This window comes from uncultured Sphingomonas sp. (assembly GCF_913777625.1).
Classification (GTDB): Bacteria; Pseudomonadota; Alphaproteobacteria; order Sphingomonadales; family Sphingomonadaceae; genus Sphingomonas.
Genome location: NZ_CAJYTI010000003.1, coordinates 1 through 115,343, shown reverse-complemented (window position 1 = coordinate 115,343; position 115,343 = coordinate 1). Strand labels below are relative to the sequence as shown.

General features: G+C 67.5%; 99 protein-coding genes and 1 pseudogene (1 of these 100 running past the window's edge). 59 read left to right on the top strand and 41 right to left on the bottom strand.

Going from position 1 to position 115,343, the window contains the following annotated elements; genetic code table 11:
• Positions 1–655, bottom strand: the 5' portion of a protein-coding gene (locus tag QZ814_RS01940; RefSeq protein ID WP_294329382.1) for an MgtC/SapB family protein. 62 nt of this gene lie to the left of the window's left edge; the window shows 655 of its 717 coding nt (coding positions 1–655); it begins with the start codon at positions 653–655; the stop codon falls past the left edge of the window.
• A 151-nt stretch (positions 656–806) separates the two neighbouring features.
• On the opposite strand from QZ814_RS01940, the gene QZ814_RS01935 reads away from it, so the two are divergent.
• The 5 genes from QZ814_RS01935 to QZ814_RS01915 are packed head-to-tail and all read left to right on the top strand — an operon-like array spanning position 807 to position 6,215.
• Positions 807–1,286 carry a DOMON-like domain-containing protein gene (locus QZ814_RS01935; RefSeq protein ID WP_294329380.1) on the top strand — a complete coding sequence of 160 codons (480 nt, stop codon included), beginning with the start codon at positions 807–809 and terminating at the stop codon, positions 1,284–1,286.
• Between the two features lies 1 nt (position 1,287).
• Positions 1,288–2,484: a DUF1343 domain-containing protein gene (locus QZ814_RS01930; RefSeq protein ID WP_294329379.1), complete on the top strand. Its 1,197-nt coding sequence runs from the start codon at positions 1,288–1,290 to the stop codon at positions 2,482–2,484.
• Complete coding sequence (locus QZ814_RS01925) at positions 2,484–3,689, top strand: hypothetical protein (protein WP_294329377.1); 1,206 nt, start codon at positions 2,484–2,486, stop codon at positions 3,687–3,689. Before QZ814_RS01930 ends, QZ814_RS01925 begins: the two co-directional genes overlap by 1 nt.
• Before the next feature lie 34 nt (positions 3,690–3,723).
• The gene (locus QZ814_RS01920) at positions 3,724–4,794 is read left to right on the top strand and encodes a DUF2336 domain-containing protein (protein ID WP_294329376.1); all 1,071 of its coding nucleotides are present in this window, start codon (positions 3,724–3,726) and stop codon (positions 4,792–4,794) included.
• Positions 4,791–6,215: an ATP-binding protein gene (locus QZ814_RS01915; RefSeq protein WP_294329375.1), complete on the top strand. Its 1,425-nt coding sequence runs from the start codon at positions 4,791–4,793 to the stop codon at positions 6,213–6,215. The genes QZ814_RS01920 and QZ814_RS01915 overlap by 4 nt, the downstream gene beginning before the upstream one ends.
• Positions 6,216–6,219: 4 nt before the next feature.
• Here the strand turns inward: QZ814_RS01915 and QZ814_RS01910 are convergent, their stop codons facing one another.
• Together QZ814_RS01910 and QZ814_RS01905 are read right to left on the bottom strand one after the other, a co-directional pair.
• A complete protein-coding gene (locus tag QZ814_RS01910; protein ID WP_294329374.1) occupies positions 6,220–6,492 on the bottom strand; it encodes a hypothetical protein in 273 nt (90 codons plus the stop codon).
• Positions 6,493–6,585: 93 nt separating this feature from the next.
• On the bottom strand, positions 6,586–8,076 hold the full coding sequence (locus QZ814_RS01905; protein WP_294329373.1) for a DUF885 family protein: 1,491 nt from the start codon (positions 8,074–8,076) through the stop codon (positions 6,586–6,588).
• A gap of 312 nt (positions 8,077–8,388) precedes the next feature.
• On the opposite strand from QZ814_RS01905, the gene QZ814_RS01900 reads away from it, so the two are divergent.
• Positions 8,389–8,754, top strand: coding sequence for a hypothetical protein (locus QZ814_RS01900; protein ID WP_294329371.1), 366 nt, complete (start codon positions 8,389–8,391; stop codon positions 8,752–8,754).
• Positions 8,755–8,798: 44 nt separating this feature from the next.
• Here the strand turns inward: QZ814_RS01900 and QZ814_RS01895 are convergent, their stop codons facing one another.
• Together QZ814_RS01895 and QZ814_RS01890 are read right to left on the bottom strand one after the other, a co-directional pair.
• Positions 8,799–9,116: a hypothetical protein gene (locus QZ814_RS01895; protein ID WP_294329370.1), complete on the bottom strand. Its 318-nt coding sequence runs from the start codon at positions 9,114–9,116 to the stop codon at positions 8,799–8,801.
• A gap of 23 nt (positions 9,117–9,139) precedes the next feature.
• Positions 9,140–10,750 carry a L,D-transpeptidase family protein gene (locus tag QZ814_RS01890; protein WP_294329419.1) on the bottom strand — a complete coding sequence of 537 codons (1,611 nt, stop codon included), beginning with the start codon at positions 10,748–10,750 and terminating at the stop codon, positions 9,140–9,142.
• A 169-nt stretch (positions 10,751–10,919) separates the two neighbouring features.
• Between QZ814_RS01890 and QZ814_RS01885 the strand changes: the two genes are divergently transcribed.
• From QZ814_RS01885 to QZ814_RS01865, 5 genes are all read left to right on the top strand, one after another.
• Positions 10,920–12,248 (top strand): MFS transporter, encoded by a 1,329-nt coding sequence (locus QZ814_RS01885; protein ID WP_294329369.1) that lies wholly within the window; start codon positions 10,920–10,922, stop codon positions 12,246–12,248.
• A gap of 87 nt (positions 12,249–12,335) precedes the next feature.
• Complete coding sequence (locus QZ814_RS01880; RefSeq protein ID WP_294329368.1) at positions 12,336–13,055, top strand: GDSL-type esterase/lipase family protein; 720 nt, start codon at positions 12,336–12,338, stop codon at positions 13,053–13,055.
• Positions 13,052–15,004: a glycoside hydrolase family 97 protein gene (locus tag QZ814_RS01875; RefSeq protein ID WP_294329367.1), complete on the top strand. Its 1,953-nt coding sequence runs from the start codon at positions 13,052–13,054 to the stop codon at positions 15,002–15,004. Before QZ814_RS01880 ends, QZ814_RS01875 begins: the two co-directional genes overlap by 4 nt.
• A 158-nt stretch (positions 15,005–15,162) precedes the next feature.
• The gene (locus QZ814_RS01870) at positions 15,163–17,016 is read left to right on the top strand and encodes an ABC transporter ATP-binding protein (protein WP_294329366.1); all 1,854 of its coding nucleotides are present in this window, start codon (positions 15,163–15,165) and stop codon (positions 17,014–17,016) included.
• Positions 17,017–17,182: 166 nt separating this feature from the next.
• The gene (locus QZ814_RS01865; protein ID WP_294329365.1) at positions 17,183–17,653 is read left to right on the top strand and encodes a hypothetical protein; all 471 of its coding nucleotides are present in this window, start codon (positions 17,183–17,185) and stop codon (positions 17,651–17,653) included.
• Positions 17,654–17,792: 139 nt separating this feature from the next.
• On the opposite strand, the gene QZ814_RS01860 is transcribed toward QZ814_RS01865, so the two are convergent.
• Together QZ814_RS01860 and gltX are read right to left on the bottom strand one after the other, a co-directional pair.
• Positions 17,793–19,076, bottom strand: a complete 1,284-nt coding sequence (locus QZ814_RS01860) for a citrate synthase (protein WP_294329364.1) — start codon at positions 19,074–19,076, stop codon at positions 17,793–17,795.
• 27 nt (positions 19,077–19,103) lie between these two features.
• Positions 19,104–20,528, bottom strand: a complete 1,425-nt coding sequence (gene gltX, locus QZ814_RS01855; protein WP_294329363.1) for a glutamate--tRNA ligase — start codon at positions 20,526–20,528, stop codon at positions 19,104–19,106.
• A gap of 79 nt (positions 20,529–20,607) precedes the next feature.
• Here gltX and QZ814_RS01850 point away from each other — a divergent pair, with 79 nt between their 5' ends.
• Both QZ814_RS01850 and bla read left to right on the top strand, forming a co-directional pair.
• Complete coding sequence (locus QZ814_RS01850; protein WP_294329362.1) at positions 20,608–22,722, top strand: ComEC/Rec2 family competence protein; 2,115 nt, start codon at positions 20,608–20,610, stop codon at positions 22,720–22,722.
• A complete protein-coding gene (gene bla / locus QZ814_RS01845; RefSeq protein ID WP_294329361.1) occupies positions 22,719–23,579 on the top strand; it encodes a subclass B3 metallo-beta-lactamase in 861 nt (286 codons plus the stop codon). Before QZ814_RS01850 ends, bla begins: the two co-directional genes overlap by 4 nt.
• 70 nt (positions 23,580–23,649) lie before the next feature.
• On the opposite strand, the gene QZ814_RS01840 is transcribed toward bla, so the two are convergent.
• Positions 23,650–24,543, bottom strand: coding sequence for a hypothetical protein (locus tag QZ814_RS01840; RefSeq protein WP_294329360.1), 894 nt, complete (start codon positions 24,541–24,543; stop codon positions 23,650–23,652).
• Positions 24,544–24,931: 388 nt separating this feature from the next.
• Here QZ814_RS01840 and QZ814_RS01835 point away from each other — a divergent pair, with 388 nt between their 5' ends.
• Positions 24,932–25,858 (top strand): hypothetical protein, encoded by a 927-nt coding sequence (locus QZ814_RS01835; protein WP_294329358.1) that lies wholly within the window; start codon positions 24,932–24,934, stop codon positions 25,856–25,858.
• Here the strand turns inward: QZ814_RS01835 and lexA are convergent.
• The 5 genes from lexA to QZ814_RS01810 form a co-directional block, all read right to left on the bottom strand.
• Entirely contained in the window at positions 25,852–26,526 is a 675-nt protein-coding gene (gene lexA / locus QZ814_RS01830) for a transcriptional repressor LexA (protein WP_294329357.1), read from the bottom strand. The genes QZ814_RS01835 and lexA overlap by 7 nt on opposite strands.
• Before the next feature lie 57 nt (positions 26,527–26,583).
• The gene (locus QZ814_RS01825; protein WP_294329355.1) at positions 26,584–27,765 is read right to left on the bottom strand and encodes a molybdopterin molybdotransferase MoeA; all 1,182 of its coding nucleotides are present in this window, start codon (positions 27,763–27,765) and stop codon (positions 26,584–26,586) included.
• 41 nt (positions 27,766–27,806) lie between these two features.
• Positions 27,807–28,748 carry a PilZ domain-containing protein gene (locus QZ814_RS01820; protein WP_294329354.1) on the bottom strand — a complete coding sequence of 314 codons (942 nt, stop codon included), beginning with the start codon at positions 28,746–28,748 and terminating at the stop codon, positions 27,807–27,809.
• Positions 28,749–28,833: 85 nt separating this feature from the next.
• A complete protein-coding gene (astD, locus tag QZ814_RS01815; RefSeq protein ID WP_294329353.1) occupies positions 28,834–30,249 on the bottom strand; it encodes a succinylglutamate-semialdehyde dehydrogenase in 1,416 nt (471 codons plus the stop codon).
• A gap of 61 nt (positions 30,250–30,310) precedes the next feature.
• Positions 30,311–31,660, bottom strand: a complete 1,350-nt coding sequence (locus QZ814_RS01810; protein ID WP_294329352.1) for a protein adenylyltransferase SelO family protein — start codon at positions 31,658–31,660, stop codon at positions 30,311–30,313.
• 18 nt (positions 31,661–31,678) lie between these two features.
• Between QZ814_RS01810 and QZ814_RS01805 the strand changes: the two genes are divergently transcribed.
• The 3 genes from QZ814_RS01805 (at position 31,679) to QZ814_RS01795 (ending at position 35,192) form a co-directional block, all read left to right on the top strand.
• A complete protein-coding gene (locus QZ814_RS01805; protein ID WP_294329351.1) occupies positions 31,679–32,563 on the top strand; it encodes an alpha/beta hydrolase in 885 nt (294 codons plus the stop codon).
• Between the two features lie 12 nt (positions 32,564–32,575).
• Positions 32,576–33,709, top strand: a complete 1,134-nt coding sequence (locus tag QZ814_RS01800) for a glycosyltransferase (protein ID WP_294329350.1) — start codon at positions 32,576–32,578, stop codon at positions 33,707–33,709.
• Positions 33,710–33,788: 79 nt separating this feature from the next.
• A complete protein-coding gene (locus tag QZ814_RS01795; RefSeq protein ID WP_294329349.1) occupies positions 33,789–35,192 on the top strand; it encodes a nitronate monooxygenase in 1,404 nt (467 codons plus the stop codon).
• A gap of 133 nt (positions 35,193–35,325) precedes the next feature.
• Here the strand turns inward: QZ814_RS01795 and QZ814_RS01790 are convergent, their stop codons facing one another.
• On the bottom strand, positions 35,326–36,324 hold the full coding sequence (locus tag QZ814_RS01790; protein ID WP_294329348.1) for a D-glycerate dehydrogenase: 999 nt from the start codon (positions 36,322–36,324) through the stop codon (positions 35,326–35,328).
• A 73-nt stretch (positions 36,325–36,397) separates the two neighbouring features.
• Between QZ814_RS01790 and QZ814_RS01785 the strand changes: the two genes are divergently transcribed.
• Positions 36,398–36,880, top strand: coding sequence for an SH3 domain-containing protein (locus tag QZ814_RS01785; protein WP_294329347.1), 483 nt, complete (start codon positions 36,398–36,400; stop codon positions 36,878–36,880).
• 130 nt (positions 36,881–37,010) lie between these two features.
• Here QZ814_RS01785 and QZ814_RS01780 read toward each other — a convergent pair whose 3' ends face one another.
• Positions 37,011–38,198 (bottom strand): acetyl-CoA C-acyltransferase, encoded by a 1,188-nt coding sequence (locus tag QZ814_RS01780; RefSeq protein WP_294329346.1) that lies wholly within the window; start codon positions 38,196–38,198, stop codon positions 37,011–37,013.
• A gap of 331 nt (positions 38,199–38,529) precedes the next feature.
• On the opposite strand from QZ814_RS01780, the gene QZ814_RS01775 reads away from it, so the two are divergent.
• From QZ814_RS01775 to QZ814_RS01750, 6 genes are all read left to right on the top strand, one after another.
• Positions 38,530–39,339: an A24 family peptidase gene (locus tag QZ814_RS01775; RefSeq protein ID WP_294329345.1), complete on the top strand. Its 810-nt coding sequence runs from the start codon at positions 38,530–38,532 to the stop codon at positions 39,337–39,339.
• Between the two features lie 204 nt (positions 39,340–39,543).
• Positions 39,544–39,990 (top strand): MarR family transcriptional regulator, encoded by a 447-nt coding sequence (locus QZ814_RS01770; RefSeq protein WP_294329344.1) that lies wholly within the window; start codon positions 39,544–39,546, stop codon positions 39,988–39,990.
• 77 nt (positions 39,991–40,067) lie between these two features.
• The gene (locus QZ814_RS01765; RefSeq protein WP_294329343.1) at positions 40,068–42,104 is read left to right on the top strand and encodes a malate synthase G; all 2,037 of its coding nucleotides are present in this window, start codon (positions 40,068–40,070) and stop codon (positions 42,102–42,104) included.
• A 157-nt stretch (positions 42,105–42,261) separates the two neighbouring features.
• A complete protein-coding gene (locus QZ814_RS01760) occupies positions 42,262–44,409 on the top strand; it encodes a BamA/TamA family outer membrane protein (protein WP_294329342.1) in 2,148 nt (715 codons plus the stop codon).
• Positions 44,409–48,626, top strand: a complete 4,218-nt coding sequence (locus QZ814_RS01755; protein ID WP_294329341.1) for a translocation/assembly module TamB domain-containing protein — start codon at positions 44,409–44,411, stop codon at positions 48,624–48,626. The genes QZ814_RS01760 and QZ814_RS01755 overlap by 1 nt, the downstream gene beginning before the upstream one ends.
• Positions 48,627–48,677: 51 nt before the next feature.
• Positions 48,678–50,144 (top strand): NAD(P)/FAD-dependent oxidoreductase, encoded by a 1,467-nt coding sequence (locus QZ814_RS01750; protein ID WP_294329340.1) that lies wholly within the window; start codon positions 48,678–48,680, stop codon positions 50,142–50,144.
• 238 nt (positions 50,145–50,382) lie between these two features.
• Here the strand turns inward: QZ814_RS01750 and QZ814_RS01745 are convergent, their stop codons facing one another.
• Genes QZ814_RS01745 through QZ814_RS01720 form a run of 6 tightly spaced genes read right to left on the bottom strand, consistent with a single transcriptional unit; the run spans position 50,383 to position 55,289 of the window.
• On the bottom strand, positions 50,383–51,606 hold the full coding sequence (locus QZ814_RS01745; RefSeq protein WP_294329339.1) for an NAD(P)/FAD-dependent oxidoreductase: 1,224 nt from the start codon (positions 51,604–51,606) through the stop codon (positions 50,383–50,385).
• 11 nt (positions 51,607–51,617) lie between these two features.
• On the bottom strand, positions 51,618–52,067 hold the full coding sequence (locus tag QZ814_RS01740; RefSeq protein WP_294329338.1) for a MaoC family dehydratase: 450 nt from the start codon (positions 52,065–52,067) through the stop codon (positions 51,618–51,620).
• Positions 52,068–52,532, bottom strand: coding sequence for a GNAT family N-acetyltransferase (locus QZ814_RS01735; protein WP_294329337.1), 465 nt, complete (start codon positions 52,530–52,532; stop codon positions 52,068–52,070).
• A complete protein-coding gene (locus QZ814_RS01730; protein ID WP_294329336.1) occupies positions 52,529–54,457 on the bottom strand; it encodes an acetyl/propionyl/methylcrotonyl-CoA carboxylase subunit alpha in 1,929 nt (642 codons plus the stop codon). The genes QZ814_RS01735 and QZ814_RS01730 overlap by 4 nt, the downstream gene beginning before the upstream one ends.
• Entirely contained in the window at positions 54,454–54,765 is a 312-nt protein-coding gene (locus QZ814_RS01725; RefSeq protein ID WP_294329335.1) for a DUF3088 family protein, read from the bottom strand. Before QZ814_RS01725 ends, QZ814_RS01730 begins: the two co-directional genes overlap by 4 nt.
• Positions 54,762–55,289, bottom strand: a complete 528-nt coding sequence (locus tag QZ814_RS01720) for a nuclear transport factor 2 family protein (protein WP_294329334.1) — start codon at positions 55,287–55,289, stop codon at positions 54,762–54,764. The genes QZ814_RS01725 and QZ814_RS01720 overlap by 4 nt, the downstream gene beginning before the upstream one ends.
• A gap of 154 nt (positions 55,290–55,443) precedes the next feature.
• Here QZ814_RS01720 and QZ814_RS01715 point away from each other — a divergent pair, with 154 nt between their 5' ends.
• A complete protein-coding gene (locus QZ814_RS01715; protein ID WP_294329333.1) occupies positions 55,444–55,761 on the top strand; it encodes a DUF559 domain-containing protein in 318 nt (105 codons plus the stop codon).
• Positions 55,762–55,877: 116 nt separating this feature from the next.
• Here QZ814_RS01715 and QZ814_RS01710 read toward each other — a convergent pair whose 3' ends face one another.
• The 11 genes from QZ814_RS01710 to QZ814_RS01660 form a co-directional block, all read right to left on the bottom strand.
• Complete coding sequence (locus QZ814_RS01710) at positions 55,878–57,479, bottom strand: carboxyl transferase domain-containing protein (protein ID WP_294329331.1); 1,602 nt, start codon at positions 57,477–57,479, stop codon at positions 55,878–55,880.
• A gap of 133 nt (positions 57,480–57,612) precedes the next feature.
• Complete coding sequence (locus QZ814_RS01705; RefSeq protein WP_294329329.1) at positions 57,613–58,770, bottom strand: isovaleryl-CoA dehydrogenase; 1,158 nt, start codon at positions 58,768–58,770, stop codon at positions 57,613–57,615.
• Positions 58,767–59,135: a Rieske 2Fe-2S domain-containing protein gene (locus QZ814_RS01700; protein ID WP_294329328.1), complete on the bottom strand. Its 369-nt coding sequence runs from the start codon at positions 59,133–59,135 to the stop codon at positions 58,767–58,769. The genes QZ814_RS01705 and QZ814_RS01700 overlap by 4 nt, the downstream gene beginning before the upstream one ends.
• Positions 59,136–59,347: 212 nt before the next feature.
• Entirely contained in the window at positions 59,348–60,625 is a 1,278-nt protein-coding gene (gene hmgA / locus QZ814_RS01695) for a homogentisate 1,2-dioxygenase (RefSeq protein WP_294329326.1), read from the bottom strand.
• A 257-nt stretch (positions 60,626–60,882) separates the two neighbouring features.
• The gene (gene hppD, locus QZ814_RS01690) at positions 60,883–61,923 is read right to left on the bottom strand and encodes a 4-hydroxyphenylpyruvate dioxygenase (protein WP_294329324.1); all 1,041 of its coding nucleotides are present in this window, start codon (positions 61,921–61,923) and stop codon (positions 60,883–60,885) included.
• A gap of 51 nt (positions 61,924–61,974) precedes the next feature.
• Positions 61,975–63,324 carry an FAD/NAD(P)-binding protein gene (locus tag QZ814_RS01685; protein ID WP_294329323.1) on the bottom strand — a complete coding sequence of 450 codons (1,350 nt, stop codon included), beginning with the start codon at positions 63,322–63,324 and terminating at the stop codon, positions 61,975–61,977.
• Between the two features lie 25 nt (positions 63,325–63,349).
• Entirely contained in the window at positions 63,350–63,616 is a 267-nt protein-coding gene (locus tag QZ814_RS01680; protein ID WP_294329322.1) for a DUF6356 family protein, read from the bottom strand.
• A 122-nt stretch (positions 63,617–63,738) separates the two neighbouring features.
• Positions 63,739–64,608, bottom strand: a complete 870-nt coding sequence (locus tag QZ814_RS01675; protein WP_294329321.1) for an NAD(P)-dependent oxidoreductase — start codon at positions 64,606–64,608, stop codon at positions 63,739–63,741.
• A 57-nt stretch (positions 64,609–64,665) separates the two neighbouring features.
• Positions 64,666–67,257: a bifunctional lysylphosphatidylglycerol flippase/synthetase MprF gene (gene mprF / locus QZ814_RS01670; RefSeq protein WP_294329320.1), complete on the bottom strand. Its 2,592-nt coding sequence runs from the start codon at positions 67,255–67,257 to the stop codon at positions 64,666–64,668.
• 94 nt (positions 67,258–67,351) lie between these two features.
• On the bottom strand, positions 67,352–68,122 hold the full coding sequence (locus QZ814_RS01665) for an AcvB/VirJ family lysyl-phosphatidylglycerol hydrolase (protein ID WP_294329319.1): 771 nt from the start codon (positions 68,120–68,122) through the stop codon (positions 67,352–67,354).
• A 231-nt stretch (positions 68,123–68,353) separates the two neighbouring features.
• Complete coding sequence (locus QZ814_RS01660; RefSeq protein WP_294329318.1) at positions 68,354–69,436, bottom strand: potassium channel protein; 1,083 nt, start codon at positions 69,434–69,436, stop codon at positions 68,354–68,356.
• A gap of 110 nt (positions 69,437–69,546) precedes the next feature.
• Here QZ814_RS01660 and QZ814_RS01655 point away from each other — a divergent pair, with 110 nt between their 5' ends.
• The 29 genes from QZ814_RS01655 (at position 69,547) to QZ814_RS01515 (ending at position 98,871) form a co-directional block, all read left to right on the top strand.
• Positions 69,547–70,539: a L,D-transpeptidase gene (locus QZ814_RS01655; protein WP_294329317.1), complete on the top strand. Its 993-nt coding sequence runs from the start codon at positions 69,547–69,549 to the stop codon at positions 70,537–70,539.
• Positions 70,540–70,722: 183 nt separating this feature from the next.
• On the top strand, positions 70,723–71,304 hold the full coding sequence (locus tag QZ814_RS01650) for a M23 family metallopeptidase (protein WP_294329316.1): 582 nt from the start codon (positions 70,723–70,725) through the stop codon (positions 71,302–71,304).
• A gap of 40 nt (positions 71,305–71,344) precedes the next feature.
• A complete protein-coding gene (gene efp / locus QZ814_RS01645) occupies positions 71,345–71,908 on the top strand; it encodes an elongation factor P (protein ID WP_064312161.1) in 564 nt (187 codons plus the stop codon).
• A 120-nt stretch (positions 71,909–72,028) separates the two neighbouring features.
• Complete coding sequence (locus QZ814_RS01640) at positions 72,029–72,844, top strand: inositol monophosphatase family protein (protein WP_141985631.1); 816 nt, start codon at positions 72,029–72,031, stop codon at positions 72,842–72,844.
• A gap of 127 nt (positions 72,845–72,971) precedes the next feature.
• On the top strand, positions 72,972–75,440 hold the full coding sequence (locus QZ814_RS01635; protein WP_294329315.1) for a PAS domain S-box protein: 2,469 nt from the start codon (positions 72,972–72,974) through the stop codon (positions 75,438–75,440).
• A gap of 2 nt (positions 75,441–75,442) precedes the next feature.
• Positions 75,443–76,849 carry a chemotaxis protein CheW gene (locus tag QZ814_RS01630; protein ID WP_294329314.1) on the top strand — a complete coding sequence of 469 codons (1,407 nt, stop codon included), beginning with the start codon at positions 75,443–75,445 and terminating at the stop codon, positions 76,847–76,849.
• A gap of 129 nt (positions 76,850–76,978) precedes the next feature.
• Positions 76,979–77,353, top strand: a complete 375-nt coding sequence (locus tag QZ814_RS01625; protein WP_294329313.1) for an NADH-quinone oxidoreductase subunit A — start codon at positions 76,979–76,981, stop codon at positions 77,351–77,353.
• Positions 77,344–77,883 carry an NADH-quinone oxidoreductase subunit B gene (locus QZ814_RS01620; RefSeq protein WP_010545151.1) on the top strand — a complete coding sequence of 180 codons (540 nt, stop codon included), beginning with the start codon at positions 77,344–77,346 and terminating at the stop codon, positions 77,881–77,883. The genes QZ814_RS01625 and QZ814_RS01620 overlap by 10 nt, the downstream gene beginning before the upstream one ends.
• Positions 77,880–78,647, top strand: coding sequence for an NADH-quinone oxidoreductase subunit C (locus QZ814_RS01615; protein WP_294329310.1), 768 nt, complete (start codon positions 77,880–77,882; stop codon positions 78,645–78,647). The genes QZ814_RS01620 and QZ814_RS01615 overlap by 4 nt, the downstream gene beginning before the upstream one ends.
• The gene (locus QZ814_RS01610; RefSeq protein WP_294329309.1) at positions 78,647–79,876 is read left to right on the top strand and encodes an NADH-quinone oxidoreductase subunit D; all 1,230 of its coding nucleotides are present in this window, start codon (positions 78,647–78,649) and stop codon (positions 79,874–79,876) included. Before QZ814_RS01615 ends, QZ814_RS01610 begins: the two co-directional genes overlap by 1 nt.
• Entirely contained in the window at positions 79,873–80,211 is a 339-nt protein-coding gene (locus QZ814_RS01605; RefSeq protein WP_294329308.1) for a nuclear transport factor 2 family protein, read from the top strand. Before QZ814_RS01610 ends, QZ814_RS01605 begins: the two co-directional genes overlap by 4 nt.
• Positions 80,211–80,879, top strand: coding sequence for an NAD(P)H-dependent oxidoreductase subunit E (locus QZ814_RS01600; RefSeq protein WP_294329307.1), 669 nt, complete (start codon positions 80,211–80,213; stop codon positions 80,877–80,879). Before QZ814_RS01605 ends, QZ814_RS01600 begins: the two co-directional genes overlap by 1 nt.
• Entirely contained in the window at positions 80,879–81,046 is a 168-nt protein-coding gene (locus QZ814_RS01595; protein ID WP_294329306.1) for a hypothetical protein, read from the top strand. Before QZ814_RS01600 ends, QZ814_RS01595 begins: the two co-directional genes overlap by 1 nt.
• Position 81,047: 1 nt before the next feature.
• Complete coding sequence (gene nuoF, locus QZ814_RS01590) at positions 81,048–82,352, top strand: NADH-quinone oxidoreductase subunit NuoF (RefSeq protein ID WP_294329305.1); 1,305 nt, start codon at positions 81,048–81,050, stop codon at positions 82,350–82,352.
• The gene (nuoG, locus tag QZ814_RS01585) at positions 82,352–84,370 is read left to right on the top strand and encodes an NADH-quinone oxidoreductase subunit NuoG (RefSeq protein WP_294329304.1); all 2,019 of its coding nucleotides are present in this window, start codon (positions 82,352–82,354) and stop codon (positions 84,368–84,370) included. Before nuoF ends, nuoG begins: the two co-directional genes overlap by 1 nt.
• The gene (nuoH, locus tag QZ814_RS01580; RefSeq protein WP_294329302.1) at positions 84,367–85,416 is read left to right on the top strand and encodes an NADH-quinone oxidoreductase subunit NuoH; all 1,050 of its coding nucleotides are present in this window, start codon (positions 84,367–84,369) and stop codon (positions 85,414–85,416) included. Before nuoG ends, nuoH begins: the two co-directional genes overlap by 4 nt.
• Complete coding sequence (gene nuoI / locus QZ814_RS01575; protein ID WP_066718225.1) at positions 85,413–85,898, top strand: NADH-quinone oxidoreductase subunit NuoI; 486 nt, start codon at positions 85,413–85,415, stop codon at positions 85,896–85,898. The genes nuoH and nuoI overlap by 4 nt, the downstream gene beginning before the upstream one ends.
• Before the next feature lie 33 nt (positions 85,899–85,931).
• Positions 85,932–86,543, top strand: a complete 612-nt coding sequence (locus tag QZ814_RS01570) for an NADH-quinone oxidoreductase subunit J (RefSeq protein WP_294329298.1) — start codon at positions 85,932–85,934, stop codon at positions 86,541–86,543.
• Positions 86,540–86,845: an NADH-quinone oxidoreductase subunit NuoK gene (gene nuoK / locus QZ814_RS01565; RefSeq protein ID WP_010545141.1), complete on the top strand. Its 306-nt coding sequence runs from the start codon at positions 86,540–86,542 to the stop codon at positions 86,843–86,845. The genes QZ814_RS01570 and nuoK overlap by 4 nt, the downstream gene beginning before the upstream one ends.
• A complete protein-coding gene (nuoL, locus tag QZ814_RS01560) occupies positions 86,845–88,932 on the top strand; it encodes an NADH-quinone oxidoreductase subunit L (protein WP_294329296.1) in 2,088 nt (695 codons plus the stop codon). Before nuoK ends, nuoL begins: the two co-directional genes overlap by 1 nt.
• A 7-nt stretch (positions 88,933–88,939) precedes the next feature.
• A complete protein-coding gene (locus tag QZ814_RS01555) occupies positions 88,940–90,505 on the top strand; it encodes an NADH-quinone oxidoreductase subunit M (RefSeq protein WP_010545139.1) in 1,566 nt (521 codons plus the stop codon).
• Entirely contained in the window at positions 90,505–91,962 is a 1,458-nt protein-coding gene (gene nuoN / locus QZ814_RS01550) for an NADH-quinone oxidoreductase subunit NuoN (protein ID WP_010545138.1), read from the top strand. The genes QZ814_RS01555 and nuoN overlap by 1 nt, the downstream gene beginning before the upstream one ends.
• Positions 91,963–91,967: 5 nt before the next feature.
• Positions 91,968–92,663, top strand: coding sequence for a biotin--[acetyl-CoA-carboxylase] ligase (locus QZ814_RS01545; protein ID WP_294329294.1), 696 nt, complete (start codon positions 91,968–91,970; stop codon positions 92,661–92,663).
• A gap of 19 nt (positions 92,664–92,682) precedes the next feature.
• On the top strand, positions 92,683–93,465 hold the full coding sequence (locus QZ814_RS01540) for a type III pantothenate kinase (protein WP_294329293.1): 783 nt from the start codon (positions 92,683–92,685) through the stop codon (positions 93,463–93,465).
• Complete coding sequence (locus QZ814_RS01535; protein ID WP_294329292.1) at positions 93,466–95,103, top strand: ribonuclease J; 1,638 nt, start codon at positions 93,466–93,468, stop codon at positions 95,101–95,103. It abuts the gene before it with no gap.
• 10 nt (positions 95,104–95,113) lie between these two features.
• The gene (locus tag QZ814_RS01530) at positions 95,114–95,374 is read left to right on the top strand and encodes a DUF1467 family protein (RefSeq protein ID WP_294329291.1); all 261 of its coding nucleotides are present in this window, start codon (positions 95,114–95,116) and stop codon (positions 95,372–95,374) included.
• Between the two features lie 40 nt (positions 95,375–95,414).
• Positions 95,415–95,828 carry a hypothetical protein gene (locus QZ814_RS01525; protein ID WP_294329290.1) on the top strand — a complete coding sequence of 138 codons (414 nt, stop codon included), beginning with the start codon at positions 95,415–95,417 and terminating at the stop codon, positions 95,826–95,828.
• Between the two features lie 68 nt (positions 95,829–95,896).
• Complete coding sequence (locus tag QZ814_RS01520) at positions 95,897–97,450, top strand: alkaline phosphatase D family protein (protein WP_294329289.1); 1,554 nt, start codon at positions 95,897–95,899, stop codon at positions 97,448–97,450.
• Positions 97,451–97,815: 365 nt separating this feature from the next.
• On the top strand, positions 97,816–98,871 hold the full coding sequence (locus QZ814_RS01515) for a LacI family DNA-binding transcriptional regulator (RefSeq protein ID WP_294329288.1): 1,056 nt from the start codon (positions 97,816–97,818) through the stop codon (positions 98,869–98,871).
• A gap of 3 nt (positions 98,872–98,874) precedes the next feature.
• Here the strand turns inward: QZ814_RS01515 and QZ814_RS01510 are convergent, their stop codons facing one another.
• Complete coding sequence (locus tag QZ814_RS01510; RefSeq protein ID WP_294329287.1) at positions 98,875–101,133, bottom strand: hypothetical protein; 2,259 nt, start codon at positions 101,131–101,133, stop codon at positions 98,875–98,877.
• A gap of 114 nt (positions 101,134–101,247) precedes the next feature.
• On the opposite strand from QZ814_RS01510, the gene QZ814_RS01505 reads away from it, so the two are divergent.
• Entirely contained in the window at positions 101,248–101,520 is a 273-nt protein-coding gene (locus QZ814_RS01505; RefSeq protein WP_294329286.1) for an Hpt domain-containing protein, read from the top strand.
• Here the strand turns inward: QZ814_RS01505 and QZ814_RS01500 are convergent, their stop codons facing one another.
• The 8 genes from QZ814_RS01500 to QZ814_RS01465 all read right to left on the bottom strand — a co-directional run bounded on the left by QZ814_RS01500 (position 101,521) and on the right by QZ814_RS01465 (position 110,234).
• A complete protein-coding gene (locus QZ814_RS01500; RefSeq protein ID WP_294329285.1) occupies positions 101,521–102,201 on the bottom strand; it encodes a DUF2185 domain-containing protein in 681 nt (226 codons plus the stop codon).
• Between the two features lie 14 nt (positions 102,202–102,215).
• Positions 102,216–103,394 (bottom strand): VWA domain-containing protein, encoded by a 1,179-nt coding sequence (locus QZ814_RS01495; RefSeq protein ID WP_294329284.1) that lies wholly within the window; start codon positions 103,392–103,394, stop codon positions 102,216–102,218.
• 71 nt (positions 103,395–103,465) lie between these two features.
• Positions 103,466–104,308: a MoxR family ATPase gene (locus tag QZ814_RS01490; RefSeq protein ID WP_294329282.1), complete on the bottom strand. Its 843-nt coding sequence runs from the start codon at positions 104,306–104,308 to the stop codon at positions 103,466–103,468.
• A 53-nt stretch (positions 104,309–104,361) separates the two neighbouring features.
• Positions 104,362–105,027, bottom strand: coding sequence for a hypothetical protein (locus QZ814_RS01485; RefSeq protein WP_294329281.1), 666 nt, complete (start codon positions 105,025–105,027; stop codon positions 104,362–104,364).
• A gap of 206 nt (positions 105,028–105,233) precedes the next feature.
• Positions 105,234–107,261, bottom strand: a complete 2,028-nt coding sequence (rpoD, locus tag QZ814_RS01480) for an RNA polymerase sigma factor RpoD (RefSeq protein WP_294329280.1) — start codon at positions 107,259–107,261, stop codon at positions 105,234–105,236.
• Between the two features lie 42 nt (positions 107,262–107,303).
• Entirely contained in the window at positions 107,304–109,196 is a 1,893-nt protein-coding gene (gene dnaG, locus QZ814_RS01475; protein ID WP_294329278.1) for a DNA primase, read from the bottom strand.
• Positions 109,196–109,711: an endonuclease domain-containing protein gene (locus tag QZ814_RS01470; protein ID WP_294329276.1), complete on the bottom strand. Its 516-nt coding sequence runs from the start codon at positions 109,709–109,711 to the stop codon at positions 109,196–109,198. The genes dnaG and QZ814_RS01470 overlap by 1 nt, the downstream gene beginning before the upstream one ends.
• 70 nt (positions 109,712–109,781) lie before the next feature.
• Positions 109,782–110,234, bottom strand: coding sequence for a GatB/YqeY domain-containing protein (locus QZ814_RS01465; protein WP_294329275.1), 453 nt, complete (start codon positions 110,232–110,234; stop codon positions 109,782–109,784).
• Between the two features lie 141 nt (positions 110,235–110,375).
• Between QZ814_RS01465 and carA the strand changes: the two genes are divergently transcribed.
• The 4 genes and pseudogenes from carA to QZ814_RS01445 all read left to right on the top strand — a co-directional run.
• Positions 110,376–111,539 (top strand): glutamine-hydrolyzing carbamoyl-phosphate synthase small subunit, encoded by a 1,164-nt coding sequence (gene carA / locus QZ814_RS01460; RefSeq protein WP_294329274.1) that lies wholly within the window; start codon positions 110,376–110,378, stop codon positions 111,537–111,539.
• Complete coding sequence (locus QZ814_RS01455) at positions 111,536–111,817, top strand: hypothetical protein (protein WP_294329273.1); 282 nt, start codon at positions 111,536–111,538, stop codon at positions 111,815–111,817. Before carA ends, QZ814_RS01455 begins: the two co-directional genes overlap by 4 nt.
• A complete protein-coding gene (gene carB, locus QZ814_RS01450) occupies positions 111,801–115,133 on the top strand; it encodes a carbamoyl-phosphate synthase large subunit (protein WP_294329272.1) in 3,333 nt (1,110 codons plus the stop codon). Before QZ814_RS01455 ends, carB begins: the two co-directional genes overlap by 17 nt.
• A 94-nt stretch (positions 115,134–115,227) precedes the next feature.
• A pseudogene (locus QZ814_RS01445) lies at positions 115,228–115,343 on the top strand (transcription elongation factor GreA); the annotation flags it as partial.

Below are 115,343 nucleotides of genomic sequence, written 5' to 3'. Positions count from 1 at the left end.
CGATGATGCTGTCCAGCTCGGCATCGAGTGCTGCGGTGGAAACGAGACGCGCGCGCAGCTCGATGCGCTCGTCGGGGCGCTCGATCGTCTCGATCTCGGCGACCGGATAGCGCATCAGTTCCAAGTGGTCGGTCAGCAGGTCGCGCAGCCGGTCGACCTCGGCGGGGACGGTGGTGAGCATGACGAAATAATGCGCCTCAACCTGCCCTCCGGCGAGCGGCACGCGATTGATCGCGTTGACGATGGGGCGCAGCAGGGTGTTGCCGGCAATCACGAAGATCGCGAGTGTCGCCGCCTCGGCCGCCATGTCGCTGCCCGCGCAGGCACCCACCGCCGCCGAGCACCACAAGGTCGCCGCGGTGTTGAGCCCGCGGACGTTCATGCCCTCCTTCATGATAACGCCGGCGCCGAGAAAGCCGATGCCCGAGACGACATAGGAGATCACCCGCACCGCCTCGAGATCGCCGGCGATGCGCTGGGCGAGATCGACGAACGCCGCGGATCCCAGCGCGACCAGCGCATTGGTCCGCAGGCCGGCGGTGCGCTGGCGGAACTGTCGCTCCGCGCCGATCGCCGCGCCGAGGACCAGCGCGAGGGTGTAACTCAGCAGCGTGTCGCAATAGGCGGCGAGGTGGAAGGTGTGGAGAAACTTCATCGGTGCAGCTCTATGGAGGAATTGTTGCGCTGCCATGGCCTTTCGATGCGGGCAAGCGCATCGATCGATGCTGACGACGGCTCCGTTTCCACGCTAGAGCGGTGAGATGCGCTATTGCCTGCTGTCGCACCCCGCGATGCCGCCGAAGTCCGTGTCGTCCGTCCAATGCGTCATCCAGCGGGACGGCGATGCGCTTCGCTTGACCTATACGGTCGCCGCAGCGCCGGGCGCCTTGCTGCTCCCGGCAAGCGCGTTGCCCGTGCGCACCGACGGCCTGTGGCAGACGACGTGCCTCGAACTGTTCGTCGCAGATGCCCACGCGGCCTATCGCGAGTTCAACTTCGCGCCATCGGGGCAATGGGCTGCCTATGGCTTCGCGGCCCGGCGCGAAGGCGTCGCGCCGCTGGCGATGCCCGAGCCGCCCGCGATCCAGCTGGTGGCCCGCGAGGGCGAGACGATCCTTTCCGTCGTTCTCCCCGGCATCGGCCCCGGCCCGCTGCGTCTCGGCATCACTGCGGTGATCGAGGAGACGGACGGCACCAAATCCTATTGGGCGCTGCGCCATGGCGGAGATGCGCCCGATTTCCACGATCCCGATTGCTTTGTCGCCCAACTGCCGCCAGCAGACTGACATGCTTTTCGGAATCGATCGCCTCCTCGCCGAACCCGACCTCCGCGCCCCCCTGCAGGGCAAGCGCGTCGCGCTGCTCGCGCATCCCGCCTCGGTGACGGCGGACCTCACGCACAGTTTGGACGCGCTGGTCACCGCCGGCGTCAACATTTCGGCGGTGTTCGGCCCCCAGCACGGCGTCCGCGGCGACCTGCAGGACAATATGATGGAGTCGCCGGACTTTACCGATCCGCAGTACGGCGTCCCCGTGTTCAGCCTCTACGGTGAGGTCCGACGCCCGACCGAAGCGTCGATGGACACGTTCGACGTGATGCTGGTCGACCTGCAGGACGTCGGCTGCCGCATCTATACCTTTGTGACGACGCTGCTCTACGTGCTCGAAGCCGCCGCCAAGCATGGCAAGGCGGTATGGGTGCTCGATCGCCCCAATCCCGCCGGTCGCCCGGTCGAGGGGCTGACGCTGCTGCCGGGTTGGGAAAGCTTCGTGGGTGCCGGGCCGATGCCGATGCGCCACGGCATGACGCTGGGCGAGCTCGGCCACTGGTTCATCGCGCACTATGGCCTCGACGTCGAATATCGCGTCATCGCGATGCAGGGCTGGCAGCCCGAGGCGGGGCCTGGGTACGGCTGGCCTGCTGAGCGCCCCTGGATCAACCCGAGCCCCAATGCCGCCAACGTCAACATGGCGCGCGCCTATGCCGGCACGGTGATGCTCGAAGGCACGATGCTTTCCGAAGGCCGCGGCACCACCCGCCCGCTCGAGCTGTTCGGCGCGCCCGATCTGGATGCGCGGGCGGTGATCGCCGAGATGCAGCGCCTTGCCCCCGAATGGCTGATCGGCTGCACCCTGCGCGACATGTGGTTCCAGCCGACCTTCCACAAGCATGTCGGCCAGCTCTGCGCCGGCGTGTTTCTCCATGCCGAGGGGCCGGCCTATGACCATGCCGCGTTCCGCCCGTGGCGGATGCAGGCGCTCGGCTTCAAGGCGATCCGCGCGCTTACTCCCGACTATGCGCTCTGGCGCGACTTCCCCTACGAATATGTGTTCGACAAGCTGGCGATCGACGTGATCAACGGCGGCCCTGGCCTGCGCGAATGGGTCGACGATGCCGCCGCGACGCCTGCCGATCTCGACGCGATCACCCTGCCGGACGAATCCGCCTGGACTTCCGTTCGCCAGCCGCACCTGCTCTACTGATGGAGGGCACGATGGTGGCACCCGAACGCGCGCTCTGCGGCCTGATCTTTGCGGTCGAGGAAGCGCAGGATCGGCCCGGCACGCTGGTCGCCAGCCTGCCGTTCGGCGGCATGACCCTGCTCGAATACCAGATTCGCCTGCTCGCGGGAATCGGCGCGGAGCAGGTGCTGGTCGCGGTGGGCAAGGTGACCCCGCAGTTCCTCGCAGCGATCGAGCGGGCGGGGCGCGGGCAGCTGAAGGTCGACATCGTCCGATCGGCCGAGGAAGCCGCGGAGAAGGTGCTGCGCGACGCCGATGTGCTGGTGCTGGCGGATGGCCTCGTCACGATCGATCCAGTGATGGAGCGCATGGCGGCCGAGCCGCACGCGGCGCTGCTCGTTACCGACGATGCCGAGTCGCCCGCCGCGATCGAGCGGCTGGACATGCGCCATTGCTGGGCCGGCATCGCCCGGATCGAGACGCGCCATCTTGCCCAAATCGCGAACATGCCCGAGGACTATGATTTCCAGTCTGCGCTGCTGCGCGTAGCGGCGCAATCGGGGGCACTACAGGTGTCGTTGGCGCCGGGATGGGCGCGTGCCGGCCATGCCGTCGAACGCAGCGGGGAGGGGCTTGCCACCCGCAACGACGCGGTGCTGGCGGCATTGAGCGATCGCCGCACGATCTGGGCCGATCGCTGGGTGTTCACCCGCACCGCGCGCTTCGTGCTCCCGCAGCTGATGGCGCGGGAGGTGCCGGACTGGGCGGCGCTGGTGCTGGGCGCTGTGGTGTCGGTCGCTGCGCTGCTTACCATTCTCGCCGGCTGGGAGGGCGTCGGCGCATTGGTGGCGCTGTTCGCGACGCTGAGCTTCGCAACGGCCGCATCGCACGCGGCCCTGCGCGGCGAGGAAATTCGTGCGCGCAAGACTGAGTTGGCGGTTTTGGTGCTGCTCGGTCTGCTGCTGACGGCGGTCGGCTGGCGCGAGTTCCGGGCGATCGGTACCGGTGTGCCGCTGCTCCTCGCCGGCGGCGGGATCGCCTTGCAATTGCTGGTCGAGCGGGTGCCGGTGCTTCGCCGCCGCTGGTGGGCCAATGCCGCGGGGCAATTGCTGGTCTTTTCTCCCTTTGCGTTGTTCGGCCATGCGACGCTCGGGCTGGGTGCCGTGACGCTCTATGCGCTGGCGACATTAACGGCGGCAATCGAAGGGCTTCGCGACAAGTCTTAGGCTGGGCTTAAGCCCTGTCGGTTAGACAGGGCCGATGGCGCAGAATGCATCCGATCCGCGTGGGGTGCGACCCAGCGCGGTACTGGACCTCGCCGCGCGTGCCGCGGCGGCGGAAACGCATGCCGATGCGCTGCGCGATGCGACCGCCCGCGACTTCGCGATCCCCGAGGCGCTGCGGCTGGACGAACGGACCCGCAGCGGCATCGCACTGCGGATCGAGAGCATCATCACCTCGATCGAAGCGGGCCTGCTGTACGCCGTCGCGCCGCTCGGGTTCCCCGGCATAGGGCCGACGCTGCCGCTGCTGCGGCGCGCGGGGCTGGCGGCCGACGCCGCGCTGGTGGGCGAGGTGCTGGCGCAGGTGCGGCTTGATCAGCTCGCTCAGGGGCTGCCGCACCATGCCCCGCGCGATCCGGCGCGGCCGAGCCTGCTCGGGCGGCTCGCCGAGCACCCGGTCGAGGCGCTGGCAGGGGCGGCGCGCTCGCTGATGGTCGCGGAAAGCAGCGCGCGCAGTCCTGAAGCGGGACATTGGCAGTTGCCACGGGACTTGCATCGCCAGCTGCTTTGGTGGGTTGCCGCTGCCATGCGCGAACAAGCGGGAACCCTGGCCGGCGTGGCACTCGACGAGGCACTCTGTGCTGCCGTCGCCGCCGAACATGCGCGGTTCGAGCAGCGCGCGCAGGACCAGCCCGAAGCGGCTTCGTGCCAACTGGTGGCGCTGCTCGCGCCGGCCCCGCGCGAGCGTGCGGCGATGCTGGTGGAAGCCCTGGCCGATCGGCGGTTGCCCCTCTTCCTCGCCCTGATTGCCCAGGCGGGCGGGATCGCCTTTGCGGACGCACGCGCGCTGGTGCTCGATCCCGGCGCCGAGCGGCTGCTGCTGGTGCTGCATGCCCTTGCGATCCCCCGCGATTCGCTCGCGCAGATCGGCTTCCTGCTGTGCGACGCCGATCCCGGCCGTGATCTTCCGGCGCTGGTCGATGCGCTCGATGCCCTGGATGCGCAGGATTTCGGGGCCGGCCGCGATCTTCTCGCGCGGCTGCGGCTCGATGCCGACTATCGCGCAGCGCGCAGTGCGATCGGCGGTGCGCGAGCGGCAATACCTTGACGCGCTCGCTCGATCCGGTGGTTCCGCTCGCGATCGCGCGGCTGGATGCGGAAGGGCGGCTGGTCGATGCCGAGCCGCGGCTGCGTGCGCTCAACGATCGCGCCGGCGGCGGTATCGGCGCGCCGCTTGCCCTGCCGGGGGTGGCGGCGATTGCGGCGCTTGCCCACCGGCTCGGCATTGCGGTGTCGCGAGCGGCGGTCGCGGCGGACGGCGAGGAGGAACTGGACCTCTGGGTGCGGGCCGGGCCGGAGCGCGGCGGGGTTCGGCTGGAGGTCAGCGGCTGGCGGTCGCGCCCGGCCTGGCGACCAGCGGGGGCGACCGATCGTGACGGCGACTTCCTGCGGGCGAGCAGCGACTGGCTGTGGGAAACCGATGCGGCGCTGCGCCTGACCTTTCTGTCGCCGGAGATCGCGTCGCACCACGGTTTCGATCTGCGGGCGCTTCTCGGCCAGCCTCTCACGCGCCTTTTCGCGCTGGCGCGGGACGAAGCGGGGCAACTGCCGATCCACTCCGCCATTGCCGCACGCGCGCGCTTCGACGGGCAACATGCGGAGCTCCGTGGCACGGGTCGGATGGTGCGGCTGGAAGCGAGGCCGCGCAGCGATCCTGCCGGCCGCTTCGCCGGGTTCGTCGGCGCAGCGCAATTGCTCGACCCGGTACCCGATGCAAGCAACGAGGCCTCGCCAAGCCGCGGAAGCGCCACCGGCGGCTTTCCGCGGGACTTCGGCAAGCGGCTCGAACGCGCGCTGCGTGCGCCGCTCGCCCGGATCATCGCCAACGCCGAGTCGATCGGCGCGCAAACCGAAGGGCCGATCCGCGGCGATTATGCGGCCTATGCCACCGACATCGCCGCGGCAGGGCGGCACCTGCTGGGGCTGGTGCAGGATCTCGTCGAGCTTCATGCCATCGACCATGCCGATTTCGTCACCACGCCCGAGGCCATCGATCTGGCCGATGTCGCGCGGCGTGCGGCCGGCCTGTTCGGCTTGCAGGCCGCCGAGGCCGGCGTGCGGATCCAGGCACCCGAGCCCGAGGTGAAGCTGCCGATCCGCGCAGAATTCCGTCGAACGCTGCAGATCCTCGTCAATCTGATAGGCAATGCGATCCGCTATAGCGATCGGGGCGGTACGGTCTGGGTGCGGGGGGAGCGCGATGGCGATACCGCCTGCGTGATCGTCGCAGATCAGGGCAAGGGGATCGCGGCCGACGAGCAGGCCCGCATCTTCGAGAAGTTCGCGCGGGTCGACCCGACGGAACCCGGCGGCAGCGGCCTGGGCCTGTATATCGCGCGCCGGCTGGCGCGCGCGATGGGCGGGGATCTCACCGTCGACAGCGCACCGGGGCAGGGCGCCCGGTTCGTGCTGATGCTGCCCCTGCGCGAGGGAGTGGAGCGCCCGTCTCCTCCGGCGGGCGCTCCCTGAACGATCAGCGGCGGCAGACCTGCACCGGCCGCCCGTGACGCCATTCCTCCCAGCAGACAGGGCGATCGCGGTACCCATAGCCATGGCCACGATCCCAGCCATGATGGCGCTCGCGCTCCCAGCGATGGTGGCGTGCCCAGCGTTCGGCGCGTTCATGGCGTTCCCAGCGCCGCTCGTGATGGTCGCGATAGCCCCAGTCCTGGGCCTGGGCGGCGGTCGCGCCCGTCAAGCCGGTGGCCGCAACACTGGCGATGGCGAAAAGGTGAAGCAGTTTCATGGGCCTGTCCTCTCAAACTTTGATGGACAAACGCTAGTCGAGTCGCGGCTTCGCTAGGCTGAACCGGATCGTAGGCCCGGGTTCATCTTCATCTCATGCCGCGCGGGTCAGGGAGGCCAGCTGATCCGTGCGCGCCCGTCCATGGCGAAGTAGCGCCCGATGAAACGGGATCGGCGCACGCCCGCGCGAAAGGTCTTCGATCGCCAGCCATGCCGCGGCTTCGGCAGCACGGGCGGCGGGCTCGAGGGCGATGCGATCGAGGTCGGTGGCGAAGGGAGCAAAATAGGCGGGCTCGCCCATCGTCTCGCGCCAGTGGGCCAGCGCCGTGTCGAGGCTCCAGCCATGCAGATGGATGCCCAGATCGGCCAATGCGCGCTCGATGCGGAACAGCCGCCAATGACAATAGCCGAGTTCGCCGTGCGGATCGCCGCGATACAGGCCTGCCGAGGCAGCGCGCTGCTCGGCATAGATCGCCCAGCCCTCGACGAAGGACGCGGCATAGTCGATCCGCAGCGGATGCGGGGCGGCCCGTGTTTCGAGCGGCAACTGCACCATATGGCCGGGCAGCAACTCGTGATGGACCACGGCCGGCAAGGTCCAGCGCGGGCGGCGGCGGATGTCCTTGAGATCGACGATGTAGCGGCCGGGACGTTCGCGATCGGGTACCGTGCGATAGCCCTGCTTGCCCGCTGCCGCTTCCGCGGCCGGCATGCGCGCGGCGCGGGCGCTCAGGACCTCGGGCGGAAGCGGCCCGAACCATGCCGGGAGGTCCGGCAGAACGGCGGCCAGCGCCCGGTTCATGTCTGCCACGGCCGCGTCCCGGCCGGCATCATCGTCCGGATAGAGAAAGCGGGAGTCTCGCCAGAGCGCCGAATAGCGCGCGCCGACGCTGCCATGTCGCTGGCCGATTTGCGCGAACAGCCGGTCGGCACGGGCAAGGGTACGCGCCTGCTCGCGCACCAGTCGCTCGTGAAGGCGGGCGGGCAGGATGTCGTCCCCGGTCGTCCGCCGCAGGAGGAGCGCGAAATAGTCTTCGCCACCGGGCAGATGCGAGACGCCGACACGTGGTGCGTCGCTCGCCTGTGCGCGCAGTATCGCCGCCTGGTCGGCCAGCGCCGCAGCGCGGGAGTCCTGCGCCGCCGCCTGGGCGGTTTCGACCGCCGCAATCGTCCGGCCAAGCAGGTCGGCGGGCAGGCGAACGCCGCGGGCGGCATCGGCACGCAGCGCCTCGGTTTCGCGCAGCACCGTCTCGGCGGGGGCGTCGGCCTTCGCCCAGGCGCCGCTGCCCGGCGTGACCAGATAGGGGCTGCGGCCCGCGCGACCGAACGGAAAGCGCCGGCCCAGCTCGACATCGATCGCCAGTCCGGACCGCGCCGTCAACAGGTCGAGCCGCAGCGGCAGCGGGAGTGTCGCCGGGTCGAAGCCGGAAAGCTGTGCAAGCGCGCCTGCCCGATCCTGTACTGCATGCTCCAGCACGGCGCGTAGCCGCTCTTCGGTGGATGTTTCGGCGGCGCGAACAGGACGTGGCAGGGCCATCGCGGCGGCGCACCCGGCAAGCAGCGAGCGGCGGGAAAGCTCGTTCATGCAGGCAGTTATGCGCGATGTTCGCCCCCCGATCGAGGGGGGTGGTTAAAAGAGTACTGTGCAGTACGATTTTGGCTTGACGTTGCGGAACGCTGGCCTAAATAGCGGTGCATACCGAAACGACCCGTGCGCTTTTGCAAGCTCGGGTTCAGGCAACCGGGATATACCGGTACTTGCTGCCAGTAGTCGCAGGGGGACCTGGTGGCGGTGGCAGGCAGGTTGGATTGAATTGGCGGAACGGCCAGTGCCGTGCGCATACTCGCGCGCGACCAGGGGAGGCCTGCATCCGCCGGTGTACAGGGAGTGCAGGTGATGGCGTATCTCGATCTTTCCAAATTCCGCGGTGAAGCGGTAGCTGCGCCGGCCATGGTCGATGCGTCCACCACCTTGTCGGCGCTCGAATGGCAGGTCGTCGGGATCGCGCAAGGCGACCGCCTGTCCTCGCTGGAGGCGCCGGGCCGCTGGTCCAAATTCGTCGCGCTGTTCTTCGGCCGTGAAAGCGCCAGCCCGCGCCTCGCCGATCCGCGCCTTGAGGCGCTGCGCCGCGTCGCGGTTCACGCCTGGCACAAGGGCGAGGCGATCCCCGCGCACGAACTAGCCGGCTTTCACGCAGCGGGTTTCTCCCTCGCGCAGCTTCAGCTGCTGCTGGCGCAGGTCGCACGCAAGGCCATCGCCTGATCGGCGGGCGCGCCGGATGCGCGCTCCGCCGTCGTTGATCGAGCTTACTGCTTTTTTTCTTGATTTTCGCTGTCGCTGTCGCGGTTGACGCGCGACGTCATGCCGGTGGCAGCCGCATCGGCTTCGGTCTGTTCGCGATCGCTGAACGGCGTCGGCTTTGCAGTCGGCTCCGGCGCGGGCAGGGCGTTCGCCGGCTCGACGGCAGCCGGTTCCTGGGTCGAGACGTTCACGTCCGCCGGCGTCTCCGGCACGGTGATCTCGGTAACGTTGGCGTCGGGCGCCGCCGGGCCGTCATCCTTGCCGCCACAGGCTGCCAGGGTCAGACCGGCACCGGCCAGGATCGCGAGAGTACGCAGTTTCATGGGTGTTTCCTTCGAATAAGGGGTCAGGAGGCGCTGGAGGCGCTGACGGCGGCGCGCGCCTCGATCTTCTCGGCGAGCAGCTTGTCCCAGCTATAGGGATCATCGCGGAAATTCATCGCGCCGTCCGCGCCCGCAAATGCCGTCCAGTAGAGCAGATAGACTGCGACCTGGTCCGCTTCGGGCAGGCGCACGCGGACCGTCTTGGTGCCTTCCAGCTGCGCGGCGATCGCATCGGGCTGCCAGTTCGGATCGTTCTTCAGCAGCATCTCGGCCAGCGGACCGGGCTTTTCCAGCCGCACGCAGCCATGGCTGTCCAGCCGGTTATAGCTGTTGAAGCCCGACTGCACCGGCGTGTCGTGCAGATACACGGCATAGGGATTGTCGAAATCGAACTTGTAGCGGCCAAGCGCGCTCTTCGCGCCCGATTCCTGCTGCAGGCGGCGGTCGGGACCGGTGCCGATGATGCGGTAGCCGTGCGCCTTCAGATAGGCCTCGCCCTTGGGCCAGAGCTCCTTCGCGGCGATGCCGGTGGGCACGTTCCACGGCGGATTGAGGACGATCGAGTGGATGCGCGACTGGAGCATCGGCGTTTCATGGCCGGGCTTGCCGGTCACCGCTTTCATCGACGCGATCGGGCTGTCGCCTTCGAACACCGTCATCACGGCGGCGGCGATGTTCACCTGGATGCGCTTTGCAGGCAGTTCCTGCGGGAGCCAGCGCCACCGCTCCATGTTCGCCATGATCTGGCGGACGCGCTCCTCCGTCGGCACGTTGAGTGCGGCCAGCGTGCCGGTGGAGACTACGCCGGTGGGGCGCAGGCCATAGCGGCGCTGGGCACGAACCACGGCGTCCTGCAGGTCCTGATCGAACATGTCGCCGCTCGAAGCGACCTTCTTGTCCTCGACCGCCAGTCGCTTGCGCAGCGCGCGGACGCGGGCGCCGCTCGCGCCCTTGGCCAGGTCCGGGCCGGCCGCGAGCTTCGGCCAGCCGCCGCTCGTCAGGATGGCGCGATAGGCGACCAGGCCCTTTTCCAGCCCGTCATAGCCGGCATAGGGCGGGGGCAGCGATCGCATCCAGACGGCGATCCGGTCGCGCTTCACCGCATCGATGAAGCCGGGCAGGGGATCGAAGGCGGCGGGGCGGAGGCCCCAGTCGTTGATGAAGTCGCTGCTGTCGAGACGCCCGGAATGCACCGCGCGGGCATAGTCGAGCGCGGCGCGGACCAGCCCGTCGCTGTCGTTGGGCAGGGTGACCGTGCTGGTCATCCGGCGCAGGCCCTGGGCCAGGCTCGCATCGGGCAGTAGCTGGCGCAGCTCGGCCATCTGCTTGGTGCTCAGCGTCGGCAGCGGCAGCACCGGCGCCACCACCGGTGGCGGCGTTATCTGCGGCTGTGCCGGCGCGGCCTGCGTCACGGGCCTTGCCGCGGGAGCGGCAACCGGGGTCTGGGCCTGCGGCGCGCGCGGAGCGGGCGTCTGCGTCTGGGCGGGCTTGCTCGCCTGCGTCGCGGCTGGGGTCTGTTTCGGCGCCGGGATCAATCGAAATTGCGCAGCAGCCGGAGACGCAATCGACCCCGCGAGCGCCAGCGCCATCATTCCCCCGCCGCCGAGCACCTTCATCCGGATCGCCTTCTTCATCTCGTCCACGCGCAATACTCCACTCGTCGCGTCATTTACCAACGCTACCGCCTATAGGCGAGCCATGCCCTTGGATGCGAGTGCGAAAACCCGGCCCCTGCTTGACTTTTGCCAACGTTGTCGGGAAGCGTCGCGCCCGATTTATACGCTACAGGCAGGAGGGGATCGCTTGAGCACCGCACGTTCGACGCAGACCACGCTGGCATTCGCCGCGGTAACAACGCTGTTCTTGGCCTGGGGGTTCATCACCTCGCTGGTAGATCCGCTGGTGGCGGCGGTGAAGGGCATCTTCACGCTCACCAATCTGCAGGCCCAGGCGAGTGCCTTCGCCTTCTTCTTCGCCTATTTCGTCGTCTCGCTGCCGGCGGCCGCGCTGGTCTCGCGGCTCAAGGCGGTGCCGTCGATCCTGCTGGCGCTGTGCACCATGGCAGTCGCCTGCCTGATCATGCTGACCGCGGCCAACCTCGCCAATTACTGGCTGGTGCTGCTCGGCCTGTTCGTGCTGGCCAGCGGCATCACCGTGCTGCAGGTTGCCGCCAACCCGCTGGCGGCGGCGCTGGGCGATCCCAAGGGCAGCCATTTCCGGCTGGTGCTCAGCCAGACCTTCAACTCCTTCGGCACGTTCCTCGGTCCGCTGCTCGGCGCGCATCTGTTCCTGAAGGGCGTCGAGGTGAAGTCCGGCGCCGTGGTCGATGCAGGCGTTCGGTCGCAGGCGCTGGCGGGCATCGATACTGCCTATTTGTGGATCTGCGGGCTGATCCTAGCGCTGGCCGTGTTCTTCTTCCTCAGCCGCCGTGTCGTGACCGATGCCGCCCCCAAGCAGGCCGCCGCACCGGGTCTGCTCGATGCCTTTTCGTCGCGCTGGGCGCTGTTCGGTGCGCTCGGCATCTTCCTTTATGTCGGTGCCGAGGTTTCGATCGGTACGCAGATGGCGCTGTTCCTCAACGACAACAGCATCTGGGGCCAGTCCGACGCGCCGTTCGGGGTGCCGCTGCTCGGCACGCTGATGGGCAGCGACGGCGTCCACGGCGTCTCGCTGCAGGAGGCCGGCAAGGCCGTCGCCTTCTACTGGGGCGGCGCGATGGTCGGCCGTGCGCTCGGCTCGCTGCTGCTCACCCGCGTGCGTGCCGACAAGCTGCTCGCGCTGTTCACCGTGATCGCGGCCGCAATGTGCCTCTATGTCGTGGCGGTGGGCGGCGTGACCGCCGGCTTCGTCGCGCTGTCGATCGGCCTGTTCAACTCGATCATGTTCCCGGTGATCTTCACGCTGACGCTCGAGCGTTCGGCGGCGAGCGAGGAGGCGACCTCGGGCCTGCTCTGCACCGCGATCGTCGGCGGCGCGCTGCTGCCGCTGCTCGTCGGCAAGGTGGCCGATCTGCACGGCTATGCCTTCGCCCTGATCGTGCCCGCGCTCTGCTACGTCGTGCTGTGCGGCTTCGCCATCGCGGCGGGGCGTTCGCGTCCGATGCGCGTGAGCGGGGGCGCCTCGCTCCATTGAGGGCAGGGGCCGAGCGGGTTTGACGCTTTCGCGACGTTGCGCCACGCTCGGTCCTGCCAAAACAACAGCTTCTCCAGGAGATTCGGGATGTCCGTCCGTCGCCGCTCGCTGCTCGCCGGCGCCCTTGCGCTTCCCCTCGTCGCCCGCGCACAGACGCAGGAAAGCTATGAGCAGCGCAAGGATCGGCTGTTGCACGAGGACTTCCCCGAACTCAGCCGCTACGCTGCGGACAATGCCCGGATCCTTGCCTCGGGCGAGAAGGTGAACATCGTCTTCATGGGCGATTCGATCACCGAGGGCTGGAAGGGCAAACGGCCCGGTTTCTTCACCCCCGGCCGCGTCGGTCGCGGCATCAGCGGCCAGACTACCCCGCAGATGGTCCTGCGCATGATGGCGGACGTGGTGCATCTGAAGCCCCGCTTCGTCCACATCATGGCGGGCACCAACGACATCGCCGGCAACACCGGCAAGATGACGCGCGAACAAAGCTACGACAATTTCCGCATGATGGCGCAGATCGCCAGGGCGAACGGCATCGGCGTGATCCTCGCCTCGGTGCCGCCGGCGGACCATTTCCCGTGGCGTCCCGGCCTCGACGTGGTCGGGCCGATCCGCGCAATCAACGCCTGGCTGCAGGGCTACGCCAAGTCCGAGCGGCTGACCTGGGTGGACTATACCCCCGTGCTCGGCGACGCGAAGGGCGCGATGAAGCCGGGTTTCGCTTCCGATGGCGTGCATCCGACCGAAGCCGGCTATGATGCCATGGCGACGGTGATCGAGCCGATCCTCAAGGCCCGCCACGCGTGAAGGCGCTGCTCGGCTCGGTCGCGCTGCTGGTCGCGGCTCCGGCCGCCGGGCAGACGCTGGAGGTGGTGTCGCCGGATGGTACCAACCGCATCGTCGTGGCGCTCGATCGCCAGGGCACGCCGAACTACCTCGTCCAGCGGCGCGGCGAGATGATCCTCGCGCCGTCGCCGATCGCGCTGGATCTCGATCGCGACATGCTCGGCTGGGGCATGGCGATCACCGGCAGCGAGGCGACGAGTGCCGACACGCGCTACAAGATCGTGCTCGGCAAGGCGGACGAGGGCCGCGACCACTATAACCAGCGGATCGTCCACCTGCAGGAGCGTGGCGGTGCCAAGCGGCGGATGGACCTGGTGCTGCGCGCCTATGACGATGGCGTGGCGTTCCGCACCGTGGTTCCTGTGCAGGCTGCTACGGCGGCCGCGATCGTCCGCTATGAGCGCACCGGCTTCTATTTTCCGCAGGCGTGGAAATGCTGGGGCTTCAATGTCGGCCATTTCGGCTCGAGCCACGAGGGCGAGTTCGATCCCGTCGACACCAATAGGCTGCGCGACCACAATCTGTTCGACCTGCCCTTCGCCTGCGAAACGGGCAAGGGCGCCTTCGCGCTGACCGAGGCGGACCTGATCGACTTCGCCGGCATGTACCTCACCGGGCGCGGCGATGGCGGGCCTGGCTTGCAGATCAAGCTCTCCCCCTCGCTCGACGATCCGCGCATCGCGGTCCACACCCGCATCGGCAGCCCGATCGTGACACCGTGGCGCGTCGTGATGCTGGCCGACCAACTCGGCAAGCTCCACGAGTCGACGCTGCTGACGAACCTCTCCAGCCCGAGCCGGATCGAGGATACCAGCTGGATCAAGCCGGGCCTGACCAGCTGGGACTGGTGGAACGGGCCCGTGATCGCGAAGCTGCCCGGACAGCGCACCACGACCGCGGTGGCCAAGGCGTTCATCGACTTCGCCGCCGAGAACGGCTTTCCCTACACGATGATCGACGAGGGCTGGTATGCCGGTGCCGGCGGCGGCGGGGTGCGCCGCCCGGGCGTCGACATCACCAAATGGTCCGACGCGATCAACCTGCAGGACGTCGCCGACTATGCGCGCACCAGGAAGGTGCGGCTGTGGCTTTGGGCGCACTGGCAGGCGCTCGACGAGCAGATGGAAGACGCGCTCGCGCTCTACGAGAAGCTCGGCATCGCCGGAATCAAGATCGACTTCATGGACCGCGACGACCAGTGGATGGTCAACTGGTACCAGAAGCTGCTGGGGGCGGCCGCGCGGCACCATCTGATGGTCGACCTGCACGGCGCCTTCCCGCCGCGCGGCCTCACCCGCACCTGGCCGAACTTCGTGACCCAGGAAGGCGTGATGGGCGCCGAGTATAACAAGTGGAGCCGGCGGGCGACCGCTGGCAGCAACGTGATGCTGGCCTATACGCGCGGGTTGCTTGGCCCGATGGACTATACGCCGGGCGGCTTCCGCAACGTCGCGCCTGCCGACTTTCAAATTCGCAACGATTTGCCCTTCGTCCAGACGACGCGGGCGCATGGGCTGGCGATGTACGTCGTCTATCTTTCGCCGCTGGCTGCGGTAGCGGACAGTCCCGACACCTATGCCGCGAGCCCCGCCGGGTTCGACTTCATCAAGGCGGTGCCGGCAAGCTGGGACGAGACACGCTTCCTCGCCGGCGAGACCGGTCAGTACATCGTGCTGGCGCGACGCAAGGGGAAGCGCTGGTATCTCGGCGCGATGAACAACGAGACGGCGCGCATCGTGACCGTGCCACTCGGCTTTCTCGGCTCGCGCGGCGGCGAGGCGCGGATCTGGACCGACGGGGGTGCCCCCGATGCGGTGCAGCTGGAAACCCGCCGCGCGGCTGCGCAGGATCGACTTACCCTCAATCTCGCGGCGACAGGCGGTGCCGTGGCGATCCTCGAAGAGCGCTGAGCCGGGCAGGGTTGCCCAGATTCCGCCGCAATTCGCCGCTGCTTCTCCTCTGCTCGTCGGGCGGTTCGCGAAAGTTAACAGTGGGTTCATGACCTGACGGGTCTTTTCGGCCGATGTTTGTTGCAACGCAGCGCCCGGAAACCCCGAAGGGGAATGCCATGCCGTTTCTGAAGAGCCCGGCAAGGTTCCTGCTCCATTATGTCACGCGGCGGCCGCTCGCCTTCGTGCTGCTTGCCGCGCTCGTGGTCGGAGGCGCTTCGAGCGCCGTCGGCGTGCAATATGCGATGAAGCTGCTAATCGACTCGATGACGAACGCCGCGCCGTCCCATGCTGCGGTCTATTTCGCGCTTGCGGCATTCGTCGGGCTGGTGGCGCTGGAGAACGGTCTGGTCCGCGGCGCCGCAATGTTGTTGTGCAACATCACCGTGGCGAGCGGCGTCCGCATCCGGCTGGACATGTTCCACTATCTGACCGGCCATCATATCGGTTTCTTCCAGAACCAGCGCGGCGGTTCGCTAGGCCACCGGGTGGGTGCGCTCACCGGCTCGTTCGCGGCGCTTACCCACCGCATCCTGATGGAGATCACGCCGCCGCTGATCGCCTTTGGCGGCGCGCTGCTGATCTTCCTCGCCATCGACTGGCGCATGGCCGTTGCCATCACCGGCATCTTCGTCGCGGCCAGTTCGGGGCTGGTGTTCCTCGGCACGCGTGGCGACAAATATCACAAGGCCTTTGCCCGTGCCGCCAGCGAGAGCGGCGGCGAGATGGTCGACCTCGTCAGCAACATCGCCGCGATCAAGTCGTTCGGCGCCCGCGCCCGCGAGTCGGAGCGGCTGCGCGGCTTCTTCGAGACCGAGGCAGCGGCGCAGAAGCGCGGCTGGATGTTCGTCGAGCGGATCCGCGTACTGCACGACGTGGCGCTGGTCGTGCTGGTCGGCGGTGCATTGCTGTGGGCGGTCCAGCGCTGGATTGCGGGCGGCATCACCGCCGGCGACGTGGTCGTCGTGAGCGCGATGACCTTCCGCATGCTCAACGGCTCGCGCGACCTTGCCATGGCGCTGATCGATACGAGTCAGCAGTTCAGCTATCTGCGCGAGACGTTGGAGATCGTCGGCGCGCCCCACGCGCTTGAAGACGCCGAGGATGCACGTCCGCTCAAGGCGACGCAGGGCGAGGTTCGGATCGAAGGCGTGACCTTCGGGCATCATCCTGGCCGTCCGGTGCTGCACGATCTCTCGCTCGCCGTTGCGCCGGGGCAGAAGATCGGCATCGTCGGTCCTTCGGGCGCCGGCAAGTCGACGATCCTCCAGCTGGTTCAGCGCCTGCACGATCCGCAGGCCGGCCGCGTGTTGATCGATGGCCAACCGATCGAGCAGGTGACGCAGGACAGTCTCCACCAGGCCGTCGCCGTGGTGCCGCAGGAGGTGCTGCTGTTCCATCGCTCCATCCTGGAGAATATCCGCTTCGCTCGGCCCGATGCGAGCGACGCGGAGGTTCGCACCGCGGCCGAGGCTGCGCACTGCGCCGGCTTCATCGCGCTGCTGCCGCAGGGGTACGACACGGTGGTCGGCGAACGCGGCACCAATCTCTCGGGCGGCCAGCGCCAGCGGATCGGCATCGCCCGCGCGTTTCTGAGCAAGGCGCCGATCGTGTTGCTCGACGAGGCTACCTCGGCGCTGGACACCGGCTCGGAGATCGAGGTGCAGCAGGCGCTCGATGCGCTGATGGCGCACCGCACGGTGCTGGCCGTGGCGCACCGCCTTTCGACGGTCGTCGGCTTTGACCGGGTGATCGTCGTCGAGCACGGCTGCATCGTGGAGGACGGCGCACCGCTCAAGCTGTTGCGGGCGGGAGGGGCGTTCCAGCGGCTCTGGTCGCTTCAGGCCGAGGGACTCGATGCCCCGACCGAGCGTCGCGAGCTGCCGCGCTTCGTCGCCGGCACCGCCCGGCGCATGTTCGGCCTCAGCCCGCGTCCGGCACTGCGACTGGTCGAAAGACAGGTGGCGGGGTGAGGCCGAAACGCTCCGCTCCCGAGCATTATCGGCAGCAACGCCGCCGGAACGGACGGGGTCGCCGTCGCAACACCTGGGCATTAGTCGCTACACCGTTGGCGGGGAAGAGGATCGCCAACGCGCTGCGGCGTCAACGGTGCCGCGTTCCAAATCGGAGGAGAGGATAGTGACTCAGGCAATCATTCAATATGCGTTCGATCCCAATTACGTGCTGGGCGTGCAGAATGTGCAGGCCGGCTCGCCGATCGTGATCCTGCAGCAGTCGAAGGTGACCAATCCTTCGCTGATCCTGTGGGATGTGAACGTCTTCAACCAGTATATCACTCTGGTTGCCAGCCAGACCAGCCCGACGCCGCTCGTGCTGACGGCGCCTTCTGCCGCCGCGCAGACGCAACTCGTCGTCAACAATCGCCAGATCGCCAACGACCTGCAGAAATGGAATTTCTACGGGCAGCAGGGCTTCATCTCGTCGGTCGGGGCGCCTGGGATGGTCGTCGACAACAAGAATAGGGTACTGCAGACGGGCAACCCCGTTTGGCTCTTCCCGAACAACGGCTCGCCGGCGCAGCAATGGATTCAGTTCCCGGTCACCCTGAAGGCGCTCGAGGAAGACCTCGCGGAGCTCGAAGGCGCGTAATTGCCGGCGTCGTGACGGCCCTCGTGCGGTCGTCGCGTTGGCAGCCGCACATGGGCTGAAAACGGAAAACGGCGCCACCGCACAAGCGGAGGCGCCGTTTCTCGTTACGCTGCCGGGGCCGAAGCCCCGAACGCCAGGCTCAGCGCTGGCTGACGGGCACGTAGTCGCGCTGGGTCGGGCCGGTGTAGAGCTGGCGCGGACGGCCGATCTTCTGCTCGGGGTCCGAGATCATCTCGTTCCACTGCGCCACCCAGCCGACGGTGCGGGCCAGCGCGAACAGCGCGGTGAACATCGTGGTCGGGAAACCGATCGCCGACAGGATCACGCCCGAATAGAAGTCGACGTTCGGGAACAGCTTCTTCTCGACGAAGTAATCGTCCTTGAGTGCCATTTCCTCGAGCTGCAGCGCCACTTCGAACACGGGGTCCGAAACGTTGAGCGCGGCGAACACTTCGCGAACGGTCTTCTGCATGACCGTGGCGCGCGGATCGTAGTTCTTGTACACGCGGTGGCCGAAGCCCATCAGGCGGAACGGATCGTTCTTGTCCTTCGCGCGGGCGATGAACTCGGGGATTCGCTCCGGACGGCCGATTTCCTGCAGCATGTTGAGTGCGGCCTCGTTCGCGCCGCCATGCGCCGGGCCCCACAGGCAGGCGATGCCCGCCGCGATGCAGGCGAACGGATTGGCGCCCGACGAACCGGCGAGGCGCACGGTCGAGGTCGAGGCGTTCTGCTCGTGATCGGCATGGAGGATGAAGATGCGGTCGAGCGCCTTCTCCACCACCGGGTTCACTTCATATTCCTCGGCCGGAACGCCAAAGGTCATGCGCAGGAAGTTGCCGGTGTAGCTCAGCTCGTTCTTCGGATAGAGGAACGGCTGGCCGACGCTGTACTTGTACGCCATCGCCGCGATCGTCGGCATCTTGGCGATCAGGCGGTGCGACGCGATCATGCGCTGCTGCGGATCGGTGATGTCGGTCGAATCGTGGTAGAAGGCCGAGAGCGCGCCGACAACGCCGCACATCACCGCCATCGGGTGCGCATCGCGACGGAAGCCACGATAGAAGGTCGCCAGCTGCTCGTGCAGCATGGTGTGGCGAGTGATGGTGCTTTCGAACTTGGTGAGTTCGTCCTGCGTCGGCAGCTCACCGTTGAGCAGCAGATACGAGACTTCCATGAAGCTCGACTGCTCGGCCAGCTGGCCGATCGGATAGCCGCGGTGGAGCAGGACGCCCTGATCGCCGTCGATGAAGGTCAGGCCCGATTCGCAGCTCGCGGTCGAGGTGAAACCCGGATCGTAGGTGAAGGCGCCGGTCTGCGCATAGAGCTTGCGGATATCGACGACGTCCGGCCCGGTGCTGCCCTTCAGGACCGGATATTCGACGTCTTTCCCCGCAACATGCAGTTTGGCGGTCTCGCTCATATAGTCGTCCTTTCCTTCGACCCGTTTTCAGGCGGGCGTACGCATCTGATCTGCGATGCGGGCGAGGCTTTCCTCGCGCCCCAGCAACGCCAGGACATCGAAGATACCCGGGGAAGTTCGGCGTCCGGTTAACGCCGCACGCAGCGGCTGCGCCAGGTTGCCGAGCTTCACGCCCGCGTCGTCGGCGACGGTGCGTACCGCCGCTTCGAGCGCCTCCGTATCCCACGTTGCCAATCCGTCAAGCGCGGTGTGCAACCGGGCGAGCAGGGTGCGTGCATCGCCCTCTAGCAGAGCGGCCGCGCTCTCGTCCATTTCGAGTGGGCGAGTGCGAAAAAGAAAGCCTGCGCCATCCGCAAGTTCGAGGAGATTCGCGGCGCGCGGCTTCAGTGCGGCCATGCTGCGGCGCAGAAGGTCGGCTTGCGAGTCGCTCGGTTCGAACGGCAGCCGCGCGGCGACGAGACCGGCGAGGCGATCGTCTTCCGACTGACGGATATAGTGACCGTTCAGGTTCTCGAGCTTCTTCAGATCGAACCGGCTTGGTGATTTGCCGACGCCTGCCAGATCGAACCATTCGATCGCCTGCTCCCGGCTGATGATCTCGTCATCGCCATGCCCCCAGCCGAGGCGGAGGAGATAGTTGGATACCGCCTCGGGCAGCAGGCCCAGTTCGTCGCGATACGCGTCGACGCCAAGCGCGCCGTGGCGCTTGGAGAGCTTGGCACCGTCCGCGCCGTGGATCAGCGGGATATGGGCGTATTCCGGCTCGTCCCAGCCCATCGCACGGTAGATCGGCAACTGGCGGAAGGCGTTGTTGAGATGGTCGTCGCCGCGGATCACATGGGTCACGCCCATGTCGTTGTCGTCGACCACCACGGCGAGCATATAGGTGGGCGTGCCGTCCGAGCGCAGCAGCACGAGATCGTCGATCTCGGCATTCTGCACGGTCACCTCACCCTGGACATGATCGCGGATCGTCACCGCACCCTCGGTCGGTGCCTTGAGGCGGACGACGTGCGGGATCGCGGGATCGCCATCGGTGCGGTCGCGCCAGGGCGAGCGGATGCGCAGCGGCTTCTTGGCGGCTTCCGCCTCGGCACGCATCGCGGCGAGCTCGTCCTGGGTCAGGTAGCAGCGATAGGCCGCGCCGCGCGCGATCATTTCGTTGGCCACTTCGGCATGCCGAGCGGCGCGGGCGAACTGGTACACCTCGTCCCCGTCCCAATCGAGCCCGAGCCAGCGCAGGCCGTCGAGGATGGCCTCGATCGCCGGCTGGGTCGAGCGCGCGCGATCGGTATCCTCGATGCGCAGTAGGAACTTGCCGCCATGGTGGCGGGCGAACAGCAGGTTGAACAGCGCGGTGCGCGCCCCGCCGATATGGAGGAAGCCGGTCGGCGAGGGGGCGAAGCGCGTGACGACGGGCTTGGCGGGGGTGGTTTCTTGTGTTGCGCTCAAGCGCGCATGCTCCCAGTCTGTTGTCTCGATGGCCAGTTCAGCCGCCGCGGCCCCTAGCACGGGGTTTCCGGGCCTTCAAATGGGGGCGGGGAGGGGATTCCCCAAGGGGAGGCACGCGATCGAGCGCTGGCTGGAGGCGGAGCGGGGGCAGTTGCCGCTGTGGCTGCCGGTGGCGTTCGGCGCCGGCATCACCGCCTGGTTCGTGCTGGATGATGCACGGCAGTGGATCGGATTCCTCGTGGCAGCGCTGGGCGTGGCGGCGGTAGGCGTGGTGGTGCCCGGCCGATCGGGGCGTGCGCTGCTGGTGCTCGGCCTGTTGCTGGCGGCGGGGTGCGGCGCGATCTGGTGGCGGGCCGAAAGCGGTTCCGCGCCGGTACTTGCGCGCCCCGCGATCATGACGTTCGAGGCGGAGGTGCTGCGCGTCGACAGCCTCTCCGCGCGCGGGCTGGTGCGCCTGGTGCTGGCGCCCGTTGCGCGGACCGACCTGCCGCCGCGGGTGCGGGTGAATGTCGACATGGGCGCGGCGCCCGCCGACATCGGCGTCGGCGCGCGGGTGGCGCTGCGGGCCCGCCTGCTGCCGCCGCCCGGGCCCTCGGTGCCGGGCGCCTATGACTTCCGCCGAGTCGCCTGGTTCGACGGCATCGGCGCGACCGGCAAGGCGCTGGATCCGGTGACATTGCGCCGTCCGCCGCCCAACGCCGGGCAGGATCTGCGTGCGGCGCTTTCCGCGCATATCGAGGCTAAGCTGCCCGGCAGCGCCGGCGGCATCGCCAGTGCGTTGGCGACCGGCGACGAGGGCGCGATCGCCGAGGAGGACAGCGAGGCGATGCGGCGCGCGGGGCTGGCGCATCTGCTCTCGGTCAGCGGCCTCCACGTCACCGCCGTCACAGGCGCTGCGATGCTGGTGGTGCTGCGGCTGCTGGCGCTGAGTTCCTGGCTGGCGCTGCGGGTGCGGCTCCCATTGGTAGCGGCGGGTGCGGGTGCGCTGGCGGCGATCGGCTATACCTGGCTCACCGGCGGGCAGGTGCCGACGATCCGATCCTGTGCCGCCGCGCTGCTGGTGCTGGTGGCGCTCAGCTTGGGGCGCGAGGCGCTGACGCTGCGGCTGGTCGCGGCGGGCGCGATGGTGGTGCTGCTGCTCTGGCCCGAGTCGCTGGCGGGCCCCAGCTTCCAGCTGAGCTTCACCGCCGTCGCGGCAATCGTCGCGCTGCACGAGAGCCCGCGCATGCACCGCTGGTTCGAGGCGCGCGAGGAGGGGCTCGCGCGGCGGATCGCGCGCGAGGCGGGATCGCTGCTGCTCACCGGCATCCTGGTCGAGCTGGCGCTGATGCCGATCGGGCTGTTTCATTTCCACAAGGGCGGCGTGTACGGCGCGGTCGCCAATATCGCCGCGATCCCGCTGACCACCTTCGTGGTGATGCCCCTGGAGGCGCTGGCGCTGGTTGCCGACCTGGTTGGGGCGGGCGCGCCCTTCTGGTGGCTGACCGGCAAGGCGATGGCACTGCTGCTATGGATCGCGCACGCGGCGGCGAGCGCTCCCGGATCGGTCGCCGCGCTACCGGTGATGCCGGCAGGGGCATTCGCGCTGATGGTACTGGGCGGACTTTGGCTGGGGCTGTGGCGGACGCGCATCCGTATGGCGGGGCTGGTACCGCTGGCCGCGGGAGCGGTGTGGGCGCTGGTCACGCCCGGCCCCGACCTGCTGGTAACCGGAGACGGCCGCCATGTCGCGCTGCGGATGGCCGACGGCAGCTTCGCGCTGCTGCGCGATCGTGCCGGCGATTTCACCCGGCAGGTGCTGGGCGAGAATGGCGGGGTGGAGCCCGATGCGCTCGCAGCGCTCGACGACCGGCCGGATGCGCGGTGCAGCGCGGACCTTTGCCTGGCGGAGATCGACTGGCACGGCCGCCGCTGGCGAGTGGCTGCCACCCGCAGCGCCTATCCCGTCGTGTGGCAGGACCTGGTCGCGGTCTGCGCCGCCAGCGACGTGGTGGTGAGCGATCGCCGCTTGCCGCGCGGCTGCCGGCCCCGTTGGCTGCGGCTCGATCGGACGGCGCTGGCCCAGACCGGCGGCGTCGCAATCACCTTTGCGCGCGGCACTGTCCGCACGGTGCGCGGGGCGGGGCGCCATCCATGGCTTGACCCGCCCACCGTCCAGCCGCCATCCACGGCGGCGAAGGGAGATCGACGATGATCCGGATTCTGCTTGCAACCTCGGCACTTGGCCTGGCTTCGCCGGGGATGGCGCAAGGCACCGACTGGGCCAAGGTCCGCACCGAGTGGAACCAGCCCATGGCGCCGTTCCGCATCCTCGGCAATGTCCATTATGTCGGCACCGCGGGCATTTCCGCCTATCTGATCACGAGCCCGCAAGGGCATATCCTGATCGACGGCGGCATGCCCGAAAGCGCGTCGCTGATTGCCGCCAATATCGAGAAGCTGGGCTTCAAGCTGACCGACGTGAAGATCCTGCTGATCAACCACGCGCACTGGGACCATGACGGCGGCCTTGCCGAACTCAAGCGCCGCACCGGCGCGCGGCTGCTGGCGAGCGCGGGCGATACCGCCGCGCTGGAGGCGGGCCGCGCGGACTATCGGCCCGATATTTCCATCTCGGCACCGCCGGTGAAGGTCGACGCGCAGTTGAAGGACGGCGAGGAAATCCGGCTCGGCACCAATACGCTGGTCGCGCACCTCACGCCGGGACACACCAAGGGCTGCACCAGCTTCACGATGCAGGTCCCCTCGGGGGGCGACAGCCTCACCGTTTTGTTCGCCTGCAGCCTGACGGTGGCCGACCAGCCATTGACCCCGGGCCATGGCTATGACGCTGCGGCCGCCGATTTTCGTGCCACCTTCGCCAAGCTGCGCGCGACCCAGGCGGATGTGTTCCTGAGCTTCCATGCAGAGCAGTTCGATCTCCCCGCCAAGCGCGCCAAACAGCTTGGTGGTGACACGCAGGCATTCGTGGACCCGGCGGAACTGGCACGCCGGCTGGATGCGGCGCAGAAGGCGTTCGACGTCGAACTACGGCGACAGCAAGGGCGCTAAGCCACGCCCGGGGGCCGCCCAGGCACTGCGCGGTCGAGCAACCATGCGGAGGACAGGCGCCCGAGCGGGCTCATTTGCCCGTTGCGGTCGTCATCTCCCGATCCTTGGCTTTCAGGATATCGCGAACGATCCTGCCCTGCGTGGTCGACGCAAGGGCATTTGCCTCCCCAGCGTACAGGCCGTGCAGATAGCCACGGTCGAACGCGGTCAATTCCGGCGGCGCGTTTCGTGTCGCGCCGTCGAAGAGGGTGAGGATCGTTTCTCTGCCGCTGGTCCGTCGGGGCCGCGCGCCGGCCAGCGCGCGCATGGCAATATAGTCCGCAATCTGCACCGGAGTCTTGCCGATCAGCGCCTTGCGCTCGACCAGCACGATAGATGCCAGCGCGTCCTGGCGAACCGACGAAACGAGGCGGGAGGCGACGGAGACCCTTAGAACGCCGTTGGAATCGATGCGATTTCCGTCGCTGCTTCGCGTCTCGATGTTGCTCCAGGCGCGCACAGGCCCGCGTTCGTCGACGATCTCGCGTATCTCGGAAGGCGAGCGATAGCCGAATACCCACCATCGGCGCTTTACCAGCGTGTCGATCTCGCCCTCGATACCGTCCACGAACAAAATCACGACGTTTGGCCTGCAACCGTCGCCCGCAAGCTTGATACCGGCCTGGTCGGCATCGGCTGCCAGCCGATCGCCGATATCGACAAGCGTCTGGCGGTCGAGACCCTTGCTTCCGAAGCACACCGACTCGAAAAAGCGCGGCAACGGCTCATTCGCCATCGTCGGAGGCGTGATGGCGCGGGCCAGCGAGCGGATCTCGTCCTTGGGCGGCAGCGGGCGGCCGGTGACGATGATCGGGTCGCCGGGCACCGCGGGATGTTCCTTGACAAGCGATGGTGCGCTGGCGGGCGGTTCGGCCTGCTGCGCCAGCGCAAGTCCTGGCAGCCCCAGGCCGATAAGTACCGCCAACCAGGATCCCCGCATCGCTAGTCCTCCACACGTGCGACGTCACCGCTATTTGCCACAAGCCCGTGCACCAGGGAAGAAGTAGGCCCGGGTGGCGACGCGGGGGACGCGTCGTCCGACAGTGCGGGAACCGGCCCGCGCGCGGCCGCAGCAGCAGCTCTACGGCGTCGAGGATTTTATGGAGGCCGCTGCATTGCCCGCCCGGCACGTACACTCCCGCGACGGCAGGAGCCCGATCGGCATTGCCTGTTGAACGCCGCGAGCGATCGTTCCCCAGGGACAGCCGAGGGACGCACGATTTTTCTTCCCTCGCGCGCCTTGCAAGCCCAAGTTCGCGCCTCGGCAGTGGTGGGGAAGGGGCAGACGATTGCGGATAAGGGCATGGTGGGGCATGTCGGCGCTGCTGGCGGCGCCAGGCGCGGCCCAGGCACAGAAGGAACTGTCGCCACCCGCAGCGGTCGCGCCCGCTGGAGCGACCCCGCTCGATCCGCTCATCGTCACGGGCCGAGCCGCCCCCGTTCGCATGCGCGTCGAAGCCCTGCAACGCGCGGTCACCCCGCGCACCGCATCGGACGAGCCCTTGCCGCGCTTCGGCGACCCCATCTGCTTCGCGGCGGCAGGGCTCGACCGTGGAACCCTAGAACAGCTCGGCGGCAGGCTAGTGGAGGATGCGGCACAAGCCGGGATCACGCTCGCGGGCCCCGGTTGTCGTCCGAACGTCACGCTGGTGTTCGTCGAAGATGTCGATGCCGCTTTTTCGCGCCTTCGTCAGCGCGACCCCTTGCGCTTCGGGTATCGAACGCGGGAAGAGATCGATGCGATCGGCCAGCAGGGTGGCCCGGTCCGCGCCTGGCGCATCATCGAGACCCGCAGCCGCGACGGGGATCGGATCGGCGCGAACGTCGCCTCGGGCAGCTTCAGCGCTACGCTGGCAGTTACCACTGCGTCGCACCTGTTTGCAGCGATCCGGCGTGATATCCTCGCGTCCGTGATATTGATCGAGCGCACCGCCATCATCGGCAAGACTCCGGTGCAGATCGCAGACTATGTCGCCATGCGGGCACTAGGCGACGCCAACCCCCTGCGCGGGCCGGAAGACGGCGCTACCGCCACGTCCGATACGATCCTCTTGCTGTTCGACCCGAACATCGCCGCCCCACCGCAGGAACTGACCGGCTTCGACCGTGGCTATCTGAAAGGTCTGTATAGCGGCAGCGCCAATCAGCTCGCCTCCATGCACCGGGGGGCGGATCGCCCGGACGATCCTCGCGCAACCCGAGGCCGATACCGGCCCCGGGGCAAGAACGCCGATCAGTAGCGACGCAGCAGCCCTGCCAGACGCCCCTGCACCCGCACCTGATCGGGGCGATAGCGCTGGGGCGAATAATCCCGGTTCGCAGGATCGAGCCGCACCATCGCGCCCTCCTTCCGGAAATATTTGAGCGTCGCCTCGGCCTCGTCGATCAGCGCGACGATGATTTCGCCGTCGCGCGCGGTCTCCGTGCGGCGGATCAGCGCATAGTCGCCGTCGAGAATACCGGCTTCGATCATCGAGTCGCCGGCGACTTCGAGCGCGTAATGCTCGCCCGCACCCAGCAGCGCGGCCGGCACCGGGAGCATGGTCGAGCCTTCCAGCGCCTCGATCGGCGTACCGGCGGCGATGCGGCCATGCAGCGGGATCTCCACCACGTCGTTGGCGGGCGTCGGCGGTACCGCGGCCGTTGCGGGCGCGGTGGCCTTGGCGGCCTTGGCAATGGGCTTGCGCTCGCCGCGTTCGGGCATGCGCAGCACCTCCAGCGCGCGCGCGCGGTTGGGCAGCCGACGGATGAACTCACGTTCCTCCAGCGCGCTGATCAGCCGGTGCACGCCCGACTTGGATTTCAGGTCCAGCGCCTCCTTCATCTCCTCGAACGAGGGCGACACGCCGGTCTCGGCGAGGCGGTCGGCAATGAAGCAGATCAGCTCGTGCTGCTTGCGCGTGAGCATCCAATCCTCCGGGTCCAGAACAGACTGGGAACGTTTATGCAATGTTCCGGCAGGCTGTCAAGCGATGTCGAGGATTTCCACCAGATCGGAGGTTTTAGCTGGCGGCGCATGGGGTTCGCGGACGATCAGGCAGGTGCTGCGCGCGAGGGTGCGCAGCATCGAACTGTCCTGGATCGCCGCGGCGTGAGCGCGGCCGTCGATCAGCGCCGCGCGGATATAGTCGGTGCGCGGGCCATTGGCCGGCAGCGGCTCGCCCAGTGGGACGGTGCGGCAGCGAGGGAAAGGATCGGTGGCACCGGCGCGGTGGGCGATCAGCGGCCGGGCAAACAGCAAGGCGGTGACGAACACGGATACCGGATTGCCCGGAAGGCCGAGCACGACCATGTCGCCGCGCCGGCCGGCCATCATCGGCTTGCCCGGACGCAGCGCGATCCGCCAGAAGTCGATCGTCGCCCCGGCCGCTTCCAGCGCGGGGCGTACCAGATCGTGATCCCCCACCGATGCGCCGCCGCTGGTAACGAGCAGGTCGGCCTCGACGGTGGCGAAGGCGCGGGTGAGCGTCTCCAGATCGTCGGGCAGGATGCCGAGGTCGACGATCTCCACGGGAGAGTCGCGCAATTGTGCCGCCAGCATCGTGCGGTTCGACTCGGGCAACTGGGCGGTGCCGACCGGCGCGCCGGGCGGCACCAGCTCGTTGCCCGTCGCAGCGATCGCCACGCGGACCTTGCGGCGGACCGGCAGTTCGGCGTGCCCGGCGATCGCAGCGACGGCGATCCGCGCGGGCGTAAGATGGTCGCCGGCGGCGATCAGCGTATCGCCCTCGGCGAAATCGAGGCCGCGCCGGCGGACGTTGCGTCCGGCGTGCCCGGGCCCCTCGCCGGCGAGCTGCAGCGCCGCGCCGTCGCGTGCGGCTTCCTCCTGGATCAGTACGGTGTCGGCCCCGGCCGGGATCGGTGCGCCGGTGAAGATGCGCACCGCGTCGCCCGCGCCTACCGCCCCAGCAACGACGGCGCCGGCAGCGCTTTCCCCGATCACCCGCCAGGGGCCGGGCAGGTCGGCGAAGCGGATCGCATACCCGTCCATCGCCGAGAGATCCTGGTCCGGCTGGCTACGCCGCGCGACCACCGGCGCGGCGGCCCAGCGACCGACGGCTTGGGCCAGCGGGACAAGCTCGATCGGTGTAGGGCCGGCGAGCGCGAGCAATCGCGCCTGTGCCTCGGCAATGGGAAGGAGCGCCATCTCCCCCGCTTGGGCTGACGGGGGCGCCGATGCAAGCGGGTTCAGCCGGCGCGTCGGCTGGCGGTGAGGGTCCGAAGGTCGGTATCGCGGAGCGGCATGCGGAATTCGCCCAGGGTACGGCCGTTGCGCGCGGTGAGCACGCGCACCGGGCCACCGCCGATTTCGGGCAATGCCACCCACACACCGGTGCCGGGCGGGAAGCTCTGCCGCGCCTCGAACTCCACCTGCTGGGCGGTAAGCGCATGGATGCGGCAGTTCCACCAGCGTGCGCCTTCGCGAACGCGGCCGGGCAAGTCGAGCCGCAGCGCCAGCTTGTCCTGCAGCAGGCCATCGGGCTCGGGGCCGCCAGGCGCGGCAGGCGGAGCTTGCTGGATCTCGCGCAGCCAGGGAAAAAGGATCTGCCAGCCCAGTTCCTCGGCGAAGACGATGCCGGCGGTTTCGCCCGAGACCCAGCGAACGCAGCCCTCCAGCGGACGCAGCCCGTCGAAGGTGAGCTGCACGGCCTCGCCCGGGGCGAGCGACCGCGCTTCGACGCCGACGCCGCCTTGCGAAATGTCGCGGGTGCGAACCTGCTCCACGTCGGCCCCGCGGTGGATGCCGACGGTCTGGCGCAGTTCGATGCGGGGCAGGCGGCGACGTTCGGCGCTGGCGCGTGCGAGGTTGCGCGCGACCAGACCCAGGATGTCGACCGGCGCGTCGAACAACAGCCCGGCTTCGGCGCCATCGGACCAGAGCGTGCGACCGATCAGCGGCGGCGCGCCGGCGACCTGCAACTGCGCCGGCACCTGCTCGGCCAGTTCGCCCTCGACGCGCAGCCGCGCTCCGGCCCGCCCGATCCAGCGGATGCCGCACGCGAGCGTCTGGCCGTTCAGCGCGAGACGCGCCGTATCGAGGCCGTCCGCTGCCTCCGCCCCCGGCAGCCGGGGGGACGGCAGATCGTGCGTCAGGCTGAAAATCGTCGCGGACGTATGCCCCGAATCCATATTGTTGTCCCGTCCGAAGGCGGGAACCATGCCGGGGCGCGACTGAAGCGCCGGTTAAGCGAGAGGGTTTCGAAACACCTAATGCTCAGGCGTCGCGCAACCCCACCCCCATGGCGGCGCGTGCCTGCTCGGATTCCGAGGAAACGACCGGATAGGCGCAATAGTCCGCGGCATAATAGGCGCTCGGCCGATGATTGCCCGACCAGCCCACGCCGCCGAACGGTGCCGCCGAAGAGGCGCCGTTGGTCGGCTTGTTCCAGTTGACGATGCCGGCGCGGATATTCGCCCAGAACTGGTCGTAGAGCTTGGGATCCTGGCTCACCAGACTGGCGGACAGGCCATAGCGGGTGTCGTTCGCCTCGGCGATCGCCTCTTCGAAGCTGGTCTTGCGGAACACCTGGAGCACCGGGCCGAACAGTTCGACATCCACCTTCTCGCGCGCCTCGGTCATGTCGACCACGCCGGGGGTGAGGAAGGGCCTGTTCTCGATCGGCCGCTCCATGTGGCGCAGCGGTCGCCCGCCCATGGTGGAGAGCGCAAGGAAGCTCTCGGTGAGCATGTCGGCGGTGTTGTTGTCGATCACCGGGCCCATGAAGGGCTGGGGATCGGCGTGCGGCTCGCCGATGATCAGCCGGCCGATCAGCTTGTTGAGTTCCTCCATCAGCGGATCGAACAGCTTCTGGTCGACGATCAGCCGGCGCGCGGCGGTGCAGCGCTGGCCGGCGCTGGTGAAGGCGGACTGCACCACCAGCACCGCGGCGGAATAGATATCGGGCGCGTTCCACACCACGATGGGATTGTTGCCGCCCATTTCGAGCGCGAGGATCTTTTCGGGCCGCGCGGCGAACTGGCGGTTAAGCGCGATGCCGGTGTTCGCCGACCCTGTGAACAGCAGGCCGTCAATGTCCGGATGGCTTGCCAGCGCCTTGCCCTGGTCGGGCCCGCCGATCAGAAGGCGGACACAGCCCTCCGGAATGCCGGCGGCGCGGTAGCACTCGACGAGGAAGGCGCCGCTGGCCGGCGTCTTCTCGGAGGGCTTGAACACCACCGCATTGCCGGCCAGCAGCGCGGGCACGATATGGCCGTTGGGCAGGTGCGCCGGAAAGTTGTACGGGCCCAGCACCGCCAGCACGCCGTGCGGCTTGTGCCGGAGCGCGAGGCGCGTGTTCATCGGTGCCTCGATCCGGCGCTGGCCGGTGCGCTCCGAATAGCTGGTGACCGAGATATCGACCTTGGCGATCACCGTTTCGACCTCGGTGCGCGCTTCCCAGAGCGGCTTGCCGGTCTCGCGCGCGATCAGGTCGGTAAAGGCATCGGCCTTTTGGCGCACGACGTTGGCGAAGCGACGCAGCGCCTCGATCCGCACCGCAAGCGGCCTGGCGGCCCACTGCGCCCAACTGGCACGGGCGATCGCTACTTCGGCATCGGCATCCCCGATCGCATGACGCCAGAGTACGGCGCCCGTTGCGGGCTCGGTCGAAAGGAGTTCCTGGTCCGGCATGGGCCTTCTATTTTGTTGCTTCGTTGCCCCGTTATGTCCGCTCTTGCCCGATTTCTGAGCGCTAGGCCAGAGCCTCGCCCATTGCCCGAATGGCCGTAATCTTGGCGGTGAGCGGCGCCCAGTCGTCGCGATCGGCAATGGCGGACCAGAGCGATTCGACGACGTCGATGTGCATCCCGCAGGGGGCGCCGCGCCAGTAGGGGTGATCCCGGGATTTGCGCGGCCGATAGTTTGCGAGGTGACCGCGGACCGCGTCGAATTCGGCGCCATAGTGGTCGGGCAACTGCCCCCCGAAGGCATCGAAACAGAAAAGATCGAGCGGCGCGCCGCTCTGGTGCAGCGCCTTTTCCAGCGCTTCGGTGAGTGCCCGGTCGCTTGCCGCATCGCGCGGCTGGACGCCCAGGCGCCACAGGATCGCCCTGGCCTCCTCTCGCTGATAGGCGGGAGCGAAGCCCTCCAGCGCCTCGATCAGCGGCGCCTCCTCGGCGATCAGGCGCAGCGAGATGGCGAGCTGCATCACGTCCCAGTAGATCGCCTCGGGCTGGCGGCCGAAGGCGTAGAGTCCCTGATGATCGAAATAGGCGGCGATGAAGTGCGGCGCCCAGCTCGGGGCGAAGCGCCAGGGGCCGTAGTCGAAGCTCTCCCCGGTCACGTTGATATTGTCGCTGTTGAGCACGCCATGCACGAACCCCGCCGCCATGAACTGGCCGGCGAGCCGCGCAGTGCGCTGGACGACATGGGCGAGCAGCCGCTGCGGGGCATCCGGGCCATCCGGCTCCCCGAAATAGTGGCGAAGGACGTAGCCGGTGAGTTTTCGCAGCCCTCCCTCGTCCTGGAAATAGGCAAGGCGCTGGAACACGCCGATGCGGATATGGCCATGGTTGAGCCGCACCAGCACCGACGAACGGGTGGGCGAGGGCTCGTCGCCGCGATGGAGCGATTCGCCGGTCTCGATCAGCGAGAAGGTGCGGCTGGTCTCGACGCCGAGCGCTTCCAGCATCTCGGTCGCGAGGATCTCGCGCACGCCGCCCTTCAGCGTCAGCCGCCCGTCGCCGAAGCGGCTATAGGGGGTCTGGCCCGATCCCTTCGTGCCGAGGTCCATCAGCCGCCCGGCAGTGTCGGTCATCTGCGCGAACAGGAAGCCGCGGCCGTCGCCGATCTCGGGATTGTACACGCGGAACTGGTGGCCGTGATAGCGCAGCGCCAGCGGCTGGGGCAGGCTGCCCGGCAGGGGCTCGAACCGGCCGAAATGGGCGAGCCATTCGGCATCGCTCAGTCCTTCGAGCCCCACGCTCGCCGCCGCGCGGTCGTTGCGATAGCGCAGGATAGTCTGCGGGAAGGTCGCCGGGGTCACCGGATCGTAGAAGCCATCCCCGAGTTCGAGGATCGCCTGTTGCGGAGCGAAGGCCATGCGGCGATATGGGGCGCGATGGATGCTCGGCGCAACTACTCCGATGGCGTTTGGTGGTCGAAAGACGGCCTGCGGCTGCATTACCGCGACTATCCGGGCCGCGCCGACCGCCCGCCTTTGATCTGCTTCCCCGGCCTGACCCGCAACGCCCGCGACTTCGCCGATCTGGCCGTGCGGTTTTCGGGCGAATGGCGGGTGCTGTGCGTCGAGTTCCGCGGGCGCGGCGAGAGCGCCTATGCCAAGGACCCGATGAGCTATGTGCCGCTCACCTATCTGCAGGACGTCGAGGCGCTTCTAGCCGAGCTCAAGATCGACAAGTTCGTGGCGGTGGGCACCTCGCTCGGCGGCATCGTGACGATGCTGCTCGCGGCGACCGACGGCGGCAAGCTGGCCGGCGCGGTGCTGAACGATGTCGGCCCGGAGCTGAACCCGGCAGGACTGGCGCGGATCCGCACATATGTCGGCAAGCAGGTCTGGTATCCGACCTGGATGCATGCGGCGCGCGGCGTCGCCGAGGCCAATGCGGACGTCTATCCCGACTATGCGATCGAGGACTGGCTGGCGATGGCCAAGCGGCTCCACCGGGTGAACAGCCAGGGCCGCATCGTGCTCGACTATGACATGAAGATCGCCGAGCCGTTCCGCGTGCCCGGCAATGAGGCAGGCCCTGACATGTGGCCGACGATTGATGCGCTCGCCGGCCGCCCGCTGCTCGTGGTGCGCGGCGAACGCTCGGACATCCTGCGCGCCGAGACCGCCGAGAAGATGGTCGCGCGGGTGCCGGGGGCGGAGCTGGTAACGGTCGAGCGGGTAGGTCATGCCCCAACGCTCGACGAGCCGGCGGCAGTGGCGGGGATCGAGCGGCTGCTGGCGAAGGTAGCGGTGGCCGCAAACCCCCGCTAAACCCCGGCCCCCATGTCGATCCACATCCTCCATCTACATTCCACCTTCGCGCTCGGCGGCAAGGAAGCGCGGGCAGTGCAGCTGATGAACGCGTTCGGCGACCGCGCGCGGCACACCATCGTCTCGGCGATGCCCGACCAGCTCGGCGCCCGCGAGGCGATCGACCGCGGCATCAAGTACGAGATCGCGCTTGATCCGCCGCCGCTCACCGGCAAGCCTTCGGTCAAGCGCTACGAGCAGATCGCGCGGTTCATGCGGCGGTTCGACCTGGTGCTCACCTATAACTGGGGGGCGATCGACGGGGTGATGGCAGCGCGGGTGTTCGGCAAGGGCCTGCCGCCGATCATCCATCACGAGGACGGGTTCAACGCCGACGAGGCGGAGAAGCTGAGCACCGTCCGCAACATGTATCGCCGCATGGCGCTGCCGGCCGCGAACGCGCTGGTGGTGCCCTCGGAAAAGCTCGAACAGGTCGCGACCAAGTTCTGGAAGCAGCCGGCCGAGCGGCTGGTGCGGATCGCCAACGGCGTGCCGACGGCCCGTTACACCGGCCAGATCGATCCTTCGCTCCTGCCGATGCTGGAGAAGCGTCGGAAGGGCGAGGTGTTCATCGGCTGTCTGGCAGGCCTCCGGCCGGTCAAGGACCTGCCGATGCTGGTCCGCGCCGTCGCCGGCATGTCCTCGCGCTTCAAGCTTGTGATCCTGGGCGAGGGGCCCGAACGCCAGGCGATCCTCGATCAGGCCGAGGCGATGGCGGTGGAGGACCAGGTATTCCTGCCCGGCTTCGTCGCCAATCCGCATCGCTATCTGGGGCTGTTCGACCTGTTCGCGCTCTCGTCGAAGAGCGAGCAGGCGCCGGTTTCCGTCCTGGAGGCGATGGCCGCCGGGCTTCCCGTAATAGCTCCCCAGGTAGGGGATATTGCGGCGATGGTATCAGAGCCCAATCGGCGATATCTCTCGGCTGACAGGACCGAGGTGTCGCTGCGGGATCGGCTGGATCTGCTCGCGCAATATCCCGACGAGCGGAAGCGGGTAGGCGAGGCGAACCGCCTGCGCGCTGTCGCGTTGTACGACGAGGCCGAGATGGTCGCGGCCTATGCGCGGCTCTACGCCCAGGCGATGGGTCGGCCGGGCGTGCTGGGCTGAGACCGCGCCGGTACCATTTGTTACTCGCTTGTTGCGGCCGATCCGGCTAGCGTCGCGCGGCAATTTTTGTGGAGGCAATGTGTTCAAGGGTCTTTCGCCCATCAACTACAACGGTCGTGAAGTATGGCCGCTGGTCGAGGGTGGGAAGGGCGTCGCAGCGACCAACCATGCGAGCGCGGGGGCCTGGGCCGCCGCCGGCGGCATCGGCACGGTCAGCGCGGTCAACGCCGACAGCTATGACGCGGATGGCAAGATCATTCCGCAGATCTACCGTGCCCTCACGCGCCGCGAGCGTCATGAAGAGCTGATCCAGTACGCGATCGAAGGCGCCGTCCAGCAGGTAAAGCGCGCCTTCGAGATCGCCGGCGGCAAGGGCGCGATCAACATCAACGTGCTCTGGGAAATGGGCGGCGCGCAGCGCGTGCTGCAGGGCGTGCTGGAGCGCACCAAGGGCATGGTGGCCGGTGTCACCTGCGGCGCCGGCATGCCCTACAAGCTGAGCGAGATCGCCGCGCACCACGAGGTGAGCTACCTGCCGATCGTCAGTTCCGGCCGCGCCTTCCGCGCGCTGTGGAAGCGGGCATATTCGAAGGCGCAGGAATGGCTGGCAGCGGTGGTCTATGAGGACCCCTGGCTCGCCGGCGGCCATAACGGCCTGTCCAATGCCGAGGACCCGCGCGCCCCGCAGGATCCCTATCCGCGCGTCAAGGCGCTGCGCGATGTGATGCGCGAAGGCGGCCTGCCGGACAGCGTGCCGATCGTGATGGCCGGCGGCGTCTGGTACCTGCGCGACTGGAACGACTGGATCGACAATCCCGAGCTGGGCGCGATCGCCTTCCAGTTCGGCACCCGGCCGCTGCTGACGCAGGAAAGCCCGATCCCCGAGGGGTGGAAGGCCAAGCTGATGGAGATCGAGGAAGGCGATGTGCTGCTGCACCGCTTCTCGCCGACCGGCTTCTATTCCAGCGCGGTGCGCAACCCGTTCCTCCGCCACCTGGAAGCGCGCAGCGAGCGCCAGATCCCCTATTCGACCGAGGCGGCGGGGGATCACACCTTCCAGCTCGACGTGGGGGTGAAGGGCAAGAATTTCTGGGTGACGCGCAACGATCTGCTGCGCGCACGCGAATGGTATGGCCTCGGCTTCACCAGCGCGCTCAAGACGCCGGACAACACGCTGGTGTTCGTGACGAGCGAGGACCAGCAGATCATCCGCAAGGACCAGGCCGACTGCATGGGCTGCCTCAGCCAGTGCCAGTTCTCGTCCTGGGCGGATACGGAGACCAACTCGACCGGTCGCCTGGCCGATCCGCGCAGCTTCTGCATTCAAAAGACGCTGCAGGACATCGCCCATGGCGGCGATACCGACCAGAACCTGATGTTCGCGGGGCACGCCGCGTACAACTTCAAGCGCGATCCCTTCTATTCGAACGGGTTCGTGCCGACGGTGAAGCAGCTGGTCGATCGGATCCTGACCGGGGATTGATGGACACTTTTTAGCCCCTCCTCCTTGGAGGAGGGGTTGGGGTGGAGGGATTCCAGAACGCCTGTTGGGCTCTGCGAGACACAGCCCAACCCGCAACCCCTCCCCTGAAGGGGAGGGGCTTAAGTGCAGAATTTCAAAGCCACCCCTCGAACACCTGATCCGGCGGGCGATGCCCATCGGCCCAGCTGCGGATATTGGCGATCACCTTCATTCCCATGGCCTCGCGCGCCTCGAAGGTTGCCGAGCCGAGGTGTGGCAGCAGCACGACATTCTCCAGCGCCATCAGTCGCGGATCGACCTTGGGCTCGTCGACATAGACGTCGAGGCCCGCGCCGGCGATGCGACGGTCCTTTAGCGCCGCTACCAGCGCCTCGGGATTGACGATCTCGCCGCGCGCGGTGTTGATCAGCCAACCGTCGGGTCCGAGCAGGTCGAGCCGCCGTGCGTCGATCAGCCCACTGGTGGTTGCGGTGTGGGGCGTGTGGATCGTCAGGATGTCGATCGCCTCGAGCATGGCATCGAGATCCTCGTGATAGGTAGCCCCCAGCTGGTGCTCGAGCACCTCGTGCACCCGGTGCCGGCCGTGATAATGGATCTGCAGTCCGAAGGCGCGGGCGCGCTGCGCCACCGCCTGGCCGATCCGCCCCATGCCGAGGATGCCGAGCTTGCGCCCGCCGATCCGGTGCCCGCGCATGCTGGTCGGGCTCCAGCCGCGCCAGTCTCCCGAGCGGACCAGCTTGTCGCCCTCCACCAGCCGACGCGGCACCGCGAGGATCAGCGCCATCGCCATGTCGGCGGTGTCGTCGGTCAGCACGCCGGGCGTGTTGGTGACGATGATGCCGCGTGCGCGCGCCGCCTTCAGATCGATATGGCCGACGCCGGCGCCATAGTTGGCGATCAGCCGCAGTCGATCGGGTGCGGCGGCGAGCAGGTCGGCGGTGATCCGATCGGTGACGGTGGGAACGAGCACATCGGCGTCGGCCATGGCAGCCGCCAGCGTGGCGGCCTCCATCGGCGAATCGCCCGGATTGGGAATCGAGTCGAACAGCTCCGCCATCCGCGCTTCGCTGGCCTGGGGCAGCGCGCGGGTGATGAGCACCCGGGGGCGGGACGGTCGCTTGGGATCGGCCATGACACCGGCTTGGCGGGTGGCGGGGGCGCAGTCAACGGTTGAAGCGTGGCGCGTGCTGGCCGATAGACGACCCATGCAGCAGTGGCGTTTCTCGATCGGACTTTCGGCCCTGGCGCTCGTCGCGCTGGCTACCCCCGCATATGCCGAGCGCAAGCCGCCTTATTATGCCAGCTTGAAGGCGAGCAAGGCGCGGATGCGCACCGGGCCGGGACGCAACTATCCCACCAACTGGTTCTATCAGCGCCGCAGCCTGCCGCTGAAGGTGATCGCGAGCTACGGCGCCTGGCTGAAGGTGCGCGATCCCGACGGCGCCGAGGGCTGGATGCAGGCCAATCTGCTCGAGGACAAGCGCACCGCGATCGTTGCCGGCGGCGTGGCCGAACTGCACAGCGGCCCGTCGAGGGATTCGCACATCAGCTGGCGTGCGGCGCCGGGTGTGGTCGGCAAGATCAGCGCCTGCAGCGGCGGCTGGTGCTGGTTCGATGCCGGCGGGCGGGCGGGCTATGTCGAGCAGGCACGGATCTGGGGAACCGATCCCGGCGAGACAGTGCGGTAATCCTCGTCTCTAAGCCCCTTCTCCTTGGAGAAGGGGGGTGGGTGGAGATATTCCAGACCAGAAATTGGTCTCTGTGAGACACTGCCCCACCCCAAACCCCTCCCCTGAAGGGGAGGGGCTATAGTTCGCTTCAATCCATCAGTTCCACCGCCACGGCGGTTGCTTCCCCGCCGCCGATGCACAGCGAGGCCAGCCCGCGCTTCTGCCCCCTGGTCTCCAGTGCCGAGAGCAGCGTCGCCAGTACCCGCGCGCCGCTCGCGCCGATCGGGTGGCCCAGCGCGCATGCGCCGCCGTGGATGTTCACCGCATCATGGCTGAGGCCGAGCTCCTGCATCGCGATCATCGTCACGCAGGCAAAGGCTTCGTTGACCTCGAACAGGTCGACGTCGCCGGTCTCCCAGCCCGCTTTCTCCAGCGCCTTGCGCATCGCGAACACCGGCGCAGTGGTAAAGCGCGCGGGCGCATGGGCGTGGGCCGCGTGGCTGACGATCCGGGCGATCGGCGTAAGGCCCAGCTTCTCGGCAACCGAAGCGCGTGCCAGCACCAGCGCCGCCGCACCGTCCGAGATCGACGAGGCATTGGCGGCGGTGATCGTGCCGTCCTTGGCGAAGGCCGGCTTGAGCGTCGGGATCTTCGCCGGATCGGCCTTGGTCGGCTGCTCGTCGAGCGACACCGTCGTCACCCCCTTTCGGCCCTGGAGCTCGACGGGAACGATCTCGCGATCGAACGCGCCGCTGGTTTGGGCAGCCTTGGCCCGCTCCAGGCTGGCGATGGCGAAGGCGTCCTGCGCCTCGCGGGTGAACTGATATTCCTTCGCGGTCTCCTCGGCGAAGCTGCCCATCAGGCGGCCGGGTTCATAGGCATCTTCCAGCCCGTCGAGGAACATGTGGTCCTTGAGAACGTCGTGACCGATCCGCGCGCCACTGCGGTGGCGCATCGACAGGTAGGGCGCATTGGTCATGCTCTCCATGCCGCCGGCGATCAGCAGGTCGACCGAACCGGCGGCCAGCGCCTCGGCCGCCATGATCGTCGCCTGCATGCCCGATCCGCACATCTTGTTGATCGTCGTCGCCTCGATGTGCTGCGGTAGCCCTGCCTTGAGCGCGGCCTGGCGGGCGGGGGCCTGGCCGAGCCCGGCGGGCAGCACGCAGCCCATATAGATGCGCTCGATGGCCTCGCCCTTCAGCCCGGCGCGCTCGACCGCGGCGCCGACGGCAGTGGCGCCCAGATCGGTGGCGGAAGCATCGGCGAGGCTGCCCTGGAAGCTGCCCATCGGCGTGCGGGCATAGGACAGGATCACGATAGGATCGGCGGACATAAAGGCTCCTCTCGGGTGTTTGCCGGGGATCTAGGGGGCCAGCGCCCGGTTTGCAAAAGCCATCGCACTCCCGCAGGAAGGGCATCGTGCGTGCACCTTCTCGATCTTCGCAAATGGGGCGCCTCGATCAGCGGGACGATTGCGGCCTTCCTTGGTTCGCTCGATCGCGGGCGGCGGCCGACCGTCTGGGGCGTGGTGCTGTTCGCGGGATCCCGCCTCTGCCGGATCACCGCCGACATGCCCTTGTGGAGCCGGAAGCCGGTGCTGTTCCGCATCGATCCGTTCGGCGTCTATCGTTATCCGATCCGCAAGCGGCCGCCGCGTGACGGCGATGGAGATCTGGGGGTGGCCGGTGCTGCTGAGCGCGCTCGGCGCCGTGTTCGGCAGCTTCATCGCCACGCTGGCGATTCGCTGGCCCGAAGGCCGGAGCACCATTATCGGGCGATCGGCCTGCGATGCCTGCGGCACGACGCTGCGCCCGGCGGAACTGGTGCCTGTGGTCAGCTATATCGTGCAGCGCGGCCGCTGCGGCCGCTGTTCGGCGCCGATCGCGCGGAGCCACTGGTATACCGAGCTGATCGGGCTGGCGATCGGGGGGGGGGCGGGCCTGCTCGCCCCCGGTGCCGAAGGGGCGGCCGGCGCGGTGTTCGGCTGGCTGCTGCTGGCGCTGGCAGCGCTGGACCTCGCCGCGTTCTGGTTGCCCAACGCGCTGAATGCGACGCTTGCCCTGTGCGGCCTGGCGGCGGGTGCAAGCGGGCTGAATCCGCCCGTGGCGGCGCGCCTGATCGGCGGCGGCGCCGGATTCGCGCTGCTGTGGCTGGTCGCGCAGGTCTACAAAGCGCTGCGCGGACGGCAGGGATTGGGCGGTGGGGACCCCAAGCTGTTCGGCGCGATCGGCTGTTGGCTGGGATGGCAGGCGCTGCCGCTGGTGCTGCTTGCGGCCAGCCTGATCGGCCTGGCGGCTGTGCTCGGGTTTATCAGCGCAGGTCGACGGGTGCGTGCGACCGACCGGCTGCCCTTCGGGGTAATGCTGGCCGCCGGTGCATGGGCGGTATGGATCGGCGGGCAACTCGTCCCGCCGCAGCTGACATTTTCATTCGGTGTACCGGTCGAACTCCAGCTCAGCTATGCAGAGCATTGATCCGCCGTCGGCGGTAGGCGAAAAAAAAGGCCGCCCCGGAGGACGGCCTTTGAAAGTCTTAGGAGAGGATGCCTGAAAGGCCCGATCTTTCTGCATCGCACAGGCTTGTGCTGCAAGTGCGAACTGTTACCGGTATCATTGCAAAATTTGCAACCTGCCAGCGTTGTCACGTTCAAAATGGTTAATCAGGGTTGAGGAGGGTGGATGACTGCGTTGAAATTGAACGACTTTTTGCCGTACCGCATGTCCATTGCCTCCAATGCGGTTTCGGACGCGGTGGCCACTGCGTACCGGAACCTTTTCGGTTTGCGCATTCCGGAATGGCGACTCGTTGCGGTGCTGGCGGAGGGCGGGGCGATGAGTCAGCAGGCGCTGTGCGGCCGCACCCGGATGGACAAGGTGACGGTGAGCCGGGCGGCGATCGGCCTGGTGGAGCGAGGCCTGATTGCCCGCGCGGCAAACCCGAGCGACCAGCGATCGCATCTCGTGGCGCTCACCCCAGAGGGGTGGCAGCTGTACGAACAGGTGGCGCCCAAGGCACTGGAACTCGAACGCCGCCTGTTCGAGAGCTTTACGGAGGTGGAGAAGACGCAGCTCGCCGCCATGCTGGCGCGGATCGAGGCGGCGGCTACGGCGTTCGACGGGGGTTGATCGGCGCATAGCCCCTCGCGTAAGCAGGGCAGGCCCTCCCCAGGCGTGTAGCGAAGAACCGCAAGGAGGACTCCGTAATGACGTATGTGGACCGCGCCGGACTGAAGGTTGCAACGACGCTGGCGCGCTTCGTGGAAGAGGCGGTGCTGCCGCCGCTCGACCTTGCGCCGGAGGTCTTCTGGGCGGGAGCCGCAGAAATCTTCGCGCGGTTTGCGCCGGAAAATCGGGCATTGCTGGCGAAGCGCGATGCACTTCAGGCCGCGATCGACGCCCGGTTGATCGCCGGCAACACCGCCGACGAAGCCTTTCTGCGCGAGATCGGCTATCTCGTGCCCGAACCTGCGCCCTTCACCATCGCCACGACCGGGGTCGACGCCGAGATCGCCACCCTTGCCGGGCCGCAATTGGTGGTTCCGGCGCTCAACGCCCGCTTCGTGCTCAATGCGGCCAATGCGCGCTGGGGCAGCCTGTACGATGCGCTCTACGGCACCGATGCCATCCCCGGATCCCCCCAGCCCGGTGGCTATGATGCGAAGCGGGGTGCGCAGGTCATCGCCTGGGCGCGCACGTTCCTCGATGAGGTCCTGCCGGGCGCTACCGAGATCGGCAGCATCGCCGAGGATGCGCGGCAGACGATCACCTATCGTGGGGCGAACGGCCTGCACTTCGCGATCGTCCGCGATCCCGCCCATCCGATCGGCAAGGACGATCCCGAGCATGTCGCCGATGTGCTGCTCGAATCGGCGCTGACCGCGATCATCGACCTGGAGGACTCGGTCGCCGCGGTCGATGCCGAGGACAAGGTGCTTGGCTATACCAACTGGCTGGGGCTGATGCGCGGGGACCTGGCCGAGACGTTCGAGAAGAACGGCCACAGCCGCACCCGCACGCTCGCGCCCGATCGCATGCTGGCGGACGGCACCACGCTGCCGGGACGCGCGTTGCTGCTGGTCCGCAATGTCGGGCATCTGATGACCACGCCGGCGGTGCTGCTGGCGGATGGCAGCGAGGCGCCGGAAGGCATCCTCGACGCGATCGTCACCGGCGCGATCGGACTGCACGACGTGCGTGGACTCGGCCGCTACCGCAACAGCCGCGCGGGCGCGATCTACGTCGTCAAGCCGAAGATGCACGGACCGGAGGAGTGTGCGTTCACCGACCGGCTCTACGGCGCGGTCGAGACGCTGCTCGGCCTGGCCCCGAACACGATCAAGATCGGGCTGATGGACGAGGAGCGCCGCACCTCGGCCAACCTCGCCGCCTGCATTCACGCGCTGAGGGACCGGCTGTTCTTCATCAACACGGGCTTTCTCGATCGCACCGGCGACGAGATTCACACCAGCATGCGCGCCGGGGCGATGGTCCCCAAGGGCGAGATGAAGGCGGCCCGCTGGATCGCCGCCTATGAGGCGCGGAATGTCCGGATCGGGCTCGATTGCGGGTTGGCCGGGCGCGCCCAGATCGGCAAGGGCATGTGGGCGGCGCCCGACCGCATGGCGGACATGCTCGCCCAGAAGATCGCGCATCCGAAGAGTGGTGCGACCACCGCCTGGGTGCCGAGCCCCACCGCGGCAACGCTGCACGCCACGCATTATCACCAGGTCGACGTCGCCGCCTGCCAGCGTGCGCTGCCGGCCGCGTTTCCGCCGCTGGCGGATCTGCTGACCGTGCCGCTGGCCGGTGGGCGCGATTGGGCCGACGAGGAGATCGAGCGCGAATTGGACAACAACGCCCAGGGGATCCTCGGCTATGTCGTCCGCTGGATCGACCAGGGCGTCGGCTGCTCCAAGGTGCCGGACATCCACGATGTCGGGCTGATGGAAGACCGCGCGACGCTGCGCATCTCCTCGCAGCATATCGCCAACTGGCTGCTGCACGGCGTCGCCACGCCGGCGCAGGTCGATGCGGCGTTGCAGCGCATGGCGGCGAAGGTGGATGCGCAGAATGCCGGCGATCCACTGTACCAGCCGATGGCAGGCCGGGAGCGCGAAAGCCTCGCCTATCAGGCGGCGCGGGCGCTGATCTTCGACGGCGTAGACCAGCCGAACGGCTATACCGAGCCGTTGTTGCACCGCTTTCGCGTCCGTACCAAGGCGCTAGAGCCTTGCGTTTGATCGCGCGCATTGCTTGGAGCGACGCATCGGGGGAGCAAAATCGGCAACAGGCCGTTACGGAGGGGGGCGGGCCGGAATAGAACGCGGCTCCCGGAGGAGGCGCGTGGTTAAAGGGGTTCGGGTTGTTTGGGTCGCCGCGATTGCAGGGGCGAGCTTTTTGCCCGCAATTGCCCATGCCCAGCTGAACGATCCGAAGCCGGGTCAGGGCGCGCCGCAACCGGCGCCGCCCGCCGCCGAGCCTGGGACCTCCGGGGACGCGAAGCAGGCTGCGCCGATCGTCCCGGACAAGGCGTTCGAGGAAGCGCTCCCCAAGCTCAGCGACGATATCAACGCGCCGCTGGAGCCGTTGAACGCGTTCGACAAGAAGGGCGCCGCAGCCGGTCAGGCGGCGCAGCCGAACAATCCCGCGGCTCCCGCGCCGATTCCGTCAACGCCCACCGCACCGTCGACCGGGGAGCAGGGCTTCGCGCCTGCGGGTCCCGAGGCAGCGGAGCTCACGGCGCCGCTGCCGCCGCTCGCCGACTTCAAGGTCCAGCCGGTCGGCGAGACGCCGGACGACAGCGAGAAGGCGCCGGCCATCCGCTATACCACCGAAGTGACCGGCCTGGACGGGCTGCGCCTCGATGGGCAGTTCCGGCAACTGTCGGCGCTCCAGCACGGCAAGGGCAAAGCCGCGAACGCCGCGATGGTCTCTGCCCGCGCGCGCGAGGACGAGAAGCTGGCGCTGCGGCTGATGAAGTCGCTCGGCTATTATGATGCGACCGCGGCATCGTCGATCACGCAGGATCCGCCGAACTCCGGCACGGTGAAGGCAAGCATCACCGCGTCGCCGGGCAAGCTCTATCGCCTGGGCGCGATCCGGATCGAGAGCGATCCCACCGCTCCGCCGGGCCTGCTCGATCGCGAGCTGAACCTCAACCCGGGCGACCCCATCCAGGCCGATCGCGTGCTGGCGGCCGAGGCGAACGTCTCCCTCCGGATGCCGCAGCAGGGTTACCCGTTCATCGAGCTCGGCCAGCGCGACATCGTGCTCGACGATGCCACGCACACCGGCGATTATACCCTGCCGGTCACACTGGGTCCGCGCGCCAGCTTCGGGCAGATCCAGACGGCGGGGACCCGCCAGGTGTTCACGCCCGAGCATATCAGCATCTTCCGCCGCTACCGCGACGGCGCGATCTACGACAGCCGCAAGGTCGATGATCTGCGCCAGGCGCTGATTGCGACGGGACTGTTTTCCACCGTCTCGGTCGAACCGCAGCGTACCGGCAAGCCGGGGCCCGACGGTACCGAGCAGGTCGACCTCCTCGTCCGCCAGGTTGCGGGCAAACCGCGGACGCTAGCAGGCGAACTCGGCTACAGCACGGGGCAGGGCATCAAGCTCCAGGCGAGCTGGGCGCACCGCAACCTGTTCCCGCCCGAAGGTGCGCTGACGGTCAGCAGCATTCTAGGTACGCAGGAGCAGGCGTTGACCACCACGTTCCGCCGCTCCAACGCCGGGCAGCGTGACCGGACGCTGCTCATCACGGCGGGGCTTAACCACAGCGACTATGATGCCTTCGAAGCGTTCACGTCGACGCTGTCGGTCCGCATCTCGCGCGATTCGACGCCGATCTGGCAGAAGCGCTGGACCTACTATTACGGCGCCGAGCTCGTCGGATCGAACGAGGACCGGTATAATTATGAGGCCGGCAAGCGCGATCGCGGCACTTGGCTGATCGCCGCCATCCCGGCGTTCCTCGGCTATGATACCTCGGACGACCTGCTCAATCCGACGCGCGGCTATCGCATCAAGGGCAATCTGAGCGCGGAGACGTCGGTCCGCGGGCAGGTGCGGCCGTATGCCCGGATGATGCTGGAGGTGGATGGCTATTACCCGATCACCAGCAGCATCGTGATTGCCGGACGCGCGCGTGTGGGCTCGATCAACGGCGTTTCGCGCGACGACCTGCCACCCTCTCGGCGCTATTATGGCGGCGGGGGCGGCTCGGTCCGCGGCTTCGGCTATCAGGAGCTTGGGCCGCGCTCGCCGGACGACAAGCCGGTGGGCGGCCGCGCGTTCAACGAGTTCGGTATCGAGGCGCGCTACCGCTTCGGTAATTACGGCATCGTCCCCTTCCTCGATGCGGGACAGGTCTATGAGGGCGTGACGCCCACCGGCCGCAACTTGCGCTTCGGCGCCGGCATCGGCGGCCGGCTCTACACCAATTTTGGGCCGCTCCGCATCGACGTGGCGACCCCGATCGCGCGCAAGAAGAACGAATCCAAGATCGCGCTCTACATCTCGATCGGACAGGCATTCTGATGGTGGACGACGTGCCTGAAACCGAGACCGTGACGGTAGTGCGCACCGGCAGGCCGCTGTGGGTGAAGATCGTGCAGTGGGTGGCGCTGGGGCTGGTGTCGCTCGCCGCGCTGGCGGGACTTGCCGTGCTCGGCCTCGACACCCAGCCGGGGCGGCGGTTGATCGCCGATCAGCTCGGCAAGCTGCAGCTGGAATCCGGGCTTGGGTTCCGCATCGGGCGCATCGAGGGCTCGATCTACGGCGCGATGGTCCTGCGCGACGTGCGGGTGAGCGACACCAAGGGCGTGTTCGCCACCGCGCAGGAGATCAAGATCGACTGGCGCCCGCTGTCCTACCTCAAGAACCGGATCGACATCCGCAACCTGGAGAGCCCGGAAATTCGCCTGGCGCGGCTTCCCGAGCTCAAGCCCTCGAGCGATCCCAACGCCCCTCTGCTACCCGATCTCAATATTGACATTGCCCGATTGAACGTCGCGCGGATCGACATCGCGCCTGCCGTCGACGGCCAGCGCCACATCGCGCGGCTGAGCGGCGCTGCGCATCTGTCCGACGGGCGGGCGCAGATCCTGGCCGATGCCGGGACGATCGCCGCGCGGGACGTTGCCGGCGGCGACCGGCTGTCGCTCAAGCTGGACGCGGTGCCGGCTGCCAATCGGTTGGACATCGACCTCCGTCTCGATGCGCCCAAGGGCGGGCTCGTTGCCGGTCTCGCCAAGCTGCAAGCGCCGCTCGTCGCCAGCGTGCAGGGAGCAGGGGACTGGAAGCATTGGCAGGGCAAGGGCCTCGCCACGCTGGGCGGCCGCAACCTCGCCGATCTCGGGGTGACGGCCGACAATGGCCGCTTCCAGATCCGCGGCATGACCCATCCTGGGCTCTACATGGCAGGCCCGGTGGCGCGGCTGACCGCGCCCGGCCTGCGCCTCGACACCGATTTCCGCTGGGCGGACCGCAAAGCCGACGGCGTGATCAAGCTCCAGTCCGATGCGCTCTCCGCGCAGGCGCAGGGCCTGGTCGACCTCGGCAACAACCAGTTCCACGGCGTGCATGTCGATGCGCTGCTGCTCAAGCCCGGCACGATCGCCCCGAAGCTGGTCGGCCGATCGGTGCGTGCCTCGCTGGCGCTGGAGGGCGCGTTCGCGACGCCGATGGTCGATTACAAGCTGTCCGCCGGCGCGATCGGCTTTGGCGAGACGGTGGTGGAGCAGCTCTACGCCGAGGGCCGCGCACGGGTGGACTCCGATCGCATCCTGGTGCCGGTGCGCGCCAGGGCGGCGCGCGTCTCTGGCCTCAACGCGGCGGCCGGCGGGCTGGTCACCAACGTGACGGTGAACGGCGATCTTGCCATCTCCGGCAGCCGGATCCTGTCGGACAATCTCCGGCTGAAATCGGACAAGATCGACGCCACCGCGATCGTTGCCGCCGACATGGCCAAGGGCCGCTACACCGGCGCGCTCAAGGGGCGGATCAACGACTATACCATCGCCGGCGTCGGCGTGGTCGATCTCAACACCGATGCCGAGCTGTACACCGCCCCCGGCGGCGGCTGGGGTATCCGCGGCAAGGTGGCAGGGCGCAGCCGCAAGCTGTTCAACGAAGGGGTGCGCAACTTCCTCGGCGGCAACACCGTCGTCTCGGCGCGCCTCAACCTCGATCCCAAGGGCGTTATCGGCATTGCCGACGTGCGGATGCGTGCGCCGCAGTTCCGCGTGCTGCGCGGGCAGGGGACCTATGACCCCGCCGGGCCGATCCGCCTGACCGCCGATGCGGTCTCCGATCAATATGGCCCGCTCAGCGCCCGCGTGACCGGCACGCTCAACGCACCGCAGCTGCTACTCCGCGCCGAAAAGCCGGGGCTGGGCGTCGGCCTCGCCAAGGTCGAGGCCAAGGTGGTCGGTCGCGGCGATGCCTATGCCGTCACCGCCACCGGCGAGAGCAACTATGGTCCGTTCAGCGCCGATGTCCTCGTGCGCACCGGCAAGGCGCTGGCCATCCAGGTCAATGCCGCCAAGTTCGCGGGCATGGACATTGCCGGCCAGCTCCAGGCGACGCCGGCGGGGCCGTTCGCCGGCCAGCTGACCTTCCGGGGCTCCGGCATCGACGGCGTCGCCACGCTGGCGGCAGAGGGCAAGTTCCAGCGTGCCGATGTTCGCGCGACGGCGGACAATGCCGCCATTCCCGGCGTATCCGAGCTGACCATCGGCCGGGCGGTCGCCAATGCCAGCATCGTCCTTGCGGATCAGCCGCAGGTCGTCGCCGACGTCCAGATCGCCAACCTCAAGCGCGGCGAGTTCCTGCTGCGCACGGCGCGCGCCAAGATCGACTATCGCGGCGGCAACGGCACGGTGCAGGCGGTGGCGAGCGGGTCTTCGGGCGTCGCCTTCGACGTGGCGCTCAATGGCCGGATGACGCCGGACCTCTGGACGGCGGCGCTGCAGGGCCAGGCAAGCGGGGTGAAGTTCCACACCTCCACGCCGGCCCGGGTCGCCGTCGAGAAGGGCGTCTATCGCCTGCTGCCGACGCAGATCGACTTCGACCAGGGCAGCGTCCGCCTCGCCGGGCGCTACGGCGACGGCACCGTGCTGCAGGCACGGCTCGACAAGCTCGACCTGGCGATCATCAACGCCTTCGTGCCCGATCTCGGCATCGGCGGCACCGCGACCGGCAGCCTGGATTTTGCCCAGACCTCGCCGGACGCGTTCCCCAGCGCCGATGCGCGGCTGGAGATCGACGACCTCACCCGCTCCAGCCTGGTGCGCGTTTCGGCGCCGGTGCACATCAGCATGGTCGGCAAGCTGCTGCCCGACGGCGGTGATCTTCGCGCGCTGATCCGCCAGGGGAGCACCACGATCGGCCGTGTGGTCACCACGCTGCGTCCGCTCGGCCCCGGCGCCGGCAGCTGGACCGAACGGCTGATGGCGGCCCCGCTTTCCGGTGGCATCCGCTACAACGGCCCGGCAGCCTTGCCCTTCGCCTTTGCCGGGCTGCCCAACCAGCAGCTGACCGGCCCGATCGGCATGGCGGCGGACTTTAGCGGCCGGGTCGATCGCCCGCAGCTCAACGGCGTGGTGCGGGCGGACAACCTCACCTATGACAATGAAGGCACCGGCACCCGGCTGACCAACCTGAAGATCGACGGCCAGTTCTCCAACGACGCCTTCGTCCTCAACCAGCTGAGCGCGCGTGCCGGCAATGGCAGCGTCAGCGCGAGCGGCCGGGTGGGCCTGTCGTCGGCGGACAATTTCCCGATGGCGATCACCGTGAAGTTCGACGACGCCCGGCTCGCTCGCAGCGAGGCGCTGGGGGCGACGGCGACCGGCACGCTGACGATCACCAAGAGCGCCGACGTCCAGAAGATCGAAGGCCAGATCAACATTCCGGAAGCGAACTACCAGATCATCCGCCAGGGTGCCGCGGAGATCCCGGAGCTGACCGGCGTGCGCCGCAAGGGCGATCTCGACCCGAACCAGCAGGCGCAGGCAAAGAAGCCGGCGCGTGCCTTCGGCAATTTCGACCTCGCCATTCGCGTTCGCGCACAAAATCGCCTGATGGTCAGCGGCATGGGCCTCGAATCCGAATGGCAGGCCAACATCACGATCGGCGGTACCACGCTCAACCCGCAGGTCCGCGGCACGATGGAAGTGGTGCGCGGCACCTACAGCTTCGCCAGCCGCCGGTTCGACCTGACCAAGGGCGTGATCAGCTTCCAGGGGGCGGAGCTGACCAACCCGACGATCGACATTTCGGCGAGCACCACGGCGGAGGGCGTGACCGCGATCCTCAACATCACCGGCACCGCGCAGAAGCCGCAGATCGCCTTCACCTCCAATCCCGCGCTGCCGCAGGACGAGGTGCTCTCGCGGCTGTTCTTCGGCACCAACGTGACCAATCTCTCCGCCACCGAGGCAATCCAGCTGGCCGCCGCGCTCAATTCGCTGCGGGCGACCGGTGGCGGGCTCAACCCGCTCGGTCAGCTCAAGTCCGCAACCGGCATCGATCGGCTGCGGGTGCTGGGCGCCGACGACACGACGGGGCGCGGCACCTCTCTGGCGGCGGGCAAGTACATCACGCGCAATATCTATATCGAGATCATCACCGATGCCCGCGGCTTTACCGCGACGCAGCTGGAAGTCTCGCTGTCGCGTGCGCTCAGTGTATTGTCGCAGACCAGTTCGTTCGGCGGCTCGGGTGCAACGCTCCGATACTCGCGGGATTATTGAGGTGGCGCGCCGGCAATAGTCGTGCAACCATGCCTCCAGGAGAGGCAGAACATGCGCGAACATTTCGACGTTCTCGTGGTCGGCGCAGGCTTGTCGGGGATCGGGGCAGGCTATCACCTGCAGACCGATTGTCCCGGCCGCACCTATGCTATCCTCGAAGGGCGCGAGCGGATGGGGGGCACCTGGGACCTGTTCCGCTACCCCGGCATCCGTTCGGATTCGGACATGCACACGCTGGGCTTCTCATTCCGTCCCTGGACCGAGGCAAAGGCGATCGCCGACGGCGATGCGATCCTGCGCTATCTGGAAGATACCGCGCGCGACTTCGGCATCGATCGGCACATTCGTTATCGCCACAAGGTGACGGCCGCCGCCTGGTCGAGCGACGAGGCGTTGTGGACGGTGACGGTGGAGACCGACGGCCGCACCCGCCAGTTCAGCTGCAGCTTCCTGTTCCTGTGCGCCGGCTATTACAACTACGCCCGTGGCTATCTGCCCGATTTCGCCGGGCGTGAGGCGTTTCAGGGCCGCATCGTACACCCGCAATTCTGGACGCCGGACATCGACTATGCGGGCAAGCGCGTCGTCGTGATCGGCAGCGGCGCCACCGCGGTGACGCTGGTGCCCGAACTCGCCAAGCAGGCCGCGCACGTCACCATGCTGCAGCGCTCGCCCACCTATATCGTCGCGCGCCCGTCGCAGGACGGGATCGCCAACTGGCTGCGGCGGCATCTGCCGGCGAAGAGCGCCTACAGCCTCACCCGCTGGAAGAACGTGCTGCTCACCCAATATTTCTACGCGCTCGCCCGCAAGCACCCTGCCAAGGCGAAGGAGCGGCTGGTCGAGATGGTCCGCTGCGAACTGGGGCCCGACTATGACGTCGGCACCCACTTCACCCCCAGCTACAATCCGTGGGACCAGCGACTGTGCCTGGTGCCCGACGCCGATCTGTTCGCCGCGATCCGCGAGGGCCGTGCCGAGGTGGTGACCGATCGGATCGATCGCTTCACCGCCCAGGGCCTGCGGCTGCAATCGGGGCGCGAACTGCCCGCCGATCTGGTGGTCGCGGCAACGGGGCTGGAGGTGCAGCTGATGGGCGGCGTGCCGGTGACGGTGGACGGTCGGGCTGTCGATTGGGCCGATCGGCTGGCCTACAAGGGCATGATGTTTTCGGGCGTGCCCAACTTCGCCATGGCGTTCGGCTATACCAACGCCAGCTGGACGCTGAAGGCCGACCTGACTGCCCGCTATGTCGCGCGACTGCTCAACGCGATGGCCAAGCGCGGCATGCGCCAGGTGACACCGCAGCCGAGCACGCCGGTGGAGGCACAGCCCTTCCTCGACTTCACCTCGGGCTATGTCCAGCGCGCGCTGGCGCTGCTGCCGCGCCAGGGGCATCGCAAGCCCTGGCGGGTGCACCAGAGCTACACGCGCGATCTGATGGCACTGAAGTTCGGCAGCATCGACGACGAGATGGTGTTCTCGAACCCGGAACCGGCGAAGCGGGCGGCGGCGTAGATCGGCGTTGGAGGGGCGCGAGCTTCCCAATTTGGATCGGTTGCGAATTACTTGGGCTGATGGAAGACCGCTTGCTTGCGATGCCGTTGGCCTACTCGATTATGCGACTACCGCCGGCGATGACGGCCGTGAGGTGAATGCCTTCGGCATCCGAGACACGGCGTTCTCGAACGGCGGCTAACCACCCATAATCCCCCGTCCATTGCACCAAGCTGCGCGCTACCCTGCGAGGTTCGACCTACCCGAGCAGCGCCCGCGCCGAAGCCACGCCGGTCTTGTACGCGCCGTGCACCGTCGAGAATTCACTGGTCGAGCACGCTTCGCCTGCGAAGCGGATGCGCGGATCGATCGGGGTTGCCAGCACCTGGCGGGCGGCAGCGCGGCCGGGGAGGGCGTGGCTGTAGCCGCCGCGGATATGGGTCTCGCGGCTCCAGGCAGAGCCCGCGAGCAGCCGCAGCCGCCGGCGCCACTGGCCGCCGAGCAGCGCGCACAGTTCCTCGATCGCGAAATCGGCGGCACCCTGCAGGCCCCGCTCGGCCATTTCGCGCGCGCCGTCGCCGCCGAACATCGCCTCGATCACCGGACGGCCGAACGGCCGCAGCGTGTAGGTGCCGGTGATCACGTTGCGCGGATCGCCGAGCAGATGCGCGTTGGCGTCGAGTTCGTCCTCGCCATGGTCGATCGCCAGGAACAGCTTGTCGGCCATTCCCAGCGGCAGCGCGGCGGCGGCGTGCAGCACCGCGTCATGGCCGCCGATCGCGATTGCACCGCGCGCCAGCACATCGGTGGAGACGGTGACGATCACCTGCGCGGCGGTGAGCGTGCCGCGCGGCGTTTCGATCTTCAGCGATGTGCCGGACCGATCGATCGCCGTTACCGGCGTTGCCAGGGCGGTCCGCAGTCCGTACGCCTGGGCTGCGACCAGCGCGCCATAGCCCGCGGGCACACGCCAATCGGTTTCGGTCGCGGCGTCCTCATAGGCGAGGTAGTCGGCAATCGAGAGCTTGGCGGTATCGGTCCCGTTGACGAAGCCGCTGACCGTATCGATCCATACGCTCCAGGGGCTGCCCGCCACCAGCGCCGCCCCGGCCCGGTCGCCTGGGGGCGGATCGTCGCGCAGCCGCGTTTCGAACGCTTCGAATGCTGCCGCGGCGGCGCGCTGCTCGCTCTTGGCGAAGCCGAGGCCGCGCCATTGCTCGCGCCAGCGCGGCAGCGTTTGGTCGAGCGCGAAGCCGTGCAGGGCGGCGATTTTCACCCAGGGATTTTGCTCGGCCGAATGGAGCCATCCGGCCCCCAGATCGAGCGCCATGCCGTCGACATGCTCGGTCCGCGCCCGCCCGCCCAGCCGTGTATCGGCCTCGACCAGCAGCACCGCCTTGCCCGCATCGGCCAGCGTTCGCGCGGCGCCGATGCCCGCTGCGCCGCCGCCGATTACGATCACGTCGAGGTTCTGCATGGGCATCGAACGCCCGATCAGGCCGGTCGGCTGCGTAGCAGCGCCGAACGCAGACACTCGCATACGAGTTGGTCGCGTTGATTGTGCATCTGGTGCCGCCAGGTGACGATGCCCTGGCCGGGGCGCGATTTGCTGACACGCAGTTCCACGACTTCCGAGCTGGCGCGCAGCGTATCGCCCAGGAACACTGGCGCCGGCATGGTCAGCTTGTCATAACCGAGATTGGCGACCAGCGAGCCCGCGGTGGTGTCCGCCACGCTGATGCCGATCATCAGGCTGAACGTGTAGGTGCCGTTGACGAGGATCTGGCCGAATTCTGAGGCGCGGGCCGCCTCGGCGTCCAAATGCAGCGGCTGGGTATTGTGGGTGAGCGTGGTGAACAGGAGATTGTCGGTCTCCGTCACCGTGCGTCGCAGGGCATGCTCGATACGATCGCCGAGCTGCCATTCGTCGAAGAAACGCGCCATCTATCCCAGGTCCTGATCCAGTTTCAGCTTGAAGCCGAAATGGCTCTTGGTCCAGCCGAGCTTTTCGTAGAAGCGGTGCGCATCGAGCCGGTCCCGCATCGACATCAGCTGGACCAGGCGGCAGCCCCGGCCGCGGCATTGTTCCACCGCCCATTCTATCATGTCGCCGCCAAGTCCTTGGCCGCGCAGGCTGGAGGCGATCCGTACCGCCTCGATCTGGCCCCGCCGTGCACCGTGAAAAGCGATGCCGGGCAGGAAGCTCAGCTGCATCGTGCCGACCACCACACCGTCCCGTTCTGCGACAATCAGGCGCTGATTGGGATCGGAATCCAGATCCACAAAGGCCATTTCGTAGCGCGGATCGAGCGGCAGCGAAGCATCCTCGCGGCCCCGGCTGAGGTCGTCATCGTCCAGCAGTGCGACGATGGCGGGCAGATCGGCGAGGGTTGCGTCGCGGAAGATCATGCCGCCTTCTCCACGCGGACGAGCAGGCTGCCCTCGGTCACCTGGCCGCCGGCAGTGACCGGCAGCTCGGCGACGGTGCCGTCGAACGGGGCGGTGAGCGCATGCTCCATCTTCATTGCTTCCAGCGTGACGAGCCGCTGGCCCTTGGTGACCTGCGCGCCGGGGGCGACGTCCACCGCGGTGATTCGCCCGGGCATCGGAGCGAGCAGGGCGCCGTCACCGGCCGCGGTGCCGCTCGTCGGACCGACGCGTGCCGGGGATGCGAGGAACGACAGGCCGTCATCGTTTACCGCCACCCCGTCGGTCACCGGCTCGGCAATGACCGTGGCCGTCCGCCAACTGGCGGGCAGTTCGGTAACATGGACCTTCCCGTCGACGGCCACGGCGACACGGCGGTTCTGAGCGGCATTCACGCGAAGCCCCAGGGCGCCGCGCCACGGATTGGGTTGCGGTGCTCCCAGCAAATCGTCGTCGCAGCCGTGCAGCATGGTGGGTTCGCCCCGATATTCCTGGACAATCAGTGCGGCGGCGGCCTGCTTGATCATGTCGTCGGTCGGCTCGGCCGGGGGCAGCAGCACGTCGCCTTTCTCGGCGATGAAGCCGGTATTGATGTGCGCTGCTCGGAAGTCCGCGTCATCCAGCGCCCGCCAGAGAAACGGGGCGTTGGTCTTGACGGGAAAGATGTCGGTCGCGGCGCAAGCCTGGGCGAGCGCCTCGCAAGCTTCGACACGGCTTTCCGCATGCACCACGATCTTGGCGATCATCGGATCGTAGAAGCCGGTGATCTCTGCGCCTTCGTACACGCCGGTTTCATAGCGCACCTCTGGCGACGGGCGGAAGATCTCGAGCCGGCCCACGCTCGGCAGGAACCCCTTGGCTGGATCCTCGGCGTACAGCCGCGCTTCCATCGCCCAGCCGTTGATCGACAACTCCTCCTGCCGCTTGGGCAGCGGCTCGCCACTGGCGACGCGGAGCTGCCACTCCACGAGGTCGACGCCGGTGATCTCCTCGGTCACCGGATGCTCGACCTGGAGCCGCGTGTTCATCTCCATGAACCAGATCCGGTCGGCACGCAGGCCCTCGCCGGCGTCGGCGATGAACTCGATCGTGCCGGCGCCGACATAGTCGACTGCCTTTGCGGCCCGCACCGCCGCCGCGCAGATCGCCTCGCGCGTCTCGGCATCCATGCCGGGGGCGGGGGCTTCCTCGATCACCTTCTGGTGGCGGCGCTGGAGCGAGCAGTCGCGTTCGAAAAGGTGGACGACATTGCCATGGCCGTCGCCGAACACCTGCACCTCGATGTGCCGGGGCGAGAGGATGTACTTCTCGAGCAGCACCCGGTCGTCGCCGAAGGAGGAGGCGGCCTCGCGCTTGCAGCTGGCGAGCGCGTCGGCGAACTCCGCGGCGCTTTCCACCCGCCGCATCCCCTTGCCGCCGCCGCCCGCCACCGCCTTGATCAGCACCGGATAGCCGATCGCGTCCGCCTCGGCCTGGAGCCGCTCGGGGCGCTGGTCCTCGCCGAGATAACCGGGCGTGACCGGTACCCCCGCCGCGATCATCCGCGCCTTGGCGGCGTCCTTGAGGCCCATTGCACGGATGCTGTCGGGCTTCGGCCCGACCCAGACCAGCCCGGCGGCGAGCACCGCCTCGGCGAACTCGGCGTTCTCGGACAGGAAGCCATAGCCGGGGTGGATGGCCTCGGCGCCGGTTGCCTTGGCCGCAGCGATGATCCTCTCGCCCACCAGATAGCTCTCGCGCGCCGGGGACGGGCCGATATGCACTGCTTCATCGGCCTGGCGGACGTGGAGCGCGTTGGCGTCGGCGTCCGAATAGACCGCTACGGTCCGGATGCCCATCGCGCGGGCGGTGCGGAGGATGCGGCAGGCGATTTCGCCGCGATTGGCGATGAGCAGGGACTGGATCACGGGTGGCGCTCCGGAAAGCCGTGGCGGGTGTGGAGCGCGGCGAGCACGCTCTCGATGTCGTTGGCGAAGCCGCCCTCGGCAAAGGCGAGCGCGGGGAGGTTCTGGTTTTCCTCGCCCAACCGCGCCACCACCGCCGCGCGGGGGCGGGACCAGGGAACGCGGACCACGTCGATGGCCGCGGCGCGCGCCGGGAAGGCGGCGAGCAGGCCCTCGACCGTGATGCAGTCCTTGCAGTAGAAGCGGCGCGTGCCGCCAAAAGCGGGATCGGCCCAATCGGTGTCGAGGACGAACAGCGTGTCGCGGCTCATTCGGCGCATCCCGTGGTGCGAGAGGTCCAGGCGAGGCTGGCGATCTTCCAGGCGCCGTTCTCGCGCACCAGGCTGAAATGATCGGTTCCGCAGTGATGCACCTTGCCGTTCAGCCGGAACACGTACGGCGCCCACACCATCGCGAGGTCGCCGTCGATCTCGACCGCGGGGCTGGAGATGCGCTCGTCGAACGTCTCCGGGCCGGGCTGGAAGCGGGCGAGCAGTTCGGCGTTGGTCAGGGTGCGCACGGTGCTGGGGCCACCGGCGGCTTCGGTGACGATCGTTGCGCTCGCGCTCGGGCGGAGGACGGCACCGATCGCCGCGGCATCACGGGTGTTGATCCCGCCCAGCAGCTTGTCGACGGTCGCCAGCACCGCGCGCTCGTCGCTGCCGTCGGGCGGGGCGAGCGGGTTGGCGGGCGGGAGCTTGGCCGGCGAGGGCATGCTGCGCGGCGGGTTGGCAGCGGGCGGCGGCAGGCCGGCGGTCTGCGGGGCCAGGGTTAGGGCGAAGAGGGTCAGGAACATGTGGTTCAACCTCTAGTCAAGTCCTCCCCCAGCTTGCTGGGGGGAGGGGGACCATGCGAAGCATGGTGGAGGGGCGCGCGAAGCGCGAAAGGGGGAGGCGATGCTCAAGGGCAACGGTAGATCGTATCGCCGAGCGAAGCGCTTGCGCCGGGAAATGACGCTGCCCGAGGTGCTGCTGTGGCAAACATTGCGCGGGCGCGGCGGGGAGAAATGGCGCAAGCAGCATCCGGCCGGGCCGTATATACTTGACTTCTACTGCGATGCGGTGCGGCTGTGCGTCGAGATTGACGGCGAGATGCATGCGCACGGCACTGCGCCTGCCGCGGATGCGCGACGGGATGCGTGGCTCGCCGCCGAGGGCGTGGCGACGCTGCGGATACCGGCGGTGGAGGTGCTGAACAACTTCGACGGCCTCGTCATGTGGATCGGCGAGGTCGTGGCCGAACGGCGCAGGGATATCCGCGGGGGCTAGGGCGCGGCGCAAGGCTTCCGCCGCCTGCGGCGCCGGCCCCTCCACCAACGGCCTGCGGCCGGCGGTCCCCCTCCCCCAGCGGGGCTGGGGGAGGATCTTGGGATGCGCTTCTCCGATCACATCCGGAACACGCCGAACTGCGGCCGCGCCGGGATCGGCGCATTGAGCGTCGCCGCCAGCGCGAGGCCGAGCACGTCGCGGGTCTGCGCCGGATCGATGATGCCGTCGTCCCACAGCCGCGCGGTGGCGTGCCAGGGATTGCCCTCGTCCTCATATTTCTGGCGGATCGGCGCCTTGAAGGCCTCGGCTTCCTCCGGCGACCAGCCCGCGGCGTCGCGGTGGACCGTCGCCAGCACGCTCGCCGCCTGCTCGCCGCCCATCACGCTGATCCGGCTGTTCGGCCAGCTGAACAGGAAGCGGGGGCTATAGGCCCGTCCGCACATGCCGTAATTGCCCGCGCCGAAGCTGCCGCCGATCAGGATGGTGAGCTTGGGGACAGTCGCCGTCGCCACCGCCGTCACCAGCTTTGCGCCATGTTTCGCAATGCCTTCTGCCTCGTATTTGCCGCCGACCATGAAGCCGGAGATGTTCTGGAGGAAGAGCAGGGGAATGCGGCGCTGGCAGGCGAGCTCGATGAAATGCGCGCCCTTTTGCGCGCTCTCCGAGAACAGCACGCCGTTATTGGCGAGGATCGCCACCGGCATGCCCCAGATATGCGCGAAGCCGCACACCAGCGAGCTGCCATAGAGCGCCTTGAATTCGTGGAATTCCGAGGCGTCGACCAGCCGCGCGATCACCTCGTGCACGTCATAGGGCGCGCGGACGTCGGCGGGGAGGATGCCGTAGAGCTCCTCCGGCGCATATTTGGGCGGGCGCGGGTCCTTCAGCGCGGCATCGGGCACGCGATCGGCCGGCAGGTGGCTGACGATGTCGCGGACGATGGTCAGCGCGTGCTCGTCATTTTCCGCCAGATGATCGACCACGCCCGAGCGGCGGGCATGGAGGTCGCCGCCGCCGAGGTCCTCGGCGCTGATCTCCTCGCCCGTGGCCGCCTTCACCAGCGGCGGCCCGGCGAGGAAGATCGTGCCCTGGTTGCGGACGATCACGCTCTCGTCGGACATGGCCGGCACATAGGCGCCGCCCGCGGTGCAACTGCCCATCACGCAGGCGATCTGCGGGATGCCCTGCGCGCTCATATTCGCCTGGTTGAAGAAGATCCGGCCGAAATGGTCCTTGTCCGGGAACACCTCGGCCTGATGCGGCAGGTTGGCGCCGCCGCTGTCGACCAGATAGATGCAGGGCAGGTGATTGGCCTCGGCGATCTCCTGCGCGCGGAGATGCTTCTTCACCGTCATCGGATAATAGGTGCCGCCCTTCACGGTGGCGTCGTTGCAGACGATCATCACCATGCGGCCCGAGACGCGGCCGATGCCGGCGATCACGCCCGCGCCGGGGACTTCGCCGTCATAGAGGTCGCAGGCCGCGAGCTGGCCGATCTCGAGGAAGGGGCTGCCCGGATCGAGCAGCCGCTCGACCCGCTCGCGGGGGAGGAGCTTGCCGCGGGCGACATGCTTGGCACGGGCGGACTCGCTGCCGCCGAGCGCGGCCTGCGCGACATCGGCGCGGAGTTTCTCGGCCAGCGCGCGGTGATGCGCGGCCTGGGTGCGGAACTGGTCGCTGTCGGGGTTGACGGCGGTGGGGAGGATGGGGGCGGTCATATTTACTAGCTCCTCCCATTTAGGGGAGGGGTTGGGGTGGAGAATGATCTGGGAGCGAGTCCAGCACTGGGGGAGCAGTGCCCCACCTCAACCCCTCCCCTGAAGGGGAGGGGCTTAAGAAGTGCAGCCCAGCTCACGCCGCAGCCCCCAGCAGTTCGCGGCCGATCAGCATGCGCCGGATCTCGTTGGTCCCCGCGCCGATGTCGAGCAGCTTGGCGTCGCGCAGGAATCGCTCGACCGGCCAGTCCTTGGTATAGCCGGCGCCGCCCAGCGCCTGCACCGCCTCGCCGGCGACGCGGAAGGCGTTCTCGCTGGCCAGCAGGATCGCGCCGGCCGCATCGAAGCGCGTCGTCTTGCCCGCATCGCAGCTGCGGGCCACGGCATAGACATAGGCCCGCGCCGAGTTGAGCGCGACATACATGTCGGCGATCTTGGCCTGCATCAGCTGGAAGCTGCCGATCGCCTGGCCGAACTGCTTGCGCTCGCGCAAATATGGCAGGACCACGTCGAGACAGGCCTGCATGATGCCGAGTTGGATGCCCGCCAGCACCGCGCGCTCATAGTCGAGCCCGCTCATCAGCACGCCGACGCCGCCATTGAGCGGGCCCATCACGTTCTCCTCGGGTACCTCGCAGTCGGTGAATACCAGCTCCGCCGTGGGCGAGCCGCGCATGCCCATCTTGTCGATCTTCTGGCCGATCGCGAAGCCCGGCATGTCTTTCTCGATCAGGAAGGTCGTGATGCCGCGCGAGCCTTCGCCGGTCTTGGCGTAGACCACCAGCGTGTCGGCATGAGGAGCGTTGGTGATCCAGAACTTGGTGCCGTTGAGCACATAGCCGCCCTGGACCTTCTCGGCCTTGAGCTTCATCGAGACGACGTCGGAGCCCGCGCCGGCCTCGGACATGGCCAGGCTGCCGACATGCTCGCCCGAGATCAGCTTCGGGAGGTACTTGGCCTTCTGTTCTTCATTGCCCCAGCGGGCGATCTGGTTGACGCAAAGGTTCGAATGCGCGCCGTAGCTGAGGCCGATCGAGGCCGAGGCGCGGGCGACTTCCTCGCAAGCGATGACATGTTCGAGATAGCCGAGGCCGAGGCCGCCATCGGCCTCCGGCACGGTGATGCCGTGCAGGCCGAGCTCGCCCATCGCTGCCCAGAGTTCATCGCGCGGGAACCAGTCCTCGGCGTCGATCCGCGCGGCGAGCGGGGCGATGCGCTCGCGGGCGAAGCGCGCGGTGGTGTCGCGGATCATGTCGGCGGAATCGCCGAGGGCGAAGTCGAAGTCCGGGGTCATGCTTGTTCCTCTCCAACGGTCACGATCATGCCGTCGATTGTTGTTACGGGCCATGGAAGCAGTCGCGCGCCGACGCAAGGGCCGCCGACGCACCGGCCCTCCTCCACGGTGTAGAGCGCGCCGTGCCAGCTGCACTGGATATGGGTGGTATCGGGGGTGAGATAGGCATCGAGCGCCTGGCTGAGCGGCACCGGCATGTGCGCGCAGCGATCAACATAACCGAAGACCCGGGTGCCGCGGCGCACGACGAAGCCGTGGAAGCGGCCGGCGCGCATCTCCAGCACGAAGTTGCGGGCGGTGCCGTCGGGGATCAGGTCGAGCGGGCCGAGTTTCACGCCGGCGGGGGTGGTGGTGAGGCGGTCCATTTAGATCCTACCGAGGACGCGGAGCGCGGCCACCTGCGAAACACGCCGTTCGTCATCCCCGCGAAGGCGGGGATCCATTGGCGCTGCATTGTCGGCTCTTTCCCCCAGCGTCGAGGGCAATGGATTCCCGCCTTCGCGGGAATGACGATGTTTTGTGAAGGCGTGTCCCTTCCTTTGATGCCAATGGAGCTGCCATGCGGCACCGGCACGCTTCACGGCAGCTGGGCCTTGGGGAAGCCTTCCCACACCGCGTCATAGTCGGGTTGGGCATGGGCGAGCGCGTGGTCGGTCGGGCGGTAGGGCCAGCAGGTCTCGACCATGAACGCCATGGTGCCCTCGATCTTGTGCGGGTTGAGCGCGGCGTTGGACGCGCCGCGCCAGCTGGCGACGTCGGGGCCGTGGCCGGCCATCAGATTGTGCAGCGACAGGCCGCCGGGGGCGAAGCCCTCGGCCTTGGCGTCGTACGCGCCGTGGATCAGCCCCATCGCCTCGCTCATCACGTTGCGGTGGAACCAGGGCGGGCGGAACGTGTCCTCGGCGACCATCCAGCGCGGCGGGAAGATCACGAAGTCCGCGTTCGCGCGACCCGCGACGGTGCTGGGCGACGTGAGCACAGTGAAGATCGAGGGGTCCGGATGGTCGAAGCTCACCGTGTTGATCGTGTTGAACCGGGCGAGATCGTAGCGATAGGGGGCGAGGTTGCCGTGCCACGCCACCACATCGAGCGGGCTGTGGGGCGGCGCAGTTATCCACAGACTTGCCAACGACTTCTGCACAAGCTCGAACGGCTCGTCGCGGTCCTCGAACCAGGCGGCGGGCGTCTCGAAGTCGCGCGGGTTGGCGAGGCCGTTGGCGCCGATCGGCCCGAGATCGGGCAGGCGGAACGGCGCGCCGTAATTCTCGGCGACATAGCCGGCAGCGGCGCCCTCGGGCAGCAGCACGCGGAAGCGTACGCCGCGTGGGATCACTGCGATCTGGCCGGGCGCGATGTCGATGCGGCCGAGTTCGGTCAGCAGCGTGAGCGCGCCGGCCTGGGGGATGAAGAGCAGTTCGCCGTCGGCGTCGACGAAGGCGCGATTGTCCATGTCGCGATTGGCGGCGTAGCGGTGGACGACCACGCCTTCCAGGTCGGCGGGGTCGCGGGTGGCGAGCATCGTCTCCATGCTGTCGATCCAGTCGACGGGCGCGGCGGGGGCGGGCATCGGGTTCCAGCGCAGGCGATTGGGGGCGAGCGGCTTCACCGGCGTTTGCGGCGAGAAGCGCGGCGCGCCGGCATAGGGGCGGTAGGGCGGATGCTCGGCGCTGGGGCGCAGGCGATAGAGCCAGCTGCGGCGGTTCTCCGCGCGCGGCGCGGTGAAGGCGGTGCCGGAGAGCTGCTCGGCATAGAGGCCATAGGGCGGCCGCTGCGGGCTGTTGCGGCCGATCGGCAGCGCGCCGGGCACGGCCTCGGTCGAGACATGGTTGCCGAAGCCGGGGAAATACTGGGTCATCCTGCTCCTTCTCCTCCGACGGCTAGCGCCTCTCGGGGTATTTCGGCCCATTTTCGTCATGCCCGCGAAGGCGGGAATCCATTTGCCAGGACGCTCGGGGCAGAAACCGCGCCACCTGCGCCAATGGATCCCCGCCTTCGCGGGGATGACGGTGGGTGTGGGACTGCGGTTGGCCGGTCCCAAAGGGGAGGGAATGGGGCCGGGGTATGCCATCGTTCCTGCGGCGGCACCCCCGGCTCTCTCCCTCTCCGAACTTGTCAGGCGTCGACCTTGATCACGCCGCGGCGGATCTGGTCGAGCTCGATGCTCTCGAACAGCGCCTGGAAATTGCCGTTGCCGAAGCCTTCGTTGCCCTTGCGCTGGATGATCTCGAAGAAGATCGGCCCGAACATCGTCTCGGTGAAGATCTGGAGCAGGATGCCCTCGCCCGTCTCCACCGAACCGTCGATCAGAATGCGGTTCTTGCGCAGCCGCTCCAGGTCCTCGCCGTGGCCGGGGACGCGCTTGTCGACCAGCTCGTAATAGGTCTCGATCGTGTCCTGCAGCCGCACACCGCGGGCGCGCAGGCGCTCGACCGTGTCGTAGATGTCGTCGGTGGTCAGCGCGAGGTGCTGGATGCCTTCGCCGTTATACTCGCGGAGGAATTCCTCGATCTGGCTGTTGTCGTCCTGGCTCTCGTTGAGCGGGATGCGGATCGCCTTGTCCGGCGCGATCATCGCCTGGCTGAACAGGCCGGTCGCCTTGCCCTTGATGTCGAAATACTTCTGCTCCTCGAAGCCGAAGAGCGTGCGGTAGAATTCGCTCCACACCCGCATCTGGCCGCGGCGGACATTGTGGGTGAGGTGGTCGAGCAGGTCGAGCCCGACGCTGTTCGCGGCCTCGGCTTCGCGCCAGCCCGGGAATTCGGCCCAGTCCGCGTAGAGGTCGGTCTCGTCCTGGATGAAATAGAGATAGGAGCCGCCGATGCCCTGGATGACGGTATCGTCCTCGTCCGTCGGCTTGGCGCCGTGCGCGAGCGCCCATTCCATCGCCTTTTTGGGATCCGACACCCGAAAGGCCATCGCGCTGGCCGAGGGGCCGTGCTCGCCGCGGAAGGCGGCGACGCGGCCGGCATCGTCGCGGTTGAGCATCAGGTTGATGCGGCCCTGCTTGTAGCGCGTGATGTTCTTGCGCGGATGGCGGTGGCTGGCAACGAAGCCCAGCTGCTCGAACTGACGCGCCATCGCGTCCGGATCGGGCGAGGTGAACTCGACGAACTCGAAGCCGTTGAGGCCGAGCGGATTGGCGGTATCGGTCATGGAAGACCTGATACCGCATAATCCGATTTAGTGTCAAATGTTACCAGTTCGCTACAGGCCCTCGCCGCCGACCCAGTGCGCGTTGGACAGGCGGCGCGCGACCGCCCAAGTCTGGGTGCGGATGTCGGGCACCGCGACGATCTCCCAGAAGGCGCCGCGGGTCATGGGCCCAAGCGCGTAGAGGTTGGCGTTGGCGCGGCCATCGGCGGCGATGGTCTGGCCCTGATTGTCGACATCGATGCCGATATGCGCGGCGTCCGGGCGGATCAGCCCCCGTTCGGCGAGGCGCTGTAGCAACGGTTCGCGGGTGCGGTTGAGGTCGCCGAGCGGGCCGGTGCAGTTGACGATGCGCTGGGCGAGGATCGTCCGGGGCGCATCCTGCCCGCGCGGCCGCAGGGTGACAGCAATGCCATCCGGGCCTTCCTCGAAGCCGAGCGTCTTGGCGGCGAGCACTTCCAGCTGGCCGCGGTCGATCAGCGCCTGCAGGCGGGCATGGACCTCAGGGGCAAGCCGGTGGCGATGCACGTCCCACCAGGGGCGCAGATGGCGCAGGAACCGGGCGCGTTCGGCCGCGCTGGCATTGGCCCACATCGGCTGGGTGAACGGGCGCAGCTCGTCCACGGCATTGCGCCAGCCGACCTGCTCGGCGCGGTCCCGGACGGCGCGAAGCAAGGCCGATGCACGGGTGCGTGGGCGCTCGGCGATCTTCTGCCAATCCTGGCCCGGACCATGGGGGCGGGGCAGCAATCCGCGCCGCGATACCGCGACGATCTTGCCCGTGAAGCCGCGCGCCTCGAGCAGCAGCGCGACGTCGACCATGGTGAGTCCGGTGCCGATCACCAGCACGGTGTCCTGGTCCGACAGGTCTTCGGGCACGCTGGGGTCCCAGGGGTCGCCCTTGTAGCGTGCTGCCGAGAGCCGCGCCGGATCGAGGCCCGGCGGGTCGTGCGGCGGCAAATTGCCCACCGCAAGCACGGCGGCATCCGCGCGCAGCGTGCCGTCCGAAAGCTGGAGCGTCGCGCCCTGGGCGTCGAACGTCACGTCCTCCACCTCGGCATGGACGAGCCGAAGGCGCTCGGGGTGCTCGGCGAGCGCCTGTGCCAGCATCTCGCGCAGATAGTCGCCATACACCCGGCGCGGCACGAAGCTGGTCGCGGCATTCTCGACGCCGCGCGCCTCCAGCCAGCGGACCAGATGCCCGGGATCGTCCGGAAAGGCGCTCATGTTCGCGGCGCGGACGTTGAGCAGGTGCGAGGGGTGCGCTGCGCCATAGGCGAGGCCGGTGCCGGCCACCGGCGCGCGTTCGATCAGCGTCGCGCGGGGCCCTTCGTGGCGGATCAGGTTGATCGCCTGGAGCGTGCCGGAAAAGCCCGCGCCGATGATGGCGACGTGTTCGATCATAGGTGCGGCTCCCCCGATGCCGGCGTCAGATTTCGTAGTCGAGCTGCCACTCGGGCTGCTGGAAGGCAGGCTTCTGCTCGGCGAAGGCGGGCTGGCGCGCCATCATCTGGGCGTAGAGCCGCTTCACCGAATCGCTCGCCGTCCGCACGAACAGGAAGGGCAGCACCGCATGGATGATGCAGGCTGCGCCGCCCGCCATCATCGTGACGCCGAACCGCGCCGCCGTGGCGGCATGCTCCCCATAGCTTTCGCCGACACTGCGGGGATGGGCGAGGAAAAGCCGAGTGATCATGTGGGAAATGTACGCGGGATCGGGGCGAGGGGGAAGGGCGCTCGTCCCAAATCCTTCTCCTCTTGCGGGAGAGAGGGCGCGGCTCATGTCCCCCTCCCGCAAGCGGGAGGGGGAGTACGGGTTCACAGCTTGGCGATCGTCTCGGCAAGCGCGGTCACGTCGACATCGCTGCCCTCGCTCTTCACCGTTTCGGCGAGGTGCGCGCGGACCAGATCGAGCAGCGGCAGTTTGGCGCCCACCGCCTCGGCGGCTTCCCCGGCCAGACGCATGTCCTTCAGCCCCAAGGGCGCGGCGAAACCTGCAGGACGGTGGCGGCGCTCGGCGATCGGCGGGCCATAGACCTTGTGGATCGCGCCATCGAAGATCGTGCCGGAAAATACCTCCAGCATCTGCGCGCGCGACACGCCGCCCTTCTCGCCCAGCGACATCGCCTCGCCATAGGCTTCGACGGTGGCCATGATCATGAAGTTGCCGGCGAGCTTCACCAGGTTCGCAGCCGAGGGCGTGTCGCCCATCGGGAAGGTGACGCGGCCCAGCGCGTCGAGGATCGGCGCGGCAGCCGCCATCGCCTCGGGCGCACCGGCGGCGACGATCGCGAGCTTGCCTTGGGCTGCGACCGGCGGCCGGCCGAACACGGGGGCGGAGACGAAGTGGTGGCCGGCCTCGGCGTGGCGGGCGGCGAGCTGGTCGGTGGTGGCGACGGCGACGGTGCTGTGCGAAAGGTGCAGCGCGCCGGGCGCCATGCCGGCGATCAGGCCGTCCTCGCCGTCGAGGATCGCGGCGAGGGCCGCATCGTCCGCCACCATGGTCAGCACCGCCTGTGCGCCGTCGGTGGCTTCGCGAGGGGTGCGGGCAAGGCGGGCGCCCCGCTCGGTCAGCGCTGCGGCCTTTTCCGGCGAGCGGTTCCACATGGTGAGGCTGTGGCCGGCATCGAGCAGCGCACCCGCCATGCCGATGCCCATCTGCCCGAGGCCGAGAAATGCGAGGTCCATGCGTGTCTCCCAGGTTGCGTCGCAGCATGTGGGGGCTCGGCCCCGGAACCCAAGGGGTTAGCCGCCGATCAGCACCGCCGCGTCGATCAGCGCCCGCGGCACGGACACGCCTGGGCTCGTGCCGATATAGCGCGGCACCCAGTCCGGGCCGAACTTGGCCTTGAATGCGCGCAGCCCCGAAAAGCCGTAGAGCCGCTCGCCATGGCCATAGACCGCTGCCCCCAGCCGCGACCAGATCGGCGCCAGCGGCCCCGGCTTGAGACCGGACAGCGGCGCCAGGCCGAGATTGAACCGCTCGAAGCCCTGCGCGGCGCCATATTGCAGCAGCCGCACGAACAGCAGGTCCATCGCGCCATAGGGCGTGTCCGGCAGATGGCGCATCAGGTCGACCGATATCTCCTCGCGGTTGGGCGTCTCCCAGATGTTGGCGAAGGCGACGATTTCTCCTTCCAGCCGCAGCACGGCGCAGTCGAAATGGGCGAGATAGTCGGGATCGAAGCGGCCGAGGCTGAAGCGCTTCTCCGCGCCGTGCTTGCGGGCCAGCCAGGCGTCGGACACGCGCTGTAGGTCGGGGAGCAACGCGGGGACCTGCGCGGCGGGGATTACCTCGAACACCAGCCCCTCGCTGGTGGCGCGCTTCACCGAATAGCGCAGCGACTTGAACTGCCCGCCCTTCAGGTCATAGCCCTGGCGGAGGTCGACCACCGCCTCGTCGCCATATTTGAGCGGCTGCAGGCCCAGTTCGACGACCAGCGGCAGCATCGCGGCGCTCACCTGGAACAGGCAGAGCCGCCCGCGCGCGGCATCGCAGCGGCGGCGGATCTCCCAGATCAGCTCGGACCAGGCGGCCTCGGGCCCGACGGGATCGCCCATCACCACCCAGGTGCGGCCCTGCACCCGGTACATCAGGAAGGCGTCGCCCGAGGTCGAGACGAGGAAATCCTTGTCGCCGGCATAAGCGAGCATCGCGTCGGCGCGCGGCGAGACGGCGATGGCGCGCGCCGCCACCTCCGGGTCCAGTGCCTGGTGCTCGCGGATGCGCGGGCTGGCCGACATCAGCCGCCAGAAGGCCCAGCCGACCAGCAGCATCGTCGCGCCCAAGGTGGCGCGCAGGAAGCGGGGGGCGTTGCCGCGCCAGGCGAAGTCCCACCACAGGGCATCGCTATAGGGCACGCGCTTATAGGCGAAGAAGCCGGCCCAGGCACTCAGCAGGAGCGCGATCAGCGCCGCCGCCCACCACCAGCGGGCGACCGGTGCCGATCCGATCCCGGCGCTGCGGTAAAAGCCCGGCCGGGCATATTGGAGCAGGCCGGCGACGACGAGCAGCACCGTCGCTTCCTCATAGTCGATGCCCTTGGCCAGGGAGAATATCGCGCCCGCCAGCAGCAGCAGCCGGGCGGCATGAAAACCGCTCTTCAGGCGTGCCTGCACGGCCGGCGCGATCAGCAGCAGCGCGGTGCCGACGAGGCTGGCGGCGAAATGGGAACCCTCCACGAACGGCAGCGGCAGGATGCCGCGCAACGGATGCATCCGGCCGTGCGCAGGCGGCAGCGCGCCAGAGATAAGCAGCACCAATCCGCCCGCGAACACCAGCAGCGCCAGCAGCGGCGGTACCAGCGCCTGGCCGATGCGGTGGGCGACGCCCAGTCCCGTGGCGATCGGCTGACGCAGGCGCCGGCCTTCGATCGCGACGAGCAGCGCACCGGCGACCAGCAGCGGCAGCAGATAATAGATCAGCCGGTAGAGCAGCAGCGCGGCGAACAGGTCGCTGCGGCCGATCGGCACCAGCGCGAGCATCACCGCTTCGAACACGCCGATGCCGCCGGGGACATGGGTGATCAGCGCGATCACGATCGCCAGGGCATAGGCCAGGAAGAAGCTGCCGATCAGGGCCGGGTCGGCATGCGGCACCAGCACGAACAGCGCGCCCGAGGCGCAGGCGAGATCGAATGCCGCAATGCCGATCTGCGCCGCCATGAGCGACGGCGGCGGCAGCGGCAGGGTCGCGCTGCCGATCCGCAGCGTCGAGAGCCCCCGCGCACGCAGCAGGAACAGCGCGGCAAAGGCCAGGGCAAGCACCGCGCCGGCAAGGTGGAGCAGAGTCAGGGAGAGGGTGTAGCCGAGCAGGACCAGCGGGTGCTGGGCGACCAGGAGCGCGACCGCGGTCACCGCGAACACGCCGCCCCAGAAGGTACCGCTGGCGATCAGCGTCACCCGCGCGACATCGGCGAAGTCGAGCCCGGCCGCCCCATAGGCGCGCAGCCTGGCGCTGCCGCCGGTCAGCAGCGACAGCCCCAGATTGTGGCTGATCGTATAGCTGGTGAACGAGGCCAGCGCGGCGGTGCGCCACGGCAGGCGTTGGCCGATCGTCCGCACCGCGAACCAGTCGTACAGCGTCAAGGCGAGGTAGGAGGCGGTGGTGAGCGCCAGCGCCAGCGCCAGCTGCGCGGCGTCGATGCGATGGAGCGCATGGCGCACGTCGCGCAGTCGCACCTCGGCGAGGATCGCGCGCATCGCCTCGAAGCCGAGCAGCGCCACGCCGAGGACCAGCACGACGATCAGCAGCCGCCGGTATCGCGCCAACCCCTCGCGCAGCCGCCGTGCGGTGCCACCGCCTTCGTCCGGCGCCTGCTCTTCATTCGCCTGCATCGTTTTCCCCAGGCGCCGCGCGCCGAGCCTTGTCGGTCGGTCCGTGCAACGCCGCTGCAGCGGGGCTTTATCCCTGCGCAGGCCACGCGGCAACTCAGTGGGCGGGCACCTCGAGATGCGTGTCGAGCACCGGTGCCAGCGCGGCGAAGACGGTGCGGACCAGCAGGTCATGGTCCATGCGCAGGAAGTGGCCGCCGGGCAGGGTGATGCGGCGGACATTGGGCGCGAGCAGGCTGGGGCACAGGCTGTCGGTCTCGTCCGCGCCGCGGATGCAGGTCACCGGTAACCAGGTGAGCGCCTCGGCTGCGGCGGCGTCTGCGTCGGGCGTACCGATATAGGCAATCCCCAGCGGGTCGGCGCGGAAATAGGCGTTGGTACCGGGCACGACGAGGACCAGCGCGGCGACCTTGGCGCGAAGGTCCTGCGGCAGCGAGGCCAGGCCGACGCGCGCCATGTCGGCGCCGAAGGACTGGCCGATCACCACCACCTTGCGCGCGCCCGATCGGCGCAGGGTCTGCCGAATCGCGTCCGGAAGCAGCGCCTGCACCTCGGCCGCGCTGCGGCGGCGGGCGAACATGGTCGAACTGGCGATCGCGTATACGGGCACGCCGGCACCGGCGAGCGACTCCACCACATAGGACCCCATGCCGTAGCGGATCCCCATGTCGCCGGAGAGGAAGATCGCGGCGACCGGGGCGCTGCCGTGCCGTTCCGGCATGCCGTAGAGACGGACCGGATCGCGATCGAGGAAGCCCGCGGTCCAGTAGAGGCCCAGCGCAAGCCCGGCGAGCAGCAGGGCGACGAGGCCGGTCCAGGCTTTCCAGCCGAGGCGGCGGGGACGGGGGGAGGAAGAACTCGACGCCATCGGCCTATGCTGCGCCGGGCAAGCTGAAGGTGGGGTGAAGGACGGAGTCTCCCTGCGTCCGGCGCATCGGGTCGGCGTCGCCCCCGGCAGCGCCTGGACGGTGCGGACCACCGTTCCCCTGATGCGGGGTTGGGGTGGGGCGGTGTCCCGCGCAGACCAGCGCCGGTTCCGGAAATCTTCCGCCAACCGCTTCTCGGAGGAGGGGCTTGCCGGAGGCGCTGTGCCAGCCCCTCAAAACTTGTTCCTCCCCGCGCGGATTTCCTGGCGGCTGGTGAACAGCGCCCGCGCCGCCGCGCCCACGTCGCGCATCACCACCAGCGCCCTGTCGCCGGGCTCGAGCCGCTCGTCGCGCGCCGGGCGGGGAATCGAGCGGCCGTCGCTGCGGTCGATCTGGACGATGAACACGCTGCCCTCGGCCCGCCGCTCGGCCGCCTCGACGCTGAGCCCGGCCATGGCCGAGCCCGGCGCGACCTCGATCAGCTCGACGTCCAGCCCCAGCGCCTCGAGGTCGCGCCGCAGCCGGCCGAGCTGGGCGTCGCCATGCACCTGCTGGCTGTGCGGATAGAGGATCATCCGCGCCATCGCCTCCGCGCCGATATGGGTGGGGAAGACGACGCGGTCGGCGCCGGCATGGATCAGCTTGCGCTCGGTGGTCGGCGCCTCGCCGCGGGCGATGATCTCCAGCGCCGTGTTGAGATTGCGCGCGCTGAGCGTGATGAACACGTTGGCCGCGTCGTCCGGCAGCACCGTGGCGAGCGCCCGGGCCCGCCCGATGCCGGCGGCGATCAGCACTTCCTCCTCGGTCGCGTCGCCGGCCAGCGTGCAGTGTCCCGCCGCTTCCGCCTCGGCGCGCTTCTCGGGACCGCGTTCGATCACCACCACGGGTACCGTCGCCTGGGCAAGGTCGCGGGCGAGCATCACGCCGATCCGGCCATAGCCGCAGATCACGACATGGTCGGATAGCTGGTCGATCCGGTTCTGCATGCGGGAGCCTCCGAAAATACTGCGCAGTTGCAGGACGGTGAAGAGCTGGACGAGCGCGCTGGTGAGCAGGATCATGCCGGTGCAGCCCAGCACCATCGTCCCCATGGTCAGCGCGTGGAGATAGGGGGTGTCGATCGGGCGGACTTCGCCATAGCCGACGGTGTAGAGCGTCAGCACCACCATGTAGCTTGCGTCGGCGAAGCTCCAGCCCGCGGCCATGTAGCCGATCGTCGCGAGCACGCCGACGACCAGCACGAAGACGAGGATCGAGACGAGGTTGCGCGTCGGCGAGCCGAGCACCTGTTCCGCATCTGTAAGGATCCGCCGCATTCCGTTGATTAGGGCATGTTGCTGCGAGCTTGTCCATCCGGGTTCGCCCGGGGAGGCAACCCTTAGCGGGGTGCGCTCGTTTAGCGCTTCCAACGATCGGGAGAGGCCGTGTGCGCAAGATGCTGGGAATGATGCTCGGACTGCTCGCGACCCCCGCTCTTGCCCAGACACCGCCGCCCAAGCCGCTGATCGACCTCAATATCCTCCACGCGCAGGTGATCCTTGACCATCTCGGCTTCGGGCCGGGCATGCTCGACGGGCGCCCCGGCCAGTCGCTCACCGCCGCGGTGCGCGGGCTGCAGGAAGCGCGCGGGCTGAAGGTGACGGGCGTGATCGACGCGCCGACGCTCGCCGTGCTCCACCGATATCGTGCGCTGCGGCCGGTCCGCACGCTCGCGGTGGGCGCGGAGACGATGCAGGGCCCGTTCGTCGATCCTATCCCAAGGGATCTCGACCAGCAGGCCAAGCTCAAAGCGCTTGGGTATCGCAATTCGCTCGAGAAGTTGGCGGAGATGTTTCACACCAGCCCTGAGGTTATCAGCGCGCTCAACCCGGGGGTGACGAGGATCAAGACGGGCACCTCGCTGCGTCTGCCCAACGCGCTGCCCGGCTCGCGTGCCTATCCGGCCGAGTGGAAGCCGGAATGGCGCCAGACGCTCAACATGCTCAACGTCGACCCGCGCCAGCCCCAGGCCGATCATTTGGTCGTCGACAAGTCCGAGGGCGTGCTGAAGGTTTATGGCGCCGGCGACCGGCTGCTCGCCCAGTTCAGCGCGACGATGGGCAGCACGCATGATCCGCTGCCGATCGGAAGTTGGAAAATCAACGGTTTGGATACCAATCCTAAGTTCCACTACAATCCCAAGCTGTTCTGGGACGCCAGGAAGGGCGACGATCCGGCGATGCTGCCCGCCGGCCCGAACGGCCCGGTGGGCGTGGTCTGGATCGACCTCTCCAAGGAGCATTACGGCATCCACGGCACGCCCGAGCCGCAGACGATCGGCCGCAGCGAGAGCCATGGCTGCATTCGCCTGACCAACTGGGACGCCGCCCGGGTCGCGCTGATGGTGAAGCCGGGCACCCCGGCGATCTTCCAGGAATAGCGTCGTGTCGGTTGCGGATGCCCCTTCCGCCTACCAGCCGTCATCCCGGCGACGGCCGGGATCCATTCGCCTTTCGGGCAAGGCTGGAACGGCAACGGCGACGCCAACGGATCCCGGCTTTCGCCGAGATGACGGCGTTGCGTATGGCAGTGCGTCTCTGCCGCGGCTGCCCGGAGCAAGTGCATGCGCCGTTTCGGCCTGATCGCGGGGCTGGTGGTGGTGGCGCTGCTTGCGCTGCTGGTGTCGCGGGTACGGTTCCTGCCGGCGGGGCAGGCGCCGCGGGCCGGGGCAGTGCGCCCGATGGCTCCGGCCGCGCCTGCCGCATCCGCCGGGCTCATCATCCCGGTCCAGGGCGTCGCGGCCAGCGCGCTCCATGACGATTGGGGCCAGCCGCGCGGCGATGGCGACCGCGCACATCACGCGATCGACATTCTCGCCCCCAAGGGCACGCCCGTCCGCGCCGCTGCTACCGGCACCGTGGAGAAGCGGTTCGAGAGCGATCTGGGCGGCCATACGCTCTATATCCGCACGCCCGATGGCGGGACGGTGCATTATTATGCCCATCTCGATACGATCGCGGTGCCCGAGGGCACGCTGGTCCGCCAGGGCCAGCCGATCGCCACTGTCGGCGACAGCGGCAGCGCCGCCGGGGGCCCGCCGCACCTCCATTTCGAGGTCAAGCGGATGGCGCCCGGCGAGGGCTGGTGGCAGGGAACCAATATCGATCCCTATCCCCTGCTTGCGGGAAAGCCCGGGCGGAGCTAAAGGGCGCGGCTCAGCTCTTTCTCACATACAGGCACGATCCATGAAGATCAGCGGCGTGGACATCCGTCCCGGCAACATCATCGAATATGAGGGCGGCATCTGGCGCGCCGTCAAGATTCAGCACACCCAGCCCGGCAAGGGCGGTGCCTATATGCAGGTCGAACTCAAGAACCTGCGCGACGGCCGCAAGAACAACGTCCGCTTCCGCTCGGCCGAGACTGTGGAGCGCGTGCGCCTCGACACCAAGGATTTCCAGTTCCTGTATCCCGAAGGCGACATGCTCGTGTTCATGGACAAGGAAACCTACGACCAGACGACGCTGCCGCGCGACCTGCTCGGCGAGGCAGCAGCCTTCCTGCAGGACGGCATGGACGTGGTGATGGAACTCTATGACGACGAGGCAATCAGCGTCCAGCTGCCCGACACGATCGAAGCAACGATCGTCGAGGCCGACGCGGTGGTGAAGGGCCAGACGGCCTCGTCCTCGTACAAGCCGGCCGTGCTCGACAACGGCGTGCGCGTGATGGTGCCGCCGCATATCGGCAGCGGCACGCGCATCGTCGTCGACGTGTACGAGCAGACCTACGTCCGCCGCGCGGACTGATCTGCCCGGCTTCGGCCGAACATGCGAAGGGAAGGGGACGGCAGGCCTGCGTCCCCTTTTCCCGTTTTCAGGTCAGGCCTTCCTTAGTCCCCCGCATGCGCGGCAGGGAGAGAGATTGATATGGCAGCCTTTTCCGGCCTTCTCACCGTCATGGACCGTGCCGCACGCAAGGCCGCGCCGCGGCTGCGTCGCGACTTCAACGAGGTCACGCACCTGCAGGTCAGCCGCAAGGGCCCGGCCGATTTCGTGAGCATGGCCGACAAGCGCGCCGAGCAGACGCTGATCGAGGAACTGCGCAAGGCGCGTCCCGACTGGCGCATCCTGGCCGAAGAGGGCGGCGAGCTGCCGGGCGATCCGGACAAGCCGCGCTTCATCGTCGACCCGCTCGACGGCACCACCAACTTCCTCCACGGCATCCCGCATTTCTCGATCGCGATCGCGGTCGAGGATCCCAACGGCAGCCAGGGCAAGCCCGAGATCACCCACGGCCTGATCTACCAGCCGCTCACCGACGAGAGCTTCTGGGCCGAGAAGGGCCGCGGCGCCTGGCTGCAGGACCAGCGGCTGCGCGTTTCGGCGCGTCGCGACCTCTCCGAGGCGCTGATCGCGACGGGGATTCCGTTCATGGGCCATGGCAATTTCGCCGAGTGGAGCCGCATCTTCGGTGCGGTGGCACCCGAAGTGGCGGGCATTCGCCGGCTCGGCTCGGCGGCGCTCGACCTCGCCTGGGTCGCCGCTGGCCGCTTCGACGGCTATTGGGAATCGGACCTGAAGCCGTGGGACGTCGCGGCAGGCATGCTGCTCGTGAAAGAAGCCGGCGGCTTCGTCACCGACTATCGCGGCCAGGACATGGCGATGCAGCGCAACCAGTTCCTTGCTGCGAACGACGGCCTGCATTCCAAGCTCCACAAGCTGGTCGCCAACGCGCTTCGCTGAGGCCGTACGTACGACTACGGAGCCGGGGAATTGACTCTATTTCCCGGCCGTTTCCTAGGGCTTGCGTCCTATAAGTTCCTTAAAACGCCTCCGGCTATCCAGTCGGGCGAATTGGGACAAACGGCGCATGAACATGGAAGCGGGCGGCCTCGGCAAGGGGCGTCGGGGAGAGGCATCGGACGAGGCGTTCTGCCATGACGTCGGCACCGTGCTCGACCGGCTCTATGCGGTGGCCGAGTTCAGCCCGGACGGCATCCTGACCCGCGCCAACCAACATTTCCTCGACGCGATGGGCTGCGTGCTCGACACCGTGATCGGCGAGCACCACCGCTTCTTTTGCGACGCCGACTATGCCGCCAGCCCGGCCTATGCCGCCTTCTGGGAGCGGCTGCGTGCGGGCGAGACGATCGAAGAAACCGCCCGCCGCAACGGCTGCGAGGGCAAGGACGCCTGGATCGCCGGTCATTACGCCCCGGTAAAGGACGCCAACGGCGCGGTGCAGAGCATCATCCTGATCGCCCGCGACGTGCGCGGCGCGCAGATCGAGGCGGCGCTCAACCGCAGCGTGCTCAATGCGTTCAGCCGCGCCACCGCGATGATCGAGTTCGACCTCTCGGGCCGCGTGATCGGCGCCAACGAGAATTTCTGTGAGCTTCTCGGCTACAAGGCCGAGGAGGTGATCGGCCAGCATCACCGCATCTTCTGCACGGCCGACTATGCCCGCTCGCCCGCCTATCGCCAGTTCTGGGAGCGGCTCGGCCGCGGCGAGTTCGACGGCGGCCTGTACAAGCGCGTCGCCAAGGATGGCACAGAGCGCTGGATCCAGGCGACCTACAACCCGATCCTCGACCATCAGGGCCTGCCGGTGAAGATCGTCAAGTTCGCGATGGACGTGACCAAGGCGCAGATCGAGAGCGCGGAGGCCACCGGCAAGCTGGCCGCGATCGACCGTTCGACCGCGGTGATCGAGTTCGACACCAGTGGCTATGTCGTGGCAGTCAACGACATGTTCCTGCAGACCATGGGCTATGAGCGCAGCGAATTGATCGGCAAGCACCATCGTACCTGCTGCGATCCGGACTATGTGAAGGGCGAGGAGTACGCCAATTTCTGGCGCGCGCTCTCGGCGGGCGAATATCAGGCCGGGGTCTTCCCGCGGATCGGCAAGGACGGGCGGCGGGTGTGGATCCGCGCGACGTACAACCCGATCGTCGATGCCGACGGCAAGCTCATCAAGGTGGTGAAATACGCCCACGACATCACGGAGCAGACCCAGCGCGCCGCCGATGCCGAGGGCAAGGTCGCCGCGATCAACCGCGCCCAGGCGGTGATCGAATTCACGCCGGAAGGCATGGTCCTCGACGCCAACCACAATTTCCTGAACGCCACCGGCTACCGGCGCGACGACGTGGTCGGCAAGCATCACAAGATGTTCTGCGATGCCGAACTGGTGCATTCGCAGGAATATGCGCGCTTCTGGACCGACCTAGGGCACGGCGAATATGTCGCCGGGGACTTTCGTCGCCGCAACAAGGCAGGCGAGGAGATCTGGCTCAACGCCACCTACAACCCGATCTTCGATGGGCTGGGCAACGTGGTGAAAGTGGTCAAGTTTGCCCATGACATCACCGAGCGGAAGAAGGACGCGATCGAGACCAAGAGCCGCGCCCAGGCGGTGGATCGCAGCCTCGCGACGATCGAGTTCAGTCTCGATGGTGAAATCCTCACCGCCAACGAGAACTTCCTGTCGACCATGGGCTACACGCTGCGCGAGATCCAGGGGCGCCACCATTCGATGTTCGTCGATCCGGTCCACCTCAAGTCGAAGGAATATGGCGATTTCTGGCGCGCGCTCGGGCGGGGCGAAGGCCAGTCGGGTCGCTTTCACCGCATCGGCAAATATGATCGCGACGTGTTCATCCAGGCGAGCTACTCGCCGGTGTTCGACCTGCAGGGCAATCCGTCGCGGGTGATCAAATATGCCTATGACGTTACCGACCAGGTGATGCTCGAGCGCAAGATTGCAGCAAAGACCGAGCAGATGCAGTCGGTTGTCGGCGATCTTTCGGACGCGATCAAAATCATCAGCGAAGGCGCGTGCAGCGCCACGGGGCTCGCCAGCGAGACCCAGGCTGCGGCCGATCGCGGCACCAGCGCGATCGAGGGCACGATCGAATCGATGGAGCTGATGGGGGCTTCGTCGAAGAAGATCGCCAGCATCGTCGACGTGATCGGCGATCTCGCCGGCCAGACCAACCTGCTCGCCTTCAACGCGGCGATCGAGGCGGCGCGCGCCGGCGAGCACGGCGTCGGCTTCTCGATCGTCGCCGAGGAGGTGCGCAAGCTTGCCGAGCGCAGTGCCTCGGCCGCCGAGGAGATCAACCGGCTGATCGGCGAGTCGAGCGAGCGGGTGGCGCAGGGCACCGATCGCTCGCGCTCGGCCCGCGACGCGTTCGCGGCGATTGCCGGCTGCGTCGACAAGACCACCGGCGCGATCTCGGGCATCGCCCAGTCGGTCGGCGCCCAGCGCGAAACCTCGCGCCAGGTGGTGGCGATGATCGACGAGCTCGCGACCTCCACCAGCGGCAAGATCTGACCATGGCCGTGGGGACCGAGTTCGGTGCGCCGGTCGGCGAGGCGGGGCGGCGGCATATCGACGTCGGGCTGCTCCGCCTCTGCGGGGTCGAACTGGCGGTACCGGTGGACTGGGTCCGCGAAGTGGTTCCGTGCCCGGCAGCGCTCGGACCCTGTTTCGGCAGCCATCCCGCGTTGATCGGCTCGATCGGGGTGCGGGGCGACGTGATCCCCGTCGTCGACGTCAGCGTGCTGCTCGGCTTCGCCGCGACGACGGGTGCGGGCGGTACCATCGTGGTGCTGCGGCGCGACGATGTGCTGCTTGGCCTGCGGATCGACACGGTGTCGGGACTGTACCGTATCCCCGTATCCGCCGTGCGCGAACTCGTCGATTCCGGCGGGGCGGCGCGGCTGGTCGATCGGGCGTTCGTGCGCGAGGAGCATCTGGTCGGCATTCTCGATCCCGCCGCGCTGTTCGCGATGGCGGGGTTGCCGCTGGTCCGCTCGCAGCCGCGCCAGGCCGACGGCGCCGCAGTCGGCCTGGCGCGGCCGTTCGTGCTGGTGACCGTGGCCGGCGTGCAGATCGCCATCGACAGCCATCTGGTGGAAAGCACGGCGCCCGCGAGCAGCCTGCGGCGCTGCGCGGTGCCGGCACCCGGCTGGGCGCGCTCGGTGAACTATCTCGGCCGCGACGTCCGCGTCTTCGACCAGCTCGCGACGCTCGGGCTCGACGGCGCGACGCCGGACGACTCGCAAGGTCCGGTCATCCTGTTGCGGATCGCGCCCGACCGGCTGGTCGGATGGCACGTCGAGAGCGTGCGCAGCGTCGCGCGGATCGCGGACGACAAGCGCGGCCCCTTGCCGGCGGGCCTCGCAGGCAGGGGATCGCTGTTCGACGGTACCGCCACCGATTCCGCCGGCGGCCAGAACCTCGTGCTCGACAGCGACGCCGTCCGCGCCGATCCGGCGATCCAGTCCATGGCGGCGCTATGCCGCGCCCCTGCGCAGGCCGAAGGGCGATCGCTCGCGATGGCCCGCGGCGGGGCGGAGGGCGGGCGCGCCTTCCTGATCTTCGATACCGGCGAGCGCCTGCTTGCCACGCCGCTGGACGCGATCCGCGAGGTCGTGCCGTTTCGCGGCCTTTCCTCGCGAGTCGAGGACTATTCCGGCCTGTGCGGCCTCAGCGATCACCGCGGTGCGCCGGTCTCGGTCTATGCCGTCGAGGCGGGTGCGCAGCCCGCCGACGCCAAGTTGCTGATCATCGCCCGTGACCAGGAAGGGCAGGGCGCCCGCGGCTTCCTCGCCCAGCGGCTGGCGACCATCATCAACGCCCCCGCACTCCCTGTACCTGGGGGCAGTCCCGGCGCGCAGTTCGTGCCCGCAACGATCGACGGAACCGCGCATTCCATCCGAATTCATGCGCTTGCGTGAAGGGCCCGGACAGATGTTCACCACCCCTTAACAATTGCGAATGATTCTCAGCGGTTCCAGGCCTTGCCGCACTGGGATCATGGTCCTAGAAGCCCCCCAAGATTCCGCAGTCGCGAGAAGAGAAGGCCATTGGTCGACCTGTCACAATATCTGCCGATCCTGTTGTTCCTCGGGATCGCCCTGGTGCTCTCCAGCGCCTTCGTGTTCCTGCCGATGCTCGTGTCGCGCCTCACCGGCACGAACAAGCCGACGCCGGAGAAGCTCACCGAATATGAGTGCGGCTTCCCCGCCTTCGAGGATTCGCGCAGCCAGTTCGACGTGCGCTTCTACCTCGTCGCGATCCTGTTCATCGTCTTCGATCTGGAAGCGGCCTTCCTGTATCCGTGGGCGGTGAGCGTGTTCAAACTGGGCTGGGTTGCCTGGTTCTCGATGATGATCTTTGTCGCCGAGCTGCTGCTCGGTCTAATCTATGCCTGGAAGAAGGGAGCCCTGGAATGGGAGTAGAGCTTTCGGCGCCGCCCCCGGCCGGTACGCTCCCGGACGTCGGCTTCCTGAACGACATCAATGCCGAGATCGCCGACAAGGGCTTTCTCGTCACCTCCACCGAGGAGCTGTTCCAGTGGGCCCGGACCGGCTCGCTGTGGTGGATGACCTTCGGTCTGGCGTGCTGCGCGGTGGAGATGATCCACGTCAACATGCCGCGTTACGACATGGAGCGCTTCGGTGCCGCCCCGCGCGCCTCTCCGCGCCAGTCGGACGTGATGATCGTCGCGGGCACGCTGTGCAACAAGATGGCCCCGGCGCTGCGCCGGGTCTATGACCAGATGTCGGAACCGAAATACGTGATTTCGATGGGCAGCTGCGCCAATGGCGGCGGCTATTACCACTATAGCTACAGCGTGGTGCGCGGCTGCGACCGCGTGGTGCCCGTGGACATCTACGTCCCCGGCTGCCCGCCGACCGCCGAGGCGCTGCTCTATGGCATCATGCAGCTGCAGCGGAAGATCCGCCGCATCGGGAGCCTGGACCGGTGAAGGCGCCTGCTCCCCGCTATGCCGCCAATGACGGCGTGATCGACGCGGCGAAGGCCGCGCTCGGCGATCTGCTGATCGAGGCGAAGGATGCCGTCGGCGAGGTGTCGCTCACCGTCGTCCGTGAGAAGCTGTGCGAGGCGATGCTCGCGCTCCGCGACACGCCGGGCCTGGAATATCAGCAGCTCAGCGAGATCGCAGGCGTCGACTATCCGGAGCGGCCTGAGCGTTTCGACGTCGTCTACCAACTGCTGTCGTTCACCAGGAACCACCGGATCCGCGTCCGCGTCACCACCGACGAGGAAAAGCCGGTGCCGAGCGTAACGGGCATCTGGCCGGTCGCCGGCTGGCTAGAGCGCGAGACGTACGACATGTACGGCGTGCTGTTCTCGGGCAATGACGATCTCCGCCGCATCCTGACCGATTACGGTTTCCAGGGGCATCCGCTGCGCAAGGACTTCCCGATGACCGGGTATGTCGAAGTGCGCTATTCGGAAGAGGCAAAGCGCGTGGTCTATGAGCCGGTCAGCCTGGCCCAGGACTTCCGCAACTTCGACTTCATGAGCCCGTGGGAAGGCGCCAAGTACGTCCTCCCGGGTGACGAGAAGGCGCCCGCCGCGCCGGTGCCGACGCCGCCGGTCAAGGACACCAAGACCAGCGAGAACACGGCCCAGACCGGCGCCGGTCAGCCGCATCCGGGCAACCAGCCCGGCGAAAAGCCCAAGGATGCGGACGTTCCCGCACCCAAGGGCGAGGGGCAGAAGTGATGACCGATACCGCAGTCAAGATCCCCGAGCGCGACATCGACCCGGCGACGGGCGATACCTCGATCGCGAACTATACGATCAACTTCGGCCCGCAGCATCCCGCGGCGCACGGCGTGCTCCGTCTCGTCACCGAACTGGACGGCGAGATCATCGAGCGCATCGATCCGCATGTCGGCCTGCTCCATCGCGGCACCGAGAAGCTGATCGAGTACAAGACCTACACCCAGGCGCTGCCGTATTTCGATCGCTTCGACTATTGCTCGCCGCTGGCGATGGAGCACAGCTATGTGCTCGCGGTCGAGAAGCTGCTCGATCTCGAGGTGCCGCTGCGCGGCCAGTATCTGCGCGTGCTGTTCGCCGAGCTGACCCGCATCTGCAACCACATGCTGAACCTGGGTTCGCACGTGATGGACGTCGGCGCGATGACGCCGAACCTGTGGATGTTCGAGATCCGCGAGGACTGCCTGAACTTCTTCGAGCGGGCTTCGGGTGCGCGCATGCACTCGAACTATTACCGCGTCGGTGGCGTTCGCCAGGACGTGCCGGTCAAGCTCTTGAACGACATCGCGGAATGGCTCGACACGCGCCTGCCGCGGCTGTTCGGCGACGCGATCAGCCTCGTTGCCGAGAACCGCATCTTCAAGCAGCGCAACGTCGACATCGCGACGGTGAGCCGTGAGGACGCGATCAAGTGGGGCTTCTCCGGTCCGATGATCCGCGCCGCCGGCATCCCCTGGGATATCCGCCGTTCGCAGCCGTACGATGTATACGACCGCGTCGATTTCGAGATTCCCGTCGGCACCCGCGGCGATTGCTATGATCGCTTCATGGTCCGCGTCGAGGAAGTCTACCAGTCGGCCCGCATCATCAAGCAGTGTATCCAGGACATGCCGGAAGGCCCGGTCCTGACGCTCGACCGCAAGGTCGGTGCGCCGAAGCGCGGCGAGATGAAGCAGTCGATGGAAGCGCTGATCCATCACTTCAAGCTCTTCACCGAAGGCTATCACGTGCCGGCGGGCGAAGTATATGTCGCGACCGAAAGCCCCAAGGGCGAATTCGGCGTGTATCTGGTCTCGGACGGCACCAACAAGCCGTATCGCTGCAAGGTGCGCCCGACCGCGTTCAGCCACCTCCAGGCGATGGACTTCATGTCCAAGGGGCACATGCTCGCCGACATCACCGCCATCCTGGGCGCCATGGATATCGTGTTCGGGGAGTGCGACCGATGAGCGCGGATCGTATCGCCACCACGCATGAAATGATTGCGCGCTACAATGCGCAGGATGCCGATGGCTATGTCGAACTGATGACCGACGGCGCCTGCGAGGCGACCTATCGCGGCGCCGTGCTGCGTGAGGGCCGTGAAGGCGTGCGTTCGGGCCTCAAGGCGATGTTCGCCGAGTTTCCGCACAACCGCGCCGACATCCTGTCCTCCTATGCGCTCGGCGAAACCGTCGTGCTGCACGAGAAGGTGTCGCGCTCGCCCGAGGCCGAGCCCTTCGAGGTGATGTCCATTTATACGTTCTCCGACGACAAGGTCGATCGGGTGGAGTTTATCCGCTGATGGCTGACGCACCCCAACTCCCCGACGAAGCGGAAGTCCGCGCGCGCTGGGGCAATTTCGCCTGGACGCCGGCCAATGCCGAGAAGGCGCGCGAGATCATGGCGCGCTATCCGGCGGGTCGCCAGATGTCGTGCACCATCCCGTTTCTCGACCTGGCGCAGCGCCAGGTGGGTGCCGAGACGAACACGCAGGGCTGGCTTCCGGTTCCGGTGATCGAGTTCGTCGCCCGCGAACTGGACATGCCCTATATCCGCGTGTTCGAGGTCGCGACCTTCTACACCATGTTCAACCTGGTGCCGGTCGGCCGCTACCATGTGCAGGTCTGCGGCACGACGCCGTGCATGCTGCGCGGGTCGGACGACGTGATGGCCGCGTGCAAGTCGCGCGGGCTGAAGAAGGGCCACACCACCGCGGACGGGCTGTTCACGCTCACCGAGGTCGAGTGCATGGGCAATTGCTCGTCGGCGCCGATGGTGCAGATCAACGACGACAATTTCGAAGATCTCGATTATGATCGCACGCTGGCGATCCTGGACGCGCTGGCCAAGGGCGAGAGCCCCAAGACCGGCACGCAGGAGCCGGGCCGCCACACCGTCGAGCCGCTCGGCGGACCGACGACGCTCACCGCGATGGTGGGCGAGAACCATGACTATCGGGGCGAATGGTGATGCGGGGCAACAGCCTCATCGTCACCATCCTGGCCATCATCGGCGGCATCGTCGTGCTCGGCTGGGTGCTCAAGCTTGCATTTAACTTGATCGGGACGCTCGTCCTGATCGGTGTGGCCGTGGTCTTCTATCTGTTCGTACAGAAGCTGGTCGGGAAGGGACGCTAAGGTGCTTCAGGACAAGGACCGCATCTTCACCAATCTCTACGGCTACCAGTCGTGGCATCTCGATGCCGCGCGGGCGCGTGGGGCGTGGGACAACACGAAGGCGCTGCTCGATCTGGGGCCGGACACGATCATCGACCGCATCAAGGCCTCGGGCCTGCGCGGCCGTGGCGGCGCCGGCTTTCCGACGGGCATGAAGTGGAGCTTCATGCCGAAGAACCCGACACCCGAGCGTCCGAGCTTCCTCGTCATCAATGCCGACGAGTCCGAGCCCGGCTCGTGCAAGGACCGCGAGATCATCCGCCACGACCCGCATCTGCTGATCGAAGGCGCGCTGGTCGCGGGCTTCGCGATGCGCGCGCGTGCGGCCTACATCTATATCCGCGGCGAATATATCCGCGAGGCCGAGACGCTGTTCGCGGCGGTCGCCGAGGCCTATGCCGCCGGCCTGCTGGGCAAGAATGCCTGCGGTTCGGGCTATGACTTCGACGTCTTCGTCCATCGCGGCGCCGGCGCCTATATCTGCGGTGAAGAGACCGCGATGATCGAGAGCCTGGAAGGCAAGAAGGGCCAGCCGCGCCTCAAGCCGCCGTTCCCGGCGGGTGCGGGCCTCTATGGCTGCCCGACCACGGTCAACAACGTCGAGTCGATCGCGGTCGCGCCGACGATCCTGCGGCGCGGCCCCGAATGGTTTGCCAGCTTCGGCGCCGAGAACAACAAGGGCACCAAGCTCTTCCAGATCTCGGGCCACGTGAACAAGCCGTGCGTGGTCGAAGAGGCCATGTCGATCCCGTTCCGCGAGCTGATCGAGAAGCATTGCGGCGGCATCCGCGGCGGCTGGGACAATCTGCTCGCGGTGATCCCGGGCGGTTCGTCGGTGCCACTGGTGCCGGCAGCCCAGATCATGGACTGCCCGATGGACTTCGACGGTCTGCGCGCGCTCGGCTCGGGCCTCGGCACCGCCGCGGTGATCGTGATGGACAAGTCGACCGACATCGTCCGCGCGATCAGCCGGCTCTCCTATTTCTACAAGCATGAGAGCTGCGGCCAGTGCACCCCGTGTCGCGAAGGCACCGGCTGGATGTGGCGCGTGATGGAGCGGCTGCGCACCGGCGACGCCGACATCAGCGAGATCGACACGCTGCAGCAGGTGACCAAGCAGGTCGAAGGCCACACCATCTGCGCCTTGGGCGATGCGGCCGCCTGGCCGATCCAGGGCCTGATCCGCCATTTCCGCCCCGAGATCGAGCGCCGTATCAACGAGCGCAAGTCGGGCGGCATCGAAACCATGCAAGAGGCGGCAGAGTAATGCCCAAGCTCAAGGTTGACGGAATCGAAGTCGAGGTGCCGCAGGGCGCCACCGTGCTCCAGGCCTGTGAGGCTGCGGGCAAGGAGATTCCGCGTTTCTGCTATCATGAACGGCTGAGCATCGCCGGCAATTGCCGCATGTGCCTGGTCGAAGTGAAGCCCGGACCGCCCAAGCCCCAGGCTTCGTGCGCGCTGCCGGCCGCCGACAATCAGGAAATCCGCACCGACAGCCCGATGGTGAAGGCCGCGCGCGAAGGCGTGATGGAATTCCTGCTGATCAACCACCCGCTCGATTGCCCGATCTGCGATCAGGGCGGCGAGTGCGACCTGCAGGACCAGTCGGTCGCCTATGGCCGTGGCCAGTCGCGCTATGAGGAAAACAAGCGCGCGGTCACCGAAAAGTACATGGGCCCCATTATCAAGACGGTGATGACCCGCTGCATCCAGTGCACCCGCTGCGTCCGCTTCGGCGAGGAAGTCGCCGGCGTGGAGGATATCGGCGCGATCTATCGCGGCGAGAACATGCAGATCACGACCTATCTCGAAAAGGCTTTCAAGAGCGAGCTGTCGGGCAATGTCGCGGACCTCTGCCCGGTCGGCGCGCTGACCCACAAGCCGGTCGCGTTCGAATATCGCCCCTGGGAGCTCAAGCGGAACCTGTCGATCGACGTGATGGACGCGGTCGGCACCAACATCCGCCTCGACAGCCGCGGCCGTCAGGTGATGCGCGTCCTGCCGCGCATCAACGAGGACGTGAACGAGGAGTGGGCGCACGACAAGACCCGCTACCATGTCGACGCGCTGGTCCGCCGCCGTCTCGACCGCCCGTTCGTCCGCAAGGACGGCAAGCTGGTCCCGGCGACCTGGGAAGAAGCGTTCGACGCGATCACGGGCGTGGCCGCAACCGCGGGCTCGAGCGTCGCGGCGATCGCCGGCGACCTGCTCGATGCCGAGACGATGTATGCCGCCAAGGCACTGGTGAAGGCGTTCGGTTCGGATCTGCTCGAAGGCCGCCAGACCGGTATGGCCTATGACACGTCGAGCCTGTCGGCAGTGGCGTTCAACACCACCATCGCGGCGCTCGAAGAGGCCGATGCAATCCTGCTGGTCGGCACCAACCTGCGCTGGGAAGCGCCGCTGGTGAACACCCGCGTGCGCAAGGCAATCAAGCGCGGCGCCAAGGTGTTCGCGATCGGCCCGCAGGTGGACCTCACCTACAAGGTCGAGTGGCTGGGCGACGATCTGGGGCTGCTCAACAGCCTGCCGGAGAACCTCGCCCAGGCGATCGACAATGCCAAGAAGCCGGCGCTGATCCTCGGCCCCGGCGCGCTCAAGAACGGCCATGGCGCCGCGCTTGCGATCGCGGGTGCCTTCCAGCGCGCCGCGACCGAGACCGAAGCGGCCTGGAACGGCTTCAACGTCGTCCACACTGCCGCAGCGCGGATGGCCGGCCTGATGCTGGGCTATGCGCAGAAGGGCGGCATTGCCGACATCGTCGCGGCCGCGCCGAAGCTGGCCTTCTTCCTTGGCGCCGACGAAGTGGACTTCGCCAAGTTCGCCGGCAGCTTCAAGGTCTATATCGGCCACCACGGAGACCAGGGCGCGCATCATGCTGATGTGATCCTGCCGGGCGCCACCTATGCCGAGAAGCCGGGCACCTATGTGAACCTGGAGGGCCGCGTGCAGCGCGCCGATCGTGCGGTGTTCGCACCGGGCGAGGCGCGCGAGGACTGGACGATCCTGCGCGCGCTCTCCGAAAAGCTCGGCCGCACGCTGCCGTTCGACAGCTTTGAAGAACTGCGCGCCGCGATGGCGAGCGAGGTTCCGGCGCTCGGTCAGGAAGGTCTGGCCGAGTTCGCGTGGAACCCGCCGTCGCTCGCTTCGCAGGCCTCGGGTCCGGTGACCTATCCGATCGCCGATTTCTATCTCACCAACGCCATCTGCCGTGCGTCGCCGACGATGCAGCGCTGCTCGGCCGAACTGCTCCATGGCGAAGACTTCGCAGAGGCCGCAGAATGACCTCCTGGTTCACCTATCTTGGCCTGCCGTTCGAGCTGGCCTGGACCGTCGCCACGATCATCGACATCTTGGTGATCGCGCTGCCGGTGATGCTCGCCGTCGCCATGATCATCTACGCCGATCGCAAGATCTGGGCGGCGATGGCGCTGCGTCGCGGTCCAAACGTCGTCGGCCCGCTTGGCCTGCTCCAGTCCTTCGCCGACGGCCTCAAGGTGTTCCTCCAGGAAACCATCATTCCGTCGGGCGCGAACAAGGGGCTGTTCCTGCTCGCGCCGATCATCACCTTCACGGTCGCGCTGATCGTGTGGGCGGTGGTGCCGTTCCAGGCGGGCGTCGCACTGTCGAACATCAATGTCGGCCTGCTCTATGTGCTCGCGGCCTCGTCGCTGGGCGTGTACGGCATCATCCTCGCCGGCTGGTCGTCGAACTCCAAATATCCGTTCTACTCGGCGATCCGCGCGGCGGCGCAGATGGTGAGCTACGAAGTCTCGATCGGCTTCGTGCTGATCTCGGTCGTGCTCTGGGCTGGCTCGTTCAATCTCGGCGCGATCGTCGAGATGCAGAAGGGCTATTACGGCTTCGTCAACGGCAACTTCGTCAACCCGCTGCTCTTCCCGATGGCGATCGTGTTCTTCATCTCGTCGCTCGCCGAGACGCAGCGCGCGCCGTTCGACCTGACCGAAGCGGAGTCGGAACTGGTTGCGGGCTACCAGACCGAATATTCGTCGATGGCCTTCGCGCTCTACTGGCTCGGCGAGTACGCCAACGTCATCCTGATGTGCGCGCTCAACGCGACGCTGTTCTGGGGCGGCTATCTCCCGCCGTTCGACTGGGCGCCACTCTACGCGGTTCCGGGCATTCTGTGGCTCTTCGCCAAGATGCTGTTCTTCTTCTTCTGCTTCAGCTGGGTGAAGGCCACCGTCCCGCGCTATCGCTATGACCAGCTGATGCGCCTGGGCTGGAAGATCTTCCTGCCGCTGTCGCTTCTCTTCGTCTTCCTCGTTTCCGGGTATCTCATGCTGACCCGGGTTGGAGTGCCCGCATGAGCGTCGGTAGTTTTATTCGCACCTGGACTCTGTGGGAGTTCGTGAAGGCGCACGCCCTGACCTTGAAGTATTTCTTCAAGCCCAAGGCGACGATCAACTATCCGTACGAGAAGAACCCGCTCTCGCCCCGCTTCCGCGGCGAGCATGCGCTGCGCCGCTATCCCAATGGCGAAGAGCGTTGCATCGCGTGCAAGCTGTGCGAGGCGGTGTGCCCGGCGCTGGCGATCACGATCGAGGCCGAGCCGCGCGACGACGGCAGCCGCCGCACGACGCGCTACGACATCGACATGACCAAGTGCATTTACTGCGGCCTGTGCCAGGAAGCGTGCCCGGTCGATGCGATCGTCGAAGGGCCGAATTTCGAATTTTCCACCGAGACGCGGGAAGAGCTGATTTATCAGAAGGATAAGCTGCTCGCGAACGGCGACCGCTGGGAACGCGCCATCGCGGCGAACCTTGCCGCCGACGCGCCGTACCGTTAAGCGCCGCACCATTCAAAGGGGCCATCCGATTCCGTGATCCAGCTTCTCGCCTTTTACCTGTTCGCGACCATCGTGTGCGTCTCCGGCGCAGCCACGATCCTGTCGCGCAACCCGGTCCATTCCGTCCTCTGGCTCATCCTGGCGTTCTTCAACGCTGCGGGCCTGATGGTGCTCGTGGGCGCCGAATTCATCGCCATGCTGCTGGTGATCGTCTATGTCGGCGCGGTCGCGGTGCTCTTCCTGTTCGTCGTGATGATGCTCGACATCGACTTCACCGAGCTCCGCGCGGGCGTGATGAAGTATGCCGCCATCGGCCTCTTGCTGGCGCTGGCGCTGGTCGCCGAGATCATCGTCGCGGTCGGCGCCTGGAGCGCCGGCACGCTGGCGCTGGGTCGTCGCGTCGCCCCGGTTGCGGACGGCGTGCCGAACATCGAGGCGATCGGCGCGCTGCTCTACACGCGCTACCTGTTCGTGTTCGAGGGCGCCGGCTTGGTGCTGCTCGTCGCGATGATCGGCGCGATCGTGCTGACCTACCGCAAGCGCAGCGACGTGCGGCCGCAGAACATTGCGCGCCAGAACGCCCGCCGCGCCAAGGATGCCACCCGCAACATGAACCCGGCGGTCGGGCAGGGGATGGAGCTGTGATCTCGCTAACCCATTATCTGGTCGTCTCGGCGATCCTGTTCACCATGGGGGTGCTCGGCATCTTCATGAACCGGAAGAACCTGATCGTCATCCTGATGGCGATCGAGCTCATCCTGCTCAGCGTGAACCTCAATTTCGTCGCCTTCTCGTCGTTCCTGCACGACCTGGTGGGCCAGGTGTTCGCGATGTTCGTGCTGACCGTCGCTGCCGGTGAGGCCGCGATCGGCCTTGCCATCCTGGTCATCTATTTCCGCGGTCGCGGCACGATTTCGGTCGACGACGTCAATCGGATGAAGGGCTGATGTCGCCTATCCTGATCATCGTATTCCTGCCGCTGATCGCGGCAGCCTTCGCCGGGCTCGTGAACAAGTCGTTCGGGGCCGCGCTCCCGAAGCTCGTTACCACGGGCTCGCTGTTCGTCGCCTGCGCGCTGTCGTGGATCTACGGCTTCCTGCCGTATCTCGCCGGCAACGCCGCCCCGACGGTCACCCCGGTGCTGCACTGGATGACCTCGGGCACGATGAGCTTCGCCTGGGAACTGCGCGTCGACGCGCTGACCGCGGTGATGCTGGTGGTGGTCACCAGCGTCTCGGCGCTCGTCCACCTCTATAGCTGGGGCTATATGAGCGAGGAGCCGGACCAGCCGCGCTTCTTCGCGTACCTATCGCTGTTCACCTTCGCGATGCTGATGCTCGTGACCGCGAACAACCTGGTGCAGATGTTCTTCGGCTGGGAAGGCGTGGGTCTCGCGTCCTACCTCCTCATCGGCTTCTGGTTCCGCAAGCCCAGCGCCAATGCCGCCGCGATCAAGGCCTTCGTGGTCAACCGCGTCGGCGATCTCGGCTTCATGCTCGGCATCTTCGGCGTGTTCCTGGTGTTCGGCACCGTCGACATCCCGACGATCCTGGCGGCGGCGCCGAACCATGCGGGTTCGACGATCGGCTTCCTCGGCCACCGCTTCGATACGATCACCGTGCTCTGCCTGCTGCTGTTCGTCGGCGCGATTGGCAAGTCGGCCCAGCTCGGCCTGCACACCTGGTTGCCGGACGCGATGGAAGGCCCGACCCCGGTGTCGGCGCTGATCCACGCCGCCACCATGGTGACCGCGGGCGTGTTCATGGTCTGCCGCATGTCGCCGCTGTTCGAACAGAGCGCGGTCGCGATGCACGTCGTGATGGTGATCGGCGCGGCCACCTGCTTCTTCGCCGCCACCGTCGGCACGACGCAGACCGACATCAAGCGCGTGATCGCCTATTCGACCTGTTCGCAGCTCGGCTACATGTTCTTCGCCGCAGGCGTCGGCGCGTATGGCGCGGCGATGTTCCACCTGTTCACGCACGCCTTCTTCAAGGCGCTGCTGTTCCTCGGCGCCGGCTCGGTGATCCATGCGATGCACCATGAGCAGGACATGCGCTATTATGGCGGCCTCTGGAAGAAGATCCCGCTGACCTACACGGCGATGATGGCGGGTACGCTCGCGATCACCGGCGTCGGCATCCCCGCCCTGTTCGGCAATCCGGTGGCGTTCGGCTTTGCTGGCTTCCACTCGAAGGACGCGATCATCGAGGCGGCCTTCGCGTCGGGTAACACCGGCGTGTTCTGGGTCGGCGTGGTCGTCGCGCTGCTGACGAGCTTCTACTCGTGGCGCGTGGTGTTCCTCACCTTCCACGGCAAGCCGCGCTGGGCCGCTTCCGAGCATATCCAGCACGCGGTGCACGATGCGCATGGCCATGGTCACGACGATCATGGTCATGACGATCATGCGCTCGCGCACGCCGCGCAGGGTCACGACAATCACCATGCGCACGATCACGGCGACGGCACGGCAGGGTACCACCCGCACGAGAGCCCGCTGGTCATGCTGATTCCTCTGATCCTGCTGTCGATCGGCGCAGTGCTCGCCGGCTTCGTCTTCCACGGCGCGTTCATCGAACCGACCGCGGGCGAGACGTATTGGCACGGCGCGCTGGCCTTCAACGAGCACCTGATGCACGCGATGCACGAGGTGCCGGTGTGGGTGAAGCTCTCGGCCACGGTGGCGATGCTGCTGGGCCTGGGCACCGCGGTGTTCGCGTATATCGTTTCGCCGGGCTTCCCGGCGGCCTTCGCCGAGCAGGTGCGTCCGCTGTATCTGTTCCTGCTCAACAAGTGGTATTTCGACGAGCTCTACAACCTGCTCTTCGTGCGTCCCGCATTCGCCATCGGGCGGCTGTTCTGGAAGCGTGGCGACGAGCAGACGATCGACCGGTTCGGCCCCAATGGCGCAGCGCGCTTGGTGCAGATCGGCAGCGTAGGCGCCGTCAAGCTGCAATCGGGGTATCTCTACACCTATGCCTTCGTCATGCTGATCGGGCTCACGGCCGCGCTCACCTGGGTCATTGCGGGGTGATGGAAAAATGACCGGCTTTCCGATCCTTTCCGTCCTGCTCGCGATCCCCGCGGTTGCCGCGGTGCTCTGCCTCTTCGTGGGCGCCCAGGGCGCTCGCTGGACGGCGCTCCTCGCGACGCTCGTCAACCTGGGCCTCGGCGTTTTCCTCTGGACGCAGTTCCAGCATGGCGACGGTGCCCCACAGTGGCAGTTCGTCGAGCAGCATGTGCTGTTCAGCCTTGGTGGCGTCGACTTCAAGTGGGCGCTCGGCATCGACGGCTTCGCCTTCCTGCTGATCGAGCTCTCGCTGTTCCTGATGCCGATCTGCATCGGCGCCAGCTGGCTCTCGGTCACCAAGCGCGTGCCGGAGTACATGGCGGCGTTCCTTGCGACCGAAGTGCTGATGATCGGCACCTTCGCCGCGCAGGACCTGTTCCTGTTCTACATCTTCTTCGAAGGTGGCCTGATCCCGATGTACCTGATCATCGGCATCTGGGGCGGCGTGAACCGCATCTACGCGTCGTACAAGTTCTTCCTCTACACGCTGCTAGGCTCGCTGCTGATGCTCGTCGCCATGATCTTCATGGTGCTGAACACCGGCACCACCTCGATCCCGGTGCTGATGGCGCACGACTTCCCGGCCAACTGGCAGACTTGGCTATGGCTGGCCTTCTTCGCCTCGTTCGCGGTGAAGATGCCGATGTGGCCGGTCCACACCTGGCTGCCCGACGCGCACGTGCAGGCGCCGACCGCTGGCTCGGTGATCCTGGCGGGCGTGCTGCTGAAGCTCGGCGGCTATGGCTTCCTGCGCTTCTCGCTGCCCATGTTCCCGGTCGCGTCGGTGCAGTTCATGTGGGTCGTCTTCGGCCTGTCCTGCGTGGCGGTGGTCTACACCTCGCTCGTCGCGCTCGTGCAGAGCGACATGAAGAAGCTGATCGCCTATTCGTCGGTCGCGCACATGGCGATCGTCACCATGGGTCTGTTCGCCTTCAACGCGAACGGCATCGACGGTGCGATGATGGTGATGCTGGGCCACGGCGTGGTCTCGGGCGCGCTGTTCCTGTGCGTTGGCATCATCTATGATCGCCTCCACACCCGCGAGATCGACCGCTACGGCGGCCTGGCGATCAACATGCCGCGCTACGCCGTGCTGTTCCTGTTGTTCACCATGGCCTCGATCGGCCTGCCGGGCACCAGCAACTTCGTCGGCGAATTCTTCAGCCTCGCCGGCGTGTACCAGGTCTCGACCTGGACCGCGCTGATCGGCACCACGGGTATCATCCTCGGCGCCGCCTATATGCTCTACCTGTTCCGTCGGGTGGTGTGGGGCGACCTGACCAAGGACGATGTGAAGGCGATGCCGGACCTCGACGGTCGCGAAGTGGCGATGCTGGTAGCACTGGCTGCCGTGGTGCTGTGGATGGGTGTGTACCCGACCAGCTTCACCGCGCCGATGCACGCCGATGTCGCACGGCTGACGCAGCGCCTCGACAGCGCCGCGCACACCCTGTCGATCAGCGACTCCAAGCCCACGCCGGGTTCGCCGCAGGCGGCACCCGCCCATGAAGCCTCCGCGCACGAGGGGGCGCACTGATGTCCTATTCCATGCAACTCCTCATGACGCTGCCCGAGCTGGTGCTCGCGGTCGGCTCCATCGTCCTGATGCTGGTGGCTGCCTGGGGTGGCCAGGCATCCACCAAGCTGGTGAGCTGGGCCTCGGTGGCGCTGCTCGCTGGCGCCGGCATCGCGCTCACCGGTCCGTCCTCCACGGGCGGCGTCGCGTTCGGTGGCCTCTATCATGCCGATGCATTCTCGGCCTTCGCCAAGGTTGCGATCTATGTCGCCGCCGCGGTGTCGATCCTCGTTGCGCCGGGCTTCTTCCAGCGCACCTCGGGCGACGATCTGCGCCCGGAATATCCGGTGCTGATCCTGCTTGCGACCATCGGCATGGGCATGATGGTCTCGGCGGGCGACCTGCTGAGCCTCTATGTCGGTCTCGAGCTACAGAGCCTTTCGGCGTACATTCTCGCCAGCTTCATGCGGCGCGATACGCGCTCGGCCGAAGCCGGTCTGAAGTATTTCGTGCTGGGCGCGCTGGCCTCTGGCATCCTGCTCTACGGCATCAGCCTTGTGTACGGCTTCGCCGGCACCACGCTGTTCGAGGGCATTGCGGGCGCCTATCACGCCGGCCTCGCCTCGCCGCAGCATACCGGCCTGCTGTTCGGTCTGGTGTTCGTGTTCGCGGGCATGGCGTTCAAGATCTCGGCCGTGCCGTTCCACATGTGGACGCCGGACGTGTACGAAGGCGCGCCGACCCCGGTCACCGCCTATTTCGCCTCTGCCCCCAAGGTGGCCGCAGTGGCGATGGCGGTGCGCGTCGCGATCGACGCGATGGGCCCGGCGATCTTCGAATGGCGCCAGATCGTGATCTTCGCCTCGCTCGCCTCGATCATCTTCGGTGCGGTGGCGGCGATCGGCCAGACCAACATCAAGCGCCTGCTTGCATACTCGTCGATCAACAATGTCGGCTTCGCGCTGATCGGCCTTGCGGCCGGCGGCGAGGAAGGCGTTGCCAGCGTGCTCGTCTACATGGCGATCTACGTCATCATGACGATCGGCAGCTTCCTGGTGGTGCTGCAGATGCGTGGGCAGGATGGCGAGCAGGTCGAGACGATCGCCAGCCTCTCGGGCATGTCGCGCACCCGTCCGGGCCTGGCGGCGGCGCTGGCGATCTTCATGTTCAGCCTTGCCGGCATTCCGCCGCTGCTCGGCTTCTTCGCCAAGCTTGGCGTGTTCATGGCAGCGGTCCATTCGGGCCTCTGGATCTTCGCGGCGGTGGGTGCTGCGGCCTCGACGATCGGTGCCTTCTATTACCTCAAGATCGTCAAGACGATGTACTTCGACGAGCCGGCGCCGGCTTTTGCGGGCAAGACCGACCTCGTCGAAGGCGGCCTGATCGCGATCAGCGCCGTCGTGATTTCGCCGATCGGCTGGCTGGCGTTCGGTGCGCTGGGCACCTGGTCGCTGGTCGCGGCGAAGGCGCTGTTCTGACAGCTGTGATCCGGACCGTCGCCGAGACGGGATCGACCAATGCCGACATCCTTTCCCTGGCGCTTACGGGCGCCGGGGAAGGGCTTTGGCTCCGGGCCGAACGCCAGACCGCCGGCAAGGGCCGGCAAGGGCGCGCCTGGGTCTCGCCTGCGGGCAATCTCTACATCTCTACGCTGGTCCGGGTGCGGCCGACCGATCCTTCGCCGGCGACGCTGGCGCTGCTGTCGGCCGTCGCGCTCGAAGAAGCGGTGCGGGCGTTCGGTGTGTCGCCGATGCTCAAATGGCCCAACGACCTGCTGGTCGAGGGCGCCAAGCTCTCCGGCATCCTGCTCGAGCGGGCCGGGGATGCGATCGCGGTCGGCATCGGCGTCAACCTGGCAGCAGCACCCGAGGGGCTGGACCGCGCGGCGACCAGCCTGGCGGCGCAGGGCGTGACCGTCGCGCCCGATATTTTCGCCGAGGTGCTCGCCGAGAGTTTCGGCCGCTGGCTGGAGCGCTGGCGGGGCGAGGGCATGTATCCGGTGCGCGAGCGCTGGCTGGCCAAGGCACATCCCGAGGGCACCGCGCTGACCGCGCGGCTCGCCGACGGGACGAGCTTCGACGGCCTGTTCGGCGGGCTGGATTCGAGCGGCGCGCTGATCCTGCGCTTGGCCGACGGGACGAGCCGTGCCATTCACGCGGGCGACGTGTTCCTGCTGTAACGAGGAAGAGGGAAGGGCGATGCTGCTCGCGATCGACGCCGGCAATACCAATGTCGTGTTCGCCCTGGTGGACGGCGGCGAGATCCGCGCCCGCTGGCGGATCGCCACCGATCCGCGCCGCACCGCCGACGAATATGCCGTGTGGCTCAGCCAGTTGCTGGCATTGGAGGGCTATGACCGCGCCGCGGTGACGGGGGTGATCGTCGGCACGGTCGTGCCCCGTGCGCTCCACAACCTGCAGGTGCTCGCCAGCAAATATTTCAGCACCGAGGCGGTGATCGCCGGCAAGGGCAGCGCCGAATGGGGCTTCGCGCTCGACGTGGACGAGCCGCAGAATCTCGGCGCCGATCGTGCGCTCAACGTGCTCGCCGGCCATGCGCGCCACGAAGGCGACCTGATCATCATCGACTTCGGCACCGCCACCACCTTCGACGTGGTCGACTATCGCGGTGCCTACAAGGGCGGGATCATTGCGCCGGGCATCAACCTGTCGCTCGACGCGCTGGTGACCGCAGCCGCAAAGCTGCCCCGCATCGCCATCTCCGCGCCGGAGACCGCCACCGTGATCGGCCGCAACACCGTCGATCAGATGCACATCGGCATCTACTGGGGCTATGTGGCGATGATCGAGGGGCTGGTCGCACGGCTCAAGACCGAGGTGGGTAGGCCGCTCAAGGTTATTGCGACCGGTGGGCTGGCGATTCTCTTCGAAAGGCATACATCTGTCTTTGATACGATCGAGCCCGACCTCACCATTCAGGGCTTGGCGATGCTGTGGGAACGCAGCCAGCAAGGAAATTAAGTGACCCCAAGAAACGAACTGCTCTTCCTCGCCCTTGGCGGCTCGGGCGAGATTGGCATGAACGTCAATCTCTATGGCTGTGACGGCAAATGGCTGATGGTCGATTGCGGCATCACCTTTGGCGATGCCAGCTATCCGGGCATCGACGTGATCCTGCCCGATCTCCAGTTCATCGAGGACCGGGTGGACGACCTGCTCGGCATCGTGCTGACGCACGGACATGAAGACCATATTGGTGCGCTGCCCTATCTCGCCGCCGATCTGGGCGTGCCGCTGTATGCGACGCCGTTCACCGCGGGCCTGATCCACGGCAAGCTGGCCGAGGAAGGCATCGAGGATCGCATCGAGCTCAACGTGGTCAAGGAGGAGGGGCCGTTCGACATCGGCCCGTTCAAGATCACCTACACCCCGCTCGCCCACTCGATCCCCGAGGGCAATGCGGTGCTGATCGAGACGCCGTACGGCAAGGTGTTCCACACCGGCGACTGGAAGCTGGACGAGGCGCCGTCGCTGGGCGGCTCGGCCACCGCCGAGGAACTGACCGCGATCGGCGACACCGGCGTGCTCGCGCTGGTGTGCGATTCGACCAACGTGTTCAATCCCGAAGCCTCGGGCTCCGAAGCCGAGGTCCGCAAGGGCCTGGACGAAGTGATCGCCGGGGCGAAGGGGCGGGTGCTCGTCACCACCTTCGCGTCCAACGCGGCGCGACTGCAGACGCTGGGCGAGGTCGCCCGCGACACCGGCCGCGAGCTGTGCGTCGCCGGCCGGTCGCTCGACCGGATCATCCGCGTCGCCAAGGCGACCGGCTATCTGCGCGACTTCCCCGAAACGGTCGATTTCGAGAAGGCGATGACGCTGCCCGCGTCGCGCGTGCTGATCGTCGCGACCGGCGGCCAGGGCGAGCCGCGCGCGGCGCTCAACCGCATCGCCGAGGGTAGCCATGTGCTGAAGCTGCACCAGGGTGACCTGGTGGTGTTCTCCTCGCGCCAGATCCCGGGCAACGAAATCGCGATTGGCAAGATCATGAACACGCTCGCCGACAAGGGCGTCGACATCATCACCGACCGCCAGGCCTTCGTCCATGTTTCGGGCCATCCGGGTCGGCCGGAACTGGCCGCGATGTACAAGTGGATCCGTCCGGAGATCATCGTGCCGGTGCATGGCGAGATCCGCCACATGCACGAACAGGCCCGCTTCGCGCTCGAACAGGGCGTGCCCAAGGCGGTGAAGCAGCAGAATGGCGAGATCATCCGCCTCGCGCCCAACGGCCCGGCCAAAATCGGCCATGCGACGGTCGGCCGCCTCGTGCTCGACGGCGACGTGATCCTGCCCGCCGATGGTGCGACGATGGGCGAGCGCCGCCGGATCGCGCTCTACGGCCAGATGTCGGTCGCGGTGGCGATTGACCGCAAGGGCAAGCTGCTCGGCCAGCCACAGATCCGTATCCAGGGCGTGCCGGTGGAAGAGGACCGCGAGGACCTGATCGATGCCGCCGCCGATGCCGCCGCCGAGGCGGTGACGAAGGACTGGCGCGATCGCGAGAAGCTGCGCGAGTCGCTGCGCCTCGCGGTGCGGCGGGTCGCGGTGCGCTTCACCGGCAAGAAGCCGGTGGTGGACGTGCTGCTGATCGAGGCGTAGTCTCGTACCCATGAGGTGGCAGTCGGCGCTCGCGATCTATACGCTCTTCTGGGCGTTGTCGGTGTTCTTCGTGCTGCCCTTCGGGGTGCGGACCAGCGAGGAGGCGGGCGTGCCGCTTGTGCCGGGCCAGGCGCCGAGTGCGCCGCACAGCTTCAATCCCAGGAAGGTCATGGTGCGCACCACGATCGTCTCGGCGGTGCTCTTCACCGCCTTCTATCTCAATTACGTCTATGGCTGGGTGACCGCCGACATGCTCGACTGGACGCGCTAACCTACAGCAAGATCAGCGGTTTTTCGATCATTTCGGCCGCATGCCCGCCTATAAGAGCGGGATGGAAGAACTGCTTCGTCACCATGCCCAGATGTTTTCCGCGCTCGATGCGCTGGCGCAGCTCACCAGCGCGCCGGTCTGCGACGAAAAGGCCGTCATGGCGGTGCGCTACCGGCTGACCCGGGCGAGCAGCGCGCGCCGGCGGCAGGTCACGGCGCTGTGCGAACAACTACTGGTGGGCGAGTGCAGCGATCCGGCGGTGCTGGCGCTGCGCGATGCGACCAACCTGTCGCGGGCGGCGTCGAGCAGCCATATCGGCACCTGGACGCTGCAACAGGTCGCAGCCGACTGGCCGGGCTATGTTCGCGCTTCGGCGCGGATGCAAGCGACGCTGCGGCGCGAGCTTGCGCGCGAAGTCGCCACGCTTTCTCCGCACCTTTGCGGGACGATGTGAACGTTCACCATTCTGTCACGTTCGCTTGCCATGCGCTGGGCTGGCACGAGCGCAAGGGAATGGGGCAGATGGACATCACGAGACGCGAGCTCCTCTGGGGTGCGGCAGGCGCAACCTTGCTGGCCGCCCCGGCGCTGGTGCGGGCGCAGCAGATCTTCCGCGCCTATCCCTTCACGCTGGGCGTGGCGGCGGGCGATGCATCCGCCGACGGGTTCGTGCTGTGGACGCGGCTCGCCCCCGAGCCGCTGGAGCCGCATGGCGGCATGCCGATGGCGCCGATCGCGGTGCAGTGGGAAGTGGGCGCGGACTCTGCGTTCAAGACCGTCGCCGCCAGGGGCGAGGCGATCGCCCGCCCAGAACTCGGCCATTCGGTGCATGTCGAGGTCGAGGGGCTCCAGCCGGACCGGCCCTATTGGTATCGTTTCAGCTGCGGCCGCGAGCGCTCGATGCGCGGCCGGGTCAAGACGCTGCCCGTCGTCGGCGCCCCGGCCGCCAAGGCGCGGTTCGTCGTCGCCGGCTGCCAGCATTACGAGCAGGGCCTCTACACCGCCTATGCCCATGCCGCGCGCGAGGACGCGGACTTCCTGTTCCATTATGGCGACTATATCTATGAGGGCCGCAGCAGCCCGGTGGCGTTCGACTATGGCGGCGAACCGCGCAAGTTTCTCCGCGCGCATGTCGGCGAGGAGCCGTTCAGCCTCGACGATTATCGCCGCCGCTACGCCCAGTACAAGACCGACACCGATCTCCAGGCTGCGCACGCCGCCACCGGGTGGTATGCGACGTTCGACGATCACGAGGTGCAGAACAACTGGGTCAGCGACCGTGACCAGAACGGCACCCCAACCGAGGCCTTCCTGCTGCGCCGCGCCGCCGCGTTCCAGGCCTGGTACGAGCATATGCCGGTGCGCAGCGGCGCGATCCCCAGGGGCGGCGCGATCCAGGCCTATCGGCGGGCGCGCTTCGGCGACCTGCTCGACCTGCATCTGCTCGATACCCGCCAGTTCCGCAGCGATCAGCCCTGCGACGACGGCTTCAAGCCGCGCTGCGCGGGCTGGGATGCGGCTGATGCTCAGGTGCTGGGCAGCCCGCAAGAGGCATGGCTGGGCCGCAACCTAGCCGAGGGCAAGGCGCGCTGGAACGCGATCGCCCAGCAGGTGATGGTGATGCCGCTCGACCGCCGGACGGCGGACGAGCCCGCGCCGATCCGCAACATGGACAGCTGGGGCGGCTATGATCGCCCGCGCGAGCGGCTGCTCCACAGCTTTGCCGGGCACGGCAATGTCGTGGTGCTGACCGGAGACGAGCACCAGAATTATGCCGGCGAGCTGCGCACCCGTGCCGGCGAGGGCGATACGGTGGCGGTGGAGTTCGTCTCCACCTCGATCAGTTCGGGCGGCGACGGGGCCGATGTTCGCAAGGGCAGCGACAAGATCCTCGGCCGCAATCCCTATCTCAAATATGTGAACGACCGCCGCGGCTATTTGCTTTGCGAGGTCACGCGCGACCAGTGGCAGGCGCAGTTCCGTACCGTCGATACGGTCAGCGAGCCGGGCGCCCCGGTGAAGACCGCGCGGACCGCGATCGTGCCGCACGGACGCCCGCAGCTCGATTTCGCCTGAAGGGCGGGCCTGGTTGAACGGCGGGCAAGAAGGCTGCCCGCCGCGGCAAAGGTGAGGCCGGCGAGCAGGAACGGCAGCGGGCCGAAGCTGCCGGGGGGGCGTCGCCAGCCAGGCAATCGCCGTGCCGATCAGCGCGGGCAGGGCGTTGGTGCGGTTGAGAATGCCGAGATCGCGACCGCGATCCGCTCGCTCGGCAAGTCGAGAAAACCCGCGACCGCCGCCGGTCGACGGGGGATGACCGCGCTCCTGCCGCAAGGCACGCGCGGCATTCTCGCTCCGCTGACCCCGGCGGCGGCCGGGGAGCTGCGACCCTGTCTGTTGCGGCCACGGCGCCGCTGAGCGAAGAAGAACGGGAGGGAGGCCGCATGTCTCGTCGGCATCAGTCGGTGACCATTCGCCATGTCGCGGCCGATGCCGGCGTTTCGCTGCAGACGGTCAGCCGGGTGATCAACCAGGAGCCGGGTGTGCGGCCCGAGATGCTGCACCGGGTGCAGGCGTCGATCGCCAAGCTCGGCTATGTCCCCTCGCGGGCGGCGCAGCGGATGAGCGGCTCGCGCTCCTATCTGATCCTCGCGCTCAAGGATCGCGAGCGGACGATCGCCGATTGGCGCGCGCGCGAGGGCCGCGACTGGGTCGACCAGATGCTCCTCGGCGGCATGCTCGCCTGCGCGGCACACGGCTATCGCATGATCGTCGAGCTGATCGACACCCAGAGCGAGCAGATCGAGCGCGAACTGGGCGCCGCAATCGCCGCGCTGCAGCCGGATGGCGCGATCCTCACCCCGCCACATTCGCAAGATCCGGTCATTCTGCGGCTGCTGGCCGAGAAGGGGATCGAGATCGCCCGGATTGGATCGGTGGCGGACGGCCCGGGGCACAGGCTGGTGCAGGACGATCGCGGCGGCGCGCGGCAGGCGACCGAGCATCTGCTCGCGCTCGGCCATCGCCGTATCGGCTTCATCGCCGGGCCCGCTGACTATGAACTGAGCGCCTGGCGCGTCGAGGGCTGGCAGGCGGCGATGGCGGCGGTAGGCCTGTCTGCCGAAGGGCTGCTCGAGACCGGCGACTTTTCCTATGATGGCGGGCTGGTCGCGGCCCGCAGGCTGCTCGACCGCGCCGAGGTCACTGCGGTGATCGCCGCCAACGACCAGACCGCACTGGCGACGATGGCGGCGGCGCGCGGGCGCGGGCTGAGCGTGCCGGAGGACGTCTCGCTGATCAGCTTCGACGACACGCCGATCGTCCGCTTCGGCAGCCCCGCACTCACCGCGGTGTCGCAGCCGATCGCCGATATTACCGCCAAGGCGGTGGAGCGGATCATCGAGGCCTGTGCCGGGCGCGGCCCCGCCATATCGGCACCGCTCACGCTGCCGGCGACGCTGATCGTTCGCGACTCCACCCGGCGACCGCCGGCGCGATAAGCGTCAGGCGCGCAGTCGCTCGATCGCCTGGGCCAGCGCGACATAGAGCTTGCCCGCGTCGGACGAGAGCAGCGTCACTGCCAGCGGATTGCCCTCGCGCAGGCCCAGCACCTGGCGGAGCATCGTCTCGAAATCATGGACATAGCGGTGCACATTCTCGCGGAACGTGTCGTCATGGTCGTAGAGCCGGTGGATCTCGCGCGCCTCGTGGGGCGCCAGCAGCCGTACCGCGCGACGCGTGAACACGCCGCGATCGCCCTTCAGATAGGCGCCCCAGGCGCCGTCGGTCACTTCAGTCGAGAAGGTCTTGGCAATGTCGATCGAGGTCGAATGGAGCGCGTCGATCAGCAGCGCCATGCGGTGGGCGAAGCCGTCGCTGTCGGCGCGTTCCTGTGCCTCCTGCGCTTCGGCGATCCAGGCATCGGCGGCCTGGGTCGCGCCTTCGATCGCGGTCAGCTGCGCGCGGAGATGCTCGGCGGCACGGGCAGCCGCACCGATCGCGGCATCGGTGGCGCGGGTCAGCGTCTCCACCTGCTGGCGGACCGAGACCTCGACGGCGCGTTCGACTGCGGCGTCCGTTGCGTCCTGCAACACCCGGTGGACCGCCGGCACGATGCCGTCGACCGCCTCGCGGGCATGATCGGCGGCCTTGTTGGCGCTGTCGCGGACGCGGATCAGCGTTTCGATCAGTTCCGGTGCGGCGTCGCTGGTGAAGCTCCTGGCGTGCAGGATTGCGGCATCCACCGCCTGGCTGAGCGTCTCCGCCTGTTCGGTGGCGGTGACCAGCGTCTGCGCGAGCGCGGCGCGCCCCCGATCGAGCGCTGCCTGCTGGCGGACGACGGTCGCGGCAATGCCTTCCACCGCATCATGGGTCGACTCCGCCGCAGTGACGAGGCCGAGAAGCTCGGGCCTGGACGCCGCGATCCGCTTGCGCGTCGCGTCGATGTGGCCGTCGAGCCGCTGGAGCGCGGCGGGCATGGTCTCGTCGATCTCGCGTGCGGCGGCATCGAGGGCGGTGAGCAGCTCTTCCGAGGTGGTGATCACCCCGCGCGCGGTCGCTTCGCCGGTGCGCATCGATTCGGTCATGCCGTCCATTGACTGGTGGAGGCTGTGGATCGCGGTCGCCAGCGCCTCGGTGCGGCGGGTGCCGGCGGCGTGGAGCACCTCCAGCTCGCGATCGAATTCGCTGGCGCCTTCGGAGAGCCGGGCGAACAGTGCGTCGCCGCGCCGCTGCTCCTCGCTCAACCGGGCGGAGATGCGGATGATCGCATCCTCGATCAGCGCCATGCGCTGCGCCATCAGCGTGCTGCTGTCCTCCCCGGCGCGCTCCAGCGCGGCCTGGTTGGCACCGAGCATCGCCAGCATCGCCTCGCCCTGCGCGGCGATGCTCTGACGCGACTGGTCGACGGCGGCGGCGGCGCGATCGAGCACGCCGTCCACCTGGGCAGACATCTGGTCGGTCACCTGCTCGAGGCGGCTGCTCGCGGCCTCGCTGGTCGCTTCCATTCGGGCGACATGTGCCGCGAGCCGTTCGGCCGCGCCGCTGGCGATGCGATCGGCCTCGCGACCGCGCTCGGCCAGCACGCTGAGCTGGATGTCGAGTGCAGCGGCGGTCTGCCCGGCCTGGAGCCCGGCGGCATCCACCCGATCGGCAAGGCCGCGCATTTCCTCGTGCGCGCGCGGGAGCGAGGCGAGGACCACCGCCACGCTGCGCTCGGCCGCGCTGGTCGCTTCGCTGAGCTGGCGCGTGCCGGTGCCGACCGTCTCGGCCTGGCGCGCGGCGCTGGCGGCGGCATGGGCGAGCCGTTCGGCCGCGGCGTCGCTCAGCACCGACAGGGTGGTTTCCTGCTCGGCGAGCGCTGCGCGCTGGGCGACCAGACGATCGGTGAGGGCGGCGGTACGGGCCTCCAGCTGCGCGGCGGCCTCGTGCATCGCCCAGGCGGTCTGGCCGAAGCGGCGCGCCTCGGCGTGGCTGGTGCGCATCACGACGAGATAGAGCAGGGCAACGACGCCGCCCGGCACGCAGAGCGCCGCCAGCAGCTGGATGCGCGCAAAGGCACTCAGCGGCTCGTACCAGGCCGGCACCGCGAGCGAGGCCATGCCATAGGTCGCGCCGACTCCGACGACGATCGCCACCAGCGGCGCGAGCCACTCGATCGGCGAACGCGGCGCGGGTCCTTCCTCGAATGCCTCCGGCGCGGGCGGATGGATGACGAGGCTCTCCGCCATCACCGGCGGTTCAGCGGGCAGCGGTTCAGGCATCGCAGCGGATTCGGCGGTAGATCCCCCAGTCATCCGGCCACTCTACCAGCTTTGCCGCCGGGACCAAGGGTGGTGAGGAACGAATGGTTAACGATCGCGCGCGTACACAAGGGCATGCTCTACGATCACGCCGTTTTCGATACGTCTCTGGCCAGCGAGATCGAGAAGGATCCGGCGCTGGTCGGGCAGTTGCAGCACGCCTTTCTCGACAGCCTGCACCGCGCCGCTGGCCTTGGCACCTCGCCTGCCGACGCCGAGCGCTGGGCGGGCGCGGCGTTGCGGCTCCAGTGTCTGGCCGGCAGCGTCGGCATGCCGGGGATCGATGCGGCGGTGCGGGAGACGCTGCAGGGCGGCGCCGCCTGCTGGCGTGCCGATCTCGCCGACTGATCAGTCCGCTTCGGCGGACTCCGGCTCGAACCGGTCGGTATCCCAGTTGCGGACGAAGGCGGAGCCGGTCGGCATGTCGATCAGGTGCAGCCAGCTGTCGTCGATGTTGAGCACCGCGCCGAGCGACACGCACTCGACCTGCCGCGCGCCGATCGCCTCGTCTTGGAGCCCACGATAATCGCCGCGGATGCGCCACCCGCTGTCCGGCTTGTCGCCGATGGCAGGCGGCAGCGGCAATTCGCGATACAGATAATGCACGGCGGTGCGGTCCTGCAGTACGCAGGCGTCGACGAGGCAGCGCGCCTCATAGTGGCGCCGCGCCGGCGCGGAGGGCGGGCGCACCGCATGGTCCTCGCCCCAGCGCAGGTCGATCACGTCCTCTCGCCGGAAGGCGATGGTGCTCCCCGGCCGCAACTGCGGGATGTCGAGCGGGACGTTGTCGAGCTCGCCCCATAGACGATCGCCTTCGATGCGGCGGACGATCGCCCACATGCGCTCGGCGGCATATTCGCGCGACGGCGGCGTCGACTGGAAGATGAGCTTCACCAGATCGCCCGGCCGCAGCGCCAGCACCTCGTTCTCGCTCGGCAGGAAGAAGGTATAGGGCGCGCCTTCGGCAATCGGCCGGGGATCGGCGATCGTGTAGCTGCCGAGCCAGCGCCGGCGCCACCGATGGAACATGTCGCGGATCGGTCTCATCGCTTGCGACTCAACTCGCGCATCGCCGCATCGATCCCTGCAATCGTGAGCGGATACATCCGGTCGCGCATCAGCTCGCCGATCATCGTCACCGAGTGCGAATAGCGCCATTGCGCCTCGGGCAGCACGTTCAGCCATATGGTGGCGGGATAGGTGTCGGTCATCCGCTGCAGCCAGGTGGCGCCGGACTCCTCGTTCATGTGCTCGACAGAGCCGCCGACATGGGTGATCTCATATGGGCTCATAGCGGCATCGCCGACGAAGATCACCTTATAGTCGTGGCCGTATTTGTGGAGGATATCGGCCGTGCGGGTGCTCTCGGTGAACCGCCTGCGATTGTCCTTCCACACGCCTTCGTAGAGGCAGTTGTGGAAATAGAAGAATTCGAGGTTCTTGAACTCGCTGGTCGCCGCCGAGAACAGCTCTTCGCAGAGCTTGACGAACGGGTCCATCGACCCACCGACGTCGAGGAAGAGCAGCAGCTTCACCGCGTTGTGCCGTTCGGGGCGCATCTTCACGTCGAGCCAGCCCTGGCGGGCGGTACCGGCGATCGTGCCGTCGATGTCCAGTTCTTCCGCCGCACCCTCGCGAGCGAAGCGGCGCAGGCGGCGCAGCGCCACCTTGATGTTGCGGGTGCCGAGCTCGCGGCTGGAATCGAGGTTGCGATAGTCGCGCGCCTCCCAAACCTTCACCGCGCGTTGGTGCTTGCTTTCGCCGCCGATCCGTACGCCTTCAGGGTTGTAGCCGCCATTGCCGAAGGGCGAGGTGCCGCCGGTGCCGATCCACTTGTTCCCACCCTGGTGGCGCTCGTGCTGCTCGGCGAGCCGCTGCTGGAGCGTCTCCATCAGCTTTTCCCACGAGCCGAGCGCCTCGATCTGCGCCTTTTCCTCGTCGGTCAGGTACTTGTCGGCAACGGCGCGGAGCCATTCCTCGGGGATGTCGGCCGGCGCGACACCATAGCTGGTGGCAATGCCGCGAAAGACCTTGGCGAAGACCTGGTCGAACCGGTCGAGCAGCCCTTCGTCCTTCACATAGGTGGCGCGGGCGAGGAAGTAGAAGGCCTCGGGCGTGGGCTCGATCACCTGCGCGTCGAGCGCCTCCAGCAGCAGCAGATGTTCCTTGAGGCTGGCAGGGATGCCCGCGGCGCGCAGTTCGTCGAGAAAGGCGAGGAACATGAGCCTAGACTACACCTCTGGGGGAAGCGGCGTCCATTACGTTGACCGCCGGAGGAAGGCAGCCTGGCGCGTCACTTCTGCCGCCGCGCCATGAAGGCGAGCCGCTCGAACAGCATCACGTCCTGCTCGTTCTTGAGCAGTGCGCCGTGGAGCGGGGGGATCGCCTTGGTGGGATCGCGCGACTGGAGCACCTCCAGCGGCATTTCCTCATGGAGCAGCAGCTTGAGCCAGTCGAGCAACTCGCTGGTCGACGGCTTCTTCTTGAGACCGGGCACCTCGCGGATCTCGTAGAACAGCTCCATCGCGCGGCTGACCAGCAGCTTCTGGATGCCGGGGAAGTGGACGTCGACGATCGCCTGCATCGTGTCGCGGTCGGGGAACTTAATATAGTGGAAGAAACAGCGGCGCAGGAACGCGTCGGGCAGCTCCTTCTCGTTGTTCGAGGTGATGACCACGATCGGCCGCTCCACCGCGCGGACCGTCTCGCCGGTCTCATAGACATGGAATTCCATGCGATCGAGTTCCTGGAGCAGGTCGTTCGGGAACTCGATATCAGCCTTGTCGATCTCGTCGATCAGCAGCACGGGCAAGGTGGGGCTGGTGAAGGCCTCCCAGAGCTTGCCCTTGCGGATATAGTTGCCGATGTCGTGCACGCGCGGGTCACCGAGCTGCCCGTCGCGCAGACGCGCCACTGCGTCATATTCGTAGAGACCCTGCTGCGCCTTGGTCGTCGACTTGACGTTCCACTCGATCAGCGGCGCGCCCACCGCCTTGGCGATTTCGGTCGCCAGCACGGTCTTGCCGGTACCAGGCTCGCCCTTGACCAGCAGCGGGCGGCGCAGCGTGACCGCGGCATTGACCGCGACCTTCAGGTCGGCGGTGGCGACATAGCTTTGGGTGCCTTCGAAGCGCATGGCCGCAAGGTGGGCCGAACAGTGGCGGGATGCAACCCATCCCGAGGGGCAGGTCAGCCCCGGCTGCGGGCGCTCGCGCGGGCCTCCAGTAGGTCCCACAGCCCGCGATGCTGGGCGAAGACCTGTTGCGCGCCGAACAGCATCGCGCGTTCGTGCGCCGCTTCGCGGGCAAGCGCATCGACCACGCTCACCGTCTCCTCGGGGATCGGCAGGCGTGCCGGGGCGGGGGTGAGCCCGAAGCTGGCCGCGGCGCGGTCCAGCACCGACCGGATCGACACCCAGTCGATCGCGAGCGCGATCGCCGCGCCGGTCGCACATCCGGCACGATCCGACTGGGCGAGCATGTCGAGCGCGTGGCGCTGGGCCGCCGCGGCTGCTTCGCTCTCGGCATGGCCAGGCGTGCTGGGCAGGGGGCCGGCGGCCGCCACCAGCCGCACCAGATAGGCGCGCTCGGCGACAAAGGCTTCGGCCGCTGCCTCGATCCAGTCGCATTCCACCGGGCGGCGGGCGTGCGCGGTCGCATAGTCGATCAGGCCCGGATGGCGTCCGTGCAGCCGCGCGACATGATGGATGGCGTCCGCTAGGTCGCGGCGGGGCAGGGCGCCGGCACGCAGCGCCCGCAGGTGCGGATGGAGTGCGCTGCCATCGGTACCGGCCAGTGCGCCCATCGATCCCCATGCCCCCGACAGATGTTCGAGTTGTGCGGTTTCGAAGAGCATGTCCTTCTTCCTCTGGGCAGCGCCGTCGGCAGCGAGCGGGCAGGAAGGGCTTGGCATAGGGGAATATACCAAGGCGCGTAGAAAGATGGTTACGTGCGCATTAATCTTGAAAAGCCCGAATTTACGCGTCTGGAACGATTGTCCCAAAAGAAAACGGCCCCAGCCGAAGCCGGAGCCGTTCCATGTCTTGCGATACGCTGGAGCGTTTACTGGTCGAGGAAGCTGCGCATCTTTCGGCTGCGGCTCGGGTGCTTCAGCTTGCGGAGCGCCTTGGCCTCGATTTGGCGGATACGCTCGCGCGTCACCGAGAATTGCTGGCCGACTTCTTCCAGCGTGTGATCGGTGTTCATGCCGATGCCGAAGCGCATGCGCAGCACGCGCTCCTCGCGCGGGGTGAGGCTCGCCAGGACGCGGGTGACCGTTTCCTTGAGGTTCGCCTGGATCGCCGCGTCGACCGGAATGATCGCGTTCTTGTCCTCGATGAAGTCGCCCAGATGGCTGTCTTCCTCGTCGCCGATCGGCGTTTCGAGGCTGATCGGCTCCTTGGCGATCTTCATCACCTTGCGCACCTTCTCGAGCGGCATGCTCAGGCGCTCGGCCATTTCCTCGGGCGTGGGCTCGCGGCCCTGCTCGTGGAGGAACTGGCGGCTGGTGCGCACCAGCTTGTTGATCGTCTCGATCATGTGCACCGGAATACGGATGGTGCGCGCCTGATCGGCGATCGAACGAGTGATCGCCTGGCGGATCCACCAGGTCGCATAGGTGCTGAACTTGTAGCCGCGGCGATATTCGAACTTATCCACCGCCTTCATCAGGCCGATATTGCCCTCCTGGATGAGATCCAGGAACTGCAGGCCGCGATTGGTGTACTTCTTGGCAATCGAGATCACGAGGCGGAGATTGGCCTCGACCATCTCCTTCTTCGCGATGCGCGCCTCGCGCTCGCCCTTCTGCACCATGTTGACGATGCGGCGGAACTCGGTGAGCGTCATGCCCGTCTGCTGGGCGATCTCGCTCATCTCGGTGCGGATGCGATCGACCGAGGCGCCTTCGTTCTCGACGAAGGCCTTCCACTTCTTGTCGACGCCGACCACGGTCGGCAGCCAGTTCTCGTCCAGCTCGTGGTCGACATAGCGATCGAGGAAGTCCTTGCGACTGACCTTGTGGCGCTCGGCGAGACGCAGCATCTGGCCGCCCAGTGCCGTCAGGCGCCGGTTGAAGCTGTAGAGCTGGTCGACGAGGTACTCGATCTTCGCCTGGTGGAACTGGACGCTCTCCACCTCGGCGGTCAGTTCCTCGCGGAGCTTGTTGTACTTCTTCTCTTCCGCCGCCGGGAAGTCCTCGCCGGCCGACATGGTGTCGAGCCGCTGCTGCTGGACCTTGCCGAACTTCTTGTAGATCGCGGTGATGTTCGCGAACTTCTCGAGCGCCTGCGGTTTGAGCTGCTCTTCCATCTGGGCGAGCGAGAGGGTGTTGTCCTCCTCCTCGTCGTCCGAGGGGCGGCGCGCGCGGCGCTCGGTCAGCTCGTCGTCTTCGTCCGCCGCGGCTTCCTCGGGCTCTTCCTCTTCCTTGAAGGTGGGGCCGGTGCTCGATTCGCTGATCTCGCCATTGTCGTCCTCGGCACCCTCGACCTGCTCGGCCGACGGACCCTTGGAGAGCATGGCGTCGAGATCGAGGATCTCGCGCAGCTGCATCGTGCCTTCGTTGAGCGCGGTCGACCAGCCGATGATCGCGTTGAACGTGATCGGCGACTCGCAGAGCCCCAAGATCATCGTGTCGCGGCCGGCCTCGATGCGCTTGGCGATCGCGATTTCGCCCTCGCGGCTGAGCAGCTCGACGGCGCCCATCTCGCGCAGGTACATGCGCACCGGATCGTCGGTGCGATCGACGGTTTCCTTCTTCTTCGCGATCTCGAAGGCAGGCGCGGAATCGTCGCTGCTGTCCGCGGTCTCGGCGTCGTCGGCCGAGTCGTCCTCGGTCTCGGCGTCCTCGCCCGCGTCCTCGTTCTCGACGACGTTGATACCCATGTCGTTGAGCGCGGCCATCACGTCTTCGATCTGCTCCGAGGACATCTGGTCCTGCGGCAGCATCTCGTTCAGCTGATCGACGGTGATGTAGCCGCGCTTTTTCGCACGCGCGACCAGCTTCTTGATCGAACCTTCGTTCAGATCGATCAGCGGCGCGTCACTCGTGTCGCTCGTGTCGGTGACGTCTGCCATGTTCGCCTTCGCCATCAAATCCCTCGAAACTCAGATGGCGGCAATTTTACACCGCCTCTATTCCTCAAATTCGCCGTCTTCCGCAAGCATCAGATTGGCAAGCCGATCCAAAAGCTCCTGCCGTTGCCGCGAAAGCGCCACCTGGCGGGCGAACGCTTCCTCGGTGCCGTCGCGCATCAGGGCAGCGGTCGCCTCGGCGAGCGCCACATCGACGGCGGGCTGCGCCGCCATCACCGCAATTGCCTCGCCCAGATCCTCGCGCGCCTTCGTCACGTCGGCCGCGGGCCGCGTGAAGGAGAAGGGGAGCGTATCTGCGCGAAGCAACTCGCTTGCCACTGAATCGAAACCCGACCCCGCCAATATGGTGAGGAAATCCTCGCTATCAAGTTGACGCAGGCCCGGATTGGCGAGAGCGACCTCCACCACCGCCTCGAACAGCCGGCCGAGCGCGCCGGAGGCACTGCGCAGGCTGCCGAGAATCTCCATGTGCCGCGCGATCTCGACAGGGTGTCGAATCAGCCCCGCGAGCACCGCGCGTGCCAATATGGGATCGAGCCCGCTCGCCTGCACGCCGCGGATCAGATGCGACGGCGGCGGCTCGGGCGGCTGCCACATGCCGCGGGCGTTGCGCGTGCCGCGCTGCTGGCGGGCAGGGGCGGGACCGCGCTGATCCTTGCGGAACTCGCGCGGGCCGCGGCCGAACTGCTGGTCCGCACGCGCACGGAATTCGGCGATATATTCGTGCTTTACGTTCGGATCCTGAATCTGTTCAGCAAGTTCGCTGAGGCGGCGCTTGAGGCCCGCGCGCTGCTCGGGCGTGTCGAGCGGACCCGCCGCGACCTCGCTCGCCCACAGCCGATCGACCAGCGGCTCGGGCTTGGCCAGCAGGGCCTCGAACGCGGCCGGGCCCTGCGCACGGACCAGATCGTCCGGATCTAGGCCCTGGGGCAGGGTGACGAAAGCAAGGCTTCTGCCGGGGGCGAGCATCGGCAGCGCGCGGTGCGCGGCACGCAGCGCGGCCTTCTGCCCGGCCGAATCGCCGTCGAAGCAGAGCAGGGGCACTTCGGACAATCGCCACAGCCGTTCGAGCTGGTGTTCGGTGAGCGCGGTGCCGAGCGGGGCGACCACTTCGCCGAACCCGGCCTGGGCGAGCGCGATCACGTCCATATAACCCTCGACCGCGATCACCCGGTCGGCCTTGCGCGCGGCGGCCTGGGCGCGATCGAGATTGTAGAGCGTGCGACCCTTGTCGAAGAGCGGGGTCTCGGGGGAGTTGAGATATTTGGGCTCGCCGTCGCCGATGATCCGGCCGCCGAACGCGATCGTCCGCCCGCGCACGTCGCGGATCGGGATCATCAGCCGGCCGCGGAAGCGGTCGTACGGCTCCTTGCCCTCGACGGCGATCAGCATGCCGGATTCGACCAGCATCGGATCGCCATATGCCTTCAGCGCTTCCTTGAGCTTGCCGCGCGAATCGGGGGCGAAGCCGAGACCGAAGCTGCGCGCGATCTCGGGGGTGATGCCGCGACGTTGGAGCACGGCGCGCGCCTCGGCGCCCTCGATGCCGTTCAGCCGCTCGGTGAACCAGGTTGCTGCGTCGCCCATCAGCTCGTGCAGGCCACGCGCGCGCTCGGCCTTTTCGGCGGCGCGGCGGTCCTGCTCCGGCATGTCGAGCCCGGCGGCCTGGGCCAGTTCCTTCACCGCATCGATGAAGGGCAGGCCGCGCTGGTCGGTCATCCAGCGGATCGCATCGCCATGCGCGCCGCAGCCGAAGCAATGGTAGAAGCCCTTGTCGTCGTTGACGTAGAAGCTGGGGGTCTTCTCGTTGTGGAACGGGCAGCAGGCGCGGAACTCCTTGCCCGCGCGCTGCAGCTTCACCGACTTGGCGATGAGGGTGGACAGCGTGGTACGGGCGCGGAGCTCGTCTAGAAAGGCGGGGGTTAGGGACATTACCTGCTCACCCGGGGGGGCTTACTCAGCCCCTCCCCCGACCCCTCCCGCAAGCGGAAGGGGTGCGCAGGCTGCGTCGCTTCGGCTCCATCGCTCCCCTCCCGCTTGCGGGAGGGGTTGGGGGAGGGGACGGCGCCGTTGCGTACTTTGCGCCGGGGCTGCTCAAGCATCGCGGCGATCACCCGCTCGATCTCGGCGACGACGCCGTCCAAATTGCCGAGCACGTCGTTGTTCCAGAATCGCACCACGCGATACCCCTTCGCTTCCAGATATCGCGTCCGTAGCGCGTCCTCTGCGGCATTCACCGCATGCTGCCCGCCGTCGACCTCGACGACCAGCTTCAAACTCCGCGCCACGAGGTCACACACATAGGGCGGGACCTTCACCTGCCGGTTGAACCGTACGCCGGCAACCTTCCGTGCGCTCAATGCCTGCCACAGCGCCAGCTCGGCGTCCGTGGGTGCCTGGTTCCATTCCCTCCCCCGACCCAGTTTCAGGTAATCGATGCCCCGCATCGATTAGATCATGCCGGGGGCATGATCGACCTGAAACTCGCTCCGCGGGAGGGGAGCGCAGACTTTCATCTCAGCTCAGCGCTGCCTTCACCAGCGCGCTGGCCTTGCTCATGTCGAGTTGCGCCGCGTGGCGGCCCTTCAGTTCGGCCATCACCCGGCCCATGTCCTTCATGCCGCCCGCCCCAAGCTCGGCCTTGATCGCCTCGATCGCGGCGGTGGTTTCCGCCTCGCTCATCTGCTGCGGCAGGAAGCGTTCGATCACCACCACCTCGGCGGCTTCCGCATCGGCGAGTTCCTGCCGCCCGCCCTTCACGTACATCTCGATCGATTCGCGGCGCTGCTTGACCATCTTCTGCAGCACCTCGACCACCAGCACGTCGTCGTCCTCGGGCGCCTTGCCGGTGCGCGCTTCGATGTCGCGGTTCTTGATCGCGCTCTGGATCAGGCGGATCGTGGCGGTCGACGCCTTGTCTCCGCCCTTCATGGCAGTCACCAGCGCAGCCTTGATGTCGTCGCGAATCATCGTTTCTCTCGATCTTTGTACGGTAAGCCGGGAACCATAGCGGAGGCCCGGAAAACTTAACAGATTGACGCTGCGGCCATCGGGGTCTAGCGGGCGGCCCTTAGCAACATCGCAAACCCAAAGCAGGAGTGCCCGCCCCAAATGGCCGACGCCAAACCCTTGTCCATGCCCGTTGGAGCCACGGGCGTTCTGGTTCTGGCGAGCGGCGAGATATTGTGGGGTCGAGGATTCGGTGCCGAAGGCGATGCCGTCGGCGAGGTCTGCTTCCACACCGCGATGACCGGCTACCAGGAGATCATGACCGACCCGAGCTTCGCCGGTCAGATCATCAATTTCACCTTCCCGCACATTGGCAATGTCGGCGCCAACCCCGACGACATCGAGGCCGATGACCCTCATGCGCTGGGCATGATCGTCCGCCAGGACGTGACCGAGCCGTCGAACTTCCGCAGCACCGAGCATCTCGATGCCTGGATGGCGAAGCACAACCGCATCGGCCTGTCGGGTATCGACACCCGCGCGCTCACCCGCCGCATCCGGCTGGGCGGCGCGCCGAACGGCGTGATCGCGCACTCGAAGGAGGGCAAGTTCGACCTCGACGCGCTGCTCGAAAAGGCGCGCTGCTGGCCGGGGCTGGAGGGCATGGACCTCGCCGTCACCGTCTCGTGCGAGACGCATTTCGGCTGGGAAGGCGGCGTGTGGAAGCTCGGTGCCGGCTATGACACCAGCCGGCCGGAGACCAAGCGACCGCAGGTCGTCGCGATCGACTATGGCTCGAAGCGCAACATCTTCCGCAACCTGGTGCAGGCCGGCGCGGACGTGACCGTGCTGCCCGCCACCGCGACCTTCGAGCAGGTGATGGCGTTCAACCCGGACGGCTTCTTCCTCTCCAACGGCCCGGGCGATCCCGCCGCGACCGGCGAATATGCCGTGCCGGTGATCCGCCAGCTGCTCGAGACCGGCAAGCCGCTGTTCGGCATCTGCCTCGGCCACCAGCTGCTCGGCCTCGCGGTGGGTGCTGAGACCACCAAGATGTTCCAGGGCCATCGCGGCGCCAACCATCCGGTCAAGCGGCTGGAAGATGGTGCGGTCGAGATCACCAGCATGAACCACGGCTTCGCCGTCGAGCGCGAGAGCCTGCCGGCCAATGCCCGCGAGACGCATGTGTCGCTGTTCGACGGCTCCAACGCCGGCATCGAACTCACCGACCGCCCGGCGTTCAGCGTGCAATACCACCCCGAGGCCAGCCCGGGCCCGCAGGACAGCCTCTATCTGTTCGAGCGGTTCGTGGGGATGATGGCGTGAAGATCGCACTTGCGATCTTTATACCTCTCGCCGCTCTGGCACTCTTCGTGACGTTCTGGGACCTCCGGCCCGCCTATCGCCACACCGATCGGGATTGGGCGAAGGGCTGCAACACCAGCGTCAGTGATTTTCGATCGGCTCGCGCCGAAGCCATGTCGAACACTGCCCGGCCGAAAGTGGTCGTGGGGCGGTGCTCGTTGCAAAAGGCGAACGCAGGCGGGCTGAATTTAGACGTACTCGAACCGGGACAAGTGGTCACCAATGCCCAAGCGCACTGATATCTCCTCCATCCTCGTCATCGGCGCGGGGCCGATCGTCATCGGTCAGGCGTGCGAGTTCGATTATTCGGGCACGCAGGCGATCAAGGCCCTGAAGGAAGAGGGCTATCGCATCGTCCTGGTCAATTCGAACCCGGCGACGATCATGACTGATCCCGAGCTGGCCGACGCGACCTATGTCGAGCCGATCACGCCCGCGGTGGTCGCCAAGATCATCGAGAAGGAGCGCCCCGACGCGGTCCTGCCGACCATGGGCGGCCAGACCGCGCTGAACACCGCGCTGGCGCTGTTCCATGACGGCACGCTGGAGAAGTTCGGCGTCCAGATGATCGGCGCGGATGCCGAGGCGATCGACAAGGCCGAGGACCGTCAGAAGTTCAAGGTCGCGATGGAGAAGATCGGGCTGGAATCGGCCCGCTCGGCCATCGCGCATACCGAGGCGGAGGCGCTGGCGGGGCTGGAGAAGGTCGGCCTGCCCGCCATCATCCGCCCCAGCTTCACGCTGGGCGGCACCGGCGGCGGCGTCGCGTATAACCGCGAAGAGTTCATCGCTATCGTCCGCGCCGGGCTCGACGCATCGCCGACGACCGAGGTGCTGATCGAGGAATCGCTCCTCGGTTGGAAGGAATATGAGATGGAGGTCGTGCGCGATCGCAACGACAATTCCATCATCATCTGCTCGATCGAGAATATCGACCCGATGGGCGTCCATACCGGCGACTCGATCACCGTCGCGCCCGCGCTGACCCTGACCGACAAGGAATATCAGATCATGCGCAACGCCAGCCTGGCGGTGCTGCGTGAGATTGGCGTGGAGACGGGCGGCTCGAACGTGCAGTTCGCGGTCAACCCGAAGGACGGCCGCCTGATCGTCATCGAGATGAACCCGCGCGTGTCGCGCTCGTCGGCGCTCGCGTCGAAGGCGACCGGCTTCCCGATCGCCAAGGTCGCGGCGAAGCTGGCGGTGGGCTATACGCTGGATGAGATCGACAACGACATCACCGGCGCGACGCCGGCGTCGTTCGAGCCGACGATCGACTATGTCGTCACCAAGATCCCGCGCTTCGCCTTCGAGAAGTTCAAGGGCTCCGAACCCGTCCTGTCGACCGCGATGAAGTCGGTCGGCGAGGTCATGGCGATCGGCCGCAACATCCACGAGTCCATGCAGAAGGCGCTGCGCGGTCTGGAAACTGGCCTCAGCGGCTTCAACGATGTCGAGCATCTGGTCGGCGCGCCGCGTGCCGAGATCGAGGCGGCGCTGGCCAAAGCCACCCCGGACCGGCTGCTGATCGCGGCCCAGGCGCTGCGCGAAGGCTTCACCGTCGCCGAAGTCCATGCGATCGCGAAGTACGATCCCTGGTTCCTGGAGCGGATCGCCGAGATCGTCGCGGCCGAAGCCGAGGTGATGCAGAACGGCTTGCCGCAGGACGCGGCCGGTATGCGCCGCCTGAAGGCGATGGGTTTCTCCGACAAGCGGCTCGCCTATCTGGCGCTGCAATCGGCGAACCTGCGCGGCATGGATCGCGGCATCGCGCGTGGGTCTGGCCTGATCCACGAGGTCGTCAAGATGATGACCGGCGGCGTGACCGAGCAGGAGGTGCGCGAGCATCGCCAGAAGCTGGGCGTGCGTCCGGTCTTCAAGCGGATCGACACCTGTGCGGCCGAGTTCGACGCCAAGACGCCGTATATGTACTCGACCTACGAGGCCCCGACCTTCGGCGAGCCCGAGGACGAGGCCGTCCCCAGCGACCGCAAGAAGGTCGTCATTCTGGGCGGTGGTCCGAACCGGATCGGGCAGGGCATCGAGTTCGACTATTGCTGCTGCCACGCCTGCTTCGCGCTGGCGGATGCGGGCTATGAGACGATCATGGTCAACTGCAACCCGGAAACGGTCAGTACCGATTATGACACCTCGGACCGGCTCTATTTCGAGCCGCTGACCGCCGAGGACGTGCTGGCCATTCTCGACGTCGAGAAGTCGAAGGGCGAGCTGGTCGGCGTGATCGTGCAGTTCGGTGGTCAGACTCCGCTGAACCTCGCCCGCGCGCTGGAATCGGCCGGTATCCCGATCCTGGGCACGAGCCCCGATGCGATCGACCTGGCCGAGGACCGTGAGCAGTTCGCGGCGCTGGTCGACAAGCTGAAGCTGCACCAGCCCAAGAACGGCATCGCGCGCAGCCGCGAGGAAGCGCTGATCGTCGCCGAGCGCGTCGGCTATCCGGTGCTGATGCGCCCCAGCTTCGTGCTGGGCGGCCGCGCCATGGAGATCGTCGACGGGCCGCAGCAGCTGGAGGATTATATCCAGACGGCGGTGCAGGTGTCGGGCGACGCCCCGGTGCTGATCGACCAGTATCTGCGCGACGCGATCGAGGTGGACGTGGACGCGATCTGCGACGGCGACCAGGTCGTCGTGGCGGGCGTGCTCCAGCATATCGAGGAAGCGGGCGTCCATTCGGGCGACTCCGCCTGCTCGCTGCCGCCCTACAGCCTGTCGGCCGAGATCATCGCCGAGATCGAGCGTCAGGCGGAAGCGCTCGCGCGCGGCCTCAACGTGCGCGGCCTGATGAACATCCAGTTCGCGGTGAAGGACGGCACGGTCTATCTGATCGAGGTCAACCCGCGCGCCAGCCGGACCGTGCCCTTCGTCGCCAAAGCGATCGGCACCCCTATCGCCAAGATCGCCGCGCGCGTCATGGCTGGTGAGAAGCTGGCCGACCTGCCGCAGATCGACCGTCACATTGATTATTATGCGGTCAAGGAAGCGGTCTTCCCCTTCGCGCGCTTCCCCGGCGTCGACCCGGTGCTGTCGCCCGAAATGAAGTCCACGGGCGAGGTTATGGGCATCGACCCCGACTTCACCACCGCGTTTGCGAAGTCGCAGCTGGGGGCGGGCACCGTCCTGCCGACCGAAGGCGCGGTCTTCATCAGCGTGAAGGACGGCGACAAGGAACAGATCGTTCCCGCCGCCCGGATGCTGTCGGAAGCGGGCTTCGCGATCGTCGCCACGGGCGGCACCGCCGACTATCTCGACCGTGCAGGCGTCACGGTCGAGAAGATCAACAAGGTGGCGCAAGGGCGGCCGCATATCGTCGACCGGATCAAGGACGGCGGCATCACCCTGATCTTCAACACGACCGAGGGGTGGCAGAGCCTGAAGGACTCCAAGCCGATCCGCGAAGCCGCGCTGGGTCAGAAGATTCCCTACTTCACCACGGCGCCCGCCAGCGTCGAGGCGGCGAAGGCGATTGCGGCTGCTGGCAGCCGTGGTCTTGAAGTACGTCCCCTGCAATCCTACTATTCGCGTTCGCACAACTGATCCCGACATGAGAACATGATGTGCTGGCGGGCCGCTCGTCCCTTTGGGAAGGGCGGTCCGTACCGGGAATGCGTAAGAATTGGGGACTAGGAATATGGCGACCGTCGAAAAGATGCCGATGCTCCAGGAGGGCTATGACAAGCTCACCCAGGACCTGCGGCGTCTGAAAGAAGAGCGGCCGCTGATCGTCGACGCGATCGAGGAAGCGCG

Excerpts from the sequence above, each read along its gene's own strand:
- QZ814_RS01930 (WP_294329379.1), top strand. The coding sequence starts at position 1,288 with ATGCTTTTCGGAATCGATCGCCTCCTCGCCGAACCCGACCTCCGCGCC.
- QZ814_RS01925 (WP_294329377.1), top strand. The coding sequence starts at position 2,484 with ATGGAGGGCACGATGGTGGCACCCGAACGCGCGCTCTGCGGCCTGATC.
- QZ814_RS01920 (WP_294329376.1), top strand. The coding sequence starts at position 3,724 with ATGGCGCAGAATGCATCCGATCCGCGTGGGGTGCGACCCAGCGCGGTA.
- QZ814_RS01910 (WP_294329374.1), bottom strand. The coding sequence starts at position 6,492 with ATGAAACTGCTTCACCTTTTCGCCATCGCCAGTGTTGCGGCCACCGGC.
- QZ814_RS01905 (WP_294329373.1), bottom strand. The coding sequence starts at position 8,076 with ATGAACGAGCTTTCCCGCCGCTCGCTGCTTGCCGGGTGCGCCGCCGCG.
- QZ814_RS01900 (WP_294329371.1), top strand. The coding sequence starts at position 8,389 with ATGGCGTATCTCGATCTTTCCAAATTCCGCGGTGAAGCGGTAGCTGCG.
- QZ814_RS01895 (WP_294329370.1), bottom strand. The coding sequence starts at position 9,116 with ATGAAACTGCGTACTCTCGCGATCCTGGCCGGTGCCGGTCTGACCCTG.
- QZ814_RS01890 (WP_294329419.1), bottom strand. The coding sequence starts at position 10,750 with ATGAAGAAGGCGATCCGGATGAAGGTGCTCGGCGGCGGGGGAATGATG.
- QZ814_RS01880 (WP_294329368.1), top strand. The coding sequence starts at position 12,336 with ATGTCCGTCCGTCGCCGCTCGCTGCTCGCCGGCGCCCTTGCGCTTCCC.
- QZ814_RS01870 (WP_294329366.1), top strand. The coding sequence starts at position 15,163 with ATGCCGTTTCTGAAGAGCCCGGCAAGGTTCCTGCTCCATTATGTCACG.
- QZ814_RS01860 (WP_294329364.1), bottom strand. The coding sequence starts at position 19,076 with ATGAGCGAGACCGCCAAACTGCATGTTGCGGGGAAAGACGTCGAATAT.
- QZ814_RS01850 (WP_294329362.1), top strand. The coding sequence starts at position 20,608 with ATGGGGGCGGGGAGGGGATTCCCCAAGGGGAGGCACGCGATCGAGCGC.
- bla (WP_294329361.1), top strand. The coding sequence starts at position 22,719 with ATGATCCGGATTCTGCTTGCAACCTCGGCACTTGGCCTGGCTTCGCCG.
- QZ814_RS01835 (WP_294329358.1), top strand. The coding sequence starts at position 24,932 with ATGTCGGCGCTGCTGGCGGCGCCAGGCGCGGCCCAGGCACAGAAGGAA.
- lexA (WP_294329357.1), bottom strand. The coding sequence starts at position 26,526 with ATGCTCACGCGCAAGCAGCACGAGCTGATCTGCTTCATTGCCGACCGC.
- QZ814_RS01825 (WP_294329355.1), bottom strand. The coding sequence starts at position 27,765 with ATGGCGCTCCTTCCCATTGCCGAGGCACAGGCGCGATTGCTCGCGCTC.
- QZ814_RS01820 (WP_294329354.1), bottom strand. The coding sequence starts at position 28,748 with ATGGATTCGGGGCATACGTCCGCGACGATTTTCAGCCTGACGCACGAT.
- astD (WP_294329353.1), bottom strand. The coding sequence starts at position 30,249 with ATGCCGGACCAGGAACTCCTTTCGACCGAGCCCGCAACGGGCGCCGTA.
- QZ814_RS01810 (WP_294329352.1), bottom strand. The coding sequence starts at position 31,660 with ATGGCCTTCGCTCCGCAACAGGCGATCCTCGAACTCGGGGATGGCTTC.
- QZ814_RS01805 (WP_294329351.1), top strand. The coding sequence starts at position 31,679 with ATGGATGCTCGGCGCAACTACTCCGATGGCGTTTGGTGGTCGAAAGAC.
- QZ814_RS01800 (WP_294329350.1), top strand. The coding sequence starts at position 32,576 with ATGTCGATCCACATCCTCCATCTACATTCCACCTTCGCGCTCGGCGGC.
- QZ814_RS01790 (WP_294329348.1), bottom strand. The coding sequence starts at position 36,324 with ATGGCCGATCCCAAGCGACCGTCCCGCCCCCGGGTGCTCATCACCCGC.
- QZ814_RS01785 (WP_294329347.1), top strand. The coding sequence starts at position 36,398 with ATGCAGCAGTGGCGTTTCTCGATCGGACTTTCGGCCCTGGCGCTCGTC.
- QZ814_RS01780 (WP_294329346.1), bottom strand. The coding sequence starts at position 38,198 with ATGTCCGCCGATCCTATCGTGATCCTGTCCTATGCCCGCACGCCGATG.
- QZ814_RS01775 (WP_294329345.1), top strand. The coding sequence starts at position 38,530 with ATGGAGATCTGGGGGTGGCCGGTGCTGCTGAGCGCGCTCGGCGCCGTG.
- QZ814_RS01770 (WP_294329344.1), top strand. The coding sequence starts at position 39,544 with ATGACTGCGTTGAAATTGAACGACTTTTTGCCGTACCGCATGTCCATT.
- QZ814_RS01765 (WP_294329343.1), top strand. The coding sequence starts at position 40,068 with ATGACGTATGTGGACCGCGCCGGACTGAAGGTTGCAACGACGCTGGCG.
- QZ814_RS01755 (WP_294329341.1), top strand. The coding sequence starts at position 44,409 with ATGGTGGACGACGTGCCTGAAACCGAGACCGTGACGGTAGTGCGCACC.
- QZ814_RS01750 (WP_294329340.1), top strand. The coding sequence starts at position 48,678 with ATGCGCGAACATTTCGACGTTCTCGTGGTCGGCGCAGGCTTGTCGGGG.
- QZ814_RS01745 (WP_294329339.1), bottom strand. The coding sequence starts at position 51,606 with ATGCCCATGCAGAACCTCGACGTGATCGTAATCGGCGGCGGCGCAGCG.
- QZ814_RS01740 (WP_294329338.1), bottom strand. The coding sequence starts at position 52,067 with ATGGCGCGTTTCTTCGACGAATGGCAGCTCGGCGATCGTATCGAGCAT.
- QZ814_RS01735 (WP_294329337.1), bottom strand. The coding sequence starts at position 52,532 with ATGATCTTCCGCGACGCAACCCTCGCCGATCTGCCCGCCATCGTCGCA.
- QZ814_RS01725 (WP_294329335.1), bottom strand. The coding sequence starts at position 54,765 with ATGAGCCGCGACACGCTGTTCGTCCTCGACACCGATTGGGCCGATCCC.
- QZ814_RS01720 (WP_294329334.1), bottom strand. The coding sequence starts at position 55,289 with ATGTTCCTGACCCTCTTCGCCCTAACCCTGGCCCCGCAGACCGCCGGC.
- QZ814_RS01715 (WP_294329333.1), top strand. The coding sequence starts at position 55,444 with ATGACGCTGCCCGAGGTGCTGCTGTGGCAAACATTGCGCGGGCGCGGC.
- QZ814_RS01710 (WP_294329331.1), bottom strand. The coding sequence starts at position 57,479 with ATGACCGCCCCCATCCTCCCCACCGCCGTCAACCCCGACAGCGACCAG.
- QZ814_RS01705 (WP_294329329.1), bottom strand. The coding sequence starts at position 58,770 with ATGACCCCGGACTTCGACTTCGCCCTCGGCGATTCCGCCGACATGATC.
- QZ814_RS01700 (WP_294329328.1), bottom strand. The coding sequence starts at position 59,135 with ATGGACCGCCTCACCACCACCCCCGCCGGCGTGAAACTCGGCCCGCTC.
- hmgA (WP_294329326.1), bottom strand. The coding sequence starts at position 60,625 with ATGACCCAGTATTTCCCCGGCTTCGGCAACCATGTCTCGACCGAGGCC.
- hppD (WP_294329324.1), bottom strand. The coding sequence starts at position 61,923 with ATGACCGATACCGCCAATCCGCTCGGCCTCAACGGCTTCGAGTTCGTC.
- QZ814_RS01685 (WP_294329323.1), bottom strand. The coding sequence starts at position 63,324 with ATGATCGAACACGTCGCCATCATCGGCGCGGGCTTTTCCGGCACGCTC.
- QZ814_RS01680 (WP_294329322.1), bottom strand. The coding sequence starts at position 63,616 with ATGATCACTCGGCTTTTCCTCGCCCATCCCCGCAGTGTCGGCGAAAGC.
- QZ814_RS01675 (WP_294329321.1), bottom strand. The coding sequence starts at position 64,608 with ATGGACCTCGCATTTCTCGGCCTCGGGCAGATGGGCATCGGCATGGCG.
- mprF (WP_294329320.1), bottom strand. The coding sequence starts at position 67,257 with ATGCAGGCGAATGAAGAGCAGGCGCCGGACGAAGGCGGTGGCACCGCA.
- QZ814_RS01665 (WP_294329319.1), bottom strand. The coding sequence starts at position 68,122 with ATGGCGTCGAGTTCTTCCTCCCCCCGTCCCCGCCGCCTCGGCTGGAAA.
- QZ814_RS01660 (WP_294329318.1), bottom strand. The coding sequence starts at position 69,436 with ATGCGGCGGATCCTTACAGATGCGGAACAGGTGCTCGGCTCGCCGACG.
- QZ814_RS01650 (WP_294329316.1), top strand. The coding sequence starts at position 70,723 with ATGCGCCGTTTCGGCCTGATCGCGGGGCTGGTGGTGGTGGCGCTGCTT.
- efp (WP_064312161.1), top strand. The coding sequence starts at position 71,345 with ATGAAGATCAGCGGCGTGGACATCCGTCCCGGCAACATCATCGAATAT.
- QZ814_RS01640 (WP_141985631.1), top strand. The coding sequence starts at position 72,029 with ATGGCAGCCTTTTCCGGCCTTCTCACCGTCATGGACCGTGCCGCACGC.
- QZ814_RS01635 (WP_294329315.1), top strand. The coding sequence starts at position 72,972 with ATGAACATGGAAGCGGGCGGCCTCGGCAAGGGGCGTCGGGGAGAGGCA.
- QZ814_RS01630 (WP_294329314.1), top strand. The coding sequence starts at position 75,443 with ATGGCCGTGGGGACCGAGTTCGGTGCGCCGGTCGGCGAGGCGGGGCGG.
- QZ814_RS01620 (WP_010545151.1), top strand. The coding sequence starts at position 77,344 with ATGGGAGTAGAGCTTTCGGCGCCGCCCCCGGCCGGTACGCTCCCGGAC.
- QZ814_RS01610 (WP_294329309.1), top strand. The coding sequence starts at position 78,647 with ATGACCGATACCGCAGTCAAGATCCCCGAGCGCGACATCGACCCGGCG.
- QZ814_RS01605 (WP_294329308.1), top strand. The coding sequence starts at position 79,873 with ATGAGCGCGGATCGTATCGCCACCACGCATGAAATGATTGCGCGCTAC.
- QZ814_RS01600 (WP_294329307.1), top strand. The coding sequence starts at position 80,211 with ATGGCTGACGCACCCCAACTCCCCGACGAAGCGGAAGTCCGCGCGCGC.
- QZ814_RS01595 (WP_294329306.1), top strand. The coding sequence starts at position 80,879 with ATGCGGGGCAACAGCCTCATCGTCACCATCCTGGCCATCATCGGCGGC.
- nuoG (WP_294329304.1), top strand. The coding sequence starts at position 82,352 with ATGCCCAAGCTCAAGGTTGACGGAATCGAAGTCGAGGTGCCGCAGGGC.
- nuoH (WP_294329302.1), top strand. The coding sequence starts at position 84,367 with ATGACCTCCTGGTTCACCTATCTTGGCCTGCCGTTCGAGCTGGCCTGG.
- nuoI (WP_066718225.1), top strand. The coding sequence starts at position 85,413 with ATGAGCGTCGGTAGTTTTATTCGCACCTGGACTCTGTGGGAGTTCGTG.
- nuoL (WP_294329296.1), top strand. The coding sequence starts at position 86,845 with ATGTCGCCTATCCTGATCATCGTATTCCTGCCGCTGATCGCGGCAGCC.
- QZ814_RS01555 (WP_010545139.1), top strand. The coding sequence starts at position 88,940 with ATGACCGGCTTTCCGATCCTTTCCGTCCTGCTCGCGATCCCCGCGGTT.
- nuoN (WP_010545138.1), top strand. The coding sequence starts at position 90,505 with ATGTCCTATTCCATGCAACTCCTCATGACGCTGCCCGAGCTGGTGCTC.
- QZ814_RS01540 (WP_294329293.1), top strand. The coding sequence starts at position 92,683 with ATGCTGCTCGCGATCGACGCCGGCAATACCAATGTCGTGTTCGCCCTG.
- QZ814_RS01530 (WP_294329291.1), top strand. The coding sequence starts at position 95,114 with ATGAGGTGGCAGTCGGCGCTCGCGATCTATACGCTCTTCTGGGCGTTG.
- QZ814_RS01525 (WP_294329290.1), top strand. The coding sequence starts at position 95,415 with ATGCCCGCCTATAAGAGCGGGATGGAAGAACTGCTTCGTCACCATGCC.
- QZ814_RS01520 (WP_294329289.1), top strand. The coding sequence starts at position 95,897 with ATGGACATCACGAGACGCGAGCTCCTCTGGGGTGCGGCAGGCGCAACC.
- QZ814_RS01515 (WP_294329288.1), top strand. The coding sequence starts at position 97,816 with ATGTCTCGTCGGCATCAGTCGGTGACCATTCGCCATGTCGCGGCCGAT.
- QZ814_RS01510 (WP_294329287.1), bottom strand. The coding sequence starts at position 101,133 with ATGCCTGAACCGCTGCCCGCTGAACCGCCGGTGATGGCGGAGAGCCTC.
- QZ814_RS01505 (WP_294329286.1), top strand. The coding sequence starts at position 101,248 with ATGCTCTACGATCACGCCGTTTTCGATACGTCTCTGGCCAGCGAGATC.
- QZ814_RS01500 (WP_294329285.1), bottom strand. The coding sequence starts at position 102,201 with ATGTTCCATCGGTGGCGCCGGCGCTGGCTCGGCAGCTACACGATCGCC.
- QZ814_RS01495 (WP_294329284.1), bottom strand. The coding sequence starts at position 103,394 with ATGTTCCTCGCCTTTCTCGACGAACTGCGCGCCGCGGGCATCCCTGCC.
- QZ814_RS01490 (WP_294329282.1), bottom strand. The coding sequence starts at position 104,308 with ATGCGCTTCGAAGGCACCCAAAGCTATGTCGCCACCGCCGACCTGAAG.
- QZ814_RS01485 (WP_294329281.1), bottom strand. The coding sequence starts at position 105,027 with ATGCTCTTCGAAACCGCACAACTCGAACATCTGTCGGGGGCATGGGGA.
- rpoD (WP_294329280.1), bottom strand. The coding sequence starts at position 107,261 with ATGGCGAAGGCGAACATGGCAGACGTCACCGACACGAGCGACACGAGT.
- dnaG (WP_294329278.1), bottom strand. The coding sequence starts at position 109,196 with ATGTCCCTAACCCCCGCCTTTCTAGACGAGCTCCGCGCCCGTACCACG.
- QZ814_RS01470 (WP_294329276.1), bottom strand. The coding sequence starts at position 109,711 with ATGCGGGGCATCGATTACCTGAAACTGGGTCGGGGGAGGGAATGGAAC.
- QZ814_RS01465 (WP_294329275.1), bottom strand. The coding sequence starts at position 110,234 with ATGATTCGCGACGACATCAAGGCTGCGCTGGTGACTGCCATGAAGGGC.
- carA (WP_294329274.1), top strand. The coding sequence starts at position 110,376 with ATGGCCGACGCCAAACCCTTGTCCATGCCCGTTGGAGCCACGGGCGTT.
- carB (WP_294329272.1), top strand. The coding sequence starts at position 111,801 with ATGCCCAAGCGCACTGATATCTCCTCCATCCTCGTCATCGGCGCGGGG.